The 115,343-nt window shown below is 51.6% G+C and carries 88 protein-coding genes and 1 pseudogene (2 of these 89 cut by a window edge); 56 read left to right on the top strand and 33 right to left on the bottom strand.

Annotated elements, in window-relative coordinates:
• From EBA_RS06170 to EBA_RS06125, 10 genes are all read left to right on the top strand, one after another.
• Window positions 1-109, top strand: the final stretch of a protein-coding gene (locus EBA_RS06170) for a DUF350 domain-containing protein (RefSeq protein WP_192373832.1). It extends 308 nt beyond the left edge of the window; only the last 109 of its 417 coding nucleotides appear in the window; the start codon falls outside the window, past its left edge; the stop codon is at window positions 107-109.
• A gap of 4 nt (window positions 110-113) precedes the next feature.
• Window positions 114-806, top strand: coding sequence for a two-component system response regulator CreB (gene creB / locus EBA_RS06165; protein WP_192373831.1), 693 nt, complete (start codon window positions 114-116; stop codon window positions 804-806).
• Window positions 803-2,233 (top strand): two-component system sensor histidine kinase CreC, encoded by a 1,431-nt coding sequence (gene creC / locus EBA_RS06160; RefSeq protein WP_192373830.1) that lies wholly within the window; start codon window positions 803-805, stop codon window positions 2,231-2,233. Before creB ends, creC begins: the two co-directional genes overlap by 4 nt.
• Window positions 2,234-2,350: 117 nt before the next feature.
• Window positions 2,351-4,267, top strand: coding sequence for a pentapeptide repeat-containing protein (locus EBA_RS06155; protein WP_192373829.1), 1,917 nt, complete (start codon window positions 2,351-2,353; stop codon window positions 4,265-4,267).
• Between the two features lie 243 nt (window positions 4,268-4,510).
• The gene (locus tag EBA_RS24855) at window positions 4,511-4,714 is read left to right on the top strand and encodes a flagellar brake protein (RefSeq protein ID WP_192373828.1); all 204 of its coding nucleotides are present in this window, start codon (window positions 4,511-4,513) and stop codon (window positions 4,712-4,714) included.
• A gap of 179 nt (window positions 4,715-4,893) precedes the next feature.
• Entirely contained in the window at window positions 4,894-5,457 is a 564-nt protein-coding gene (locus tag EBA_RS06145; protein WP_192373827.1) for a protoglobin domain-containing protein, read from the top strand.
• A 10-nt stretch (window positions 5,458-5,467) separates the two neighbouring features.
• Complete coding sequence (locus tag EBA_RS06140) at window positions 5,468-5,830, top strand: roadblock/LC7 domain-containing protein (protein ID WP_192373826.1); 363 nt, start codon at window positions 5,468-5,470, stop codon at window positions 5,828-5,830.
• A 199-nt stretch (window positions 5,831-6,029) separates the two neighbouring features.
• Window positions 6,030-6,779, top strand: coding sequence for a flagellar brake protein (locus EBA_RS06135; protein WP_192373825.1), 750 nt, complete (start codon window positions 6,030-6,032; stop codon window positions 6,777-6,779).
• Between the two features lie 170 nt (window positions 6,780-6,949).
• Window positions 6,950-7,582 (top strand): LuxR C-terminal-related transcriptional regulator, encoded by a 633-nt coding sequence (locus EBA_RS24710; protein ID WP_192373824.1) that lies wholly within the window; start codon window positions 6,950-6,952, stop codon window positions 7,580-7,582.
• A gap of 44 nt (window positions 7,583-7,626) precedes the next feature.
• Window positions 7,627-8,151 carry a PepSY domain-containing protein gene (locus tag EBA_RS06125; RefSeq protein ID WP_192373823.1) on the top strand — a complete coding sequence of 175 codons (525 nt, stop codon included), beginning with the start codon at window positions 7,627-7,629 and terminating at the stop codon, window positions 8,149-8,151.
• Between the two features lie 149 nt (window positions 8,152-8,300).
• Here the strand turns inward: EBA_RS06125 and EBA_RS06120 are convergent, their stop codons facing one another.
• The 8 genes from EBA_RS06120 to EBA_RS06085 all read right to left on the bottom strand — a co-directional run bounded on the left by EBA_RS06120 (window position 8,301) and on the right by EBA_RS06085 (window position 19,654).
• The gene (locus EBA_RS06120; RefSeq protein ID WP_192373822.1) at window positions 8,301-10,688 is read right to left on the bottom strand and encodes a hypothetical protein; all 2,388 of its coding nucleotides are present in this window, start codon (window positions 10,686-10,688) and stop codon (window positions 8,301-8,303) included.
• A 59-nt stretch (window positions 10,689-10,747) separates the two neighbouring features.
• The gene (locus EBA_RS06115; protein ID WP_192373821.1) at window positions 10,748-11,611 is read right to left on the bottom strand and encodes an esterase/lipase family protein; all 864 of its coding nucleotides are present in this window, start codon (window positions 11,609-11,611) and stop codon (window positions 10,748-10,750) included.
• Between the two features lie 22 nt (window positions 11,612-11,633).
• Entirely contained in the window at window positions 11,634-12,692 is a 1,059-nt protein-coding gene (locus EBA_RS06110) for a DUF6765 family protein (RefSeq protein ID WP_192373820.1), read from the bottom strand.
• 17 nt (window positions 12,693-12,709) lie between these two features.
• Window positions 12,710-13,606, bottom strand: coding sequence for a glycyl-radical enzyme activating protein (locus EBA_RS06105; protein ID WP_192373819.1), 897 nt, complete (start codon window positions 13,604-13,606; stop codon window positions 12,710-12,712).
• A 15-nt stretch (window positions 13,607-13,621) separates the two neighbouring features.
• Window positions 13,622-14,275, bottom strand: a complete 654-nt coding sequence (locus EBA_RS06100; protein WP_192373818.1) for a hypothetical protein — start codon at window positions 14,273-14,275, stop codon at window positions 13,622-13,624.
• Between the two features lie 13 nt (window positions 14,276-14,288).
• Entirely contained in the window at window positions 14,289-17,261 is a 2,973-nt protein-coding gene (locus tag EBA_RS06095; protein ID WP_192373817.1) for a pyruvate formate lyase family protein, read from the bottom strand.
• Between the two features lie 406 nt (window positions 17,262-17,667).
• Window positions 17,668-18,336, bottom strand: coding sequence for an HD-GYP domain-containing protein (locus tag EBA_RS06090; protein ID WP_192373816.1), 669 nt, complete (start codon window positions 18,334-18,336; stop codon window positions 17,668-17,670).
• A 790-nt stretch (window positions 18,337-19,126) separates the two neighbouring features.
• The gene (locus EBA_RS06085; RefSeq protein ID WP_192373815.1) at window positions 19,127-19,654 is read right to left on the bottom strand and encodes a hypothetical protein; all 528 of its coding nucleotides are present in this window, start codon (window positions 19,652-19,654) and stop codon (window positions 19,127-19,129) included.
• A 715-nt stretch (window positions 19,655-20,369) separates the two neighbouring features.
• Between EBA_RS06085 and EBA_RS06080 the strand changes: the two genes are divergently transcribed.
• Entirely contained in the window at window positions 20,370-20,765 is a 396-nt protein-coding gene (locus EBA_RS06080; RefSeq protein ID WP_192373814.1) for a hypothetical protein, read from the top strand.
• A 131-nt stretch (window positions 20,766-20,896) separates the two neighbouring features.
• Entirely contained in the window at window positions 20,897-22,405 is a 1,509-nt protein-coding gene (locus EBA_RS06075; protein ID WP_192373813.1) for a patatin-like phospholipase family protein, read from the top strand.
• Window positions 22,406-22,949: 544 nt separating this feature from the next.
• On the opposite strand, the gene EBA_RS06070 is transcribed toward EBA_RS06075, so the two are convergent.
• Complete coding sequence (locus tag EBA_RS06070; protein ID WP_192373812.1) at window positions 22,950-25,343, bottom strand: EAL domain-containing protein; 2,394 nt, start codon at window positions 25,341-25,343, stop codon at window positions 22,950-22,952.
• A gap of 485 nt (window positions 25,344-25,828) precedes the next feature.
• Window positions 25,829-26,308: a tautomerase family protein gene (locus EBA_RS06065; protein ID WP_192373811.1), complete on the bottom strand. Its 480-nt coding sequence runs from the start codon at window positions 26,306-26,308 to the stop codon at window positions 25,829-25,831.
• A gap of 430 nt (window positions 26,309-26,738) precedes the next feature.
• Here EBA_RS06065 and EBA_RS06060 point away from each other — a divergent pair, with 430 nt between their 5' ends.
• On the top strand, window positions 26,739-27,659 hold the full coding sequence (locus EBA_RS06060; protein ID WP_192373810.1) for a LysR family transcriptional regulator: 921 nt from the start codon (window positions 26,739-26,741) through the stop codon (window positions 27,657-27,659).
• Here the strand turns inward: EBA_RS06060 and EBA_RS06055 are convergent.
• Window positions 27,656-28,381 (bottom strand): glutathione S-transferase family protein, encoded by a 726-nt coding sequence (locus EBA_RS06055; RefSeq protein ID WP_192373809.1) that lies wholly within the window; start codon window positions 28,379-28,381, stop codon window positions 27,656-27,658. The genes EBA_RS06060 and EBA_RS06055 overlap by 4 nt on opposite strands.
• A gap of 440 nt (window positions 28,382-28,821) precedes the next feature.
• On the opposite strand from EBA_RS06055, the gene EBA_RS06050 reads away from it, so the two are divergent.
• Window positions 28,822-29,352, top strand: a complete 531-nt coding sequence (locus EBA_RS06050) for an REP-associated tyrosine transposase (protein ID WP_192373808.1) — start codon at window positions 28,822-28,824, stop codon at window positions 29,350-29,352.
• A 329-nt stretch (window positions 29,353-29,681) separates the two neighbouring features.
• Window positions 29,682-30,746 carry an SH3 domain-containing protein gene (locus EBA_RS06045; protein ID WP_192373807.1) on the top strand — a complete coding sequence of 355 codons (1,065 nt, stop codon included), beginning with the start codon at window positions 29,682-29,684 and terminating at the stop codon, window positions 30,744-30,746.
• A gap of 446 nt (window positions 30,747-31,192) precedes the next feature.
• Here EBA_RS06045 and EBA_RS06040 read toward each other — a convergent pair whose 3' ends face one another.
• The 7 genes from EBA_RS06040 to EBA_RS06010 form a co-directional block, all read right to left on the bottom strand.
• Window positions 31,193-31,813: a hypothetical protein gene (locus tag EBA_RS06040; protein WP_192373803.1), complete on the bottom strand. Its 621-nt coding sequence runs from the start codon at window positions 31,811-31,813 to the stop codon at window positions 31,193-31,195.
• Window positions 31,814-32,489: 676 nt separating this feature from the next.
• The gene (locus tag EBA_RS06035) at window positions 32,490-32,768 is read right to left on the bottom strand and encodes a hypothetical protein (RefSeq protein ID WP_225615971.1); all 279 of its coding nucleotides are present in this window, start codon (window positions 32,766-32,768) and stop codon (window positions 32,490-32,492) included.
• Window positions 32,769-32,788: 20 nt separating this feature from the next.
• Complete coding sequence (locus EBA_RS06030; protein WP_192373806.1) at window positions 32,789-33,133, bottom strand: transposase; 345 nt, start codon at window positions 33,131-33,133, stop codon at window positions 32,789-32,791.
• Window positions 33,134-33,244: 111 nt separating this feature from the next.
• The gene (locus tag EBA_RS06025; protein ID WP_192373805.1) at window positions 33,245-35,614 is read right to left on the bottom strand and encodes a serine protease; all 2,370 of its coding nucleotides are present in this window, start codon (window positions 35,612-35,614) and stop codon (window positions 33,245-33,247) included.
• Window positions 35,611-37,422: a serine protease gene (locus EBA_RS06020; RefSeq protein WP_192373804.1), complete on the bottom strand. Its 1,812-nt coding sequence runs from the start codon at window positions 37,420-37,422 to the stop codon at window positions 35,611-35,613. The genes EBA_RS06025 and EBA_RS06020 overlap by 4 nt, the downstream gene beginning before the upstream one ends.
• Before the next feature lie 495 nt (window positions 37,423-37,917).
• Window positions 37,918-38,538, bottom strand: coding sequence for a hypothetical protein (locus tag EBA_RS06015; protein WP_192373803.1), 621 nt, complete (start codon window positions 38,536-38,538; stop codon window positions 37,918-37,920).
• Between the two features lie 676 nt (window positions 38,539-39,214).
• Window positions 39,215-40,720, bottom strand: a complete 1,506-nt coding sequence (locus EBA_RS06010) for a phenylacetate--CoA ligase family protein (RefSeq protein ID WP_192373802.1) — start codon at window positions 40,718-40,720, stop codon at window positions 39,215-39,217.
• 104 nt (window positions 40,721-40,824) lie between these two features.
• On the opposite strand from EBA_RS06010, the gene EBA_RS06005 reads away from it, so the two are divergent.
• The 3 genes from EBA_RS06005 (at window position 40,825) to EBA_RS05995 (ending at window position 43,815) form a co-directional block, all read left to right on the top strand.
• A complete protein-coding gene (locus EBA_RS06005; protein ID WP_192373801.1) occupies window positions 40,825-41,802 on the top strand; it encodes an MDR/zinc-dependent alcohol dehydrogenase-like family protein in 978 nt (325 codons plus the stop codon).
• A 537-nt stretch (window positions 41,803-42,339) separates the two neighbouring features.
• Entirely contained in the window at window positions 42,340-42,843 is a 504-nt protein-coding gene (locus EBA_RS06000; RefSeq protein WP_192373800.1) for a sigma-70 family RNA polymerase sigma factor, read from the top strand.
• Between the two features lie 6 nt (window positions 42,844-42,849).
• Complete coding sequence (locus tag EBA_RS05995) at window positions 42,850-43,815, top strand: FecR domain-containing protein (RefSeq protein ID WP_192373799.1); 966 nt, start codon at window positions 42,850-42,852, stop codon at window positions 43,813-43,815.
• Window positions 43,816-43,842: 27 nt separating this feature from the next.
• On the opposite strand, the gene vapC is transcribed toward EBA_RS05995, so the two are convergent.
• Both vapC and EBA_RS05985 read right to left on the bottom strand, forming a co-directional pair.
• A complete protein-coding gene (gene vapC / locus EBA_RS05990; protein ID WP_192373798.1) occupies window positions 43,843-44,232 on the bottom strand; it encodes a type II toxin-antitoxin system VapC family toxin in 390 nt (129 codons plus the stop codon).
• Window positions 44,229-44,423: a type II toxin-antitoxin system VapB family antitoxin gene (locus tag EBA_RS05985; RefSeq protein ID WP_033156185.1), complete on the bottom strand. Its 195-nt coding sequence runs from the start codon at window positions 44,421-44,423 to the stop codon at window positions 44,229-44,231. Before EBA_RS05985 ends, vapC begins: the two co-directional genes overlap by 4 nt.
• Before the next feature lie 255 nt (window positions 44,424-44,678).
• Here EBA_RS05985 and EBA_RS05980 point away from each other — a divergent pair, with 255 nt between their 5' ends.
• Window positions 44,679-47,144, top strand: coding sequence for a TonB-dependent siderophore receptor (locus tag EBA_RS05980; protein ID WP_225615967.1), 2,466 nt, complete (start codon window positions 44,679-44,681; stop codon window positions 47,142-47,144).
• 20 nt (window positions 47,145-47,164) lie between these two features.
• Here the strand turns inward: EBA_RS05980 and EBA_RS05975 are convergent, their stop codons facing one another.
• Window positions 47,165-47,365 carry a hypothetical protein gene (locus EBA_RS05975; RefSeq protein ID WP_192373797.1) on the bottom strand — a complete coding sequence of 67 codons (201 nt, stop codon included), beginning with the start codon at window positions 47,363-47,365 and terminating at the stop codon, window positions 47,165-47,167.
• 88 nt (window positions 47,366-47,453) lie between these two features.
• Window positions 47,454-48,010, bottom strand: a pseudogene (locus tag EBA_RS05970) (REP-associated tyrosine transposase).
• A 277-nt stretch (window positions 48,011-48,287) separates the two neighbouring features.
• On the opposite strand from EBA_RS05970, the gene EBA_RS05965 reads away from it, so the two are divergent.
• Entirely contained in the window at window positions 48,288-48,797 is a 510-nt protein-coding gene (locus EBA_RS05965) for an RNA polymerase sigma factor (RefSeq protein ID WP_192373796.1), read from the top strand.
• A gap of 147 nt (window positions 48,798-48,944) precedes the next feature.
• Here EBA_RS05965 and EBA_RS05960 read toward each other — a convergent pair whose 3' ends face one another.
• Window positions 48,945-49,436, bottom strand: a complete 492-nt coding sequence (locus EBA_RS05960) for a YgjV family protein (RefSeq protein ID WP_225615964.1) — start codon at window positions 49,434-49,436, stop codon at window positions 48,945-48,947.
• Window positions 49,437-49,507: 71 nt separating this feature from the next.
• A complete protein-coding gene (locus EBA_RS05955; RefSeq protein ID WP_192373794.1) occupies window positions 49,508-51,244 on the bottom strand; it encodes an NAD-dependent malic enzyme in 1,737 nt (578 codons plus the stop codon).
• Between the two features lie 267 nt (window positions 51,245-51,511).
• Between EBA_RS05955 and EBA_RS05950 the strand changes: the two genes are divergently transcribed.
• The gene (locus EBA_RS05950) at window positions 51,512-52,852 is read left to right on the top strand and encodes a peptide MFS transporter (protein WP_223146650.1); all 1,341 of its coding nucleotides are present in this window, start codon (window positions 51,512-51,514) and stop codon (window positions 52,850-52,852) included.
• A 40-nt stretch (window positions 52,853-52,892) separates the two neighbouring features.
• Window positions 52,893-54,200 carry a C4-dicarboxylate transporter DctA gene (gene dctA, locus EBA_RS05945; protein WP_192373793.1) on the top strand — a complete coding sequence of 436 codons (1,308 nt, stop codon included), beginning with the start codon at window positions 52,893-52,895 and terminating at the stop codon, window positions 54,198-54,200.
• On the opposite strand, the gene EBA_RS05940 is transcribed toward dctA, so the two are convergent.
• Window positions 54,183-55,541 (bottom strand): type VI secretion system contractile sheath domain-containing protein, encoded by a 1,359-nt coding sequence (locus EBA_RS05940; RefSeq protein WP_192373792.1) that lies wholly within the window; start codon window positions 55,539-55,541, stop codon window positions 54,183-54,185. The two genes, dctA and EBA_RS05940, sit on opposite strands and share 18 nt — an antisense overlap.
• A 125-nt stretch (window positions 55,542-55,666) precedes the next feature.
• On the opposite strand from EBA_RS05940, the gene putA reads away from it, so the two are divergent.
• From putA to EBA_RS05885, 11 genes are all read left to right on the top strand, one after another.
• Complete coding sequence (gene putA, locus EBA_RS05935; protein ID WP_192373791.1) at window positions 55,667-58,747, top strand: bifunctional proline dehydrogenase/L-glutamate gamma-semialdehyde dehydrogenase PutA; 3,081 nt, start codon at window positions 55,667-55,669, stop codon at window positions 58,745-58,747.
• Between the two features lie 184 nt (window positions 58,748-58,931).
• Window positions 58,932-62,012: a hypothetical protein gene (locus tag EBA_RS05930; RefSeq protein WP_192373790.1), complete on the top strand. Its 3,081-nt coding sequence runs from the start codon at window positions 58,932-58,934 to the stop codon at window positions 62,010-62,012.
• Window positions 62,013-62,179: 167 nt separating this feature from the next.
• On the top strand, window positions 62,180-62,974 hold the full coding sequence (locus EBA_RS05925) for a ParB/RepB/Spo0J family partition protein (protein ID WP_192373789.1): 795 nt from the start codon (window positions 62,180-62,182) through the stop codon (window positions 62,972-62,974).
• 203 nt (window positions 62,975-63,177) lie between these two features.
• Window positions 63,178-64,170, top strand: a complete 993-nt coding sequence (locus tag EBA_RS05920) for an alpha/beta hydrolase (protein ID WP_192377186.1) — start codon at window positions 63,178-63,180, stop codon at window positions 64,168-64,170.
• A gap of 303 nt (window positions 64,171-64,473) precedes the next feature.
• Window positions 64,474-66,114, top strand: a complete 1,641-nt coding sequence (locus EBA_RS05915) for an acetolactate synthase large subunit (RefSeq protein WP_192373788.1) — start codon at window positions 64,474-64,476, stop codon at window positions 66,112-66,114.
• A 33-nt stretch (window positions 66,115-66,147) separates the two neighbouring features.
• Window positions 66,148-67,581 carry an aldehyde dehydrogenase family protein gene (locus EBA_RS05910; protein ID WP_192373787.1) on the top strand — a complete coding sequence of 478 codons (1,434 nt, stop codon included), beginning with the start codon at window positions 66,148-66,150 and terminating at the stop codon, window positions 67,579-67,581.
• A 24-nt stretch (window positions 67,582-67,605) separates the two neighbouring features.
• Entirely contained in the window at window positions 67,606-68,382 is a 777-nt protein-coding gene (locus EBA_RS05905) for an exodeoxyribonuclease III (protein WP_192373786.1), read from the top strand.
• Between the two features lie 575 nt (window positions 68,383-68,957).
• Entirely contained in the window at window positions 68,958-70,013 is a 1,056-nt protein-coding gene (glnL, locus tag EBA_RS05900; protein WP_192373785.1) for a nitrogen regulation protein NR(II), read from the top strand.
• On the top strand, window positions 70,000-71,421 hold the full coding sequence (gene ntrC / locus EBA_RS05895) for a nitrogen regulation protein NR(I) (RefSeq protein WP_192373784.1): 1,422 nt from the start codon (window positions 70,000-70,002) through the stop codon (window positions 71,419-71,421). The genes glnL and ntrC overlap by 14 nt, the downstream gene beginning before the upstream one ends.
• Before the next feature lie 180 nt (window positions 71,422-71,601).
• Window positions 71,602-72,972 (top strand): P-loop NTPase family protein, encoded by a 1,371-nt coding sequence (locus tag EBA_RS05890; RefSeq protein WP_192373783.1) that lies wholly within the window; start codon window positions 71,602-71,604, stop codon window positions 72,970-72,972.
• Window positions 72,973-73,122: 150 nt separating this feature from the next.
• Window positions 73,123-73,491, top strand: coding sequence for a hypothetical protein (locus EBA_RS05885; protein WP_225615959.1), 369 nt, complete (start codon window positions 73,123-73,125; stop codon window positions 73,489-73,491).
• Here the strand turns inward: EBA_RS05885 and EBA_RS05880 are convergent.
• Window positions 73,477-74,292: a DUF2066 domain-containing protein gene (locus EBA_RS05880; protein ID WP_225615956.1), complete on the bottom strand. Its 816-nt coding sequence runs from the start codon at window positions 74,290-74,292 to the stop codon at window positions 73,477-73,479. The genes EBA_RS05885 and EBA_RS05880 overlap by 15 nt on opposite strands.
• Window positions 74,293-74,388: 96 nt before the next feature.
• Here EBA_RS05880 and purM point away from each other — a divergent pair, with 96 nt between their 5' ends.
• The 4 genes from purM to EBA_RS24705 all read left to right on the top strand — a co-directional run bounded on the left by purM (window position 74,389) and on the right by EBA_RS24705 (window position 79,774).
• Window positions 74,389-75,432 (top strand): phosphoribosylformylglycinamidine cyclo-ligase, encoded by a 1,044-nt coding sequence (gene purM / locus EBA_RS05875; RefSeq protein WP_192373780.1) that lies wholly within the window; start codon window positions 74,389-74,391, stop codon window positions 75,430-75,432.
• A 194-nt stretch (window positions 75,433-75,626) separates the two neighbouring features.
• The gene (locus tag EBA_RS05870; RefSeq protein WP_192373779.1) at window positions 75,627-75,968 is read left to right on the top strand and encodes a zinc ribbon domain-containing protein YjdM; all 342 of its coding nucleotides are present in this window, start codon (window positions 75,627-75,629) and stop codon (window positions 75,966-75,968) included.
• Between the two features lie 867 nt (window positions 75,969-76,835).
• A complete protein-coding gene (locus EBA_RS05865; RefSeq protein ID WP_192373778.1) occupies window positions 76,836-78,125 on the top strand; it encodes an HD-GYP domain-containing protein in 1,290 nt (429 codons plus the stop codon).
• Complete coding sequence (locus EBA_RS24705; RefSeq protein ID WP_192373777.1) at window positions 78,122-79,774, top strand: ATP-binding protein; 1,653 nt, start codon at window positions 78,122-78,124, stop codon at window positions 79,772-79,774. The genes EBA_RS05865 and EBA_RS24705 overlap by 4 nt, the downstream gene beginning before the upstream one ends.
• Window positions 79,775-79,974: 200 nt before the next feature.
• Here the strand turns inward: EBA_RS24705 and EBA_RS05845 are convergent, their stop codons facing one another.
• Window positions 79,975-81,852: a proton-conducting transporter transmembrane domain-containing protein gene (locus EBA_RS05845; RefSeq protein ID WP_192373776.1), complete on the bottom strand. Its 1,878-nt coding sequence runs from the start codon at window positions 81,850-81,852 to the stop codon at window positions 79,975-79,977.
• The gene (locus EBA_RS05840) at window positions 81,849-84,425 is read right to left on the bottom strand and encodes a YbcC family protein (RefSeq protein ID WP_192373775.1); all 2,577 of its coding nucleotides are present in this window, start codon (window positions 84,423-84,425) and stop codon (window positions 81,849-81,851) included. The genes EBA_RS05845 and EBA_RS05840 overlap by 4 nt, the downstream gene beginning before the upstream one ends.
• Window positions 84,426-84,751: 326 nt before the next feature.
• Here EBA_RS05840 and EBA_RS05835 point away from each other — a divergent pair, with 326 nt between their 5' ends.
• The 18 genes from EBA_RS05835 (at window position 84,752) to EBA_RS05750 (ending at window position 109,680) form a co-directional block, all read left to right on the top strand.
• Window positions 84,752-86,398, top strand: coding sequence for a SulP family inorganic anion transporter (locus tag EBA_RS05835; protein WP_192373774.1), 1,647 nt, complete (start codon window positions 84,752-84,754; stop codon window positions 86,396-86,398).
• Window positions 86,399-86,566: 168 nt separating this feature from the next.
• Window positions 86,567-87,286, top strand: coding sequence for a DUF2490 domain-containing protein (locus tag EBA_RS05830; protein WP_192373773.1), 720 nt, complete (start codon window positions 86,567-86,569; stop codon window positions 87,284-87,286).
• A gap of 130 nt (window positions 87,287-87,416) precedes the next feature.
• On the top strand, window positions 87,417-87,980 hold the full coding sequence (locus tag EBA_RS05825) for a hypothetical protein (protein WP_192373772.1): 564 nt from the start codon (window positions 87,417-87,419) through the stop codon (window positions 87,978-87,980).
• A gap of 44 nt (window positions 87,981-88,024) precedes the next feature.
• A complete protein-coding gene (locus EBA_RS05820; RefSeq protein ID WP_192373771.1) occupies window positions 88,025-88,828 on the top strand; it encodes a carbonic anhydrase in 804 nt (267 codons plus the stop codon).
• 125 nt (window positions 88,829-88,953) lie between these two features.
• Window positions 88,954-91,488 (top strand): magnesium-translocating P-type ATPase, encoded by a 2,535-nt coding sequence (gene mgtA, locus EBA_RS05815; RefSeq protein ID WP_192373770.1) that lies wholly within the window; start codon window positions 88,954-88,956, stop codon window positions 91,486-91,488.
• Between the two features lie 26 nt (window positions 91,489-91,514).
• Entirely contained in the window at window positions 91,515-91,820 is a 306-nt protein-coding gene (locus tag EBA_RS05810; RefSeq protein ID WP_225615954.1) for a hypothetical protein, read from the top strand.
• Between the two features lie 138 nt (window positions 91,821-91,958).
• Window positions 91,959-92,660 carry a hypothetical protein gene (locus EBA_RS05805; RefSeq protein ID WP_225615952.1) on the top strand — a complete coding sequence of 234 codons (702 nt, stop codon included), beginning with the start codon at window positions 91,959-91,961 and terminating at the stop codon, window positions 92,658-92,660.
• 555 nt (window positions 92,661-93,215) lie between these two features.
• Complete coding sequence (locus EBA_RS05800) at window positions 93,216-94,556, top strand: TolC family protein (protein WP_192373769.1); 1,341 nt, start codon at window positions 93,216-93,218, stop codon at window positions 94,554-94,556.
• A 22-nt stretch (window positions 94,557-94,578) separates the two neighbouring features.
• On the top strand, window positions 94,579-95,745 hold the full coding sequence (locus EBA_RS05795; RefSeq protein ID WP_192373768.1) for an efflux RND transporter periplasmic adaptor subunit: 1,167 nt from the start codon (window positions 94,579-94,581) through the stop codon (window positions 95,743-95,745).
• A gap of 21 nt (window positions 95,746-95,766) precedes the next feature.
• The gene (locus EBA_RS05790; protein WP_192373767.1) at window positions 95,767-98,835 is read left to right on the top strand and encodes an efflux RND transporter permease subunit; all 3,069 of its coding nucleotides are present in this window, start codon (window positions 95,767-95,769) and stop codon (window positions 98,833-98,835) included.
• A gap of 9 nt (window positions 98,836-98,844) precedes the next feature.
• Window positions 98,845-99,171: a P-II family nitrogen regulator gene (locus EBA_RS05785; protein WP_192373766.1), complete on the top strand. Its 327-nt coding sequence runs from the start codon at window positions 98,845-98,847 to the stop codon at window positions 99,169-99,171.
• Window positions 99,172-99,176: 5 nt separating this feature from the next.
• Window positions 99,177-100,640: a carbohydrate porin gene (locus EBA_RS05780; protein WP_225615950.1), complete on the top strand. Its 1,464-nt coding sequence runs from the start codon at window positions 99,177-99,179 to the stop codon at window positions 100,638-100,640.
• 134 nt (window positions 100,641-100,774) lie between these two features.
• Window positions 100,775-101,575 carry an alpha/beta fold hydrolase gene (locus EBA_RS05775; RefSeq protein WP_225615948.1) on the top strand — a complete coding sequence of 267 codons (801 nt, stop codon included), beginning with the start codon at window positions 100,775-100,777 and terminating at the stop codon, window positions 101,573-101,575.
• Window positions 101,576-101,611: 36 nt separating this feature from the next.
• The gene (locus EBA_RS05770) at window positions 101,612-102,964 is read left to right on the top strand and encodes a virulence factor family protein (protein ID WP_192373764.1); all 1,353 of its coding nucleotides are present in this window, start codon (window positions 101,612-101,614) and stop codon (window positions 102,962-102,964) included.
• Between the two features lie 24 nt (window positions 102,965-102,988).
• Window positions 102,989-105,571: a bifunctional lysylphosphatidylglycerol flippase/synthetase MprF gene (mprF, locus tag EBA_RS05765; protein WP_192373763.1), complete on the top strand. Its 2,583-nt coding sequence runs from the start codon at window positions 102,989-102,991 to the stop codon at window positions 105,569-105,571.
• A gap of 109 nt (window positions 105,572-105,680) precedes the next feature.
• Window positions 105,681-106,709: a PIG-L deacetylase family protein gene (locus EBA_RS05760; protein ID WP_192373762.1), complete on the top strand. Its 1,029-nt coding sequence runs from the start codon at window positions 105,681-105,683 to the stop codon at window positions 106,707-106,709.
• Between the two features lie 66 nt (window positions 106,710-106,775).
• Complete coding sequence (locus tag EBA_RS05755; protein WP_192373761.1) at window positions 106,776-108,209, top strand: sensor histidine kinase; 1,434 nt, start codon at window positions 106,776-106,778, stop codon at window positions 108,207-108,209.
• 79 nt (window positions 108,210-108,288) lie between these two features.
• Window positions 108,289-109,680: a sigma-54-dependent transcriptional regulator gene (locus tag EBA_RS05750; RefSeq protein ID WP_192377182.1), complete on the top strand. Its 1,392-nt coding sequence runs from the start codon at window positions 108,289-108,291 to the stop codon at window positions 109,678-109,680.
• Here EBA_RS05750 and EBA_RS05745 read toward each other — a convergent pair.
• Window positions 109,677-110,027 (bottom strand): hypothetical protein, encoded by a 351-nt coding sequence (locus EBA_RS05745; RefSeq protein ID WP_192373760.1) that lies wholly within the window; start codon window positions 110,025-110,027, stop codon window positions 109,677-109,679. The two genes, EBA_RS05750 and EBA_RS05745, sit on opposite strands and share 4 nt — an antisense overlap.
• A gap of 614 nt (window positions 110,028-110,641) precedes the next feature.
• Between EBA_RS05745 and EBA_RS05740 the strand changes: the two genes are divergently transcribed.
• Window positions 110,642-110,905, top strand: a complete 264-nt coding sequence (locus EBA_RS05740; RefSeq protein WP_192373759.1) for a hypothetical protein — start codon at window positions 110,642-110,644, stop codon at window positions 110,903-110,905.
• Window positions 110,906-111,518: 613 nt separating this feature from the next.
• Here the strand turns inward: EBA_RS05740 and EBA_RS05735 are convergent.
• The 4 genes in view from EBA_RS05735 to EBA_RS05720 are tightly spaced (at most 55 nt apart) and all read right to left on the bottom strand, a layout consistent with a single transcriptional unit that may run on beyond the window.
• Window positions 111,519-112,277, bottom strand: a complete 759-nt coding sequence (locus EBA_RS05735) for a hypothetical protein (RefSeq protein WP_192373758.1) — start codon at window positions 112,275-112,277, stop codon at window positions 111,519-111,521.
• A 55-nt stretch (window positions 112,278-112,332) separates the two neighbouring features.
• The gene (locus EBA_RS05730; RefSeq protein ID WP_192373757.1) at window positions 112,333-114,114 is read right to left on the bottom strand and encodes an ABC transporter ATP-binding protein; all 1,782 of its coding nucleotides are present in this window, start codon (window positions 114,112-114,114) and stop codon (window positions 112,333-112,335) included.
• Window positions 114,111-115,292: an ABC transporter permease gene (locus EBA_RS05725; protein WP_192373756.1), complete on the bottom strand. Its 1,182-nt coding sequence runs from the start codon at window positions 115,290-115,292 to the stop codon at window positions 114,111-114,113. Before EBA_RS05725 ends, EBA_RS05730 begins: the two co-directional genes overlap by 4 nt.
• Window positions 115,285-115,343: the end of an ABC transporter permease gene (locus tag EBA_RS05720; RefSeq protein ID WP_192373755.1), read on the bottom strand. It continues 1,018 nt past the right edge of the window; the window shows 59 of its 1,077 coding nt (coding positions 1,019-1,077); its start codon lies off the right edge, out of view; it ends in the stop codon at window positions 115,285-115,287. Before EBA_RS05720 ends, EBA_RS05725 begins: the two co-directional genes overlap by 8 nt.

Below are 115,343 nucleotides of genomic sequence, written 5' to 3'. Positions count from 1 at the left end.
TGCCGATCTGTGCAAACGCATCGCCGACGACGAACTGGGGCCAGCCATCATGCTGGCCGGCTTTGCGCTGGCGGCGGGCTTATTAAGCGCGGCCTGCATGACTTATTAAGGCCGTGACTGCCGCCAAACGTATCTTAATCGTAGAGGACGAACCGGCGATTGCCGACACTTTGATTTACGTGCTGAACAGCAGCGGTTATCAAACCGAACATGTCGGCTTACTGCAAACCGCCTTGACCAGATTGCAATCCGCAACGTTCTCCCTGGCGATTCTCGATGTCGGCCTGCCGGACGGCAACGGTTTTGATTTATGCCGGCAGCTGCGTCGATTCTCGGACATCCCGGTGATTTTTCTAACCGCGCACAGCGACGAAATCGACCGCATCGTCGGCTTGGAAATAGGCGCCGACGATTACGTTACCAAGCCGTTCAGCCCGCGTGAAGTGGCGGCCAGGGTCGGAGTGATTCTGCGCCGGCTGGCCGCCGCCGAGATTAACCAGCAAACACCGGCAGCGAACACGCCGTTTGACCTGGATAGCCAAGCCGGCCGCATCCGCTATTACGGACACTTGCTGGATTTGACCCGTTACGAATTTTTGTTGCTGAAACTATTGATCGAGCACCCGGAGCGGATTTTCTCCCGCGAACAACTGCTGGAACGAATCTGGCAAGACCCCGGCGACGTGTTCGACCGCACCGTCGATACCCATATCAAAACCCTGCGCGCCAAACTGCGCTTGGCCGCCGCCGATCAAGATCCGATACGCACCCATCGCGGCCTGGGTTATAGCTTGCAAAGCCGATGAAGTTATCGGTACGTTTATTTCTGGGCTACTTCCTGCTGGTGGCCGTGACCGGGCAGCTGGTGTTGTTGCTGGTGGTAAAACAAATCGGCCCCGGCGTGCGTACCGCGCTGGAAGCCAGCTTGGTCGATACCGCCAACCTGCTGGCCGAACTGGCCGCGCCGGATTTGCGGCAAGGCAGCATCGCCGACGGCCATTTCGCTCAAGCGGTCAAGCGCTACAGCAAGCGGCCGGTATCGGCGAGCATCTTCGGTTTTCCGAAACAAAGCCTGGATTACCGGGTTTACGTTACCGACGCGGCCGGCATTGTCCGTTTCGACTCGGCGGGAACGGCAATCGGCGAAAACTACTCGCGCTGGAACGATGTTTATCTAACCCTGCAAGGCCAATACGGCGCGCGCTCCTCGCAGGCCAATCCCGGCGACAAGACCAGCTCGACCATGCATGTCGCGGCGCCGGTGCGCGACGGCGATAAATTGATCGGCGTGGTCACCGTCGCCTACCCCACCGCCCTGCTGCAACCCATTGTCGACGCCAGCAAGCATGCCATACAACGCGGGGCCTTCTGGTTGTTCGGCGGCGCTTTACTATTCGGTGCGGTATTCAATTGGCGCTTGACCCGCGCTGTAGAATTGTTGGTCACGTATGCCCGTACCGTTACCTCTGGCGGCAAAGCCAGCCCGCCCAAATTACGCAGCGTCGAGCTGTCCACACTGGCACACGCCCTGGAAAGCATGCGCCAGGAATTGGAAGGCAAACAATACGTCGAGCGTTATGTACAAACCCTAACCCATGAAATGAAAAGCCCGCTGGCGGCGATTCGCGGCGCGGCGGAATTACTGGAAGAACCGCTGCCGGATACCGACCGCCGCCGCTTCGCCGGCAACGCCCGCGAACAAGCCGAGCGCCTGGACCAGTTAATTGAACGGCTATTGGGACTGGCGGAGTTAGAGCAGCGCCAGCAATTATCCGATCCACAGCTATTGGATTTAGGCGAATTGCTGAACAGCATCCTAGCCGAAAAAGCCCCGCAACTGCTGCAACTCAATTTGCACACCGCCGTGTCGGTAGACAAACCGCTACCCGTGCTGGCGGAAGAGTTTTTATTGCGGCAGGCCATCTCTAATTTACTGGATAACGCATTGGCCTTCGCGCCCGCCGCTTCGACGATCGAAATCAACGGCAGCCGCGACGGCACGCAAATCTTTTTACGCATCCGCGACCACGGCCCAGGTATCCCTGAATATGCGCTGGAACGTGTGTTCGAACGCTTCTACTCCCTGCCGCGCCCCAACAATGGCCGCAAGAGTACCGGCTTGGGTTTGGCCTTTGTTCGGGAAGTGGCTATGTTGCATAGCGGGGAGATCAAGGTTGGCAATGCCGAGGGCGGTGGGGCGATGGCGGTGTTGAATTTGCCGGAAAGTGATTGAGAAACAGCGTAATCGACGACCAATTTACCTTTGTCTGATCATCATTCCAAACTCCTGAATTCTGACTAACCAAAGGAAGAAAAATGAAAACATCGATAATTGCAGTCGTCAATTTCAATGTTCGTATTCTCAAAACCAGCCAAGCGTGGCAAGCTGGCAAATATGATCTTTAAGGTCATAGTTTTCTGCTTGGCTGTATTACCAATACAGGTATTTGCTTGCAGTTGTTGGGATCCAGAGCCAGAAGAGTATCTTCAAGCCAGCACATTGATTTTCAAAGGTATTGTTGAATCGGTTGAAAAAATTGTGCCGACATCCGTAGCGGACAAATATAGCATTACCACAATATCCGATGAACTCGCATCAAGCCGCGCTAAATTTAAGCTGACAACCCTCTATAAAGGACCGGAATCCAAAGAGATCGATATCGAATTTCATAAGAATGGCGCGAGTTGCGGATGGGATTTTTCGGTTGGCAAGAAGGTAACCGTTTTTGCTGACGGCAATGCTCGGAGTGGTTTCAAAACTAGCATGTGCATGATGTTCCCTTATGCATATTCTATTGAGCACGGCGATAATCGATATCAAAAAGCCATTGATGCTTACCGAAAAAAACGGAATTCCTTATTCTCCCTTTCACGAAATACACGTAAAAACCAAGTGTTATTACGAGAACAAGCCACCTTTTTCGTTCGAAATCAGGACTATGCTGCGGCAGAACTGGCGTTTAACCAAATACTTAAACTACGACCCAAAGACCTATCAGCCTTGGTAGGCCGGGCTGACGCCCGATACAAACAAGGCGCCTATGAACTTGCTTTGGCAGACTATCAGGCTATCCAAAAACTGGATATACAGAATAGTGCTGCTAGACATGGAAAAACTTTTGCTTTGTTCAAACTTGGCAGAATTCAAGAGCTTGGGGACGACAGAGACTTTAGCGGTTACGAAAATGATTTGGATCATTCGTCTTTCGCCGGCCTGAATTTGGCTGGTACCAATTTCCGGGGCGCCAAACTTAGCAATACGGATTTATCCGGAGCCGATTTGAGTAATGCCGATTTCTCTGAATCCGATATACATAGCTCTAATTTCAAGGGAGCGAAACTCAATCATGCGAAATTTCGTAATCTAAAAAGCGCATCCGAAACACAATTCAATCACGCTGATCTTCGACACGCCGACTTTGATGACACCGTTTTGTTTGCCACAAACTTCGACGACGCGATACTCGATGATGCCGATTTTTCTAAAGCCGACATGAGGCTCGCTTCCTTTGAGGGAGCTTCGATCAACAACACAAAATTGCACGGCAAACGTATGGTTTCAGCCAATCTACGCGGTTTGAAATTCGTTGATCAGGATTTATCTGGCGCGGACTTTCGAGGTGCCGAGTTACGTGGCACGATCTTTCAATCCACGAATCTTAAGGGAGCTATTTTTGGCGTAGCAGAAGGGAAAATGACTAATCTACAAGACTCTGACTTGTCCAAGGCCAATCTCACCGATGTTGATTGGGGGCCCGTTATTGTCGACTGCCATATTAAGTTGCCCTATAACTTGGATATAGCAAAATTACTGGTCTTTCCTATATGGACTGGTTGCAAGGGAAATCCCCCGCGAACTGCTCCACCAACTACGTATCGCTTTCCGTGGGGAATAGTACTCCAAGGTATAGATGCTTCGAATTCTTACTATGTTGACGGAGACTTATCGAGATTTAGATTTCAGCACTCCAATTTCGACAACAGCGATTTTTCGCGTGCCACGCTTATCGGTTTGGATATTCAAGGCGGAAGCTATCAAAAAGCTAACTTCGAGTACGCCAATCTCACCAATGCTCATTTTACGGCAGTGAGCTTTAGCGAAGCTTCATTTGCACATGCCGATTTATCGAACGCCAAGCTGAGAGAGGTGGATTTTTCCTCGGCGAATCTGGAAGAAGCGAAGCTTACCGGCCTGTGTTTCGATACTAAGAGCAAATGGCCAGAAGGATTCGATCCGCTTGCCGTTGGCGCTAAGTTGTGCGAATAAGCTGCCGTGACCTACAACTGAGCAAAAGCCATACAGTTAACGCACAAGGAATCCAATTCATCAAACAAACGCACGATGCCGGCTTAGATCCTCTCACAGCCCTTTAGGTCAGAGTGCGCGAGTGTCCCTTAACAATAATTTAGCTTCGATTTGTCGCGCAACCGCTATTGCGACAACCAGTCCTAAACATCACTTGTTTCCAGCCAGCAACAATCCGGTCTTTAACCTATATTTTCCGCATATTTGCAAAACCGACGATCACTATCGATAGAAGACAATTACGCAATTTCCAACCCAAAACAAATTGTCAATTACCTAACGCAAATCCAGAGGCGTCATTGCATTTTGTCCGCTCGCTATGCCGTTAATGATCAATCGGGTTTAACCGCAATGGTACAAATTGACCTTATGCACAATGCCTTGGCGATAGACGCTCGAAAATATTAATAACCCTCTGGTTTGCGAGCTAATTCTCATAAGTCGCAAATAAGCAGCGCAGAAAAATACCTAACAAAAAACCTAGTATATGCTTACCGCGCTGAGTCTAACTAGCAAGACCATGCGGCCGCAATATCCCCCCTATAAAGTCGGCTGTATTTTTTTCAAGTTCACGAGGAGCGTTTTTAATGTCATTGGATTTCGAAAAGCTGACCGTATACAGCAAATCGTTTAGCGGGTTTACCCCCGATAAGGAAGCTTTGTTGCTAGAGGTCGGATCGCAAATTAAGCCACATCTGGCGGCGGTAACCGACGAATTTTATCAACAGTTGGCCACCATACCGGAAACCGCTGCGTTTCTGGAAGGCCGAGTCGAGGGTTTGAAAAAAACCCACCGCCTATGGATGGAAGGACTATTCACAGGCCCCTATGATAAAGACTTTACCGCACAGATGTTCAAGGTCGGTGATGTGCATGTCAAGGTTAAATTGCCTGTCGAATTCATGGCCGGAGCGATGACTTTGATCAATAACCGTCTTTTCACGCTGATAATTGAAACCTTCGGTGACGATAAGCAACATTGCGCTCGGACGATTGCCGCGGTTAACTCGGTAACCGGCTTTTCATTGCTGGTGATGCAGCAATCCTATCAAGCGTCGAGCTTGGCGGAAGAACTGGAAAAGTTTTTGAAAATTTCCGGCATGAGCCGCACGTTATTCACCAATCTAGCCTTGGCCTACAGAGACAAATAAGGAGATCACCATGCGTTCGGATTTATTAATATCTGTCTTGACGGAATTGAATGGCTCATCGGCTGATATCGAAGCCAGTGGCGTGATATCGACCGATGGTTTAATGATGGCATCGGTATTACCGGCCTCCATGGACGAAGACAGGGTAGGCGCGATGAGTGCCGCGATGCTGTCATTGGGTGATCGTACAGCGCAAGAACTGGCGAGAGGCGAGTTGGAGCAAGTGCTGATCAAAGGTAAGGCTGGCTATGTGTTAATGACCTATGCCGGTTCCGAAGGTGTTCTCACCGTTTTGACCAAGTCTTCGGCCAAATTGGGCTTGATATTTCTTGATGTTAAGAGAGCGGCGGTTCAAATCGCGGAGATGCTGTAAAGATTGAATTGGAGTGACGGGATTACGCCCGTCACCTCGACCTTACCACCAGACATACTGTTTTCCGCATCCGGCGTCGCAGCAACTAGATCTAAACTTCCCCGCACTAAAAAGCTTAACCCCGTCCTTATTCCCGCCAGCAACAATCCGGTTTTTAACCTATATTTTCCGAATATTTACAAACCGATGACAATGATCGATGGAAGACGATTTCGCGATTTTTAATCAAAAACAGATTGTTAATTACCTAACGGAAATTCAGCAACGCAATTGCATTTTGTCCGCTCGCTACGGCGTTAACAATCAATCGTTTTTAACCGCGATTGTGCAAATCGACCTTAAGCATAATGTATTGGCGATAGACGTTGCGCCCACCCAGGAATTGACGGATCGCTTGTTATTGACCAAGCGCGTGCATTTCCTCACTCAGGTCGACGGGATTGAAGCAGCTTTTCAAGGCGTAAACATCAAACTGGTGCGGAATGAGCAAGGAGCAGTGTTGATGATGCCTCTGCCGGATAGACTGTATTGGCGGCAGCGGCGCAATTATTATCGGGTAAAAGTGCCGCAATCGCACGTCGGCACTTATTGTCAATTTGGCTTTAGCCTAACCGACGCAAATGGCCTACCAACATCTATCGTAAAAGACTTCAAATTGATGGATATTAGCTTGTGCGGACTGGCCTTATTGAATCCCGACCATGAGTTACAGCCGGATTTAGTCTCTATCGAGCCCGGCAATTGCACTTTATTTCTGCACGACCACGAACATCATCATGCCGATATCGGGCTACGAGCCAAATACAGTATCGATGTCAAAACCAGCACTATAACGACCGCCCACCGGATAGGTTTTCAATTTACCGCCATTTCGCCGGCTTTTGAAAGCAGCGTGCAGATCTACATGCAGTCCATCGAACGAATGCTGAAAAACATCGATAGTCGTTAGATCGGCGTTAAAACGCCCTGTTTCTGTTAAGCTCCAACGACGGCTAGGCCCAAACCCCCAATCAAAAGGCGAGTGCATCGGTAGCCATTGACGCCAGAGAGAACAATGCCTTCTGCACCACAATGGCTTGGATTTGCAATTACACCCATTTAGACAATAGGCAAGATATCGTGTCAGTCATCAGACTATTGCTACCCGCACCAGGGTTTGCAGAAATTAGCCTTAATCCGGAAGAACTGGAGAAACAAGGTATTGTCGTCATGACAACGGAGCCAAATACTGCGGAACCGGTGAATTTCGCGGCTTTAGACCTAGCCATGATCGATGGAGAGGCGGCCTTGCAGGACAATCTGAACCTGATCGATCAAATAAAAGCCATTGCACCCTCCAGTAAATTTGTGGTCTTGCTTCGCCATTCCAGCGCCCATGCCGTAAGTTATATGCAGGCCGGTGTGACAGGTTTGTTGGCAGCGCTTCCCGACGCGGTGAAGTTGGCCGAGATCATCCGCAAGCTTGTGCAAGGTGACTATTACCTGGATCAAGACATCGCGCAGCTATTGGCCATGCGACAAATCAAAAAACAACTTGATCCGTTTATTTCGCTAAGTTCCCGCGAGTTTGATGTGTTTTGTCTGTTAGCTGAAGGCTGTTCATTGCAAACCATAGCGCTGCAACTGGGCATCAGCAGTAAAACCGTCTCCAATTGCCAAACCCAAATCAGGCTGAAACTGGCAATTGACAGTCGGGAAAAGCTGACAAAATTTGCCAATGCCCATGGATTGATTATCCATAAAGGCGTATGATTCCTGATATTCGGGAATTTTTCCTTTTTTTTGCGAGGTAACTTATGAAAAAGTCATTATTAACATTATCTATATTGGCCAGTTTTGGGGCTTTGTCCGGGCTTGCCGTCGCGGCAGATCAAGGGCTGGAAAATTGCATTCAGGCGGCTAAAAAAGACAAGGCCGGAGAGCTAATCAAGTTGGAAAAACTAACTGTCTCCGGCAAAGGCGCTTATGAATTGGAACTGCGCGACAACAACCGCCAGGAATGGGAGTTCATGTGCGATGCCGACAGCGGCAAGCTGACTGAAAAAGAATCAGAGGTGTCCGACCCCAATAGCCAGGCCTTCAAAAAGAATGTCAAAGTCACCGAAGAAGATGCGGCTGCGATTGCGCTAAAAGCCAACCCCGGCAAGATTGAGGAAGTCGAATACGAAGTCGAGGAAAACGGCGGCTCGTCTTATGAATTCGACATCGTCAACGACAAAGGTTTAGAAACCAAAATCGAAGTCGACGCCGCCAGCGGCAAAATAATCGAAACCGCAATTGAGGAATGGGAAATTGGCGAAGAGAATGACGAAAAACGCTAATCGTCAAGGCCAGCCTGTCCAATAGACAGCCATCAAAGGGACTCTCCCAAAGAGAGCCCCCTAGGCTAGCCGACAGATCCGATCCGTCCACAGCTAAACACTTACCCCCCCCCGCTGATAAAACCAATAAGCCGAAATATACCGCACGCTTAAATGTTTACATCAAAGCCTATCGCCTGCCGATGTTGCTCCCAGGTGTTATCCAACAACAGAAAATAGCCGAATAATTGGTACTGATATTCCGCCGGATCGGTGGCCGAGTGAAACGGCACCAGCAAGTCTGTGGCATAAATCAGTTGTCCCAGGAACAAGCCTTCCGCGATTTCCACCAGTTCGTCCAGGCAGGTGCCGATAGGCGCCGGGCCACCAATCAGCGGATAGCGGTAATGAAACTGGAATACTTTCTTAGCGGCTTCCGGGCCGTTATTCATCGGCAAAATCGATTCCCTATCATCCACGCCCAAAAAGCTATAGCCCTGCCTGACGAACGGCGACGGTCCGGAATCGGCTAATTGCTGTATGGACGGCAACGGCGGGTGGTAATTCATATCCAATACCCGGAACAAGGCGTCGGTGACCAGAATGCGCGAATCCTGGATGTTATTGCCAAACACCCAATGTTCGGCGGCTTCCCGTTCCCAAAAGGCCTTGTCGGTTTTAGACATACCCTGGTCCCAACTACCGCTGCTTAGATGCTCGGCGTAAACGCCCGGCTCTGGCCAATAATGCTCGCGGTTTTTCTCGACCAAGGCGTAATGCGGAAAACTGGCCGGATGAGCTTTTAGCGCTGCGACCCGTTCGGGATAGCGCCGGGCTAAGTCGTCGCTCTCATCCAGCAGCATGCTCAACTTGCGACCGCTGATACGTTCGAACGATTTACCCGCCCACGGAAAAATAAATCGGCCGATATTGGCCCATACCGCGTTCAGCAAATTGGGCGCGCGCGGATCGTTTTGCAGCTTATCAGCCAGGGCGGCTGGAATCATGCCGTGTTCCTGCAAAGATCGGGCGATGTTGGCAATAAAACTATCGCCAAAGCCCCAATGCACATTCAACGTGGCGCCATGATAATAGTCGAAACCCTGGCACGGATCGCCACTTCCATACCAGTCACGCGCTTCGGGCGCATCGAAGCGAGTGTTATAGCCCCTACCCTGGCCTTGAAACACGCCATCGACAATGCGCGGCGCAACGCCGCAACGAAACAGCCGATTCAGCACTTCAAAATGCCGAAGATGATCGTCAAAACCACTGGCCGCAGAAATTTTGCCTTGCTGGCTTTGCAACATTTGCAAAATCGATTCGCCTGGCTGCAGCAATTCACGCACATCGCCATCATCACTTTTTGGCGACGCTTCCAGGCAAAATGTCGTGAATTTACGCTGCAACACCGGGTCGTCACGCCAACCACAGGCCCAATCCACGCTGTCCGGAACGGCACCCGCTTTGGCCGGCACGGGTTTGTCGTAACCCAATTCCTTCCAGCCGCGCTCACCGGGCCTAGGCCGCAGGTTAGGAAAGGCTGCGTCGGCGAATGCTTCCCTGGCGCGAGCGGTATCTATCATCAAAAAGAAGCCGTTATTTTGATAACCGTAATCTATCGAGTTATCACCCGTGTACGCTGCGCCCAACTCCCACTCCGGCGGATGATCGCCAAACAAAGGTATCTGCAAAGTACCCATACTGTAATGGTGAGTGGCCATCACCAACTGCCCCAAATAGATGCCGTCATCGATCTGCACCAACTCATCGATTAGCCGCGTCATCGGGAATGCCGGATGGAGGTCATGCCATCGATAATTAAGCTGATACACGGCTTTGCCGGCCATGTCGCCAACCACCGACTTGCCAGGCGAAGCCAGGAAAATCCCGCCGGTTTTCACATACGGAATGGCTTTTTCCTTGGCCAGATTTTCGGCCAGCAATTGGCTATCGAAGCCCTGAGCCTTGGTATCCAAAGGCCGGTCTTTTAAATTCCAGAACTGTGTCAGCACTGGCATACCCAAGCTTTGAATAAAATTGGGGTCGTCCGGGTCGCGGAAAAAATTCCGACCGATACGGGCCACGTCCGGATCGTAAGCAAAACTCGCCACCGGGTCGTGACCGCATTTGGCGGCGAATACCTCTTTAGTCACCGGCTCAAAGGTTTTGCCCATCCATAAACCGGTGCTGGCGTAAGTGACATTCCATAAGGTCGCCATCCATTCCAGATGCGCCAGCATAGAACGATTTTCGCCGTGTTTCTTGGCGGCTTCCTTGAAATAATCACTATCGCGAATCGACATCGACACACCGATCATCGGGCCGTCCAGTGGCGTGCTCGTGCCGCATTTAAATAAAGTCAGCAGCTTTTCGTGGATAGCCTCCCATTCCTCGCGGCGGAGATTGTCCCCCAAAATCTTCCGATAACTGCCGAGCATCGGTAACGCTCCGGCTTTGAAATCGTTGGTCAGAATGGCGTCGAGAGCGCTGCCCAACGCTTGCCTTTCATCCTCTGACGCACTTGGGAAATTGGCGACGTTTAGATAATTGTTCATGGTCCATCCCCTGTGATGGTTATATTGTTGGCTTAGGCTGGGACATAAAATCCCGCCGTTTAAAAGCCTTGTTGTTTTAAGTCTTTGACTATGTCGAGATACGCTGCCGGGACATCGAAATGCGTCAGCAGGAAGCCGCGATAGTCGACCAAGTCGCCATGCGACAAACCTTTGTCCGGATTGCTGGCGCCGATCAAACCGCGAAATCTGCCCCATTGGCAGGACTGGGTGGAGACCATGCCATCGTTTTCGCCTTCTATCTGCTTCAGCAAAACCTGCGTGGCGGCAAACATCGGATCGTCGATAGCCCGGCGCATCATGCTGCCGTAGCTTTGGTAGTAGACGCCGGGCGCATCCGTTACTTGTTGATTAAATTCCGCCAGATAAGCGCGTGTCAGCTGTCTGATGGCCAGGCCGGCTTGTGGGCTTTTGTCGCCGGTGATTCTGGCCAGAATGTCCATCGCGCCGAACCCCAATCGCTGCGCCAGACGTTTGAAGAAATTTACGCTCAGCACGTTTTGCGTATCGGGAATGTCGCCGGCCACCAAATCCGCCACGGCCGAACCATGATGCGGTGTGCAAATCGTCGTCAGACTGGCGACCTTATCGGCCATATCCAGCTTGGATATCAGGTAACGCGCTTCCAGGCCACCCTTGGAATGGGCGACGATATTGACCTTGGCTGCGCCGGTTTCGGTGAGTACCTGTTCAATATTGGGCTTCAGGGCAATCGCGCTGGTTTCATGGCTATTCCAGGCGTCCAGGCCGCCCTGAAAAATCTTTGCGCCGGCAGCTTCCAGTACTTTGGGAATCCGCCCCCAGGAATTTAACATCAGCATGTCGTCGCGGTAACCGACGCCGTGCAGCAACACGATGGGATACAGAGTCCGGCACGCTAGATCGGATTCGGGTTTGGCATTCATGTTTAATCTCCTGTTTATCGGCTCAGCCCGCACAAATACCGTATTTGGGCAAAATATCGTGCAGCACTGTCAAACGATGCAATTGCAGGGCGTCGTGAAACAACTTCCAGTTGCTGCCCAAAAATGCCGGCGTGTATTGGTGCACGCGCATATCCCAACTACTGCCCAAAGCTATTTCCTTCCAGGAATTGGCGCCTTCGGCGGCATAGCTGATCTCGGCCGTACCGAAGCTGAATTTTTCGCCATTGAAGCCTTTCTTGACGATCTCCAGCCATTTGGCATGGCGGGCTTTGTCTTCCTTAATCTTTAAATCAAGGAAGATTTTTTGCAGCAGGGTTTGGTCGGCAACCGGCAATCCACTCTGCGCTTTGCCCAGATATTGCTGCATGACTTTACACATCGCGTCCGCCGCCGTGCAGAAATCCGAGGCGTTATCCCGATCTATCCAGACACCGCGACCGTTCTTATATTGCCAATGTAAAAACGGCAGATCCGGAAAGTTCTTGGCACGGCCATGTCCCAGCGGTGGAATCACGTCATCCAGAATATCCTCAAGCACATGCTGCAGCTGTTGGCTATACATGCCAGAGCTCTTTAGTTCCCTGGCATGTTCGACGTTGTTGATTTCGTGAATTACCCCGGCGAAACCTTGGTGCGACCAAGTATCGGCATACACATGCAAGGCAATCCCCAGTCGATGCAAGCTGTAAGGTTTGCCTTTATCATTGACTGCCGCCTGCACCATCTCCTTGGCCGGCGGACTATCCGGCAGGCAGACGATTTTTTGGATAAACGTGCCTTCCGGATCTTCGCCCGGACCTTTGCCGCCGTTACCCGGCAGAAAATGGAACGGCAACCAGATCAAGTGGTTGTAATCATTGTTTAAATTACCGACATCGGTGCTTTTATGCGAGGAATGAATCCGCGCATAAAAGGCGTCGTTGTCGAAATGCACGACACCTTCGCTGACGGCGTCGTCCACATATTGCGCCGAATAAGCAATGATGTCGGCCTCCTGGTGAACGAATCCGGCGGTACGGGCGACGACATAGGTAACGGCGTGATGGAAATCGGTTTGCATGATGACTCTCCTTGAGTTCAAGCGTTTTGCATACTCTCGATGCAGTGCTTAATTTGGGCATCGCTCATAAAGGCGTCGTGCCGATACTCGGTATCGACGCCAAAACGCTGCAATTTATCGAGCCACAGAGGGTTATAAGGTAGGACGTTAACCTGCTTGATGCCTAGGTCGCGCAAAAAAACGGCTAGCCCTTGCAGATTGGCCTCGGTGGCGGTAATGCCGGGAATCAGCGGAATCCGCACTTCAACCGGGATTTTGGCAATCTCGGCCAGACGCCGCAGATTATCCAAAATCGGCCGATTGGAATGACCGGTGTGCAGAATGCTGGCGGCTTCGTCTATCAATTTTAGGTCGAAATAAATCAAATCCAGCCACGGTAACAACAAACGTGAGAACCGGCCAAAATTAAACATGCCGTTGGTTTCGATGGCGGTATGAATGCCGGTGGCTTTCAGTTTTTTGAAAAATTCGTGTAGGAAATTCATCTGCATAGTGCATTCACCGCCGGATGCAGTAACGCCACCGCCAGTAGCGTCGAAAAATGGCTTATCGATGGCCACTCGATAAAACAGCTCGTCCACACCCAGCCATAGACCAACCTGTTCCAGGGCATGCCGCGAGCACACCGTCGCACAGCGTCCGCATTGGTCGCAACGCTCCCTGTCAAACCGCAGTTGCCGGTCTTGCAGGGTTAAGGCCTTGGCTTTACAAGCTTTGATACAAGGCAGCTCACAGTCGTCCGGATGGCATAACTCGGCACGAAAAGATAAGGACGGCCCCGAAGCGATGCCTTCTGGGTTTTGACACCAACTGCAACGCAGCGGACAGCCTTTGAAAAACACCGTGGTACGGATGCCTGGCCCATCTTCGCTGGTGTTGCGTTTGATATCGAAGATGTAGGCTTTGCTGTCCATCTTCGCGCTCCATGTTCAGGCCGCGTCGGGAATATCCAAGGACAACTGGATATCCGTGGCGATTGCGCCCAATTTGAACAAATGACCGACATGGCCGGTCAGTTGCACCAGGTTCTCCAGCAGCAAGCCGACAATATCCACGCCCGGACGGCCCAGCAGACCGACGATGGATTGCACGTCCTTAAAGCGCACCACTAAATCCACTCGGCTGGGATCGCTCTCAATTTGGTCGGCCTGACTTTCGGTCAGCACTTGCGTATCGACTAGCGCCAGCGAATTTAGCGCCTGTCCGAATGGAGTCTTGATATACAGTGAATCGGGATTGGGACAAAACCTGAGCAGCACGTTCATATCGTCGCCGCGCCGGCTGGTGCGGATCAGAAATTTGCCTTGGTAATAACGACGGCCACCCGGTGCCAAGGGATCGACAATCACGAAGTTTTCCTCGAAAAAAGCATGGGCCTTGGCGGCTTGAGCGGCATCCAGATGACAATCGCGCAACAAATAGCCAAACCCGAGGCGCAAGGCTACCGCCATACCGCTGGCCAGCAGCCGGCCCTCGATTTTATCCAACACCGCCGGCAACTCGCCTGCATCAATGGCGGCATTACTGCCTAAGCGTAAGGTTTTTTGTAAATTCGGCATTAAACAGGGAAATCCGGCATGCATGACAGTTCTCCTATTAAAGTGCGCTAAGCGTATGTTGCTCGGCGCCGGTGTCCAAGCCAAAATTGGCTCGTTGTATAATTTCTTTGCGCATTTGCGGGCTGAGCGTGACGAAATACGCCGAGTAACCCGCTACCCGTATCATCAAGTCCTTGAAAGGCTCCAGAGCTTTATGTTCGGCATCGCCGGCGCCGGTCTGGCCGGCGGCCGTGGCTGCGCGGTCGGCGGCGACCAGATCGTTGATAGACGACACGCACATTTGTACCAGCACGCCGTTTTGGTCGGCAAAAGCTTTCATATAGCGCGAGAACAATTCGGTATCCGCTTCGAAATGGCCTCTATCGCGAGTAGTCAGGCTGAGGTTATAGGTGTAGCCGTTCTGCACGGTGTTGGCATTCACCGAAGTAACCGACAGCATATGATCCAGCAAATTGACCGGCTCGCCGTTGGCTTTCACCACGCCGGGGCAAGGCGTAATGCCACTGGCAAACGACTCGCCGCTACGCCGGCCATTGGGCGTGGCCTTGGTCAACATGCCGAAGCCGGCATGGTTGGTCATGCTCCAGTAACCGGGTAGATAACGTCCGCCGCGATGGGTGCGGTATTGGGCAAACACCTCCTGCAACATTTCGGTCAATAGATGCGTGTATTTCACCGCCGCGGCATTGTTATAAATGCCGCCGGGAGTTTGGTCGACGCCGGCACCGTATTTGGGGGCCAAGCGCACCATTTCCTTGATTTGTTTTAACCGATCTTGGCTTAGATTAGGCAAACTCAGCGGCGCATCCTCGGGATGTAACCAACTTTGCACTCGCTCCAGAAATGCCGCCCAGGGGCTTTTCGGCTGTAAACCGTTTTCATCGAAGTCGGCCTGCATCGCCGCCAACAATTCCCCCGCAGCAACTTTGCCACTAAACACCAAGCTATCCAGTACGCAAAATGAGTCGATCACATCGGCCAAACCGATGATTGCAATGCCCGCCGAATTGTATTTAGCACCGCCGGCGGATACGTCGCGAAAACTGGCGCCATTACTGTCCGGGGTATTGCTCGGCCCGGTAAATAAACCGGACAAAAACGGCGACTGCCGGGATTGCTCATAGAATCGGCCAAAGTAATTGTTGCATTGCACGACATGCCGGGCCATTTCGTTTAACTGAAACCTGAAGGCTTCGATAAAGGTTTGCATGCTAGCGACAGTGGTCAACGGCGGCGTCGTATAGCGCTCGTCGCCGTAAAACAGATTAGGCGATTTCGGCGCCACGCCGTCGCTGCGATGCTTGCCGCCGAACAAAGCCAACTCCAACACCGCCGGCAGCACCATCAAGGTCGAACCGGTGTTGCCGTAATGCTTGTGCGCGGCGTTTTCTTCGATGCAGCCAATCGAGGTGTAATCATAGGCATCCGCCAAGGCTTCTTCCGGGCTGATGCCGGTGTGCGCCGCATAATAACCGGCCATGGCCGGCACCACCGCTGCGTCACCATGCAGTGCCGGTGTGGCTCGGGTCAGGATGTTGACCTGGCAAATCCGTCTTAGGTAAGGATCCATCACCTCGGTTGGCAGGGGATTACCTTGCGCGTCGCGGTGATGCACGTCTCGGTGATAGCGGGCGTGCACGTTCGGATCGCGAATCGACAAAATTTCGGTGGCCTTGAGGATGATGTAGGTCATGTCGTTGACTGCATCGACGGCTTGGCCGTTTTCGTAGCGCGTACCGCCCACAGTCAGGGCCTGGTTGGAGCCACTGCCGGCAAATAGCGTTTCCGAACCGGACGTAGACAGCGGCACGTGGTCGGAGCAATGCAGAAAGAAATGACTGACCAACTCCACGGCACGGCGTGTGTAATTGTCCCGCTCCGCAGCGCTATCCAGCTTTTGCCAATCGGCCAGGTAGAACGGGTTGAGGATTTGGTCCAGGCGGCCGATGGAAAAGCCGAAATTGGTGTTTTCCTGTAGCAACAGGTGATAGCAAATCCAGACTACCGTCAGCGCTTCATGCAAAGTGTCTGCGGGCTGGGCCGGCACTTTCCGGCAGATGGCGGCCAGCGCCTGATTGCCAACGCGCTCGGCAGCCTCCGCTAAGTGTTCCGCATAAATTTTGGCACCTTCGTAAACTTCAATTACGCCTTCCAGAAACTCTACCTGCTGCGGCGTGGCCGCCGCGCCGTTGGCGATGTCTTGCCGGGCCCGCTCAATTAGGCCATCGAAACCATATTTCAAAACCCGTTCGAAATCGGGCACGGTATGCGAGACGCAGGTGGCTTTGTCGGACAGGAAGAACGCCACACGCTCCATCAATTCCTGGGCTTTTGGGGTTTGTCCGGCTTTTTTACGTAATGGCGGATCGATGGATGGCGGGTAACTGCCGGCTACTCTATCCCGATTTTCATAGTCGGCACTATCGTAATCGCTATAGCGGGCCAGCTCTTGGATTGGCTTCTGTTCCAACCAAAATGGAAATATCTCCCGATTCAGGCGGTCGGCCACTTCCGGGCGAATCTTGAACGGATTTTGCGCGCGGGTCGTGACGGTTTTCAGTTCCGGCCAGATGCAATAACCGATGGTATCGGCGTAGACCACCGGACCAACAAAGCTGGTGGTAGTTTGGCCGGGCAGCAGATCGTCGGCTTTAACGATCGCGGTTTTGTTGGCAAAAACATAACGCAACGCTTGGGCGCGCCGAGTGTAAGCCGGTAACGCCTGGCTCTCGGGCCGACGTAAAAACTCGGTCAGCAATCGCGGCAACTCGTCGCAAATTTCCGGCGTACCTTCCGGCGCGAACAGCTTATCGCGCCAAGCGCCCACTATCGGGAATTGTTCCAGGGTGATGTTACGTAACGCCAAATCCTTCAGGGTTTTGATTTTTTCGAAGTCTTGGTTGGCGATGGGAAATAAGTCGACTTTACCGGCGTCCAACACTGGCGTTGCGGAGCCCTTGCCGAGCTCCACCGAAATACCGCCGTCGGATGATGGATAGGGAACAGACATGTTCAATCTCCTTTACAACAAAACGATCCCTCGAAAGCGTATGCCGGCAGCCTGCGGGGTGACCGCCAACTCCCTGCCCCGGCTATTTTTTGTGATGCACATCTAAATTATAGTCCAATCCTTATGAAACGTAAGGAAATAAACCTGACCGGTTTCTTGTGTATCGGCGACTGAATAAAAGACTAACAGGCGTGAAATACTCGACAGTGCCAAACTGGCTGCACGCCCCATAGAATTTTAGTGGTAAGCATTGTTGCGCGATGCACCGTTCGGCGGCTAACCCTTTACCTGATTCGGTGGTAACAAGGTGATCGCTAGGGTTTTGGACTTTTTTGGGTAGATAGTGCATGCGCTTCTTAAGCCGAAGCGCATACTTTGCATGCTTATAAAAACTTTACCCTATCGTTCAGAAAGCACTTTTTGAGATTGACAGGAAGTCGCCCTGTATCGTTTGAAAGACGTCCACCAACTCCGGATCGAACTGAGTCGCTCTACTGTCTGCAATCAGAGCGGCCGCTTGTTCGTGAGTCCAGGCTTTTTTGTAGGGGCGCTCCATGGTTAGGGCGTCGTAAACATCGGCAATCGCCGTGATGCGGCCGTACAAGTGAATTTCGGTATTCTTTAAACCCAACGGGTAACCACCGCCATCCCAGCGTTCGTGATGGCTAAGCGCAATTATTTCAGCGGTTTTTAATAAGGAGTTGTTCGACCCCTTCAGCATGTTATAGCCATGGGTAGTATGCTGCTTCATCATTTCCCACTCGCTTTCATCAAGTTTGCCGGGCTTTAACAACACCTTGTCCGGAACACCAATTTTACCGACATCGTGCAAGGGTGCGGCAATCAACAACACTTCAACCATTTGACTGTCAAAGCCTATGGATTTGGCGAGATGAGCGGCATACTGCCCCACCCGCAGCATGTGCGCGCGGCTATCCAAATCCTTAAAATCCGCCGCAATACCTAAGCTTTCTAGAATGTCGTCTTGCGTTTTCAACAATTCATCGCTGCGATTAGGCAGCATCCTATCCTGATTATCGTTGAACAGCATGCTGTCTAAACGCGGTAAATACATATGCCGCCGGCCTTTGCCTTTAAGCCTATTTTTTGATACTTACCGCTATTTAAGTTCATAGCTATATCAACGCAATAAGGCGAATATTTTTCGGCATGTGTCAACCCACTCGGATTAAGAATCTAATTATCGTTACAAAGCAGGTGCTAGCCAGGAAAACAAACATCTTGCCCGTCCTTGATCAGCTAATCGCCGGTTCAAATTGACTAGTCCATCGAAATAGACCTCGACAAATCCAGACGACTTTAGCCGCATGCAAACCTTACGAAAACATTACATTATTAGTTGTACAGGAATAAAGTTGCAAGCTCGACTATTGATAAGCGGCGAAAAGGCTTGGGAAAGGTAGTGATTTATGGGGAATTGTTTGGCAGGAGTGGTGCGAAATTGCATGCTACTTACACACCAGAGATCATAGGAATTGCACACTAGCTGTTCTTCTTATTGCACACTGAAATCACTGCCTTGCACACTCATTGAATTGACAAAAGCAGGCGCAGACAATGAGTAAAATTATGGTTGGTTGACCGGCAAAAACCGACCCAAACCTGCCTATCGAGCTTCCTTAAACCTGCCATTCAGCTAAATGGCGGTTCAGCGAATTGCAGGACTACAAAGCAGGCGTTGGTGATCTCAACCGATCGGCCAATTGCTGGCTGTCGAGGTTGGTTGTTGAATGGCCGGTTTATATCAAAAATTGTATGTTTAATGATTAAATTCACCCGCTTGAGCAGCTTTTTGCACAGTTCGCCTCGAATGAAAGGTTAGCCCCCTTAGTCATGGCCGCGTTCTACGTGCCAAAGATGTACTTGTCACGGTTGGCAATTATGCTAGATGCCAGTTCATCTCCCGTCACCGATGACAGTTGCTCATCCAAGATCGTGAGGGACGCAGCGAAGGTGCGTGGAGCATTTCTTGTTGCGTTGGCTGTTTTATATCTATCCGTCCATCCCAGTATGGCGCTGAGAGTGCCAGCCATTGAAATGACGGTTTTCTGTTTTCTAAACTCGATGGAAATATCAATTGATCTAATGGGATAGCTCATTGATCCAACATCTGAGACTGGGTTACCGCGGACACTGTCTATTTGGCCAACATAACTGCCAGAAAGATGAAACTCCAAATTGGAGCGAGCGCCGTAAATTATGTTTCTTAGAGTTCCGCCATTAAGCAAAGGCACCTCAAGCTCAGCACCATAGGAGCTGTTTAAATCAGGGCGGGAGATAACTAAGGAGTTCCGTAAGAGTAGCGTTGGATTTTCGTACGACAGGCTGGGTGTGTCATGCACCTTCATCCATCCTTCCACTTGGTTGTGCATGGGATTCTGCATAATGAATAATTAGTTAGTTTCTGTGTAACTACCGGCGAATGATCTTGTAAATAATAATTTCTTGATCAGCATTTGATTTCCCTTTCTGTGTATCATCGGAGACGAGTGGATGTGACTGGTAACCATCAAATCGCAGTCATTGAATCACTTTGAGCAGAAGGCCGCAACGGGTCGATTGCGTCGGTTGGCATCTTCAGGTTCATCGCCCGAAAGCCGTCATTGAATTCGGATTCCCGATAGCTGCCGTTCGTCACAGTGTCAAACCGACCCATAAAAGACGATCAATTTTAATTTCTTGATGGCGGCAAATGAATGTAATGCTGCCATTCCATCTCAACTAATTAAAGTCACTACTGTTTTTATAATTCGACGACTTAGTACGTTTGTACTGGTACAAACGTAACGTTGATTAATGACATGATTTGTTACAAGATAAATTTAAAATTTATATTTAATTGAAATTGGTGCTATCGATTAATTTTCGAAATGGCAGCAATCTCATTAAGAATAGACGTTTAATAACCCTGAAAAATTTTCCTTTAATGATCCACTTGTTGAATTTGGCTGAATCTGGTTAGCATGTCCAAAATGCATGTTATCCCAATCAGAATTTCAACAGTTTCGGAATGAGATTGACGCAAACAGCGAACCGAGTGTAAAAGATATGCAGACCTATACAATCACTATATTTTAAAGGATAGGAATGGATGAACTGATTAATACCAGAGTCGTTGAATGCGGCAATATGGCAAATGATTATGATCGCTGGCTAAATGTTCTGCGCATTCCTAATTTTTTTCTTGTTGGGGGTGGTTCTCTTTTAGCATTCGTAGGTGGTACTGCAATTATCAGTAATCAATATGAAAATATTGCAGGTTATATGGCCTTGATTGGAGGCTCACTGACGGGGCTCCATGGTTGGATGGGTTGTGAAACACACCAGCAAAAGTGTCGTGCCATAGGCGCTCAATATGCATCTCTCAAATTAAAGTATCAGGCACTAACTTTGGAAAATGAAAACAAAGAAGAGAGGATGAAATCACTAGAGCAGCAGTACGCTGAGTTTATTTCAACTATCGACGCAAAACCTTGGTTTTAAGTCCACAATATAACAATTCAAAATCACTCTGCTGTGTTTCTTCTATAGCCAGTGATTTGCATCGTTAGCAAAAATGTATCTTGTTTTTTCACTTGGCCCAAACAGATTACACCTAAAAAGAGGAATGTATAATGAAAAAATCAATTGCTTTGTTGGTCTTCATATTTATTTCGCCAATTTGTACCGCCGATGAGATATCTGGCGATAATCTGCCAGGATTTTATTTAGTTAATACCCCTAATGCTAGGTTGAACAACCAACAAAAATATTTCTCTCATGAATACCAGAAAATAAATTTGAGAAAAAATGAAAACGATAGTGAAATTAGGCCTAAGCATTTAACTGGATTAGCACTATCTGGAGGTGGCATACGTTCTTCTGCATATCAATTAGGTATATTGTCTGGCCTGTATGAAAGTAAGAAAAATCTTTTAGATATTGATTATATCTCATCTGTTAGTGGCGGCAGTTGGGCAAACGGTGGGTATTGGGCATGGGCTTCTTCAGACGAGGAGTTTTTTAATTGCTTATTTACGGCTGCTATAAATCCTAAAGCAGATTGTGATGCGGCAGTAATGCTGAACTCGGAACAACCCTTCGCAATATTGCCAGCTGAAGGCGCAAAATTAAAAGCAAGAAAGCGGCAATGGAAGGAGTATATCGAGAGTGTATATCTACCCAATTGTAATGTTGACGCAGAAGATATTAAATCGACAGGAATCGATAGTGCATGTGCTCGGAACTACAGGACTAAACCGTATGTTATTATCAATGCAACACATTCTGTTCCTACAACAGAGCAAGGTGCAAGTGAAATGAATATGCCGTTTCAATTTACCCTTGATAATATAGGTACTATTTCTGATTGCCATCCAGATATGAAGTGTAAAAAAGGATTTTTCGTAAACAATATCTCCAAAGATTTTGCATGGGTTAACAACGCACTTTTTCGAAAAGATAAGCCGGAGAATAGTTTATCGGCTGCTATGGCAGCATCTTCTGGTGTAGTTGGAGCTCCTGTCCTGTTATCTTATGAATATGAGTTGTTCTATCAACCTAGAATTTCTTTGCTTGGTAATTGGCGCGGCAGTAACATAAAAGAAATACGAAAAGAGATTGTATTAAGTGACGGAGGAAAGTCTGACAATCTTGGCTTAGTTCCATTGATAGAGCGTGGCGTTGATCTAATTGTCATCTCGTATATGGGTAAAGACAACGATTTGAATAAAAATCCATGGGAAGATCTAGATATAGCTGTAAAACAAGTCAAAAACTTACTTGGCTGTGATGTTGAAAAACCTGGGCTCGACGTAGACCTTTCAAAAAATCTCATACACGAAAGTAAGTACACATGCAAAAATCACAACGGAAAAATATTGCATGTAAAAGCATCCTATGGGAACGCGAAACGCTTTGTTGAATATTTGAGCAGTATCGGTCAGAGCGACTTGGTGAATTACTTAACGGTTAAAGATGTCGAAAATAATAAAAATGAAAATGACAGATTTCCACAAACTGAAACAATGAAACAAAAGTATGATGATGAGCTAATAAGGTCATATTACTTAATGGGGCGCTGGGTTGCCAAGGAGTATCTAAGCGATATAATCAAAAAGACACAGGAAAATGGTACAAATTAAACAAGCATATTGCTAAACAGAGGGTCAGATAAGTAACCGAACTCGCTGGATTATCAAAGGTAACGTCTCAATCTGATCAAGCAGACACTTAGGTACTCCTTATCTGGCCCGTTAAAAGAGCAAGTTCTGGTATAAACCGGCCATTCAGAAATCAGCCTCGAAGGTCGGAAACTGGCCGGCTCGAGCCGAAGACGACTCAAGGTTGCTTGCCAAAAAGCCGCCATTCGTTGCCGATAGGGATCAAAAATTTCGCCGAAATCATCATCGGCCGGTTTTGGCCGATCCAAGGCATTCAAAATCTGGCAGGGTTTATATCGGAATACTCGTTTTCCTCCATATTGGCAGCTAGAGTGTGCAAGTGATGCGCATGTGTGTTCAGTTGTCATGCACTTAGGCGCGCAAGTGCATGCAATTAGGCAGAGTGGAAAGCGCGGCTTGATTCGCTTCACCCTTTCAAGATTATCACGCTATTAATATGGACCTTAAACGTCTACTGGTCGTGCGATCAAGGCGCTGCTTTACTCATCTGCGCCACTACCCGGCATTAAGAACGCATTTTTAGATAAGAGACTACCTGATCGGCCGCCAAAGGATGGGAAAACAGATAGCCTTGGCCTTCTTGACAGCCTTCTTGACGCAGAACGTCAAGCTGCCCCAGGGTTTCTACGCCCTCGGCGATAGTGTGCATATCAAAACCACGGGCAAGCTGGATAATCGAGCGAACGATGGCCAGATCATGACGATCGATTTCCAGATTTCGTATAAATGATTGATCGATTTTCAACTTATCGACGCGAAAGCGTTTTAGGTAGGCCAAGCTGGAATATCCGGTACCAAAATCGTCGATGGATAGCGTAAAACGTAGCGACTTGAATTTCTCCACAATATCCAATATGTATTCGATATCCTGCAACATGATGGTCTCGGTTAACTCCAGCTCGATATATTGCGGATCCAGATTGTGCTCGTCGGTTAGATCGGTAATCATCTTGATGATGTCGCCGCGTTTGAATTGCATCGAGGATAAATTCACTGCCACTCTCACGGGCTCGTATCCAAGCTCCTGCCAGGCTTTAGCTTGGCGACACGCTTCGCGAATCACCCATTCGCCCATGGGCACAATTTGCCCGGTTTCTTCGGCAATCGAGATAAATTTATGGGGCAGCATCAGCCCCGCTTCCGGATGATTCCAGCGAATCAAGGCCTCAAAGCCGATCAGCTCGGAGCTAATCAGATCGAATTGCGGCTGGTAATACAAAACAAACTCTTGATTGGTCAGCGCAGCCGCCAAACTGTTACGCATCCGCAAACGTTCCAGCGCATCGACATTCATTTTGTCGGTGTAGAACCGATAAGTATTACGCCCGCAATCCTTGGCGTGATACATCGCCGTATCGGCCAGCTTTAACAATGTCTCGAAGTCGTCACCGTCGTGCGGATAAAGTGCCACTCCAATACTGGCCGTGGAAGTGAGCCTTTGTTCGTCGATTTCAAACTCCTCACTCAGATGATCCAGAATCTTCTGCGCCACATGCGCTATGGCCGGCGTGTTAGGCATGTCGGTCAACACCACCACAAACTCGTCGCCGCCCAAACGGCTAACGGTATCGATCTCGCGCACATGCGCTTCCAGACGCTTTGCCACAGCGATCAGCACACGGTCGCCCACCTCATGCCCGAGACTATCGTTGATATTTTTGAACCGATCCAGATCCAAAAACAACAGCGCTACCGAGCCCGCTTCGTGCCGCGCGCTAAGCCCCACCGCTTGCATAAATCGATCTCGCAACAACAAGCGATTGGGCAGTTTGGTCAATGGATCGTGATAGGCCAGAAACAGCAGCAAGGCCTCGTCCGCCTTGCGCTTGGATATGTCGCTAAAAATAGCTACATAGTTACAAATACGGCCATCGCCGTCGTGTACGGTACTGATGTTCAACCACTTCGGATAAATATTGCCGTTCTTGCGCTTATCCCAAATCTCGCCATGCCAAGTCCCTTCCTTAAGCAGGTGCTCCCACATCTCGGCATAAAAGTCATGATCATGCCGATCCGAGGCCAAGATCCGCGGGTTTTGGCCCATAACCTCACCCAAGGTATAACCGGTTATCCGGGTAAATGCATCGTTAACATAGACAATATTGTTGTCCTGATCGCTGATTAACACCGCCTCGTCGCTATTGGAGAGCACTCGGCTCATCAAACGGCCTTGGCGTTCGCTTTCCAAACGATCACTAATCTCTTGCCCCAAAACAATCAAGGCTTTCCGGCTGCCGTTAGCCTCGAACAGCGGTGTTTTAACAATTTCGAACACGCGTTTTTGTTGATTATTTTCATCGTTAGAGACGATGGTACGAATCAACTCCAAGGACTGCCGTGCCTGCCAAGCCTGTTCGTCGGCTTCCGAGCAGGCATCAAAATAGCGTTGGTAACGCTCGTCGCACATTGCCGCCAGTTGGCTGCAGGTTTTGCCCTGCCAAGGTTTGCCGATTAAGCCGTACAGCTCCAGCGTGGCGTTATTGGCGATCTGCCATCTGCTTTGCTCATCCTTGACGATGATCAAATTGCGGGTCGCATTTATCAGTAAAAAGAAGTTCTCTTCATTGACGAATGTCGCGGGCTTGCCGATTTGACCAATGAAGCGATAACCCTGGCCGTATTCGGTTTTAATCAAGAACTCGATACCCGGACTTACCCGGCGCAGGGTCGACTTCAAAATCGACAGACAACGGGAAATACTTTCATCGGAGGTGGGGGCGTCATTCCAGACTCGACTGATCAAGTCTTCCTTGGATACCCGGTTGCCGGCCTGTTTGACCAGTTCGAGCAACATTTTGAATTCTTTGGGGTGCAAACTAACCGGCTTGCCGGCAAAGCTAAGCCCCTGCTCGTTATCGATGACAAAACCGTAAAAGTCAGCGTGAAAATGCTTTTCCATAGCTTATTGGCGCATTAAAGTTGTTTGAACGGCGGTATTGATTGCTCTGTCTCTTGTGTTGCCATCATCGATAAGCACCGATTTGCAGATGCTCGACATATAGTTGGCTCAACAAGATAACACTCGACAGCATTTAAATCCTTATGAAATTTTGCACCGGCTGCTTTCCAGAGCTATTTTGCTGACGACGGGCAATAGGCAAAAAACCCTAACGTACAACTACACCTGCCAATCCGCGCAACGGGTATATCGATGCTTCACCCCAAGTGCAAAATATTCCGGGTCCGCGAAAATATGCAGGCTAAGCGCCGATACTTGCCGTGCTACCGAGGTGTAACAGGCAGACTCAAATATGATCACTCAACAAATATTTATTTTTGCGCTCGGCAAGATTAACGGTAAAAAACCATATGGCTTTCGGTAAGTAAAATTGACGATTGTTAGAAAAAGTGACCGGCTCACAATGAGCCGGTCACTCGTAGGTATCAACCCGTTACGCCTGGAGTCAGTAAAAAGTGACCTGCGGGTAGCTTTTCTTGGTATGTGTAAGGACTAGCTTTGTTTTCCTCAACCCAACGTTTTTCAGCTATAGACTCAAAGGGCGGAGGCAATTCGCCCTGTAGCGACCAAAGATCGAATGGGGTTTCGTCTATCGAAATTTCCCAATCGAAACCGCGCTCTTTAACAAACGGTGCAATGACTTCGTCTAGCGTTCGCATCCACCATTCTCGTATGATTGGACCTGGTAATGTCCGGGCGATTTGGTCGACCTTGAAGCGAATAAACTTGTCATTACGCACGCCACCGACAAAACAATTACCTTTAGCCACTTCTTCGAAAATGACGACGGCGTAAAATTTTGGGATTGGTACAGCCGCATAGACGTTTACGATTTGTTCAGCCAGCTCTTGTTTGTCTTCCGCGCTGAAGGCTCCGCTGGGGTGATAGACTTTCCACAAAGGCATGATGATTCTCCTGTATTTGAAATTAAGTTTTGGTGATCCTACTAACCACCTTGTTTTTCTCAATTAGCGTTCCGCCAAAACCCGACGCTTATCGTCAACGTTTTGCGGGCGCCCTGTCTCCGACCATCTACTCAATATCGTGAGTGGCAAATGCGTTTGCCAAATACCACCTGGCAATAGCCGACGCTTAATGCACGATTGAGAGTGAGGCGACGCGCCGCCGCGTTTACTTGCAAGTTCCTTGGGGGGAAAATAATGCAGGTTCCTTAGGTAGCAGCTAAACGCCGGCGGCTGTGTCGGCGATAAATCTATGCCTGAGACGGCAAACGGTAAAATGCTTTGTATTCATGCGCCTATGAAAATAATTGATGCCAAACGCCCCAGGCATTTTCGGTAACATAGCCCGCGTTTAAATTCTGGAAACTCAGCCATGGCCGACCTAAGAACGTTTGATTTAAATCTATTGATCGCCTTCGATCTGCTGATGAAGGAACGGAATGTATCGCGGGCGGCGGAAAAAATGTTCATTAGCCAATCGGCAATGAGCCACGTGCTGCAACGCTTGCGGCAACAATTGGAAGACCCATTGCTGGTGAAAACCCCGGAGGGTATGACACCGACGCTACGCGCCCTGTCGCTGGTGGCACCCGTGGCCGCGGTGCTTAAGGATGTGGAAGGTTTGATTCGAGCGCCGGCGCCGTTCGATCCCGCCAGTTGCCGGCGCGCTTTTACCATCGCGGCGACGGATTACGTGGAAGCCCTACTCTTGCCGATACTGGCACCGCGTATCGCCCGGCAGGCGCCGGGCGTGGATATTCATTTCAAGCGTACCAGCAGCCGTTTTCCGCTTAATGCGCTGGAGCAAGGCGAGATAGACCTGATACTGGGTTTTGAAGTGATGTTGAATCCACCCAAACATTTACATTGCGAAAGCCTGTTCGACGATTACATGGTCTGCGTGGCGCGCATCGGTCACCCGCAAGTGAATGCGGCATTGACGCTGGAAGACTATATAGAACTGCCGCATATTCTGCTATCCAGAACCGGTGCCAGTACCGGACAGGTCGATAGCTGGTTGGCGGAACACGGTCGCGAGCGGCGAGTGGCGTTGACTGTGTCGCATTTTCTGTCCGCGTCGTTGATCGTGGCGCAAACGGATATGGTCATGGCTTTTCCTAAACGCACTGCCGAGCAATTCGCCCAGAACTTGCCATTGCAATTGGTGCGCTTGCCGCTGGATTTACCGCATTACGACACGGTCATGGTCTGGCATCCGCTGCAAGACCAGGATCTTGCCAACCGCTGGCTACGCGATGAAATTCGCGCCGCTTGCGCCACGCTGGACCATTAATCGCCAAACGTCGGTTCGCCCAGCTCGGGGAAATAACGCAGCTGCATGCGCCGACAGTAATCGACTAATGCGGCTTGCGATAAGGCATAGTCCTTGACCGGCGAGCTGATCGGACAAGCTATCAAATTGATCAATATGCCGTAGGCCGAAGCATCGACGCTGCTGGGCCGGTTTCCCAACAAAAAAGTCTTGCCGTGAAGCGCGGCGGAAAGAGCCGCCACATCGCGCAGGCCCAATTCGAAAATATCGGCGGCAGGTAGCCGGCCAATGCCGTGGCCGCGCAATTGCCCGCGAATCCGCAACCGATAGATAGCGGCAACTATGTCCATCATGGGTTGCGGTAGACCTTGGAAGATCGCCTGCTTATTAATTTGCCAATTCTCCGATCCGTATTGCCAACGGCTATACATGCACACCCAATACAAATGTTCTTCCAATAAGCGTTGCCAAGCCAGAGCTTGGGCTCTTTGCTCGGCCAACAGATGCTCATCCAGGCTATCGCCATAATATTGTTGCAGATAGCGGATAATCAGCCGGCTATCGGCAAGCTTTTGGCCGTTGTCTTCTATGAAAGGTAGCTTGCCTAAGGGCGCATAAAGGGGCAAAGTTTCGGCAACCCGATATTCGATGCCGGCCATGCGCAGATAGGTTTCCAGCTTTACGCAAAACTGGCTGGGGTTGGGAATATTCCAGGCCCTGGGAAATTGATACAACGTAATCATATAGACTGTTAATTGGCGCAGAATTTTTCAGAAATAGTCACTATGGAACATTTCGTAAATTTTTGAAACCAAATAACTCGCTTAAACAGCTGGTAAAAATTGGGCGTCCATTTTGAGCAAGAATTGGAAAAATTTCTACACCGATTAACATTAATAGGGTCGGAAGACCCGCCTGGGTCGGTTGGAAACTATGACGAACGACCGCTTTCAGGTGTCGGAATTCAATGACAGCTTTCCGACGATGAATCTGAAGAACGGACGACCGTCTGGCGACCCAGAAGAGCCATTCACTATGCGACGTTGTATGTCCGCTATTCGACAAATTTTCGACATTTAAAATTGCCGATAAATGCCGATTAATTTTGAAACTCGGGTAGGATGTGCCAACCACCGGGCGGCGCATCGTTTGAGATAATAATGACACCAACCATCGATTTAATATGACGGATTATCGTAGACTCTATATTCCCGGCGCATCATGGTTTTTTACCGTCAATTTGGCGCAACGAAAGGGAAACCGATTATTGATTGATAATATCGATTTATTGCGCAAGGCATTTGCCTATACCAAACGCCGACATCCTTTCAAAATAGACGCCGTGGTTGTTTTACCGGACCACATTCATTGTATTTGGACTTTACCTGAAGGGGATTCCGATTTCTCAACTCGCTGGAATGTTTTGAAAGGCGCCTTTTCCAAAAGCCGCGAAACAGGGGAGCGAGTTTCAGCCAGTCGAAAATCTCGAAGGGAACGTGGCATTTGGCAGCGGCGATTTTGGGAACATGGCTTGCGCGATCAAGAAGATTACAGCCGTCACATAGATTACATCCATTGGAATCCGGTAAAGCATCAATGGGTAAACTCGGTAAAGGACTGGCCTTATTCGAGTTTTCACCATTACGTCAAGCAAGGAATTTATCCCGAAAACTGGGGTAGCGTTATACCGTTGGATATTGAAGGAATTGAATAACTCGAAAGATGCGCCGCCCGTTGGTTGGCGCATCCTACGGGCTTTCCGACGATGAATCTGAAGAACGGACGGTCGCCTGGCGACCCAGAATAGCTATTCACTATGCGACGTTGTATGTCCGCTATTCGACAAATTTCCGACATTTAAAATTGCCGATAAATGCCGATTAATTTTGAAACTCCGGTAGGATGTGCCAACCAACGGGCGGCGCATCGTTCGAGATAATCATGGCACAAATCATCGATTTAATATGACGGATTATCGTAGACTCTACGGGCTAATGCATTACACCGGCACCTACACACAAGATAGCTTGCAGGAGCAGAATTTTGACTGAAAATATCAATCAAGTACAAAAGACATATAACATCAACAGCACTCTGGCCGATACGATCAGCCATATGAATAAGGCCTATGGAGGTAACAGTGCCCTGATGGATGCTTTCAGTCAAATACAAAAGACATACAACATCAACAGCACTCTGGTCGATACGATCAGCCGTATGCATAAGGCCTATGGCGGTAACAGCGCCATGACGAATGCCGTTAGTCAAATACAAAAGACATATAACATCAACAGCACTCTGGCCGATACGATCAGTCGTATGAATAAGGCCTATGGCGGTAACAGTGCCCTGATGGATGCCGTCAGTCAAATGCAAAAGACATACAACATCAACAGCTCTTTGATCGATACGATTAATCGTATGAATAAGGCCTATGGCGGTAACAGTGCCTTGATGGATGCCGTCAGTCAAATACAAAAGACATACAACATCAACAGCTCTCTGGTCGATACGATCAGCCGTATGCATAAGGCCTATGCTAGTAACAGTTCTCTGATCGATGCAATCTACCAGATGCAGGAAGCTATTAACGCTAGTAGTGAATTCAACGAGAGCAGTTTCGAAAATGATATTTACCAAACTCAATTTGACGCCACTCTTGCTTCCATCGCTGCTGAAGACAATGAATCAGCTGTTAGCCATTTCAAGCTACTCCCGAAATATATTCAAATTATATTATTAATATTTCTAATGCAGATTTTGCTCCCAGTTATTGTTAGTATTTCTGCAAATCTTTTAACGCCATATGTTGAAGAGATTATTAAGACAGAAAGGTCTGATAAGGAGAAATTGAGTCAACTAAAGAATATTGATGTCAGCAGTTTGACGTGGATGTCAGATGACTTGCGTTTTATATCTGCAGATAATGTCAAGCTAAGAAGCGCACCTAACATTAAATCAGAGATAGTTGAGTTACTAAGTCTCGGTCAAGTTGTTGTGTTTATAGAAAAACAAAGAAATTGGACATTCGTGGTTGTACATTTTGATAATGGCGAATCAGCAAGCGGTTGGATATTTACCAGATATGTCGCAAGGTTCAAAAATTAGCAAGCTCGGTAGGATGCGGTAAACAACGAGCACCGCATCGTTCGCGATTGGTGCTAATGAACCGACAAAGTCCAATGACCGGAAATGGCCGGATTCGTGAGGTCACCAACGGCAGCTTTGTGGAATTACAGCTCTCAGAATCTCGATTTAGTTGACTGGCCGCTTTGGGAAAGCGTGATTGGCAAAAATGGGTCGAAATCCATTACTGAAACACTCAAAATAGCTTATTCAGGGTGAAAAATATTTTGGGGTTTCGGTTTACAACCTTGATTGGTGCAACTGCCGGAGGGCGCTTTGCCGATCTGGCAGTCGTTTTAAGTGGGATGAGGCTATAAACGTTGATTACTGATCCATTAGCTTTTCGAATAACCTAAGTTGATGCCTAGATTGAACAACAGGCAAAAACGCCAGTATCTCTACCATGATGGCATCTGATCGATGCCGATTCAGGGTGTACAATTAACCACCAGTTCATCACTGAATTGTCCCACTTCATCATCGCCAAGCAAATGCACGGCGGTATAACGCCGCAGTTCCGGTTTGCCGGCAACCAACAATGGCCGTTTATCGGTAAAAGGTGAGACCAGAGTACGGGATAGCAGCGTCAATTCGGTCTCGCCCTCGCGCTGGCAATAAATGTTGATACCATCGCTTTTATATTTATTAAATTTCAATTGCACAATGCCACCGGTTTGGTCGGTTGCCGTTAAGATGGGTTTATAACTAGCGGGATCGATATGAGTAGCCGAGCCGATGATCCCCAGCAATACGCCCATCGACTCGACATAAGCCGGCTGAGCCTTAGCCCGGCGCGCATGAGCGCGAGTATTATTTTCAACTTCGCCGATAGTGCTGGATTTTGCTGCATTAGCACTATGAGCCGCCACAGCAGCCGCATTTGCAGCGCTTATCGTTTGATGCAATTGCTCGTTATCGGCATTGATGGCGGCAAGATCCGCATCTGAAAAGCCCAAACTGTCTTTTAGTGTGGCAATGGCGTTTTTAAAATGATCATGCCAGAGTAATAAATCACTGTCTGAATGCGGAATATAATCGGATTTAGGCATGGCTAATTCTCCTGGGGGTTGAGGAATATGAAGCAGAGCACGGACGGGCTGGTAAGTGGCAACACCTATATGACTAACAGGTAAACTAAGTTTATTGCGGTATTAGCTTTATGCAAGAAACTGCGAATAGGACTAAATGTCGCAGACCATTCGCTCGTCAGACTGGACGCGAAGGATTAATTATTGCGTCCCCAATGGCGACAGGGATGTTTCCAGCCTGAATAGAAAGGGCAACGAAGCGGTTGGGGAGACTATAAATCAGGCCAGGGAGGTTTTTTTTGCCGTTGGGGGCGATACAAAATCGTCTGGGGTCGCCCCCGGAAGCATCCGGGTCTCCCCCGGCGAGGTTGGGGGCGTTTTTTTTGCCGCTGGGGGCGACCCAAAATCGTTTGGGGTCGCCCCCGGAAGAATTTGGGTCTCCCCCGGCAGCGTTGGAGGCGCTTTTTTTGCCACTGGGGGAGTCTAAAATTGTGTCGGGGAGAGTCAGGGCCGTATTACTTTTGAAGTATTCCAACAGTGTGAGTTTGTCGGCCCAGGCCTTGTAAACGGTGCTGCCGCTGGCAACGCATTGCATGTTGACGGGCAGGCTATGCCCGGCATAGGCTGTCAATCCTGCCGATAATAATTGGCGTTAGCGCATTAGCCCAAATCGCTTGTGCCTCATGCCTTAAGTCTATTAACGCCTCGTATAGCGATGTTTCACCCCCGTCGGGAAATACTCCGGATCGGCGAAGGCGTGCAGCGTGACCGTGGGTAATTGTCGTTCAGCGGGTGTGTAATGGGCAAATTCGCTATTCAGACGCAGCAATTGGGTACGAATGGCAGCGGCTATCGTCGGCGCCATCTCTGGTTCCGGCACAATACCCGGCAATAATTCCACGGCAATATGCAGGCATTTATCGCCCTCCGCGTTCTCCTGGGTTTGCAACACGAATTTACCTGTCACCCAAGCCATGATCTTGTTGTTCCATGTTCTTAATGCTCACCGTACGTTTGTTCGGTTGCCGTGCCGCCGTAAAGATTGCCTCGGCACTTGTGCCCAGTGTGGGTATCGTTGAAATCGTTTTTGTTGCCTACCACAAAGGCCTTCACGTAACGGGCATTCAACAGTTCCACCTCATGACCCAGCTTTTGGAACGACCGTGCCCAATGGTGTGAACCGCTGCAGGCTTCCAGCACGATCAAGCTCGGCGGCAGTTGGGCAATGAATTCCAGCAACTCCGACCGCTTCAATTTTCGCTTGATCGCTTTGCCATCTGGCATCATGAACAGATGAAAAACTTGTTTTGCAATATCCAAACCCACTACGTTACGATTCATTTCGGACTCCTCTTTGTCCCGTTTAGATTTTCGGGTGCATTGTGGCACCGCTGGTGAGGAGGAGTTCATGTCATCATCCTACGGCCCCAGTCTATCCGGATCGATGCAGGTTTAATCAGGCAAGGCTTGCGCTCCAGTCAATCCTTGAGAAATGCCCACTGCCTTGACCGACTTGGCAATTTGAGGGCTTCTGGCTTGGATTTTTCGATAGTTAGTTAATGCCGCGTCATAGTTGTTGTCCATCAGATAAGCCAAGGTCACAATCGCCAAAGCTTGCGGCAGTTCGGGCTGAGCTTTCAACATCGCATTAGCGTGGGTTCTGGCTTTATCCGCTTGACGAGAACTCAGATAGGATTGCGCTAAAAACAGGCGGGCATCGAGCGCGGCCGGCGCCAGAGTAACGGCTTTTTCCAGGGATTGAATCGCTTTACCCAGGTTATTACTGCGCATTTGCGCCTCACCCAAATTGATCCAGGCGCTAGGGAACTGGGGATCCAGATTGGTTGCGGTTTCCAACGAGCTAATTGCTTCGGGCAGACGATTTAGCTTTAATAGTGCATAACCTTTGCTGCTCCAATGGGCCGCGACGGACGAATCGATTTTTATTGCGCGCTCAATGTAGTCCAAGGCTTTTTGCAGATCGCCATTTCGACCGTAATATCCGGTCAGTTTTTGGAGAACTTGCTGACTATTCGGATTTAATTTTTCGGATTTTTTCAACGCTTCGAGGGCTTCGCTTTTTTCACCCAATGCCTCCAATGCCTCGCCCAGCGTAGCCCAATCATCTGCGCCGACAATATTGGAAGCAACTACTTTCCTAAAAGCCTCCACAACCGCTCTATGATCGCGCGCTTCTACCTTTAAAATGCCGAGCGAACGATAGGCATTGGCATAAGTGGGATCTGTTCTGATAGCCGTCTCTATATCGGCTAGCGCTGCCCGTTTGTCGCCCAGTTTGCTTTTGACGTTACCGCGATTGGTCAATATCTCGGCGACGACTCCCCGATCATCCGGTTTTGAATCATAGGCTTTATCGTATGCCTGCTCGGCGTCTTTTAATCGATTGGTTTCGGTTAACACAACACCCAAGCCAACCCAGGCATTGCTGTTTCCGGGTGAAATTTCCAGCGCTTTTCTAAAGGCTTTTTCCGCATCACCATAGTGTTTGCGAGCCGATTCCGTGAATCCCATCGACAGCCAAGTTCCGGCGTTGGAAGGATTGCTGTCGCTATCCTTGCCAAGTATTAACCGCGCGGCATCGGCTTTACCGTTACGGGCCAGCACATTGGATAAAGCCTGTTTTGAGGCATCATCCATTGGATTCAATCTAAGCGCAGTTTGATAGGCTTTGGCTGATTCTTCGGCGCGGTCCAATCTATCGGCGATAACGCCTAACCAACGCCAATGCTCGACAACGCCCGGCTCCACGCGAATGGCATCCTGAACGGCGGCATAAGCCTCTTTTGGCTTATTGTCCGCGAGCAACCATTCCGCCTTGGTTGAATAAGCACTACCGTGATTGGGAGAAAGCTGTAGCGCTTTTTGCAAGATCTGTTTTGCCTCGTCGCGCTGGTCTAGCCGATACAATAATTTCGCCAGTACGAACCAAGCAAATTCGTTTCTGTCGTCCAATCGGACGGCATCCCTTAACGCCGCTTCCGCTTCCTTGGGATTTTTTCCACCCAACGCCACGCCCAAATAGGCAGCCGCTAGTGCGGAATTCGGTTGAGTTTCTCGCCATTTGCGAACGTGATTTTCGAATTCCAAAAGATTACCCGCATGCTGCAGCGCTATAGTTTCCTCCATCCAGCGTGGCTCCGGCCCTGGACTGACGGAAGGCGGCGGCGGCGCGGTACCACGCTTGCTCATTTCGGCGATCCAATCTGCCGGCAACACAATGTTCAGGTTTTGACCGGCAGTGAGTATTGCCGTCGTGATACCTAGTAACCGGCCTCGGCTATCAAATAGACCGCCGCCGCTGGAACCCGGCGACAGCGGAACGCTTGCCACAATCACCTGTTCATCGCGATAGGGACTGATACTCGAAACCAAACCGGAACTCACGGACAGACCAAAGCCCAAGGGATTGCCGACCGCGAAAACAGTTTCGCCGATCTTAACATTGCCCATTTTTCTGGTATCGATTGGCGGAGCCACTATGCCTTCCGCGCTGATCACGCAAATATCACGGCTGGGATCGGTCTGCGTCCAGGCTGCGGCATATACCTGGGAACCGGCTGCGACTTTCAGGCTATCGGCCTCCCGTATCACATGGCAGTTGGTGACAATTCGGTCTTTGTCGACCACCACGCCGCTACCCTGGCCTTGTTGTCGGCCTTTTTCATCGAAGGTTTGAATGGTGACGATGGAAGACGATACCTGTTTGAACAAGCCTTCGGCGTCGTATTCGGCGCGGGTTTCGCAGCCCAGCATGGTTAACAGACAAGATAAATACCAAGAAATTAATTTAACCCTATTCATGGATGAAACTCCTCGAAGGGCAAAATCGCCGATTGGTAAGCCTTCTCCGCCCATTCGCTATCGATTCCGCGTAGTTTTTCGTAAGCACTTTTAACATCCTTATCCCGGCCGGCTCGCCGGTAAGTCTCGATTAAGGCCACCCAGAGCTTGCCTTGCTTGGGCTCCAGTTCCAGGGATTTTTCCATCGATTTGATGCTTTCCTGATGACGGCCTAGAATCTCCTCGGTAAAACCTTTTTGTCGCCAAACAGACGGGTCGTTAGGAAGTTTTTTAAGTAATTGCGCATCGATTTCCAAGGCTTCTTGACCACGGAAACCGTCTTTTAACGATAAGGCCAGACCATATTGCCATTCGGGATTGTCGGGTTCCAGCCGAACCGCTTCCCGATAGGCCTGAATAGATTCCGGAAAACGCTGCAGCTGAAAATAACTGCTGCCCAAAGCCGCGTAAGCCCAAGCTTTGGTCGTAGGGTTGCCCTGCAAACTTTTTTCAAAGGCTTGAACTGCATCCAGCGGCCTGGCCAGAGCAATCAACGTCTGCCCTTCCCAAAAATCCGCATCGGCTCTGTGCGCATTCGGCACGGTAAGCCTTTCCAAGAGTGAATAGGCGCGGGCTGGTCGGCTTTCGCGGATATAGGCCTCGGCCAACTTAAATTGGATAGCCGGCAGGTCGGGATTAAGCGCCGACAGGCTTTGCCATAATTGGGTAACCATGCCCCGGTCGTTGCGCTGTTCGGCAATGCCGATCAAACCTTGGTAAGCGGCTAGCTGCCAAGGATTGAAAGACAATGCCTTGCGATAAGCTTCTTCGGCTTTGGCCGCAGTACCAGCCGTTTGTTCGGTTTGACCAACGATAGTCCAGATTTCGGCATCTTCCTGGCGTAACGACAGTAGTTCGTGCGCCAATTGCAGCGCCTCTGCACGTTGGTTACGCTTTAGTTTTACTCGGACCAATCCTGCGCCGGCTATTGACGACGCAGGTTCCAGTTCGTGAAGCTTGCGCCAGGCATTTTCTTCACTATCCAGATTGCTATTCTTTTCCGCTGCTATTGCGGCCCAACGCCAAGCGTCGACATCGTCCTGATGCCCAACTATCCATTGCTCAACATGTTCGGCCAGCTTTTGCCATTGTTCCCGGTTTTGTAATTGTTCCGCAGTTTCCCGAAATTGTTTGTAGGCAATATCGGACTTGTCGTGTTGCTCGATCTCGGCAAGCCATTTGGCGGGGATGGCAAAATTCACATTCTGGCCGTCGCGGTGTCTATAGGTAATGATGCCCAACAAGCGACCATCGGCATCGACCAAGGCCCCGCCGTCGGAGCCTGGCGAAACCGGCGCGGAAAACTGAATATAGTCCACGCCAAATTGTGGGCGAATACCCGAAACCACCCCTTCGGAAATACCAATACCCAACCCCAAGGCATTAGAGAGCGCGTAAACCCGCGCGCCGGATTGAATGCTTTGATTGGCATCGGCGCTTACAATTTTGGTTAATTCGCCACCAGGAACCGACAGCAAGCATAAATGCCGCTGACTATCTCTGGCCATGATTGTCGCCGGAAACGATTTGCTATTCGCGGTAAGCCGCAGTTGCCGCTTTCCGTTGAGATCATCACATATCGTAACAGCCCGGTCGCTCGCAACGGCAATCGCTGTTAGTGCTTGAAGGGGTTTATTCGCGTCGTCCAGTTCTTCAAAAACCGTGACGGAACGTTGTGCTTGCTCGTAAATCTCGACGGAATTAAGCGGTTGTGCCGCTGCTTCCGAGAGATAAGCAACTGCGCAAAACAGTAGGACTATCTTTTTCATTCGACCTCCAAGTTGTCAAAATTCGACGGGCAAAAGCAAGAATGCTTCAATACTGGACGCGATATTATAAGAAGCCTTAACCCAAAAGACTAGCGCGCAAACTAGGTTGTCTTGCATTGGATCATGACTGAACATTTTTTACCAAATTCCAGAAAATCGATTCATCTCTTTTTCAGTAGACTTGGACTGCTTTATGGCGGTGAGTTGTCATTTGGAATTACGGGGCGCATGCCAGCAACGGTCGAAACCTATCACTGAAATACTCAAAATAGCTTATTCAGGGTGAAAAATATTCTGGGGTTTCGGTTTACAAGCTTGATTGGTGCAACTGCCGGAGGGCGCTTTGCCGATCTGGCAGTCGTTTTAAGTGGGATGAGGCTATAAACGTTGATTACTGATCCATTAGCTTTTCGAATAACCTAAGTTGATGCCTAGATTGAACAACAGGCAAAAACGCCAGTATCTCTACCATGATGGCATCTGATCGATGCCGATTCAGGGTGTACAATTAACCACCAGTTCATCACTGAATTGTCCCACTTCATCATCGCCAAGCAAATGCACGGCGGTATAACGCCGCAGTTCCGGTTTGCCGGCAACCAACAATGGCCGTTTATCGGTAAAAGGTGAGACCAGAGTACGGGATAGCAGCGTCAATTCGGTCTCGCCCTCGCGCTGGCAATAAATGTTGATACCATCGCTTTTATATTTATTAAATTTCAATTGCACAATGCCACCGGTTTGGTCGGTTGCCGTTAAGATGGGTTTATAACTAGCGGGATCGATATGAGTAGCCGAGCCGATGATCCCCAGCAATACGCCCATCGACTCGACATAAGCCGGCTGAGCCTTAGCCCGGCGCGCATGAGCGCGAGTATTATTTTCAACTTCGCCGATAGTGCTGGATTTTGCTGCATTAGCACTATGAGCCGCCACAGCAGCCGCATTTGCAGCGCTTATCGTTTGATGCAATTGCTCGTTATCGGCATTGATGGCGGCAAGATCCGCATCTGAAAAGCCCAAACTGTCTTTTAGTGTGGCAATGGCGTTTTTAAAATGATCATGCCAGAGTAATAAATCACTGTCTGAATGCGGAATATAATCGGATTTAGGCATGGCTAATTCTCCTGGGGGTTGAGGAATATGAAGCAGAGCACGGACGGGCTGGTAAGTGGCAACACCTATATGACTAACAGGTAAACTAAGTTTATTGCGGTATTAGCTTTATGCAAGAAACTGCGAATAGGACTAAATGTCGCAGACCATTCGCTCGTCAGACTGGACGCGAAGGATTAATTATTGCGTCCCCAATGGCGACAGGGATGTTTCCAGCCTGAATAGAAAGGGCAACGAAGCGGTTGGGGAGACTATAAATCAGGCCAGGGAGGTTTTTTTTGCCGTTGGGGGCGATACAAAATCGTCTGGGGTCGCCCCCGGAAGCATCCGGGTCTCCCCCGGCGAGGTTGGGGGCGTTTTTTTTGCCGCTGGGGGCGACCCAAAATCGTTTGGGGTCGCCCCCGGAAGAATTTGGGTCTCCCCCGGCAGCGTTGGAGGCGCTTTTTTTGCCACTGGGGGAGTCTAAAATTGTGTCGGGGAGAGTCAGGGCCGTATTACTTTTGAAGTATTCCAACAGTGTGAGTTTGTCGGCCCAGGCCTTGTAAACGGTGCTGCCGCTGGCAACGCATTGCATGTTGACGGGCAGGCTATGCCCGGCATAGGCTGTCAATCCTGCCGATAATAATTGGCGTTAGCGCATTAGCCCAAATCGCTTGTGCCTCATGCCTTAAGTCTATTAACGCCTCGTATAGCGATGTTTCACCCCCGTCGGGAAATACTCCGGATCGGCGAAGGCGTGCAGCGTGACCATGGGTAATTGTCGTTCGACGGGTGTGTAATGGGCAAACTCACTGTTCAGGCGCAGCAATTGGGCGCGGATGGAGGCGGCTATCATTGGCGCCATCTCTGGTTCCGGCACAACACCCGGCAATAATTCCACGGCAATATGCAGATATTGATCGCCCTCCACGTTTTCCTGGGTTTGCAACACGAATTTACCTGTCACCCAAGCCATGATCTCCGGCTGTTCCAGCCCTACCGTGACATTTTCCGGATAGACATTGGCGCCGTAATACGAGACGGTAAAGTCGGCCCGGCCAAACACATACACAAACGGCAAGTCTCGGGCTTGAAACCCGCTATCCAAGCCTAAGTCCTCGACCGACCGCACGCCGTGCTGCCGCAGAAAATCCCAAATTTGCGCGTAGCTCAACACCCCGCCCTTATCGGCGATGTGATAGCGCAGCAAGGGTACGCTGTTCTCGCCGGAGACCACCAAAGTACCTTCGTGTACTTCAAAGAAACGGCTATGCGGATCGTATTGCACCAAGGTCGGTAACCGCGCTTCGCCGAATAAACGACGCGCAGCCTCCGGCCGTTGCGCCAGCCAGCGGCGAATGGCAATGCTCAAAGGCGTTTCGTTCCCCAACACGCCGCCATCGGCAGTGCCGTACAGCGATGCGGAATCGAAACCAACCGACTCCGAACCAATACGCTCGTACAGTAAGCTGCGCCATTCCTCGCTAAATACCTCGCCGGCAAACACCAGCTTGGGTTTGAATTTGGCCCAGTCTATGCCTTCGGCAGCACCGGCATCGATCACGTCTTTGACAAACGGCGGATAACCCAATAACACGGTCTGTTCGAAATGCGGCGCCAACTCGCGCACCACCCGAAATACTTCGGCTTTATTATTGCCGGGCGTCGCCACCAGCAAGGGATAACCCTTGCGCGCCAAATGCCAGCAACAGGACGTCGTAAACAATCCGCCCACCCAGTTGCCCAGCGCAAAACACACCACCGCCAAGGTACTGCGTTTATCGGCCTGAAAACTGTCTTTGAACACTTGCTCAAAGCGCACCGCCATATCCAGCTCATATTCCACCGAACGCGGCCAGAAAGTCGGCACCCCCGTAGATCCGGACGACACCGCCACCCGGTCTGCCCCACTCAGGCTGCCGCCGAAACACCGCGCCGGCAGCGGATAGGCTTGCATGTAGTTAGCTTTGTTGATTAACGGTAACTGTTGAAAATCCGCGTAACTGTTAATCTGCACCGCATCCATATGCTTGGCTTGCAAAAACTGCCGATATGCAGGAACCTCTGCGGCGCAGCGCTGGAATAATGCCAGCAACTTTTGCTCGGCACTAAGGGATTGAGATGGGGCCAGCAAACTATCCAATGGTGTGGTCAAAAAATACTGAAACGCAGCCGCCGTAGACGGCATAGGTAAAAGAGTCATGGCAAATCACCTGAAAAATCGCTAAATCCAGGGTAAAGATATACTCTTGGTTTGAAATTGTTGTAAACAACTAAAATTCCCGCCCACCCTTCCCGACTGGACACATGCAAGCCCTGACATTCGACACCTATTTAAGCTATCGCGACGACATTGCCATGCCGGCATTAGCCGCAGGCGATGCCCTGATTGAATTGCGCTTGGCAGGCATCTGTGCGACCGACCTGGAGTTAGTGAAAGGCTACGCCGGTTTTTCCGGTGTTCTGGGGCACGAGTTCGTCGGCACGGTGGTAGCGGTTGCAGACCACAAACACCACGCGTGGCTACACCGGCGCGTAGTCGGCGCCATCAACATCGGCTGTAATACCTGCGAGGTATGCCGCAAGTATGGGCCGGAACATTGCCTGAATCGCAAAGTGCTGGGCATTCGCGGCAAAGACGGCGTATTCGCTGATTATTTTAGTTTGCCGGTTGCCAACTTACACGCCGTTCCCGACCCAGTGCCGGACCAAGCCGCCGTGTTTACTGAACCTTTGGCCGCCGCATTACGTGTCGTCAAGCAATTAGCAGGACTAGCCATCACCGACATCGCGGTCGTGGGCCCTGGCCGTTTGGGTTTATTGATTGCCAAGGTGTTGAGTCTGGCCGGCTACCGGGTCACGGTATTGGGCCGGTCGGCGGCGTCATTGGCGTTACCGAAACAATGGGCGCTCACTAGCGGTTTGACTACCGAAATCGCGGACAACAGCTTTCACTGCGTCGTTGATGCCAGCGGTCACGCCAGCGGCTTCAGCCAAGCCTTGCGCATTGTCAAACCGCGCGGCACCTTGGTATTAAAAAGCACTTTTGCAGCCAACGCGGCGCTGGATTTAAGCAAGGTGGTGGTTTACGAAATCAACATCCTCGGCTCGCGCTGCGGTCCGTTTGCAGACGCTTTAGCATTGTTGACCGAGAACACACTACCGGTGGAAACCATGATAGACGGCCAATATCCACTGCAGGACGGGTTAGCGGCTTTCAAGCATGCGGGGCAAGCCGGGGTCAGAAAAATTTTGTTACAGCCTGCCGGGCTGCAGGGAACATAAACACCAAAGGGACTTGGGATTGGCTCAATACCGTTAAGTTAAGCCGTTCGCAGAACCGTTCGCTTAGCGGCCCCGCGCTGAGCGAAGCCGAAGTAGCCGAAGCGAACGACATACTGGGCATTGCCCTATCTCCCTACCCTGCTCAGACTGTACGGCTCAAAAAATCCGCAGACCGCTTAAAAAATTAAACTGCGTCATATGCCGCATTTAATTAGGCCAAATCCCTACATAAGCTCTCTGTTCTGCGCTCATTTTTCCGGATAAAACCCTGAACAACAGCCAACGCTCAGTTCATGCCCCAAAAAAGCACCCGGTAAGCCGTTGAAATAACTAAATAAGCCAGCAAAAGACACACAAGATCGGCCCAACAGTCTAATAGTCGGCCTCAATTTTGCCTGTTTTATAGGTTTTTTATAACAAATCGCGCGTCTGAATTAGCCCTTACACCGATAGCCCCCAAGAGCACACCACACAATGTCCGACCCTGTTTATTTTGGATTGCATTTACACTCATTTTGCGCGCTGAAGGACTAAATCATGACAGCCACGATAATGCCTGACGAAGCATTGACCAGACTCTACCAAGAGCATCATTCCTGGCTGCTCGGCTGGCTAAATCGCCGCGTTCAATGCCGGTTACAGGCCGAGGATCACGCGCACGACACCTTCATGCGCGTCCTCACCGCACAAGACATGCAAGCCATTCGCGAGCCGCGCGCCTATCTGACTACGATTGCCAAAGGCTTGTTGATCAATCAGTGGCGCCGGGCAGCTATCGAACAAGCCTACTGGGATTCTGTGGCGGCGTACCCGGAGCCATTGGCACCATCGCCGGAAGAGCATGCCATCATCCTCTCCACCCTGCAGGAAATCGATGCCTTGCTGGACGAACTACCCGCCAAAGTCCGTAGCGCATTTTTGCTGTCGCAACTGGATGGCTTAACTTATGTACAGATAGGTCAACGCTTGGGAGTTTCCGATAGAATGGTGAAAAAATACATGGTGCGGGCGATGTTGCATTGCCTCACCGCCACCCTATAAACAATCATGGCTAAACGCATTCATCAGGATATCCACCCCCGCATCCTGGCAGAGGCGGCGGAATGGTTTGCGGTATTGGGATCCGGCGCTACCAGTCAAACTGAGCAGCAACAATGGCAAGCCTGGCTGGCGTCGCATCCCGCGCATCGGGCGGCTTGGTCTCGGGTGGAGTTTTTTACCCATAAGTTCGATGGCCTGCCAACCCAAAGTGCAGCGGTAGCGTTAGGCTCACCGGATATGCAGCGCCGTCAGGCCCTTAAAACCTTGGCGGTTTTGGCTGCGATGGGTTTGTCGGGTTTTGAGTTGTGGCGGTCCGATTATCTCCGCGACTGGCGCGCCGATTACCAAACCGGCATAGGTGCCACACGCAGCCTTAGCTTGGCAGATGGCAGTCGCATCGAGATGGATGCGGCTAGCGCTATCGACGTAGACTTTTCGACTGACTTGCGCAAAATCCGCCTATTAAGCGGCGAAATTTATATTGAAACCGCGCCGGACAGCAACGGCCGGCATCGCCCGTTCGTCGTCGATAGTGCGGACGGCCGGGTTAGGGCTATTGGCACCCGCTTCAGCGTTCGTCAACAACATGAACAAAGCCAAACCAGTGTCTACGCTGGTGCCGTGGAAATCACCCCAACCGGCCCCGACGCCATTCGCCAGACTTTAAACGCCGGACAGCAAGCCCAGTTTAGCGCCCAAGCCATTGCCCCCATTCAAGCGACCGAACTCAATCAACCCGCCTGGACCCAAGGCTTTTTGCTGGCAGACAACCAGCCACTCGGCGAATTTGTGGTGCAACTCAACCGCTATCGCCATGGCTATATCACTTGTGCGCCGGACATCGCCGAACTGCGCATCGTCGGCTCCTACCCCATTCACGACACCGACCGGATTCTGGCTGAGCTGGAAAAAACCTTGCCGGTCAAAGTATCGCAAGTGTCGCCGTTGTGGGTGAGAATTGAGCGGCGTTGAGTTTTGCGCTGGCGGCCCATGGCCGGCTCAGATAACCTGCAAGCCCAAAAGCTGTTGGAATGGCAGAAAATCCTTATCCGAATGCAACAATGGCATCTGCTTTTCAATGCAGAAAGTCGCAATCAGGGTGTCGATGGTTTTGCGAATGCTGATACCTTGCTTGCGTAGAATTCTAAAGTTTTCCGCACTCTTTAAACTAAGCTCCCTTCCGAGCATGGTTTGCATGGGCAAAGCACATAACATCGCTTTTGCGGCTTGGTAATCGTGATCGTTGCGAAAACCCTGCAACACTTCCACCAAAATCAAATCACCCGTGCAGACAGGCTTTACACCGAGCAGCCCGTCCAGTTTTTGGGTAGCGATGGTTTCCGTGCCGTTGAAATAATCGATCCAAACGCTGGAATCGACCAAAATCACCGCTCAGCTCGCATTTGATCTAAATCGCCTTCCCACTTTAATTGACCTTTCATTTTTTTGATGGCTTCCTGCTGCTTTAGCATCAATAAAGTTTTTAAGCCCTGTTCGACTGCTTCGCGCTTGGTTTTAATGCCTGTCACGCTTAAAACATCGGCCATTAGCGCTTCATCAATCATGATATTGGTCCGCATCGGAATCTCCGTGTGTATAATTTTTGAAAATCATACATCACAACTAGCGATTTGTCTCCGCCCATAATATTTACCAGGCAAACCGCGCATATGAACAATCATGCACGGAGAAGCCTGTAAAAAGCATAAATTCGTAACCGTTTGATTATTAAAAACATAAAAAAGTAATCGAAAAAAACTCACTTTTGCAGTTCCCTTTTTCGCGTTTCGATTGGCAAGTGAATTGAAACCTAAACAAACCAAGGGAGTGACCCCATGTCCAAGCGAAAATCCAAGCACCCCATCGACAAAACCAGCAGCAGCGTGCAACAAGCCATGACCGGGTTGGTGCTGGCAACCTCGCTGGTGGCCATGCCGGCGCTTGCCGCCGAAACCACCGGTGCCGAGCGCAGCTATCACATCAGCGGCGGCACCTTGAGCCATGCCCTAAGCCAGTTTGCCGGCAACGCCGGCATCATGCTTTCGGCGGATGCCCGATTGACCGACGGCAAAACCAGCCAGGGTCTGGACGGCGAATTTACCGTAGAGCAAGGTTTACAGAAGTTGTTGGTGGGGACTGGTTTGAATTACACGGTTACAGCTGGTGATGCGGTGGCGATTAAAGTGGCGGAACCGGGAAGCGATGCGGCCTCGACATTGCCGGCGGTAAATGTAATCGGAAACGCAGCTTACGATGCGACTGATCCATATAACCCGGACTACAAACTTTCAAATGCTTTGACGGCAACCAAAACCGATACACCCATCATGGAAACGCCGTTTTCGGTGCAAGTAGTGTCGAAACAGGTATTACAGGATCGCCAAGCCGTCACAATAGATAAGGCTCTGGATTATGTCAGCGGCGTTGTGCAAGGCGGATTCAATCAACAAACCTCCGACGGCTTCATGATACGCGGTTTTCAGACCACCAATTACTACCGCGACGGCGTACTGATGCCGATCAGCTTTGCACTGGCCAACACCAAACGCGAAACCGCCAATCTGGAAAGCATCGAAGTCCTTAAAGGACCGGGTTCATTGCTCTATGGCCGGGCCGAACCAGGTGGGTTGGTGAACATTACAACTAAACAACCCTTATCAACGCCCTATTATTCCTTGCAACAGCAATTCGGATCTTACAATTTCTATCGAACTTCGATCGATGCTACCGGGCCTATCAGCAAAGACGAAACTCTGCTCTATCGAGCCAATCTGTCTTATGAAAATTCAGGTTCTCTCCGAGACTTCGTCAATGCGAACAAAGTCTTTTTTGCCCCGGTGGTCAAATGGAATATTAGCGCCAGAACCCAAGCCAGCTTCGAACTCGAATATCAGCATTTCAACACGGTTCAAGACATTGGCATACCTCCCATCGTTAATCGACCCGCATCCGTATCAAGAAACCTGAATTTAGTAAAGCCCTTCAACAATAATTGGAATGGTGACAGTGTATTGGGTAGTTTTGGTTGGTCACATGAATTTAACGACAATTGGAAAATCGTTAACAAATACATGACGCAACATATCGATATTGATAACGCTCATACCAGTTTCGTGACTTTTCAACCGGTTTTAGCGGATGGCTCCTTGAATATACGCACGGTCAGTTTTCCCAGACAAAGAAATGAAAATTACTTTAGTACTTTGAATTTAATCGGCAAGATAAAACACGCCAATATTACTCAGGACTTATTATTTGGTTTCGATTATTTTAATGTTCGCAATATGGCCGATATAAACAACCAGCCGGATGCCTTGTTGCATACCAATTTATTCAACCCTGTTTATCGAAACTCAACGCCGATTTATGACCCTGCCAACCAGTTTACCTTTTCACAAACGCAATCCTGGTATGGCTTATATTTTCAAGATCAAATCAGCTTACCTTATGGCGTCCATGTGATGGGTGGCTTACGCTACGATAATGCCAGTATGCGCGATAACGTTTCCGGTATGGATTCGCCTGGCGAAGACCGGATTAATCCCCGTGGCGGCATTTTATGGCAGCCCGTAAATTGGTTGTCGGTTTATGGTAGTTATACCGAAAACTTCGGCGTATCCAATGCCTCCTATAATGCAGACGGCCATAGTTTGCCGCCGCAAACCGCCCAGCAATGGGAAACCGGAATTAAAACCGAATTTCTGGACGGCAAACTTCGTTCAACCCTGGCCTATTTTGATTTAAAACAGCAGAACCTGCCGATGCCTGTCCCCGGCACATTTTATTACCGTGCTTTGGGTAGTGCGGAAACTCGCGGTATAGAATTTGATACAACCGGTGAAGTGTTACCCGGTTGGAATATCATTGCGGCCTATACCTATATGCCATATGCAAAAATCACAAAAGATTTGGGTTTGGAATACGACGACAATGGCAATCCTATCGGCACCAACACAGGCAATCAGGGCAATCGTCTATTTGCCGCGCCGAGCAATTTTGGCAGTTTGTGGAATACTTATGAAATACAATCCGCTGAGTTAAAAGGCCTTAAATTTGGCGCAGGCATCGTCGGTGTTGGTCAACGGCAAGGTAATCCCGAAAATACTTATCAAGTTCCTGGCTATGTCACGGTCAATCTAATGGCCAGTTATCAAACAAAAGTTGGCCGTTCAAAAGTGACCACACAACTCAATGCCGATAATATTCTGGATAAAACCTATTTTGTTGGCACTAACAGCGCCAATCAAATTCAATTTGGCGCACCATTGACGATTATGGGGTCTGTCAGGGTCGAATTTTAATTGTCCAGTTGCATTGAGCCTTACCAGGCATATTGAGGTGAGCCCCCAACATGACGAATCTCTCGATATTGATGTTTCGTTGCCGTTAGATCACGGATGGTTTTATGGCTGTCGTATTGAGCTTCGCTCCCTACGACGTACTGCAGCCTAGCCTGTACGTCGATATAGGGCCGTAGGTTGGGGTAAGGCACGAACTCCAACATGATGGCTAATCTCAACATTGATGGCCTAAAAATCATCAATCACTTTATTGTTGCGTTGCCTATGGTTTGCGGGTGGTTTTATGGTTGTCGTGTTGGGGTTCGTGCCTCACCCCAACCTACGCTCCCCAAACCGTTTGTCGTTTTCGGGGGAGGCGGCGCCCCAATCGGCGGGTAATATGCCGGCACGTATGTATTTACGGATGCTGGAATGCGGCCATTCGGCGGGACAGGTAACGTAACCGTGCTTGACGGGGTTGTTATGGATGTAATCGAGGTGGTGATGGAAATCGTCTTCGTCTTGCAACGTGTGCTCCCAAAATCGGCGCTGCCACTTGTGCCCTTTGGGTAAATGCCGCGCTCGCCTTTGCTGCGGCGGCTGGCGTTGATGCGTTCGGTTTTGGGGATTTGTCTGGAAAAACCGGCTTTGATCAACATCCAACGGGTCGGGTAATCGGCATCGCCGGGTGGCATCGTGAAGATGGCGTGTATATGGTCGGGCATGACCACCATGACGTCGATATGAAACGGATGGCGGCCACGCACCAGGCCAATGGCTACGCCAAGCGCATCAATGTGCTCCACCAATAAGCGCCGTTTTCGTTCTGCAAGGTTAACAGTAAAAAAATAACTGCCGCCTTCGATGAAATGCCGTCGGTATAGCATAGTAAACGCTGTGTTGAGGTTTAGGGCGTGTGGAAATATAGCATGGGCGTGATGATGAAAATCGCCCCGTTCCGGGTTTTGCTGCATGGCCTACATTGGGCTTGCGTAGGTTGGGGTGACGACAGGAACCCCAACATTTCTGCCGCTTCCACCTTACCGTATCGTTAGCTGTGATGTGGGCCAAGCTTTCGCTATCCCCCCCGTCAGCATACCAACCGGTTTTAACGTTGCGCGCTGCGTGTCTTTAAAACTAATCCATTAGAAAATAAATCGACCTATGCATACCAATTATCCCGCCTTGACCGCTGCATTTTTGCAGCATCAAAATGAATTGCGGCAGTTTTTGTTACGACGGGTCAATTGTCCCGAGACCGCCGACGATTTGCTTCAGGATACCTATTTGCACATCGTCCAGTATACGGCTCAGGCGCAAATCGCCAATCGGCGGGCTTTCTTGTATAGGGTAGCCGGCAATTTGGCACTGGACTACTGGCGGGGCCAAATGCGGGGCTCGGCTCGCGCTGGCGGCGCGCTGGAAGATGACTGGGAGTGTCCCCGTCCGCAGCCGGAACGCTGGCTTGAAGCTCGTCAACGCTGGCTGGCAGTAGAGGCGTGGCTGCGCGATTTGCCCCTACCCAATCGCCTGACCATACGTATGCAGCGCTTGGAGGGCAAAAGCCACCGGCAAATAGCCGCCGAATTGCAAGTTACACCACGCCATGTCGAACTCTTGTTGAGCCAGACAAGCAAAACCCTTGCGCTACGGTTCGCGGAAGCAAGCCCGTAAGCCCTTTGCACCTTATTAAGCCGGCCCGATTTTAGTGCTGATAGTTCAATTCGGATTGTGTTGATAAAGTGCTAGTGTGAGGGAGCTCGGCAGCTCACCCCGAACAGAGTACCCATAAATGGTAAATAGATGCGGTGTTCCACCAGCTTATCCCCGGTTGACAAACAGCTTGCGAATAGTCCGCAGATTGATGCCCATCGCCACGCTCTCGGCTAGCAAGGCCGGCCAAGCCTGCCAAATGTAATCGTTGCCTATCCAGGCCAGACTGGAAGCCAGCAGCGCGATGCGCATGCGCCGGTTATTCAGATAAAACAATGCCAGCGTGGTGTTGACCACTGCAAAAGCGGGCAACAATGAGACTTGGCCTTGCCAGGAAAACACCGTCAGTCCGGTAAACAGAGCCACAAAACCCGCTGCGGCCCAGTGCTTGTAAAAGCCCTTCTCCACACGGCCGGACAGCATTGTGCGCAACGCGGTACTAGCCATGGTCCAGCCGGCGGTCCAGGCATCCAGCAATAGATACTGAGCCGCCCAAAGCAAGGCGCCAGCCGCAGACCAGCGTCGAAATGCTAATCCGTCCGCCAGCCAGTAAGCCCGCCATTCCACCAGGATGCCGACTCCGCCAAACAGATATGCCAAGCTTGCGGAATCCAATGCCAGTTGCAAACGCTAAACCTTGTCAGCTTAGAGTATGTCGATCAACTACCGGCCTACGCAGACGTCCCGGCATATTTGTAAGGCGAATATTCCGCTTTCCAGAGATTGGCTTGGACATAGGCTTCCAGGTCGATGCCCACCAAATCCCGACGCGTCGCGGAGCCGTCTTCCAGCGCTTTTGCCAACACCCTGGTAGCGACCAGCAAACTGACTTGTTTCAGATCGCCTACCGGCGGGAAGATCAGGCCGGCCGCCATGCAATTTTCGGCAATATAGTCGGCCAAGGCATACGCGGATTCCAGGACCATCGCCTCGCTGATACGGCTGCACTCGCCCAATACCGCGGCAAAACCCAAGCCCGGAAATATGAAGGCATTATTGCCCTGCCCGATCGGATAATGCCGGCCCTGATATTCCACATCGGCGGATGGGCTACCGGTCGCGACCATCGCCGTGCCGTGCGTCCATTCGATGATGTCTTTCGGCGTGGCTTCACAATTGTCCGTGGGGTTGGATAAAGGAAATATGATTGGTTGCGGGTGATTCCGCGCCATGGTTTTTACCACCGCTTCGCTGAACAATCCGGGGACGCCGGTTAATCCCAGCAGTACGCCAGGCTTGGCATGGGTAACCACCTCCAGCAGATTGGGTACTCTCTCATCCGGAATATCCCAATCGTGGTAACTGGCTTGGGTGTGGGAGAGCGGCAATTTATAGGCTTCCGTGGTAGCTTCCTTTACCACCAGCCCGTGCGCATCGATCACGAAGATCCGCTGCAGTACCTGCTCATCGCTCAAACCCTCGCGCAGCATGCCTTCCTTAATTGCCGTAGCCACGCCAAAACCGCCGGCACCAGCACCCACCACTACTACGGTTTGTTCGGCGAGGGTTTCGCCTTTTTTCCGGCAGGCCGACAGTAAACCGGCCAATGCTACCGCGCCGGTGCCTTGAATATCGTCGTTAAAGCAGGACACCTGGTCTTTGTATTTTGCCAATAAATCGAAAGCGACGTTTTTGGCAAAGTCTTCCCATTGAATAATCGCTTTCGGCCAGACTTTCTGTACTGCGTTAACGAATTTATCGACCAATTCGAAATAAGGCTGGTCGTGCAAACGCTGGGTGTGCTCGCCCAAATAGAAAGGATCGTTCAGCAATTCGGCGCGATTGGTGCCCACATCCAGATTGATCGGTAAGGTTTGGAACGGACACATGCCGCCGCCGACGGTATACAGCCCCAGTTTGCCTATGCAAATCGCCAAGCCCCCCATGCCTTGATCGCCGATACCCAAAATGGACGAAGAATCGGTGACTACAATCATGCGGATATCATGCAAAGCATAGTTTTTCAAAATCGTTTCGGCGCGGTCGATATTGGCCACCGAAAAAGTCAATCCCCTGGTACTGGTAAAATTGGAGCTGAACTGCTGTACCGCCAAGCCTATGGTTGGGGTATAAACTATTGGCACCATTTCTTCGAGATGCCGTTCCAACAGCGCATAAAACAGCACCTCGGTGCGATCTTGAAGGGCTCTGAGAAATTGATACTTGGCAATATCGTTAGGCTGCTTTTGATAATTGGTATACACCCGCTCCAGCTGATGCTCCAGATCGGTCACTTGCGGCGGCAATAAGCCATCCAATCCCAGTTCGATACGTTCCTGCACGCTAAACGCGGTGCCTTTATTGGTTGCCGGTAGCCGGAGCAAGGTCACACCTCGCATCGAAACCTCTACATATTTATTACCGTCGGCATCTAGCCGGTAGTCGAAATAATCGCTTAGCGTTGTCATTAAGTTTCCTTGAATATAATTAATCGAACTTGTGGGGCTAACCAGCGAGTTCGAATAGCACAAACTATGGCGCATGTTCTCTTTATAACAGCCTAGCCGGCGATGCGGTAGCCGAAAGGCCCCTGAATCGGCACTTTTTTTGTTGCGCAGGTCTACCGTGTTTCAAGGCGGTGCGTTTACTTGGGGTTTACCGGCAAAATGCCCCAGATTGGCGCTTGTGAGATGATGCTTTACCCGCAATCCCAGAAACTTAATAACGCTTCCAACGTGAATCAAAAAAATCTGTTTGGTCATCCCATTGGCTTGTTCGTACTGTTTTTTACCGAAATGTGGGAGCGCTTTTCCTATTACGGCATGCGCGCCTTGCTAGTGTTGTATATGACCCAGCATTTGATTCAAGCCGCGCAAACCGATACCTTGGTGTTCGGCTTTGCGACACTACAAACGGGTTTGGAAAGCTTGTTCGGACCTTTGTCCACGCAAGCCCTGGCCTCGCAGATTTATGGCCTCTATACCGGCCTGGTGTACTTCACGCCCCTGTTCGGCGGTATTTTGGCCGACCGGGTTTTAGGGCCGCGCAAATCCGTGATACTGGGCAGTGTGTTAATGGCCATCGGTCATTTCCTCATGGCCGCCGAAGCGTTTTTCCTGTTGGCCTTGCTGTTTTTGATTCTGGGTAATGGCTGCTTCAAAGCCAATATCTCGACTCAGGTCGGTAGTTTATATCCGCCCGGCGACCCGCGCCGCGACAACGCATTTACTATTTTCTACATGGGTATCAACTTGGGTGCCTTTTTCTCGCCTTTGGTCTGCGGCACCTTGGGACAACGCTACGGCTGGCATTATGGCTTCGGCGCAGCCGGTATCGGCATGTTGCTGGGTGTGCTGGTTTATCTATTGGGGCAAAAGCATCTGGGTGCGGATCACGCGGTTAAATGCGTAGCCGACGTGATCAAGCCGGCACCTCTAAGCCTTAAAGAATGGCAGGCCATAGGCGGGCTGATCGCATTAGGCGTGCTGAACATTCTGTTCTGGGCAGTGTACGAGCAACAAGGCAACACCCTACAACTGTTTGCCGAGCACAATACCGATTGGCATATTCTGGGCTGGGAAATGCCCTCCACTTGGTTTCAGTCCTTGAATCCGGCCTTCATTTTCTTATTGGTGCCGCTGATCAACGCGGTATCGGCACGGCACAGCGGCAAGCAGAATTCCAGCATCGGCAAAATGGCCATCGGTTCCGCCTTGTTGGGTGCGTCCTTTTTGGTATTGATCTTCGCGGTCAACGGTGTAGCAGCCAGCGAAAAAATCAGTTTTCTGTGGTTGGCGCTATGTACCTTGATTTACACGCTGGGCGAGCTTTATCTATCGCCTGTCGGTTTGTCGCTGGTCAGCAAAGTCTCGCCGCCGCGCTTGGTGGGGATGTTGATGGGCATGTGGTTTCTATCGACCTTTTTCGGCAATTATTTGTCCGGCTATATCGGCAGTTTTTACGAGCAAATGCCGAAACAGGATTTCTTTCTGCTGTTGGCCGTGATGGCCGCCGGCACCGGTTTGGCGATATTTATGTTTAAACCGCTGTTGAAAAAGGCAGTCGGTGCGGATTAGCAGGATAATGCTCAGGAATAGCAAAGTATCAACTCAAACCATGAACCCGCAAAGCCAAAACACACCCTCAGCAAAAACAGCTAGCCCCTCCGCGCGACTCTACCTGTGGGTACTGCTGGCTATCGGTACCGGCGGCCTGTTCGGCTACCTGGACGCCGAACACGCAGTCTCGCTAAAACCCATAGGCGACGGCTTCATCAGCCTAATCAAGATGCTGATCGGCCCGGTAGTGTTTTGCACTATCGTGCTGGGCATCGCCGGTGCCGACGATATGAAAAAAGCCGGGCGGGTCGGGATCAAAGCCTTGCTGTATTTCGAAATTGTCTCGACCTTCGCGCTGGCGCTGGGCGTCCTCGTCGCCAACGTACTGAAGCCCGGCCAAGGCTTTAATGTCGATCCGGCCACGTTGGATGCGCAGGCGGTTTCCGGCTATGTGAAACAAGCCAGCCAGCAAAGCACCGCCGATTTTCTGCTGCACATCATCCCCAAAACCTTTACCGACGCCTTCACCGGCTCCGGCGATTTGCTGCAAGTGTTACTGGTGGCAGTGTTGTTTGGTTTTGCGCTGCAACAAATGGGTAGCGCCGGCAGATCGGTGTATGTGTTTATCGAAGAATGCTCGCATATCTTTTTCGCGATGATGAATGTCATCATGAAGCTGGCGCCGTTCGGTGCCGGCGCGGCGATGGCGTTTACCATCGGTAAATACGGCGTGGCCGCATTGAAACCGCTGGCCACGCTGATGGGTAGCTTTTATTTGACCTGCGGCTTGTTCATCGTCTTGATCCTGGGCAGTATAGCCGCGCTGACCGGCTTCAATATTTTTCGTCTGCTGCGCTATATCAAGGAAGAAATGTTGCTGGTGCTGGGTACCTCGTCGTCGGAAACGGCACTGGTACCGTTAATGAATAAGCTGGAAAAACTGGGCTGTTCCCGCTCGGTGGTGGGCTTGGTGATACCGTCCGGCTATTCGTTCAATCTGGACGGCACCAATATCTATCTGACCATGGCCGCGCTGTTTGTCGCCCAGGCCTTGAATGTTGATTTAAGCCTGACGCAGCAATTGACCTTGCTGTTGGTAGCGATGCTGACCAGCAAAGGCGCTTCCGGCGTCACCGGCGCCGGCTTTATCACGCTGGCGGCAACCTTGGCCGTGGTGCCGGCGGTACCGGTCGCGGCACTTTCGCTGATCCTAGGCATAGACCGCTTTATGTCCGAAGCCCGCGCCTTGACCAACATCGTCGGCAATGCGGTAGCGACTATAGTAGTGTCGCATTCCGAAGGCGAACTAGACCGCGAACAGATGCAGGCCCAATTGCGACCGGACCGCTCAACTCAGCGTGTCTAAACCCAACAAACGCAAACCTTGCCGCTGCCGATAGCCGATGACTGGCATGATGTTTTGCGCCAATAGATTATTCGCCTGCGCTTCGTTCAATACCACTTCCGTCGCCGGCTGCAATATCTGCTCGCCGTCCAGTTCGTAGCTAAACGCCGGTACATCGGCAAAAAAGAACTGCTCTGTGGTGGCGTCATCCTGAGCAGCTCTCAACAATACCCTGGCCGCTAAAAAGGCCGAATTCCCCCACAGCAACTCGTCGGTCTGCGGGATATTACTGCACTCTTCAAACGCCAAGCTCTCCAGCGGATCGCGTTTGCTGCCATAAGGCAAACGCATCAGCACGCGCGGATAGGTCAAGATCACGCTGTCGGCCTGGATCTGCTGGCGATATGCCAACCAATCAGGCGCATTCTGCAAAGCCTCGACCACCAATCCGTTCCCCGCGCCCGCCAGAAACCCCGCCCCGCATTGGTCAGCTAAATCCGCACAATACCCGAGTAAGGCCTTGTCGTCGGCATTATCGGCAAACAGATAATCGGCCACGAACAACACATCCTGCTCGCCATCACCGGTTTGAATATGCTGTTGCAAACGCTCGACCACGCTCTCGCCGCCTTTTTCCAACGCCGCCAGCAATTGCGCTTGGCTAATGTCCAGCAAATAGAGCTGTTGCGCGTCGGCGGCTTCTTCATGCGCCAAGCCAGCCGTCGCCCGCCACAAGGCTTCCAGCGCCTGAAAATCCTGCCTGTGCAACAAGGCTTTCACAAACTGCGCGGTCGCAGCGTCAATCAGATCGACTAAAACCCGGTATTGCGGATTGGCGTCCTTGGCGACATGCGGTTCCAAAATCTGTTTGAGCAAATTATCCAATGAATCGGAAGTCGCCACCGCGCCTTCCGGCTTTTTACCGAGTAGGCGTTCCAGCATATCGTCCTGGCTTTCCGTGGCCGGTGCAGGAACAGCCGCATCGCTCGACGCAAGCGCCGGGAAAAATCCCTGAATTTTCGCCGCGGCCTGCGCGGCGGTACTGGGATCGTCCAATTCGGCTTTCAAGGTCCGCAAGTCCGCCAATAATTTGATTTTTCCTAGCCAGGCATCCGGGTGAAACTCCTCCAGCGTGGCAAATTGCAGCGTGGTGCCGGGGTTGACTTCCAGGGTCGGCATGATTTGCGCCATCACTTGCTCAAAGTTATCGACGTCTATTTTGCGGATTTTGCTGTGCTCCCAGGGGGCGGCGGCACCGGAAAAATCTCCAAAAATATAAACCCGGTAAGTACTGTCGCCGCTGCGGGCTTTTGCCGCATTTCCGGCCTTAAAACCCATCGTAAAATCAATTCTGCCTGACATGCTCTGTCTCCTCACGCGTTAAACGCTTTACCATCAAAAGTAGCAGACCTAAGCCAGACCAACAAGCCAGCCACTTTTTCCGGATAGCGGTATGCTTATGGGTGTCTGCCCACCAGGTGATAGCCATGAGCAACGCAAACCGTTTACCCCAACTGCGCCAGCGCATCAATCAAACGTTTACCCAAACCGAGCCGGAAGCGGTCGCCGGCTTGATAGCCACCTTGGGCGATTATGCTAGCCAGACGATCGGCGCATTTTCACAGACATTGATCGACGCAGTGCGCGCCAAGCATAAACACCCCGACATATTCGAAGCGTTTTTGCATGAATACAGCCTGAACAGCGAGGAAGGCATCGTGTTGATGAGTATCGCCGAAGCCTTGTTGCGGATTCCGGACTGCGACACACAAAACCTGTTCTTGCGCGACAAATTGGCCGATGCCGACTGGTATAGCCATTGGTTGCACAGTGATTCCGTTGCGGTCAATCTGGCTAGCGGCGGCTTATGGGTCGGCGGCAAAATGGCAGGCCTGATTCGGCAGCGGGTTTTCGACGGATTATTAAGCCGGCTGGGCGAGCCGCTGATCCGCACCGCAATCAAGCAGGCCATGCAGCAAATGGCGGAACATTTCGTCATCGCCGAAGATATAACGGCGGCTGTCGAACAAGCCGGCCGAGCGCCGAACTACCGATATTCCTTCGATATGCTCGGCGAAGCGGCCTTGACCGAAGACGATGCGGAGCGCTATTTCGCGGCCTATCGGCATGCCATAGCAACGCTGGCAAAATTCGCTACGGCGGATTTATTTTCTAACCCCGGCATTTCTATCAAACTATCGGCGCTGTATCCGCGTTACGAGCCTTTGCAGAATCGCTATGCGGTGCCGGCAATCAGCAAACAGCTGCTAGCTTTGGTCAAGCAGGCCTGTACGGCAAATATTTCCGTGACTGTGGATGCGGAAGAAGCCGAACGGCTGGACATGTCTTTGGATATTTTCGCGGCGGTGTTTAACGACCCGGCGCTGGCCGGTTGGTCGGGTTTCGGTCTGGCGGTGCAGGCTTACCAAAAGCGCGCCGTAGCAGTCATCGAATGGCTGGCAACTTTAGCCGAAGTTCAGCAATCTATTATTCCCATCCGCTTGGTGAAAGGCGCCTACTGGGATAGCGAGATCAAGCGCGCCCAGGAAAACGGCTGGGACGACTACCCGGTGTTTACCCGTAAAGCCGCCACCGACTTGTCATATCTGACTTGCGCGAAGCTGATTCTGTCGCGCCAGCAGGCTTTTTATCCACAATTTGCCACGCATAACGCCCACAGCGTGGCGGCGATTTGCGAGTTTGGCAAAGACCATCCGGGTTTTGAATTCCAGCGCCTGCACGGGATGGGCACTGCGCTTTATGATGAGTTGCTGAGTCAACGGGCCATTAACTGCCGCGTATATGCGCCGGTGGGCAGTTACCGGGATTTGCTGCCGTATCTGGTCAGACGCTTATTGGAAAACGGCGCGAATACCTCGTTTATCAATCAAATCGAAAATCCGGCGATTAGCGCCGTTATGCTGTCCGGCGATCCGTTGACCCAGTTAAACCAAGTGGAATCTAAGCCGCTAGCTGTACCCGGCGACTTATTCGGCGCACAACGCCGGAATTCGGAGGGGCTGAATTTGAGCGATCCCGAGAAATTACAGCAGTTGCAACAGGAATTGGCTGCCATGACGGACCAGACTTGGCAAGCCGCACCATTGATTGCTGGTCAACAAATTCGTGGCGAACCGCATCCGGCTTATAGCCCGCACGACCGGCACAGTCTGGTTGGCGAGGTGGTGTTCAGTTCCGCAAATGATATAGACCAAGCCTTGCAACAAACCAACTGTGCGTTCAACGACTGGCGTTTATGCCCGGTCGCAACCCGTGCCGGGTACCTGCAAAAAACAGCAGATTTATTGGAACAGCAGCGCCTCGAATTGGTGGTGCTGTGCATTCGCGAGGGAGGCCGAACGGTGCGCGACGCGCTGGCGGAAGTCAGGGAAGCAGTCGATCTATGCCGTTACTACTCAGCCTGCGCGGTGGAACAATTTGCTCAGCCACTGCGCTTACCCGGCCCCACCGGCGAAGATAATCAGTTGTTTCAGCTTGGGCGCGGCGTGTTTGTCTGTATCAGTCCGTGGAATTTTCCGCTTGCGATTTTCATCGGCCAAATCGCCGCCGCTTTGGTAGCCGGCAATACCGTAATCGCCAAACCGGCCTTGCAGACTTCATTAACGGCGATGGCCTGTTTGCGCCTTTTGCATAAGGCCGGCGTCCCCGAACAGGTACTGCAGTTTTTACCCGGCGACGGCGTGGAAATTGGCCGACAATTATTAAGTGACGAGCGTGTCGCCGGCGTGGCGTTTACCGGTTCTTTCACCACCGCTCAGCTTATCAATCGGCAACTGGCTAATCGCCACGCCGCTATGGCTACGTTAATCGCGGAAACCGGCGGTCAAAACGTGATGATTGCCGACAGCTCCGCGCACCAGGAGCAATTGGTCACCGACGCCTTGTACTCGGCGTTTAACAGTGCCGGCCAACGCTGCTCGGCACTGCGGGTGTTGTTTCTACCAACAGAAACCGCGGACAGCGTGATTGCCCGTTTGATCGGCGCCATGCGCTTGCTGCGAATCGGCTCGCCTATGGACATTGACACCGACATTGGCCCTATCATCGACCGCCGCGCGTTAGCCACGCTGTATAACCATATCGAAAAACTCCAACGCGAAGCCAAGCTGTTATATCAATTGCCTGTGCCTGACGAGCTGGCAAACGGCTGCTTTTTTCCACCCACGTTGGCGGAAATACCGGCCCTATCCTTCCTTGACCACGAAGTGTTCGGCCCCATCCTGCATATTGTCCGTTACCAAGCCAACGAGCTGACAAAAGTGGTCGATGCAATTAACGCCAGCGGCTACGGCTTGACGCTGGGCATCCACAGCCGCATCAACGCCAATATGCGCTATATCCAGCAACACGCGCGCGTTGGCAATATCTACATCAACCGCAACATGATAGGCGCGGTGGTGGGCGTGCAGCCTTTCGGCGGTATGGGTTTGTCCGGCACCGGTCCGAAAGCCGGCGGCCCCCACTACTTGCAGCTCTTTGCCAACGAACAAACCGTCACCACCAATCTCACCGCCATCGGCGGTAATCCCTGGTTGTTGCGGAAATAAACTCTAGTTTCACCAATACATTCTGTGAAACTTGAATTCCGCTGAATACTCGTTAGTGAAATTTTACAAAAATAATTGTTGCTTAGTTGCTTTGAACCCAGAAACATGCGGTGTTAGTCTAGTAAGTAAATTGGGTCTTTTGAAACAACCTATATCCAAAAAGTAGCCATAAAAATTACCGTTTATGTCCAAAGAAAACAAATCCTCGCTGATTTCTCCAAACGTATTAAGTTTGCTCTTGATCATTCTGGGTGGCAGCCTGTTCGTCGGTCAAAGCCCCTTCAACGATTCCAGACCTAACAAAGCACCGATACCGCAGCAGCAAGCCGGGTTTAAATCGGACGTAGACGCGCGTTTGTGGCAAGACCCATTCGAAGCCATCGCCAACCAAAATTTAAACCGCGAGAATTATCAGCAATATAAAAACCCCGAAGAAGTGATAAAAACCGTTCAAAAGCAATTGGGTGAATTGCGCGACAAGCGGCAAATTGTGATAGCCACTCTGATGCCGAATGGCCACTATCAGGAAGACGTAGAAACCCGCCGGCGTATTCGCTATGCGGTGCTGTCCGGACTCACGGCCGACCAAAAAAATGAGTATGCGCCTAGTGACGCGGAGCATATTGGCTACGTCAACTACCGGCTTAACGATACCAGTACCTTAATCGCCTTCGAATCTCTGGTGTGGAAACCCAAACCAGTGTACTCACTTCAGGATGACGATAAACATCCGCCGATCTTAGTGTTATACCTGGACAACAAACTGTTCGGCTATCAGCCACTGCACGACTTGTTCGAGAATCTCCGCAAGATTTATCTGAAAAACAGTCAATTCAATCTGGAATTCAATGTGCTGGGACCGGCAACTTCTGATGAATTGCAGACCATGGCTCGGGCAGTCAAGCCGACCGCTAAATCCGATGGAAAGCCCTTATTTCGAATATATTCGCCTCGAGCCACAGTCGATGAAGGTAAATTACTGTTTGGCTCCAGTACTCCAGGTACTGATGAACGCAGCAATTTGACCAAGCATTTCGAAGCCGGCCTGCCTTTTATTCGTACAACCGCTACCGACAGCCAGTTAGCCACGGCCTTGAGTAAGGAATTGGAACTACGCGGGGTCCGAATCGGCAACCGCGGCAAGTTGGCTAACTCTACTAAGCACGTGGTATTGATTTCCGAAACCGAATCATTGTATGGCTACCTTATTGGCACCACATTTGCGGATGCCTTAGTCAAAACCGCTATGAACGGGGAAAATCCGGCTACGGATTGCGATGGACAATTAACTCCAAAATCAGACTGCTTGCACCAATACGTACACCAATACACTTATTTTCGCGGATTGGATGGCAAAACTCTGCGGGGCCAAAGCTCACCGAGTGCCGCTACTAAGTCCGGCGACAATGAATCCAGTAGTTCCTCCGAGGCATCGAAAGCCATGGAACATGCTGACGGCGATAGTCAATTCGACTACATGCGCCGGCTGACCAATCAGATCCAGGACATAGAAGAGAAGCTTGAAGACAGCAACCACAGCATTGGCGCCATCGGCGTCCTAGGTAGCGATGTCTACGACAAACTATTGGTACTGCAAGCACTACATGCGAAGTTTCCTGACATTTGGTATTTCACGAACGTCATGGATGCCCGGTTTTTACACCCGGATCAAAACGAGTGGGCGCGGAACCTGATTGTGGTATCCAGTTTCGGCTTACAACTGCCACGGGAATTGCAACACGGCATTCCGCCATTCCGCGACAGTTACCAAACCGCCTATTTTTTAGCCGCGCAAATGGCATTATGGGACTCCAATCCCGCCTCCTCTGAGCCGACTTCGGTAACGGAAATATGCAATACAATCGACAGTCAAATCCTATTAGACCAAACAGTGTTCAGCCACCCAGCGATACACGAAATCGGTCGTACCAAGGCGTTCCCGCTCAGCCATGCGAATTCCGAACCTCAAGCCAGCCGTAAGGATTGCAAGGTGCTTGGGCCTATGGCCAGATTTATCCAGGCAGCCGGGAATGCTAGAGATAAGACCCAAAGAATGAACATCGAGCAGCAACCATTATTAGCGGATCAACCCTTTTTAAAGTTTTTCCGCATCGCGCTAAAAACTCTGCTCTGTGCCTTGTTGCTTGGCTGCCTGTCGCTTTATTTTCATCGCAAAATAAAAATCGCGGATGCTGCCAAACTGCCGGTAGAAGTCAGCGTACTACGTTTGCAACGAACTTGGCTGCTGTTGTGTCTGTTAGTGGGCTGCGGATTCACGGCATTCGTGCTGAACACTGAACAGACCGAACCTATAGCGCTAATAGAGGGTGTCAGCATGTGGACAACTGAAGCGATCCGATTCGCAGCGCTGGTGACTACGGTGTTTTGGGCAATCGAAACCGTCAAGTTTCCGCAGTTATTTTGGGAACGGCTGAATTTCAGCGGTAAGTTTGGTGTGTCTCCTGATAATCGTTGCTATGCGCATGATCAATCATTACAAAGACGGCTTGAACGAAACTTGAGTGTGGGTAGAGTTGGCATCTTGACGCTGGCAGCTTGGCTACTTACCTTTGCCATAATTCTGTCACTGGGCGTACCGTTTACACCTTATCGTGGCGAGTTTATCCGTTGGCTCGACTTTTTATTATTAAAGTTTTTGTTGGTCCCTGCCTATTTATTTTTGCTGATTAGCGTCACCGGAGCGGCGCAAGCGATCATCCAGTTTATCCGTTCCATTCCAAGTACCTCGCCCTGGCCGGTATCGGTGACGGAAGAATATCGCGCCACACTAAATATCGATAACGCTTACCTTCAGGATTGGGTGACGATCCGTCTAGTGGGCGATATGACTCAACAAGCCAGCCGCCTGATCTCTTACCCGCTATTCGCTGCGGCCCTTATGGTGTTGGCACGAATGAGTTATTTTGATAACTGGCATACACCGCCCGGATTGTTGATCGTGATCGGCGTTTGTATCGCTTATTTGTTCTATTGTGATTTTCGCCTGAAAGCAGTGGCGGATAAAGCCGAACACGAATCTCTGAAAAATCTGCGCCGCCTGTCCATAGCCAATCAAGGTAACCCCGACAACCCTCCACTAGCCGGCAAACTGGCGAGCCTGTCTGACTTGGCTGAACGCTATGCGGAGGACACTTATAAGCCTTTTGTACAACGCCCCATTTTTCAGGGCGTGTTGTTAATCATTATGGCCGCCGCCATCGGTTACACCGACTACTTATCGATCGTGTTGAAGGTGTTTGGCTAACAGGGCAATTCCATTTTACGCCGTTGGCATTTCCGGCAAGAGGACCTACGCGATTGAATTTCGTATAAAAAAATGCGATGGTGGTAGCGTAAATCCTGCGTTAGTAAGATATTGGCTTAAGTTCGCTTAAGTCCTTTTATAGACACCTGACAACCCAGAGAACGCCTATGCTCGCTACCAAACGCTACGAATATTTACCCATCGATCAGATTGAATTTCATCACACGCTCACCAACCACAGAGAACTGGATCGGGCCAAGGTGGTGCATCTGGAAAAAGACATCGTGGTCAATGGCTTGTTCGAACCGTTAGTGGTTTGGGAACGCAACAACCGCGAATATTATCTGGTCGGCGGCTTTCATCGCATGGAGGCCATTCAAGGCATACGCCGCGCCAATCCCGGCTATTTCGACAGGGTGGATGTGCGCATCGTCACCGGCGATCCTGATGAAATCAAGGCCTTGAATCTGAAATTGAATTCAGACCGCGTCGATACCCGCATCACCGATTATTTCCAGACGGTGATTTATCTGAATAACGCCAACTGGTCCAGGGAGCGCATCGCCGAATTCTTCGACAAAAGCGTCAGCTGGATCGACGACATCATTCGCTACGCACCGCTGACCACGGAAGCGATGCGCGAAAAACTGGCCGGCGGCGAGCTATCTTGGGCCAGGGCGCGCGACATCCTGCGCAAAGCCTTGAACGCACCGCCCGGCAACGAAAATAAAATTATTGAGAGCGAACTGTCCCGACCTGCGCAGCCGGTAGCCAAACCCCTACCCTTCCATACGACGATCAAACGGCTATCCAGCTCAGTTAAAACCGATCCCAAGCGCACCTTTAAAGTCAGCACCCAGGATATTTATGCCTTGGTATTGACCTTGCGCGGCAAAAATGTCGATCAAGAAGCCATCGAGCGGGTGCGTAAAGCCTTCCCCATTTTATGGGACGAGGAATAGTTCGATAACAGGAAACTAGCCATTCCTGAATTGTCATAAAACCGTTAGCTAACGTCAGCTAAGATAAGTTTGACTGGAACAATCCCCCGCTTTGCGCATCCTATGCGGGGATATTTCGGAACATTCAATACTGAAATCATGTGTTAGCGATGAACAATCTTGTTTTGAACTTAGTGAACGCTCGCAGACCGTATCGGCAACGTATGCAGCACGCCAGGACCTTGGCCGGCGTGTTATTGCTGGTCTCGCTGAGCGGCTGTATGCCGATGAGCTATCCGCCCGGCGCCAAGATCAATAGCGCGCGGCTGGGCGATAATACTTTTCTAACCGAAGACGGCGCAAGTCTGCCGCTGCGGCGTTGGCTGCCCGAGGCCGAGCCCAATGCAGTGATCATCGCGCTGCACGGTTTTAACGATTACAGCCACTTTTTCGACTCGCCGGGCAATTATTTCAGCAAACTCGGCATCGCTTGTTTTGCTTACGACCAACGCGGTTTCGGCGCAGCGCCGCAGCGCGGTTTGTGGGCCGGCAGTGACGCTTACGCGCAGGATTTAAAGCAATTAACCCGACTGCTGAAACAGCGTTATCCGAACAAACCGCTTTACCTGCTGGGCGAAAGCATGGGCGGTGCGATCGTGATCACCGCTATGCAGCAGGAGAACATGCCGGATGTCGCCGGCATCATCCTCGCCGCACCGGCGCTATGGGCAAGATCGACCATGCCTTGGTATCAAACCAGTTTGTTATGGACTCTGGCGCACAGCATGCCCTGGTTGACCTTGACCGGCAGCGGGCTGGAGATCATGCCGTCGGATAATATCGACATGCTGCGGGCGATGGGCCTCGATCCGATGGTCATCAAAGCCACCCGTGTGGAAACGGTATACGGCTTAACCAACCTGATGGATGCGGCGTTCGATAGTGCAAACTCGCTAAGGGCTCATACCTTGATGCTGTACGGTGAGAAAGACGAAGTCATCCCCAAAGAACCGACCTACGCTTTCTTACAGCAAATGCTGACTACGGATACTGCGGAAAAAACCGTGGCCATTTACCAGAATGGTTACCACATGCTGCTCCGCGATCTGCAAGCCCCCACTGCCTGGCAAGACATCGTGGCCTGGATCAAATCCGGCCCGAACCAGCTGCCTTCCGGCGCGGACGCGCGAGCCCGGCAATTGTTAAGTAAGGGCTAAAAGCCTTTTTCCTAGCAGGCAACAAACCCGCCGCGACCAAACGCAGAACACCCTTGTCCTGCCTGCCTCCCCATCCTTAACAGACCGAATCGATTTCCAAAAGGTGACCTAGCTTGCGCGGAATTCCAGCCACAAGCCCGCAAGTGCGGTTGGGGCATAAGCGTTGGAGCTGTTAAACTGCTGAGCAAGTATATTGCTGGGTGCCGGTTATCGCTAACAAGCACTCCAACGCTGCGTAAGCAAGCATCCTCTATAAATGCCGGAGTATTTCGGCCCGCCTACAATCACTTAAAAGGTTCAACCATGAAAGCCAGTGATCTATTTGTTAAATGTCTTGAAAACGAAGGCGTGGAATACATCTTCGGCATTCCCGGCGAAGAAAACCTGGATTTGTTGGAATCGCTGCGCGACTCGTCGATCAAACTGGTCATCACTAGGCACGAGCAAGCCGCAGGCTTTATGGCCGCCACCGTGGGGCGCTTGACCGGCAAACCGGGCGTCTGCTTGTCTACGCTGGGCCCAGGCGCCACCAACTTCTTTACCTCCGCCGCATACGCACAGCTGGGGGCAATGCCGATGTGCATGATTACCGGACAAAAGCCTATTCATGCCAGCAAGCAAGGCCAATTTCAAATGATCGATACGGTCGACATGATGAAGCCCATTACTAAATTTACCCGGCAATTAGTACGCGGCAATCGCATCCCCTCATCGATACGCGAAGCGTTTAAAACCGCACAAGAAGAGCGGCCCGGAGCGGTGCATCTGGAACTGCCGGAAGACGTCGCGGCCGAAAAAACCAATGTGCCGCCGATTCCGCTACAAAAAGTCCGCCGCGCCGACGCCAATGTCAAAGCCGTGGACATCGCGATTAAGCGCATTGAAGCCGCCAAATCGCCTTTGTTATTGATAGGCGCGGGCGCTAACCGCAAACGCATTTCGAAAATGCTCATGGCATTTATTGAAAAAACCGGGATTCCATTTTTTAACACGCAAATGGGCAAAGGCGTGGTGGCGGAAGATCATCCATTATTTATCGGCACCGCCGCGCTGTCCGATCATGACTATTTGCATTGCGCAATCGAGCGTGCCGACCTGATTATCAACGTCGGCCATGATGTAATCGAAAAACCACCGTTTTTCATGAAAGCCGACGGCATCAGCGTGATCGACATCAACTTTGTCGCCTCCTCGGTAGACGAAATCTATTTCCCGCAACTGGACGTAGTCGGCGACATCGCTAATGCCCTCTGGCAAATGGCGGAACGCATCCAGGTTCCGGCGCATTGGGATTTTGCTTACTTTCTGAAAGTAAAACGCACTGTCGATACCAAAATCGCCGAGCGTGCCGATGCCGACGATTTTCCTATCATTCCGCAGCGACTGGTCGCCGAAGTGCGCAACGCACTGAATCAAAAAGACATTTTGGCGCTGGATAACGGTATGTACAAACTCTGGTTTGCGCGCAATTACCGAGCTCTGGCACCCAACAGCATTTTGCTGGACAACGCGCTGGCAACGATGGGTGCCGGCTTACCGTCGGCGATAGCGGCTAAATTGATTCATCCGGAGGTCAACGTAGTGGCGATCTGCGGCGATGGCGGCTTTATGATGAATAGTCAGGAATTGGAAACCGCAGTGCGTCTAAAGCTGCACATCACTGTAGTAGTGCTGAACGACAGCGGTTACGGCATGATCAAATGGAAACAACAAAGCTCGCACTTTAGCGATTTTGGCTTGGATTTCGGCAACCCGGACTTCGTGAAATACGCCGAGGCTTACGGCGCCAACGGCCACCGGGTTGAAGCAACCGAGCAACTGCAATCGATATTGACTCACTGCCTTAGCACGCCGGGCGTACATCTGGTCGATGTGCCTATCGATTATGCCGAAAACAGCCGGGTATTCACCCATGAGCTGAAAGCAAAATCCTGCATCATTTAGCCAGCCCGATTAGCCACTGCATAGGACATACCCATGACCGATTATCCGATTTATCTGGCCGGACGCTTTCAAACCACCGCCACGCCGCTGGCCGTAGTCAGCCCTTACTCCGGGCAAACTGTTTATCAAACCTACACGGCCGGAGAAGCGGAATTCGAAGCCGCAGTAGTCGCTGCCCAGGCCGCGCAAGCCACCATGCAGGCTCTGCCGGTTTACGAACGTTACAGCATCTTGCAGCAAGTATCGGCAGGCATTTTGGCGCATCGCGATGAATTTGCCACGATCATGGCGCAGGAAGCCGGCAAACCCTGGAAAACCGCGCAAATCGAAGTCGAACGTTCGGCGCAGACTTTTTTGGTCGCCGCCGAGGAAGCCAAACGCCTGCCCGGCGAAATACTCAGCCTAGCCTGGCATCCTGCCGCCGCGAACAAAGACGCCATCATTCAATACTTTCCGGTTGGTGTGGTGGCGGGAATCTCGCCGTTTAATTTCCCATTGAATCTAGTCGCGCACAAAGTCGCGCCGGCTATTGCCGCCGGCTGCCCGATGGTGTTAAAGCCGGCTTCGAAAACGCCGATCAGCGCGCTATTGCTGGCCAAAATCATCCATGAGGCCGGCTTGCCGGCTGGCGGTTTGTCGGTATTACCGATGGATCGTGTCACGGGTAACAAGCTGGTAACCGATCCGCGTTTTAATTTACTCAGCTTCACCGGTTCACCGGAGATAGGCTGGCAAATGAAGCGGGATGCCGGCAAAAAGAAAGTGGTACTGGAGTTGGGCGGTAACGCCGCCTTGATTGTGGATAAGGACGCCGATGTGACGCTGGCTGCCAACAAAGCCGTAGTCGGTGCATTTGCTTATGCCGGGCAATCTTGCATACACACGCAGCGGATTTATGTCGAAACCTCGTTATTCGATGCTTTTATCGCGCAGTTTTCTCGAAAATTAGCCGAGCTAAACATCGGCGATCCGCAAGCACCGAACACCGACTTTTCCAACATGATCGACGAAAACAACGCCAAGCGCATCGAAAGCTGGGTTAACGAAGCCATTGCCGACGGCGCCAAACTCCTTGCCGGCGGCAAACGCGACGGCACCCTGTATGCGCCGACCGTACTGACCAATACCCGCAACGCCATGAAAGTCTGCAATCTGGAAGCGTTCGCACCGATTGTGGTCATCGAAGCGTTTACCGATTTTAAACAGGCGGTGGCCACCATCAACGATTCCAGCTTTGGCTTGCAAGCCGGGTTATTTAGCTTCGATAGCCGCAAGATTCGCTACGCGTTCGAGCATCTGCATGTCGGCGGCTTGATAGTCAACGATGTACCGACTTTCCGTGCCGATCACATGCCCTACGGCGGGGTAAAGGATTCCGGCCTGGGTCGGGAAGGCCCGAAATACGCCATCTTCGATATGCTGGAACCCAAGTTATTGGTAACCGATCACAGCCAATCGCAATTTTAACCTCTAAATCGCAAACACTTATCCATGCTCCGCATTATCTCCGTCAATCTAAACGGCATTCGTTCGGCAAACAGAAAAGGCTTTTACGAATGGTTGGAAGCCCAAAATCCCGACTTCGTCTGTCTGCAGGAACTCAAGGCCCAGGCCGCTGATATGACAGACGGCATGCTGACGCCCAAAGGCCTGCACGGCTATTTTCATTATGCCGAAAAGAAGGGCTACAGCGGCGTCGGCGTCTACAGTAAACAGCCGGCCGATAAAGTGATCGAAGGTTTGGGCCATGCCGACATCGATAGTGAGGGCCGCTATCTGGAAGTGCAAGTTGGTAATCTGTCGGTGATTTCCTTGTATCTGCCGTCCGGCTCCAGCAGCGAGGAGCGACAAACCGTCAAATACAGTGTGATGGAACGCTTCTATCCGCATCTTGCCGAACTGAAAGCCAGCGGTCGTGACGTGGTGATTTGCGGCGACTGGAATATCGCTCACAAGGAAGCCGATTTGAAAAACTGGCGCGGCAACCAAAAAAACTCCGGTTTTTTACCTGCGGAGCGGGCCTGGATGACGCAGATATATGACGAGCTGAGCTGGGTGGATGTCTATCGGCGTTTGCATCCGGACAGCACTGACGCCTGCTACACCTGGTGGAGCAATCGCGGTCAGGCTTGGGCCAAGAATGTCGGTTGGCGCATCGATTATCAAGTCGCCACGCCGGGCATCGCCGACAGCGCGCGGGCAACCAGCGTTTTTAAAGAGCAACGCTTCAGCGATCATGCGCCGTTAATCGTCGATTACGAGTATTGATAGCTGTCATGCACCGAAATAGCGGCAGCTGCCGCTGAGCTGATGCACCAGCCTGGTTATCCCGGTAATCAATCGCACCAATTCAGATCAAGACCGGCCATCAATAGGTACATAACCGTTGAAATGCGCAGCTATCGAAGACCGCATATTTAACTTTTAGCCAACGCAGACCAAGCAGTCTCGTCAAAACTGCCAGCTGGCGCAAATAAAAGGGGATTCCCTGCCTCACTATCACGCCACCACCGACCTTGCTTCACAACCCCCTGCTCCGCACCAGTCTTGTGCATGTATTTAACGCGTAACCTTATATTTGAGATTAGCAGAGGGATTTGCAGACTCTTTGCCCAGCCTAACCGAGACTAAGCCAAACCGTGCGCATAAGGCTTCAAGCTAATATAAAGATAAAAACCAGCTTCACACCCATCTACGCACTAAAATGGAACGCAAATTCGGGCATCAGCACCATAGTTGCGCAATAGTTCAGCTTTTTGCCAGCCAACTTGACCCTTAGGGCGATTTTAAGCTTGGCGTGTAAATTGCTTATTCACTACAACACTCAAAACTTAAATTAAACAGTGCATAAAAAGATACTGGATCACTTAAACGAAGCAATCCTGCTGTTCGACAAGGACTTGCGTCTGACCTATATCAATCCCGCCGGCGAGATACTGCTTGCCGATAGCGCTAAGCATTTGCTCGGCCAGACGGCGCATAAGCTATTCAAAACTGCGCACAACACCCTGTTTAACGATTTATTACCGCGCTTGTATCTGCTGGAGCCTCTGGTCGATAGAGAATTAATTCTAGAGCGGCTAAGCCAATCCATTACAGTTAACCTCAGCGCCACACCCTTGCTGGAAGACGGGAAATTGAGCGAAATCCTGATCGAATTGCAGCAGGTGGATCGGCATTTGCGCATTACCAAGGAAGAACAATTACTAGCTCAACAAAATACCAGTCGCATGTTGGTGCGCGGCTTGGCGCATGAGATTAAAAATCCTTTGGGCGGCCTGCGCGGCGCGGCGCAACTGCTGGATCTGGAATTGCAGGATCCTGAATTGAAGGAATATACGCAAATCATTATTGCGGAATCAGACCGCTTGCAGGATCTGATGGACAAGATGCTCGGCCCGAACAAGCCGGCACACAAAAGTCAAATGAATATCCACGAAGCTCTGGAACGAGTCAGGCATCTGGTCACAGTAGAAGCCGCTCACGGCATTATGCTGCATACCAATTACGACCCGAGCATCCCGGAGATTTTCGCCGACAAAAACCAGCTGATCCAGGCCATTCTGAATATCGTCAGGAATGCTGTGCAAGCAGTACAAAACCACGGCGTAATTACCATCAAGACCCGGGTGCAACGGCATATGACCATAGGTCGCAAACGTTACAAACTGACCGTCAAAATCGACATTATCGATAACGGCCCGGGCATTAAGCCCGAGCTGATGGGACAGATTTTTTATCCGATGATCACCGGCCGCGCCGAGGGCACCGGACTTGGCCTGTCTATTGCTCAATCATTGATCAACCAACACAACGGCTTGATCGAATGCGAGAGCGAACCAGGCAACACCGTATTTTCCATCTACCTACCTTTGGAGAAGAATCATGCAAATACCTGACAAGGTCTGGATTGTCGATGATGACAAATCCATCCGCTGGGTACTTGAGAAAGCCTTGCAAAAAGCCGGCGTCCATACGCAAAGTTTTGCTAATGCCAACGAACTGCTTAAATCCCTGCCCGGCGGCTTGCCGCAAGTACTGATCACTGATATTCGTATGCCGGGCATGGATGGCTTCGAGCTACTGCGCAACATCCAAAACAGTTACCCTGATCTGCCGGTCATCGTAATGACGGCGCATTCGGACTTGGAAAGTGCGGTTTCGGCTTTTCATGGCGGGGCCTTCGAATACCTGCCCAAACCCTTCGACGTCACCGAAGTCGTCGAAACCGTGCAACGTGCCTGCGCGCACAGCAAACAACGGCAAAGCGACCTTGTGCAAGCGCCGCCCACCGTGGAGGAAACGCCGGAAATCATCGGCGAAGCACCGGCCATGCAAGAAGTGTTTCGGGCGATAGGCCGTCTGGCGCGCTCACACATCACCGTACTGATTAACGGCGAATCGGGCACCGGCAAGGAACTGGTCGCCAAGGCCCTGCATCGCCACAGTCCGCGCGCCGACCAGCCGTTCATTGCTTTGAATATGGCGGCTATCCCGAAAGACTTGATGGAATCGGAACTGTTCGGTCATGAGAAAGGCGCGTTTACCGGTGCCCAAGCCAGGAGGATCGGCCGTTTCGAACAGGCTAACAACGGCACGCTGTTTCTGGATGAAATCGGCGACATGCCCGCCGAATTGCAAACGCGCTTACTGCGGGTGCTGGCGGACAACGAGTTTTATCCGGTGGGCGCCCATACCTCGGTAAGAGTTAACGTCCGCATCATTGCAGCGACCCATCAGGACCTGGAAGCACTCGTGTCTCAGGGCCGATTTCGCGAAGACTTGTTTCACCGCCTGAACGTGATTCGAATTCACATTCCGCCCTTGCGCGAACGCCGCCAGGATATAGGTTTGTTGATGCGGCATTATCTGTATCAAAGCGCGAAGGAATTGAATACCGAGATCAAACTTTTAAAACCGGAAACCGAGGCGTTTTTGAGCAGCTTGAAGTGGCCGGGCAATGTGCGGCAACTGGAGAATATCTGCCGCTGGCTGACTGTAATGGCCTCCGGACGCGAAATTCATATGGAAGATTTACCGCCGGAATTGGCCCACAACACCGGCGATTCCGGATCGGGCGATAGCACCCCGGGCGACTGGGAAAGCCAGTTCAAAAACTGGGTCAAGCTACAACTATCGACCGGCAAAGTGGACATCGCCAAGCAGGCCATCCCGACCTTGGAAACCCTGTTAATCGAGGCCGCGTTGAATCACACCCATGGCAGGAAACACGAAGCAGCGCTGTTGCTAGGCTATGGCCGCAACACCTTGACACGTAAAATCAAGGAGCTCGACATTAAGGAATAAGCGCCGCCTTCGCTGCCGGAAACCCCTAATTTCCCGCCGGGCGGAGCGTCCGCAATCGCCTATTAATAGGGCCTCTTCGACTTGAAAAACCGGCAGGTTTTTTTATCGGTTTAAATGCCATCGGTGTATACTCCCGCCGTCTGATTAACCTCAATAACAAGCAGAGAAGGTTTACATCTAATGGCGGATAAAACGGTAAGTAAACACCTGACCAATCTTGAAAGACAGTTCGCAGCGACCGATCCGGTTTTGCAAAAAACCGCCAAGATATTTCAGGAATTGGATGAAATCGAATTCGAACTGGGTTTGATCGATAATGACGAAACCACCGCGCGTAAAACCAGTTGGTGGCCTATAGTCAGCACCCTGGGCGGTTACTCGCCCGCTAAATCAGACTTTGTTAATCGTTATCTCGGCGTACAGCTACACACCGCTCGCCACAAATTCACCGTTCTGCAATATACGCCACAAGCCAATACCGCGACGCTGCCCGGCACCGCACTGGACGCCGACCACCGTTTGCCTTTTTATCAAATCAGCCGTGAGATTGATTTGGTCGCCAGCGGCGAAGGCAGCAAACTGAACAGTTATCTGGAGCTGGTCACTGTCAATAGCGGCAAATTGAAAAACAAGTTGTTGATCGACACCCCGGTATTGAACCCGGCTGCGGAAACCCCGGTTTCCGGCCTATTGCGAAAATACGTTATAGGCATCTCAGACCTGGTACTGGTGTTTAACGACTTATTCGAGGCTGATGCCGATTTGATCAAGGACACCCTGGCACAGATCGTTGCCCACCAGGATGCCAATAAATTTATCTTCGTGATCGATCATTCCGAAATAACCATCGATGCGCTGAAAAGACAGGAAATCGCCGCATCCTGGCAACGGCGTCTGGCCGAACTGGGCATTCACACCGGCCAATTCATCGTCTTGTCGCAATCCGGCGACACCTCGATATTCGACCAACGTTTCAACAACATTAATAATGATCGTTCCTACCGAATCCTCGGCACCCTGGAACAAAGCATCCGCGCCATTGACGACACTATCTTCCCGGAAGTGGAAGACGCTTTAACAACCTGGAAAGATAGATCCAACGCCTCCACCTTAATCGTGCTGGGCTTTGTGGTGATGTTGATGTTGTTTGCCGAGATCGCGGTAGGCATACTTGAGTTGCTACTGGATCCGCTGATAGGCGGCGCCATCGTCGCGGTATTAATTGGTGTCTTGACACCGCTGCATGTAGTCGTCAGCCGCGTGCATGCAAAATTCCTGATCAAGCAATTGCACAAGCGGCAGAAACAGTTAAATCTTAGCGAAGACTTGGCAGGCCTATTTGAAAAAAGCCTGAGCTTCTGGCGGATTTTAATGCCTATCACCGACCCGGTCGGTAAAACCAAGAAAAACCGCAAAAAACTCAATGGTCTTATCGAGCAAAGCAAAGACTTGGTGCAAGCTTTAAACGATCAGTTTAGCCATGGACAGCAGCCGGAATACCGCAACCAATATGATGCGTATGCTTATGCCGACCAAGAGGAATCTAACTAATTACTAGAGTGCCTGGCAATGGACACCATTAGACGTTACTTCCCGCTATGCTGGCTTAATGTCTCGGTCTTGGACTTGCCCAGATCGAGGCGCTTTTTTAAATACAATGCGATTTTTTATTTTATCGCAGTGTTTTTTATTCAGTTCAACATGTCTGACGACATTGACTCGATCTTCGAGGTGGTGCTGGAGACGGCGTTAACCCTGGGCTTTATAGCGCTGGTATTACTGCTGAATCGAACCTTTAATACCTTCATGCAAGTCGCGTCGGCCATTTTGTTTTGCGAAAATGTCGTCGCGATCTTTCTGATTCCTATAGTGTTTTGGGTGACAGTGGCAGAAGATACGCCTAGCTACGCAACATTGGCTTTGTTTTTTATGTGGGACACGGCAATCGTCGCGAGGATCTTTAAGGATGTATTGCAAGTCAATACACCCGCAAGCCTGGTGGTGTCTTTGTTTTATTTTTTTACCACTTACGGCGGCGCTTACGGTATATACAGCCTAGTGGGCGGCTGATGGCTCCGGTTTAACGCCGTAATAATTAGATAACACATCGTAGGCACCTTGCACGCCGGCAACGGCTGTGGCTTTCAAAGGCAAACAAGCGCCGCTCCATTGCTTGATTTTGCCATCAAAATAAAACGCCCATTCGCCCTGCCAGCAATTGCCTTTTTTGGCAATGCGGCCGGCCATCACCGATGTCACTTCATAGCGAGCAGACACCGCCAACAAGTTGCGGGAATCGGCACTCAACACTTCGCTCAACGAGATTTTTTGCTGTTCTTCCAGATCCAGCATCGGATAAATCATTGGCACGCCTTTAATTTTAGAAGCAAAAGCCAAAGCGCTTTCCAGTTCCGGCATGCTATCGGCGTTGTAAAACCGCCGACCTTCTTCGTCATCAACGACCAACCACACCAAGGTTTCCGGTCTGATCTCGCTCCAAATACCCACCTGACTTTTACGCATCACTTCCATCAACTGGTCTTCGTCGAACTGCACCCGCAGCAAACGCGCCTCGGTGTCGGGTAACTCGTCGGCGGAAATCAAGGAAAATTGCGATTGTTTAACGTAGCTCTGCGCACTATTCAATGCCTGCTGCACTACCGGAATTTTGGAAATATCCTCGGACACCAACACCCGGCTCAATACCGCATACATCGCTTGCTTGATCGCGACGGTTCTATCTTCAGCGGATTGGCTATTGGCTATCAGCTCTATCTCATACAAGCCTTTTACTTCGACAGCCGCCGTCAGCTGAGAATAACAAAGTAATCCCAACAAACACAGCCTTAAAAACCCGGACTTACCTTTCATAAAAACATTGACCACAAGCCTACCCTGACAGTGCATTAATGGGAACTATAGTACAATATCGGTCGTTTCAACCTTAACTTTAACGAGAGACTGACATTGAGCGAACAACAACAAGACCGCCTGAATTATAAGAGCGCGGGCGTCGATATTGAAGCCGGCAACGCTTTGGTCGAACGCATCAAACCCATCGCGGCCAAAACCCGTAATGCGGGCGTCATGGCCGGTTTAGGCGGTTTCGGGTCGCTGTTCGAACTACCGCTGGATCGTTACAAACAGCCGGTATTGGTCTCCGGCACCGACGGCGTTGGCACCAAATTAAAACTGGCGTTGGATTTAAACATCCACAATAGCGTCGGTATCGACCTGGTAGCCATGTGCGTGAACGACATTATCGTCCAAGGCGCGGAACCACTGTTTTTCCTGGATTATTTTGCCACCGGCAAACTGGAAGTGGATACCGCCGCCAGCGTCATCGAAGGCATAGGCAAAGGCTGCGAACAATCCGGTGCCGCACTGGTTGGCGGTGAAACCGCGGAAATGCCCGGCATGTACGCTGATGGCGATTACGACCTAGCCGGCTTTTGCGTCGGTATCGTCGAAAAAGACCGCATTATCGATGGCAGCCAGGTCAAAGCCGGCGACAAATTGATTGCCCTCGCCTCTTCCGGCCCGCATTCCAACGGCTACTCCTTGATTCGCAAAATCGTCGCCCGCAGCGGTCTGGCCTGGACCGACAGCGTCAACGGCAAACCGCTCGGTGAAACGCTGCTGACCCCGACCCGCATCTACGTCAAACCCTTGCTGGAACTACTTAAAAGCGTGCCGGTGCATGCGATGGCCCATATCACCGGCGGCGGCATTACCGAAAACCTGCCGCGCGTCTTGCCCAACGGCCTAAACGCCAGTGTCCAGCTATCCACCTGGCAATTGCCGGATATTTTCGTGTGGCTGCAACAGCAAGGCAATGTCGAATTAGCCGACATGTTGGTCACATTCAACTGCGGAATCGGCATGATCCTCTGCGTCGCAGCTGAAGACGAAGCATCGACGCTGGCGAGTTTGAAACAACAAGGCGAAACCGTGTTCAGCATCGGCGAAATCGTCGCCGGCGACGGCAAACCTCAGGTCGTCTACTCCTGAGTCTCTAATATCACCGCCATGCCGGTTTTTCAGGCATGGCCTTACCTGTAAAAAAACTAGCAAACGCGAAAACAGGAATACTCAATAGAGCCTCTGGCCCCGTCTTTGGTCGATTCAACGACAGTGCTGCTATTTGTTAATTTTTTTATCTCAACCAAGCTGTCTCGCAGCTTATCAATTAATTGGATACCACAATGAGCGATTTACCCAACTGTCCGAAATGCGGCTCGGAATACACCTATAACGACGGCAATATGAATATTTGCCCGGATTGCGCCCACGAATGGTCGGCCGACGGTGCCGCCGAAAGCGGCGACGACAATAAAGTCATCAAAGATGCCAACGGCAACGTATTGCAAGACGGCGATACCGTCACCGTCATTAAAGACCTGAAAGTGAAAGGCTCCTCACTGGTTGTCAAAGTCGGCACCCGAGTTAAAAACATCCGCTTGGTCGACGGCGACCACGATATCGACTGCAAAATCGACGGCATAGGCGCGATGAAGCTAAAATCGGAATTTGTGAAAAAAGCCTAATTGCCAAGCCGACGCTAACCGAAAGTAGCGTTACCTAGCGTCATCTGCTCATCATCGACGGGATACTTCGGAAGGTCCAAGGGGTACCTCCGAAGTACCCCGTCGATCTTCGAAACTACCCTGTCGAGCGTCTGAAGCACCCCGCCAATCTTGCACGCTATCTCGGCTAGCCCCAAAACTACCTGACCGATCTTCAGCGCAAGCGCGCCGACCATTTTTAGCCCCAAGGCGAGCTTATTTAGTATCAAACCAAGCTCACCGCCATCCCACGGATAGATTGACTACCCAACCTCAATCAAAATTGGAAATGGTCTATCATTTATCTGCCCGTTCGTTGATGATGATTTTCGCCCCCCTTGCTACCTTCAGCAAAACACTTCATCACCTGCCTGCTGTTTGCCATTAAGCTAATGGTGATTTTTGAAAAAGTTTATAACCATTGGCAATGCCAAATATGTCGTTCGCTCAGCGGACTTGTGCTGAGCAAAGCCGAAGAAGCCGAAGCGAACGGTTGACTTCGGCTCCGCTCAGTCAACGGAAAATTGCTTGGTTTCGGTACATTGAAGGCCATAAATCGCCTAACGTCCATATCACCTGGCTTCAACTCTCAAAAGGTGCGCCGGCAGACATGCTTACGAACGGGTTGAATGCCTAAATGCAACGAACCTCAAGCGCTTGTGCTTGCTATACTCTCTATGCGACGAAACCAATGATCATGAGCACATCAATGCGGAGAGTAACCCAACATGGCACAACTACATCGGTTTAAAGATGATCGCAAAGCCTAGATTGGCCGGGGGCGGAGTATTGGTCAAGACGGTATGAATTGCGTATTTTTCCATTTGACAAAAACAGATCGGACTGCCGATGTCGACGCAAGATAACTTCAACATCACCCTGGATCAGCTTCGGATCGGTTTGTATATACATCTTGATCTCAAGTGGTTTGATCATCCTTTCTCGTTCAGCCATTTCAAGATAAAGAACGAGGCGCAGATCAAGACCATCCGGAGTCTCGGACTCAAGTCGATTCGTTACGACCCAGCCCTCAGCGATTTCAATCCGCTGCCGCAAAAGATACAGCAGACAGAACTGACAGAGCCGACACCGGTTACAGCCACGCCGGATATTGTGCCGGTGTTGTCGGCCAAGCTCGCGCTGGTCGAGCGAATTCAACTGCAGCGGCAGGCAGCGGCACGGATTGAAAATGCCTTTGTCAATACCGCTAAAACCATTCACGGCATCGAGAAAGACCTGTTTACCAAACCGGCAGAAACCGTGCGAATAGCGACACAATTGGTAGACCAAATTATCGACTCAATTCTTCCCGCCCCGGAACTCGCCATTCACGTCATGGTAGGCAAGGCCGGTGCCGAGGAATTGTATTTCCACGCCTTGAATGTCACCATGCTTTCCCTGATGATGGCTCGCGACATCAAGTTGCCCCAAGAGGTGGTCAGCACCTTGGGAATGGGTGCACTTTTCCACGACATCGGCCATAAGGAGATTCCAGCAAAGATTCTCATGAAAAAGGAACCGCTCAATCAGGCTGAACGCCATTTATTCGAAATGCATTGCCAGTACGGCGTGGGCAACGGTCAGAGGCTGAAGCTTGCGCCAGCCGTCCTGGCCATCATCCATGAACATCACGAATTGTTCGATGGGACGGGCTACCCGAATAAACTTAAGGGCGAGTCTATCGGCTTGCTCTCCCGCATTGTCGTCATTGCCAACCATTACGACGAACTGTGCAACCCGGTGAATATTAACGACGCACTGACGCCCCACGAGGCGCTGTCGACGATGTTTGCCAAGTTGCGCAACAAATTCGATCAGAAACTGCTCCAGGTCTTCATCCGTTGTCTCGGGGTTTATCCGCCGGGCACCATCGTACAGTTTTCCAATGGCGTGATCGGCATGGTCGTCACCGTCAATACCGCGAAGCCGATGAAACCGCTGGTGCTGATTTACGACGCGGATATTCCCAGGGATGAGGCAATCCTGGTAGACATGGAGTCCGAAGCAGATGCGAATATTGCAAAGGCGATCAGACCGGCGCAGGTTCCGCGCGAAATTTATAACTATCTCAGCCCACGCAAACAGGTCAGCTATTATTTCGATCCGAGCAAACCCGGGCAGGAGCAAACCGCCAAATGAGCAGCCTCGAACATCTGATGCTTGATCACAGCCAGAATATGATGCTGCTGGTTGAACCCAGTCAGTTGCGAATCATCATTGCCAACAGAGTTGCAGGCCAAATACTGGGATATTCGGAAGAGGAATTGCTTGCCATGGCTATCACGGATATCGAAAGCTCATTGCAAGACGTCTTTTATTGGGAAGATGTCCGTAACGGTCAATATCTCGATATCGAAACCCAGGATGGCCTTTATCAATGCGCCGGCGGTTCAATGCTGATGGTGACGAAATCCGTCAAGATCATTGAGCATGAAGGGAGCCCTCTGCTTCTGGTTCAGGCCAGGGACGTGCAGAACGAGCACAAGGCCGAGGATGCTCTGGCCCAGATATTGTCGCAACTGAGGGCAACCCTGGAATCGACAGGCAATGGCATTCTGGTCATCGATTGGCATGGCAAAATCGCCAACATGAACCGCTTGTTCAGCAGCATGTGGGGCATTTCGGAGGACTTGCTACTGGAGAGGGAGGACGCGGATATTCTAGAGTTCATTGCCGGACTGGTCGTCGAGCCGGAAGCATTTCGTATTCGCCTGCAGGAGATCGTCGGCAACGGGGAAACCGAAGATATCCTGAGCCTCAAGGATGGCCGGATTTTCGAATGCAGATCGCGGCCGCAATATCTTGGTGAGCACATTATCGGCCGGGTCTTCGGCTTCAACGATATTACCGAGCACAAACGGGCTGAGGAAGCCTTGCGCGATTCCCGCGACTTCCTCGAAGAGCAGGTGCAAAAGCGCACTGCCTCCCTGCAAACGGCGAATACGCAATTGCTAGACGAGAAGGCGCGTCAAGAGGATCTCATCAGGCAACTTGAAGAAACCCAGGTGCAACTGCTGCAATCCGAAAAAATGGCTTCAATTGGCCAGCTTGCTGCCGGCGTAGCGCATGAGATCAACAATCCCATTGGCTTCGTCAACTCCAACTTGAGTACCTTACAGGAGTATGTCGATGGAATGCTCAGACTACTGGCGGCTTACGAACGGGTCGAAGGGTCCTTGGTAGAAGAGGCCTTGCAAGATATTACTCAGCTGAAGCAGGAAGTCGAGATCGGCTATCTGCGTAGCGATATCGGCAATCTTCTGACAGAATCCCTCGACGGTTTGCAACGCGTGCGGCGCATCGTTCAGGATCTGAAGGATTTCTCTCGCGTCGGCGAATTGGAAAAGCAATTGGCGAATCTTGAGTCGGGCCTCGACAGTACGCTCAACGTGGTGTGGAACGAAATCAAATACAAAGCCGAGGTCGTTAAGGAATACGGCGGAATCCCGGAGATAAACTGCATCGCCTCCCAGCTCAACCAGGTGTTCATGAACCTGCTGATCAATGCCGTGCAAGCAATCGAGAGTCATGGCCGAATTACGATTCGCACCGGCCATGACAAGAACAGCGTCTGGGTGGAAGTAGAGGATACCGGCAAGGGTATCAAACCCGAACAGCTCGGAAAAATCTTCGATCCATTCTTTACCACCAAGTCGGTCGGCATGGGCACAGGCCTGGGACTATCGTTATCCTATGGAATTGTTAAAAAGCACAACGGTTGCATAGAAGTAAAGAGCGAGCTCGGTAAGGGTACTATCTTTCGTGTGCTTTTGCCGCGGACTAGCTGATAGGCTTTTTACGTACCCAAACCAAGCAATTTTCCGTTGACTGAGCGAACCTGTGCTGAGCGAAGCCGAAGTCAACCGTTCGCTTCGGCTCCGCTCAGCGAACGACCTATTTGGCATTGCCAATGGGTATAAACTTTCTCAAAAATCACCTTATTGGCTATCAATAGACCTTACGCAATTGGTAGCACCCGTCAATAACATCAAACTGCCCCCCGCAGCTCTACCGGCCGCCCCATACACAGTCGCAAGTAAACCCTGGCTATGGCAATACCGTTAATCACAAACGATATGGTAATCGGTGCGGCAAACCAGGGATGTTGGCTGCTAGCGTGTGACAACAATAAATCCTCACCCAGAAATGCCGGGGTAATCGGAAAGCCCACCAAGCCCAAAAAGCTCAAGAACAAGGCTAAAGACCAACCGGGGCGGGTTTCGGCAAAGGCGCGAAACACGAAAGGCTCATCGGCAAAATTGTAATCTCTCAACAAAACGCTCAGCGCCCAAATGCCCAAGGCCCAGGATGGAATGATGCCGCTAAAGAACAAGGCGACATCGGGCCAAGCGGAAGGCACCATCAACCACACCGCAACGCCGGCTAAAATACTGCTCAAAGCCACACTATGCCAAACCTGAAACGGGCTGTGCTTGTTGCTGAATGCGCTGAGCGAGACCACCGCCATTGCCAGGGAGATGGGCATGGATAGATAGATTCTGGCCACACTACTGACGCCGGACGCGCCAATGGCAATGATCGCCAACAAGGCCAATGCCGCCAGCAGCTTTACCCACAAAGCCAAGCCATTTAATTGCCGACCGATGTTTTTCAGCGGCTCCCACAAAATCTTCCGCACCAACAACTCCAGCTGCCCTTCCTGCAAGGCAAACACATACAAGGTGTTTTGCAGTACCTCCGGCAACGAGTCGCGTATCGAAACCGGCAGAAAGCTCAGCTTGTCGTTGTTATTGATGTAAAACTGGCTATCCACATTACCTTCCACCCGCAGTAAATGCGCGACGATGGACGGCGACACCAACAATTGATAGCAGCGTAAAAACGCGTTGCCCATGAAGTGCAGCAACACCAGGCCTTCCAGGCCTAATGCCAACTCGACAAACATAATCCCCACCTGCGCGATGGAGGCATAAGCCACCTGCCCTTTGATATTGGATTGGGTTTTCTCCGCCAGCGTGGCGATAAATACCGTCAACACACCGATGCTCAGAACAATCAAACGCGGCAAATAGTGATAACTCCAGATCGGCATGGTCCGCAATAACAGAAACACCCCCAGATGTATCGATAAGGCCCCGTAGAAAATTGCACTGGAAGGCGTCGGCCCTTCCATGGCCCTCGGCAACCAAAAACTGAACGGAAACTGCGCCGACTTGCCGGAGGCGGCCAAAATAATCAGCCAGGATAAAATCGACAAGGACGCATACCCGGCTGGCGGAATATTGTTGGGATCGAACATGGTCAACAACTGGCTAAAGTGCTGACTTTCGTGAAACAACAAATGGCTCATCCAGGTACCGACCAGCAAACCCACATCACAAAAGCGATAAATGGTGTAAGCGCGTAAGGCATTGCGCACCGGCTGCGGCCGATGTCGGTAAAAAGCGATCAGCAAAAACGAGGAGATCCCGACGATTTCCCAACCGGCAAACAGCATATCGATACTGCCGGACAGCACGATCAGATTCAAACCAAAGGCAAACCCGAAAATAGCCTGAAAGAAGCGTTTGTAGCCGGCTTCGCGGTGCAAATAGACCCGGCAGTATTTGACAATGGCCGAGAACACCGCCCACACCACGAATAAATAGGCCGCTCCGACCCTATCCAGAAAAAACAACAAGGGAAACTGGTAATCGTCGTGTTGATATACCACCAGCCATTGGTATTCGAAGTTGGCAAAACCGTGCGCCGCCCATGCCGCCAGCAGGCCCAACACTGCCACACCCTTGAGCCGGGTCATCCACAAACTGATCGCGGCGATCCGGTGCTCATCGTCCGGGCTGAAAAAAATCAGCAAAAAGCCGATTAAAGGCAATAACACGCACGCCAATAATAAAGCACTCATCCCTGTCTCCTTTCCAATTGGTGGACCGGAATGGTCCGGGTTTGTCCGACAATGATTTTTTCCGAGCGGCTACCGACAGGCAAAGACTTATCACTCGCCGGTTCGGCGACTTTCCAACCCGTACTGCTATACATAGACAACTCACGAGTCAATGGATCGCACGCTACCAGCCGTATCCACTCGTTATCCAGCCATTCCCGCCAGTCGCCCAACATCGCAATGGCCTGATCGGCAATCGCGGTGGTTTGTTCCACCACCATTAGTAAGCGCGCCGGCTCGTGAACTTCGATCATTTGCGAGGGCAAGCCGGTACGCAAATCGCCCTCCACGCCGTTGGCCACGCCCAACAAGCCGATCACGTTATGTGGCAATTTGGTACCCGCGCCGTAGACCGAATTGTCGATGCGCGAAAACAGATATTCCAGATTGATACCGCCGCAAACCGGAATCACCGCCGACAATACTTTCACCAATATCGAGCCATCGCTATCGCTGTTGGGATCGTAGGATTGCAAAAACGCCCGTCTATCCATGAATAAATGCCGGGTCAAATTGCGCCGCCCCACCACGCAATACAAATTATTGGAATGATTCAACTCCGGGCGTGGCTCGAAAATCGACGAAGCCCGCGCCACGACATGGCGATGCGCATTTTCGTTGCTATGCGATTTTGGCCCCAACTCAAACCAGCGGCAGCGCTCGCGTGCATTGCGCTGCAACGCGTGTTGCATACTGTGTTGAAAACTGTGCAGCGCATGGCGCGTGTCTTTATCCAATTCCTGCTGATCGAAATAACTGATTTCATCACGGCTGGTATTGTGCAAGGCTGGCACAAAATGGGTGCTGTCTGGGATGACTACGCCGCGTTCGCGCAGAATTTCCCGCACCTGCGGATGGTTGGCCATCCAGGCAAAGGCGCGCGCATTGGGCGCTCCGGGTTTGCCGGAACAAGCACCGCAATCGTAAGCGGCAAAATGCGGATTGTTAACACTGCTGGAGCCATGCGCAACCACCACGACTAAGGGCGCAAAGTGTTGCGTCAAGCCGATATTGCGCAGCAAGCCCCCTACCCGATCAGCCATTTCCGCCAAGGAAAATCCCAACAAATAGCCATCTTCATTGAGTTCCTCGCTCTCGCGCAGCAAATGCAAATGACCGTGAGCATCGACTTCGCTCAAACTTTGGATGCCCGGTAACTGCCCGCCGGGACGCAACACGCTCCATCCCAGCCTTAGGGCATAAGCCAAACCCAGCGTTTGCGTATACAGCCAACCGCGAACCATAGAATGCGCGCCAAAATGCATATTCGCCAACGACTCGCCCTTCTCTGCCTTGTCGGGCTGCGGCTTATCGGTCGATTCCAAAATCAGATGTTTGGGTTTAATTACCACCGGACATTGCGCCACCGGATAGACATCATCCAAACCTTGATAGAGAAAATCGATACCAAAAAATCCCGGCGCACCAAAAGTTTCGATACCGGCGTCCGCATCTTCCAGATAGCGGCGTATCGAACATTCTCTATCGTCGATGCAAAACAGTGCTTGCACCTTGGGCGCATGCTCGGCGGCCTGATCAACGGCGGCTTGCGAGCGCAAGGCCAGTAACAACTCGGAATGCAACGACCATTCCATCGCCTCGTGCCACACCCGCATTTTCAGCGGTACCTGCGGTTTGGTCGCATCCCTCTCCAATAAAGGGATGGCGTGTAAATTCGGTAGCTTTGCGATCTGGAAAAAACTGTGACCGTACTTTTTATCGACAAACGCCAGCTCGCACGCCAGTTCCACCGCCAACAATTCCTTTAAAGAAATAGCCCGTGGCGCCAACAGCACATTGGGCTGGGTCTCGATGATCCGCACCATGCCAGACCAACCGGGATGGGCCAGCAGCACTTCCAATAGATATTGCCCGTACAAACTTTCGTCGCCGACAATTTTGGCCAGGCAATTCATAATCATCTTATCCGGACCGGCATCCAACATCTGCCTCACTACCGGCTGATGAAACGGATAAAGCGGTAACAGGCTGTTTTGCACCAGTCGCAACACGCAGTCCCAAAAACGCTCGTCGGGTTTGGGCATGGCCCAGCGGCTAATGCCTTGATCGAGAAAATTACTCAGCAAGCGGAACATTACCGGGTGTACCAGACCGTTCAAGTCGATTTCCAGGTGATTCAACCAGGCGCTGCGGATACCATGATTAGCCAATGACTGCGGCGGATAGTGACTGTGATCGTCGGGCTCAAACAGCGATGCCCGCAATGACTCCTCTTGATATACGCTACAAGCAGCTTGAGCGATCGCCCAATCCAGCGCCTTTTGGTTAATCCGTCCTTCGGCAAACCGCTGCTGGTAATCCTTCAAAGGCAAATAGCTTTTGGCCCCGTAAACCTGAGCCGCCACCGCCACCCCTTCGTGAAACGGATAGTCCTGCACGGCATGCAAGGTATTGTGATGAATAAAATCCTTGATCGGTCCCTGGCTGGGCAGCCAGTGGGCGATGTGGCCGATAGCCACATCCAGATCGAAAGCATCATTATTGTGAACATTGTGATGAGCAGAAGCAGACATCTGTAACTTAAACCTCGCTAGACAAACAGAAGCTGAGGCAAACAGCCTCTTATGCTTCATGTTGCATAGCGCGTGCCAAATCCATAAAAGCCGCCAAATCCGGGTTTCCAGCTGATTGCGCTCAGCCTAAGCCAAGCGATCCCGGTGCAAATAAACCACTGAACTGGTTGAATCTGACGAATCAACCAACTCACCAAACCAAATTCACCGCAATTTTACGACTAACCACTTGCCACAAGCCTTGATATGCCGGCACTGACGCGATTCTTGCAAAATTGGCATGCTTCTCGCTGGACATTGATTTTCCTTGGCTTCTGAGAAAAACCATGACCACATCACCTTCGGCCACCTTGCCCAAGACCGGGCTACCCGGTTTAATTGAAAACTGGCGTAGCGACCTGCTATCCGGTTTTTTAGTGTTCTTGATTGCCTTGCCGCTGTGTCTCGGCATCGCCATGGCATCGGGCTTCCCGCCCATGTCCGGCATCATCTCCGCCATTATCGGCGGCGTGGTGGTTTCCAGAATCAGTGGTTCATTTGTCACGATCAATGGCCCAGCGGCCGGCTTGATCGTGGTGATCGTCGATGCGGTGCAAGCGCTCGGCGAAGGTGATGCGATGGCCGGTTATCGATACACACTAGCAGCCATTGTGATTGCCAGCGTCTTGCAAGTGCTGCTGGGCGTTTTCAAGGCCGGCAAACTCAGCGCATTCTTCCCGTCATCAGTCGTACATGGCATGCTGGCAGCCATCGGTATTATCATCATGGCCAAGCAAATTCATACCCTGCTTGGCGTGAAACCGGCTGCCAAATCGCTGCTAGGCACTATCGCCGAGATTCCGCACTCCATCATGGAGTTCAATCCGGAAGTGACCCTGATCGGCATACTGGGCTTGGCATTGTTGATTATCTGGACAATGATCAAAAACCCCACCTTAAAAATGATCCCAGCTCCCTTATTGGTGGTATTGATAGGCCTGGGTCTGGGTCAGTATTTCGACCTGGATCATATTCATGAATACATGTTCTTGCAGGATGAACCGATATTAGCCCATCACGTATTTACGGTGGGGCCGGCCTTTTTGGTGGCCGTCCCGGAAAACTTTCTCTCCGGCTTTTATTTTCCAGACTTTTCCAAAATTGCCACTGTGGAGTTCTGGACTTCGGTCATTACGATATGGCTGGTAGGCAGCCTGGAAAGTTTGTTGAGCGCATCGGCGGTCGATAAGCTTGACCCGTACAAACGCAACTCCAACCTCAACCGCGACTTGACTGCGGTTGGGATCGGCAATTTGGTCTCCGGCATGATAGGCGGCTTACCGATGATCGCCGAGATCGTCCGTAGCTCCGCTAACGTCAATAACGGCGCGAAAACCGGCTGGTCCAACTTCTTTCACGGCGTATTTTTACTTATCTTCGTCGCGCTGTTTCCCAAGCTGATCCATGAAATTCCGTTGGCGGCTTTGGCGGCATTATTGGTCTTTACCGGCTTCCGACTGGCCTCGCCTAAAGAGTTTGCGAAAACCTTGGCGGTAGGCGTCGACAATTTCGCGGTGTTCGTGATCACCATCCTCGGTGTATTGGCGACTGACCTATTGATAGGCGTGGCAATCGGCATCGTGGCCGAACTGGCGATTCATGTCAGCCGCGGCCTGAAGCTGCGTAACGCTTTTTCGATGGCTTTTCATGTACACAAAACCAATGCCGACACCTACCACATCGCGGTATCCGGCGCGGCGGTATTTTCCAACTTCATCACACTGAAAAGCTTGCTGGCCGATTTTCCTGAACGCAAAACCGTGTTTTTCGACCTTACCGAAGCTGAGTTGATCGACCATACGGTGATGGAATTCATTCATCATTTTACCGATGAATATAACCATGCCGGCGGCCGTTGCGAGATTGTCGGCTTGGACGATCACGAAAGTTATTCGGACCACCATCTCGCGGCAAGACGCAAAATCGTTCTTTAAGTTAAACGCAATTCCCGCCGTCGAGGGTTATTGACGGCGGCGAATCTGCCAGCCTGTCGCAACTTGTTTTAATTCGTTGCACTAAAAAACATACAACCAAAGCAGATCATCGCCCTACCAAAATGGCGATGGTTCTATAGCCGCATAGTTTTTATCCGGAGGAACTTTATGTACCCGCTAACTCAAAAACTCTCTTTTCTGCAGTTGCTTACCTTGGTATCGCTGACAGCCATTTCATGCGCCGCATCGGCCGACGATCTGACAGAAGACTCCGGGGCCTGGCTGCAAGCCGTTGCCGAAGGCAGCATGAGCGTCATCGATCCAAGCTTGAAAAATGGCCGCATCTGGGTGGAAGGCCAGTCGCGTTTTGATCGTGACTGGAGCCACTGGTATCAAGGCATGGTCCGCACCGCCGTGGGCTATTCCTTGAGCGACCGCGCCACAATCTGGGCCGGTTACACCTGGTTGCCTACCCAAAACATCGGCAAATCTTATGTCTCCCAACAAGACATTTGGCCGGCGTTTCGCTACGTGTTGCCCACGGAGATAGGCACTTTTACATTCCGCACCATGTGGGAAACCAACTTTCTGAACGGCGACCAGTTGCGTGAACGCCCTCGCCAAATGATCAAATTCATGCATCCTTTGGAGTTCGAACCACGCTTGAGCCTAATCGCCTGGGACGAAGCTTTTTACCGGGTCAATTCCACCACCTTTGGCGGCAAGTCAGGTTTTGACCAAAACCGGGCGTTTGCCGGCTTTGGCTGGAGCTTCAACAAAAATGTTAGAACCGAACTGGGTTATATGAACCAATATGTCGAAAACGCCAATCACAGCGCGGCTACCATGCGGCATTTGGGCATGGCATCGGTGTTTGTCAATTTCTAATTCGACAATTATCAAGCGTATATAATAATCCCAGTTATCTCCGCCACAACTAGACTGGTTTGTGCCATCACAAAATGCCGAAGCTTCAATTGAATCGGCAGAATCAAATATTTCTGAGCAGGCAACTGACATGAGCCGCATCATCATTTTTTTTATGATCATTTTCAATCTCATGGCTTGCTCCACGGAATCAAGGCTGGAGCCGGAGGTCGCGCAGCAACCGTCCGGCACCCGCCCGGTCTTGACGAAAAGCGCCAAAATCCCCGAGCCGCCGGAAACCGGCGAACCGGCCATGCATGCGATTCAAAACAATCACCTGCAGCAAGTGATGCAGCAAATCAACGAACTGGTTTACGCCCAACTAAGCAGCGAAATTAATTTGGGAGAGCAACGCGAGTTAAAATCAGCGGAAATCGCCAGGATTGCCCAGGAGTTGGCGGCTAGCGAGAAATCAATTGTGCAAACCCTGCCCACTCTCAATCTGAAACAGGACGAGCAAACCACCTTTCTCGCATTGGCGGACAAACTGCGCGTCAGTGCGGTACAAATGCAAGATTTGGCTGACCAAAACCAATTACGGGCGATTCCAGCGACATTAGACACTATCACCAATACCTGTATCTCTTGCCATGTGTTATTTAGAAAGAGCCGTAGCTTGTTAGAAAAATGTAAAGATCCCAGATACACTTGCTAAGCATCTTTCGACGCTGGACCGGCCTTTAATTTACTTAACAATCGATGGCTTCTAATCGCGATATGAACCACAACTTTACGCTGATCGTTTGTTTGACCGTTTTCAGTCAGGTATTACATCCTACCGAGACATTCGCAGCCGACGGCCATGCCGATCCGCACTGGACTTACGAGGAACAAGAAAGCTGGGGCGAATTAAAAGACCAACTCTACAGACCACCTTTTCCTTACGCGGAATGCGGCATCGGCCAAAAGCAATCGCCGGTGAACATCGAAACGGCTAGCGCCGTTAAAGCTGAAAAGATAGATGAACTGCAACCCAACTATCTGGAAATACCGCTGAGTCTAACCAACAACGGCCATACCATCAGAGCCAACACCACAAAAGGCACCTTGAACTTTGGCAATAACGAATACGATTTGGTGCAATTTCATTTTCACGCGCCCAGCGAGCATTTACTGAACGGCGTGGCCTATCCGCTGGAGATTCATTTTGTCAACGGTACGGCCGATGGTCGGATGGCGGTGCTGGGTGTATTGGTCAAAGCCGGCGGCCATAACCCGGCGTTCCAGGCAATCCTTGAACAATCGCCCAACCACATCGGAGACACCGTCAATCCACCCGCGATGATCCTCCCCGCGCGCTTACTGCCGGAAAATACTCAACATTTCTACACCTATGCCGGCTCATTAACCACCCCGCCCTGCAGCGAAGGTGTGCAGTGGTTCATCCTGCAAGACACCCTGGAAGTATCGGAACAGCAAATAAGAGATTTCAACGCCAAGTTCTACCATGACAATGCCCGTGTCGAACAAAAACTAAATGGCCGAGTATTGGACGCGCATTGATCTTATAGCGACCAAAATCAAGGCTACCGGCAACATAGCCCTGAAAACTCGCCAATCCGGCAAATTCCCCGAGACATCCAAGACGCCTAGTCCGCCGAACACTCAAAAATAACCGAGGTCCAAGCATGCCAATCAATCTCGCTCCCAAACAGTCAAAACCCTTTTGGCATGACTCTGTCCAAGAGCTATTCCAGCAGTTGCAAGCTAATGAACAGGGTCTGTCCCGGCAAGAAGCGGCATCGCGCCTAAAACGCTATGGCGATAACCGCGCGCAAAATCACAAACCACCCGGCGCCGTAAGCTTATTTTTTGGGCAATTCAAAAGTTCTATCATTCTGATCCTGCTATTTGCCACCGGCCTGTCGTTTTACCTGCACGACAAACTGGATGCGATCATCATCCTGTGCATCATTCTGATGAGCGCGCTATTGGGCTTTTGGCAGGAGAAAGGCGCCGCCGACGCGGTGCACAAGTTGCTGGCGATGGTGCAAATCAGGGTCGAGGTGTTACGCGACGGGGCCTTGCAAGAATTGCCCGCCGAACAAATCGTCCCCGGCGACATCGTGCAGTTGCGGGCCGGTGACGTAATTCCAGCCGACTGCCGGCTGCTAAGTTCCGACAATCTGTTCGTCGACGAAGCCATACTTACCGGCGAAAGTTACCCTGCGGAAAAATATGTCACCGAATTACCGATCAACACCGGCCTCAGCCAGCGCCAAAACTGTCTGTGGATGGGCTCGCATGTGCAAAGCGGCAGCGCCACGGCCTTGGCGGTGGCGACCGGACCGGACAGCGAATTCGGCAAACTCTCCGAACGCATCAAACTAAAACCACCCGAAACCGAATTCGAACACGGCGTGCGCCGTTTCGGTTATCTACTGATGGAAGTCACGTTGATTCTGGTCATCATGATCTTTGCGGTCAACGTCTATCTGGACAAACCGATCATGGACTCGTTTCTGTTCGCGCTGGCACTGGCGGTTGGATTGACCCCGCAACTGTTACCGGCGGTGATCAGCATCAATCTCGCACACGGCGCCAAACGCATGGCCGAACAAAAAGTCATTGTCAAACAACTGGCCGCTATCGAAAACTTCGGCAGCATGAACGTATTGTGTTCCGACAAGACCGGCACGTTGACCGAAGGCACGGTGCAGCTGAAAGACACGTTGGATATTAGCGGCCAGACCAGCGACAAGGTAGCGCGTTACGCTTACCTTAATTCCGTATTCGAAACCGGCTTTAACAACCCCATCGACCAGGCCATCCGCCAATTCAAAACCTTTGCTGTCGCCGACGACGGCAAACTCGACGAAATCCCGTACGACTTCCATCGCAAGCGACTCAGCATGCTGGTGCAAGATCAAGGCGAAACCTTGATGATCTGCAAAGGCGCGTTAAACAATATCCTAGAAATTTGCGACACGGCGGAAAATGCCGCTGGCGAGCTGCAACCCATCGCGACCGCTGCAGACGCCATTCAGCAACGCTACCGGGACTATAGCCACCAGGGCTTTAGAACCCTGGGCGTCGCTTACAAACCCATGCCCGGTAAGACCAAGTTTGCCAAGGACGACGAAACCGGCTTGCGTTTCCTGGGTTTTTTGACCTTATTCGACCCGCCAAAAGCCGATTGCGCGGCAACCATCAGCCTGCTGCGCGAGCAAGGCGTGACGCTAAAAATTATTACCGGCGACAACCGCTTGGTAGCGGAAACGGTGGCGGGCCAATTGGGCCTGGCAACATCGGCCATCCTGACCGGTACCGATCTGGCCGGCATGAGCGAAAGAGCTTTGATTCATCGGGTCGCCCAGGTCAATCTGTTCGCCGAAATCGAACCCAATCAGAAGGAGCGCATCATCATCGCGCTGAAGAAAGCGGGCTTTGTTGTCGGCTACATGGGCGACGGTATCAACGACGTCTCGGCGCTACATGCTGCGGATGTGGGCATTTCGGTGGACAGCGCCGCCGACGTCGCTAAGCAAACCGCACAAATCGTGTTGCTGGAAAAAGATCTGCGCGTATTGCTGGGTGGTATTCGCGAAGGCCGCATCACCTTCGCCAATACCCTTAAGTACGTGTTCATGGCCACCAGCGCCAACTTTGGCAATATGTTCAGCATGGCCGGCGCGTCGCTGTTTTTGCCCTTCCTGCCGCTATTACCCAAGCAAATTTTGCTGACCAATCTACTGACCGACTTTCCGGAAATGACCATTGCCTCGGACAATGTCGACCCGGAAATGCTCAGCAAGCCGCACCGCTGGAATATCGGCTTTATTCGCAAATTCATGCTGACTTTCGGCATCATCAGCTCCGTGTTCGACTATCTAACCTTCGGCCTGCTCTTATGGTTGCAGGTGCCGGTAGAGCAATTCCGCACCGGCTGGTTTAGCGAATCGGTGATTTCCGCCGCGCTGATCGTATTTGTGGTGCGCAGCCAAAACCAATTGTTCAGCAATCGTCCGGGCAATCCATTGATGCTCACCACCGCCAGCATCGTAGGGCTCACACTCGCGCTACCTTACACACCCGTGGCACCGTTGATCGGCTTCCAACCCCTATCGTTAGCCATTTCCGGCTGGCTAGGTTTAATCGTGCTGCTTTACATTCTTACCGCAGAGCTGGCCAAACGGGTTTTCTATCGCCATGTAAAGCTATAATCCCATTATTTTTTAATCAACACCCGATGAAACAAAACGCCAACAACGACCTTTCCCATCACATTCTGCCAAATTCGGCAACAATGGTAGGTGTCTGCATTATGGTCATCAGCATCGTCAAAAGTCAGCCTGCCGATATGGTTAGTTACTTTATCGATAAGGCGCTGGCGGTAGACAGTTTGTTATTCACCATCAGTGCACTGCTATCGTTTTTATCGATTCGCCTGGAGCGATCAACAGTCGGTTTGGAACGCTGGGCGGAAGTGCTTTTTATCGTCGGATTAGTGTCGATGACAGTCATTGCTGTCATTTTTTCCTTCGAAATTGTGTGATTGATTTTAGCTACTCCCTCGAATGCGGCAGACTCGCTTGGAAGCGCTATTTAACTTAACCTTAATGTGGAATTAACATTCAATTCATCGCCGAATAGTAAATTAGGCCGCTCTAATTAATCTAAAGGCATTTGGAATATGAAAACCATAAAAAGGCTGTCAATCAATCTATTGGCAATTCTCTCCGTCTTATCTTCAATACCTAGGGTTGAGGCTGCAACGACCATTCAAATCGGTTCAAGCGGAAAAACCTTTGCCTCCTCTATGGTGCAGTGCGCCGTAAATCCAGCCACCGGCTTGCAAGCTGCAACCGTTCAAACCGGCCTATTCAACCCAAGGTCAAAAGATAAGGCAACGATTACTCTCAATGGCGGAACTGTGGCCAAAGTTACCGCGTCGCAACCCGATGTCGCTGTCTGGCTTTATGATGGCAATAACTCTCTCGTGGCCGCCCTGTCCGGTAGAACAGCTGATACCTATGCCTTCACCGTACAACCTGGCTTCTGCGATCTACCCAATACTTCAGGCAACACCTTCAGCGCTGACGGCGTCCTCGAATACGCTGCTAGTGGAAAATCCTATACCACCATCACTCCAGGCTGCGCCTTAAACCCGGCTAGCGGTAACACTCAGCATTTCGTCAACCTGTTCGATAATGGCAGCTACCTACTGAATGTATCAATCAACGGCACGCCGCTAACCCAATTGAACGGAACCACCCGAAAATCAGTGCCTGTGTTTCTGGGTGCGGGATTGAACGTAATCTCGGCAGCCAATGGCACGCTTTCCACCGACTATTACGTTAGAGATGGCGGCAACGGCACTTGCACCTTGCCGTAATATCTCTTTGTCTTCGCTGCCAAGGATTGGCGGCATTTTTTAATGCGCTTAATACCGCTTTGCCTACACTAGGGTGCTCCTAGCGGATAAGGCGGATCACTCCCGCGGTGCCACCGCAAAATGAAAGGCAAATTTTGCCCAACCAAACGTCGAAGCGACGCGCTTCCGCAACGCTCAAGCACATAGCAACTGTCATTCGTTCAAAATACTTGAATATCGCCGCAGAGTCGCGAGCAAACCATCGAACCTGAAATCGCAAGACTCATATAACCTTTATCACGCGAATCTTCCGCAATTATCCATTTTCTCCCGAAACCTTATGGCCACCCTAAATGCCTTCTGAGCAGCTGGGCTTTTTCGGCCATTCACTGAAATTTATTGGTTTATATAAACCACTCCTACTCAATATAACCATTATGCCAAGCATTCCTACCTGGCAATAAGGTTGAAATAAGCCGAATATACTGGGTTTGGCAATCGCCCAGGCAACTTGGCAGACTAATTGCTGATAGACCTTACCAAGCAGGTTCAATGGTTCGACTACGGTGACTAAGCATGAAATACCAAGGTTTCATCTATAAGGCGGCGACTGGCTTGCTCGGTTGTTTGCTGGCTATACAGAGTCACGCCCAGAGCGTACCCTTATCGATAGATGAGGCATTGGCTGTGTTTTACCAGCGCAATCTCGATCTGATAGCCGCGCAATACAATATCGACCAGTCCCGCGCCGACGCCATCATCGCTGCAGCCATTCCCAACCCCACCTTGGGCGTACAAATCTCCGAACTAAGCAACCGGCCCAATATGGGCTCCAACGCCAGCGGGTGCAATCACGATGCCAGTGTGTCTTGCGGCCCCGCCGAATATTTTTCCTTCAGTCAGTTAATCGAAGTCGCCGGCAAACGCGGCCTGCGCATGCAAAGCAGCGGCTTTGCCACCCAGGCTGCGGAAAGCGATTTCCGCGATGCGGTGCGTATCTTTTCCAACATGGTCAGAGATGCTTACTACGACCTGCTGCTGGCGCAGAAGAACCGCTGGCTGGCTCAAGAAATTGTCGATCACTATCAGACCATATCCAAAGCCAACCAGCTAAGGATGAACAGCGGCGACATCGCCGAGTCCGATTTCTTGCGGGTAAAAATGGAAGCCATGCGTGCCCAATCCGATCTGGATAGCGCGCAAACCGCCGTGGAACAGGCCCAAGCCGGTTTGGCAGTCATCTTGCGCTGGCCGGATAACGGTTTGCATTTCGAAGCCAGAGAACAATGGCCTGGCATCAAAGACATCGGCCAAAACCAGACCAAGGACGAGCTGATGAACAAAGCCTTGCAGCAACGCCCGGATTTACTGGCCGACAAACAACGAGCCGCGCAGGCCGAGAAAGAACTGGAGTTGGCCAGACGCCTGAAATACCCGGATGTGACCGTCAATGCCGGCTATGCGCGCGACCCAAGCAACAACGCATTGAATTCGTTTTTTGTCGGCGTCAGTGTGCCGGTGCCCTTGTTTTATCAATACCAAGGCGAATCGGACAAGGCGGCGGTTGCCTTAAACCGGAACCAACTGGCGGTGGAACAAACCGAGCTTGGCATTCGCAACGATGTCGCCAATGCCTTAGCGATCTGGAATAGCTCGGATAAAATCGTGCAGCGGTTTCAAGCCGGCTTGCTGGACGATGCACTGTCGGTGCGCAACAGCGCCGAACTGGCATATAGCAAGGGCGCCACCGGGGTACTGGACTTTATCGAAGCCCAACGCAGCTACAAAAATGTGATGCGCGATTACAGTCAGGCCATGATCAACCGCGCCAATGCTTATTACGATTTGGCCAAAGCCCTGGGCGAGGAAGTCGGCAACGACAACGACAATGCCCAGGCACACACTCAATTGCAATAACAGGCTTAAACGAATACTCGACATGAATAAATCTAGGCAATCTCTCACCAAAATACCGTTGCTCTGTTGCTTGCTGGTTACCGGCATGTTGTCGGCCTGTTCCGACTCGGCCGACAAGACGCCGCCGGCCGCCAAACCGCCCACCCCCGCCGGTGAAGTCATCCTGGCGCCCGACTCGCCGAAAAAAACCTATGTCAAAACCGCTAAGCTCAGCTTGGCCCAGCATCCTTTGTTGGAACCGTTGGCCGGCAAAATAGTTTATGACGAAAGCTTGACCTCACGTATCAGCTCACCGGTGGCCGGCCGGGTCGTGGCGACTCCCATCGCACTGGGCACAGCGGTTCAGGCGGGTTCGACCTTATTGGAACTGGACAGCCCGGATATCGCCGATGCCGAAGCCGATTTCGCCAAGGCCCAAGCCACCGCCACGCTGGCCGGCCACGCCTTCAGCCGCCAACAGGATCTATACGCCGGCAAAGCTATTTCTCGCAAAGAACTGGAACAAGCGCAAAGCGACTTGAGCAGCGCGCGCAGTGATCTGCAACGCGCGGAAGACAAACTAAAAAACCTGCATTTATCCGCTCGGCAAACCGATGGCCGCTTCGCACTGCGGGCAGCGGTTGCTGGCATAGTCGTGGAACGCACGGTTAATCCGGGCATGGAAGTGCGGCCGGACCGCGATGCGCCCTTGTTTGTCGTATCCGACCTGAAACACTTGACGGTCTTACTGGAGGTATTCGAAGTCAATATCGGCAAAATCAAAACGGGTCAACAACTGTCAATCTCGGTGCCCGCCTACCCCGGCGAATCATTTCCGGCGACAGTACAATACATCGGCCAAGTGCTCGACGAAACCACGCGTTCCGTGCAAGTCAGGTGCAAACTGGATAATCCGGATGGCCGCCTGCTGCCCGGCATGTACGCCACCATCACGGTGGAAAGCGCAGCGGACGACAAGGCCTTCGTAATTCCGCTAACGGCGGTGTTTACCGAAGGCGATGCAGATTACGTCTTCGTCGCCCTGGACGAAAACCGCTATCGGCAACGCCGGGTCGAAATAGGCCTACGCTTGCAAAATAAGGCCGTGATCAGGCAAGGACTACAAGCCGACGAGCTGTTGGTGACCGAAGGGGCGTTAATGCTGCGCGCCGAAGAAGAAGTCGAAATTGAAAGCACCCATCAGCCCTAGAGACATACCCAGGACACTGACATGATCGAGCGTCTTATCGCGTTTTGTTTACAGCAACGGCTGATGGTCATCGGCGCCACTTTGGCGATTGCCGTCTCCGGCATCATCGCCTTTGAGAATCTGCCGGTACAAGCCTTTCCGGATGTACAAAACGTCTTTGTGCAGGTGGTCACCCAATTTCCCGGCCAGGCTCCGGAAGAAGTGGAAAAGCAGATTTCGCTACCCATCGAACGGGAAATGAACGGCTTGCCGCATTTGCTGAACATGCGTTCGGTATCCATTTTCGGCTTGTCGGTGGTGACGCTGACTTTCGACGATAAAGCCGAGGACTATTTCTCGCGCCAGCAAGTCCTGGAACGGCTGCAATACGCCGACATTCCCGGCGAAACCAAGCCGCAACTAGGGCCCTTGTCAACCGGTGTCGGCGAAATTTTGCGCTACGTGATCGATGCTAAAAACTTACCCCTAGTGGAACAACGCGCCTTGCAGGATTGGATCATCGAGCCGCGATTGCGCTCGGTACAAGGCGTCGCCGATGTGGTCGGCTTCGGCGGCGGCGTAAAGGAATATAAAGTCGCGGCCAAACCCGAGCAATTAAAAAACTATCGCATAGACCTCAACCAAGTGTTCGCAGCGATTGCTGCCAACAATACCAATACCGGCGGCGGCTATATCGAGCACGGCGACGAAGCCTTGGTGGTGCGCGGCACGGGTTTACTGAAATCCGCGGAGGAAATCGGCGAAATCGTCGTCACCACCAACGATGGTGTGCCGGTGCGCATCAAGGATGTCGCGGACATCAGCGTGGGGCCGCAACCGCGCAACGGCATGGTGGGTATGAATCAGCGTGACGATGTCGTTGAAGGCATCGTGTTGTTGATCAAAGGCCGCGACGCGGTCAATGTGCTGGACGGCGTGAAACAGAAAATCAAGGAACTCAACGACTTCGGCCTGCCGCCCGGCGTGAAAATCACGCCATTCTACGATCGCACCGAGCTGGTAGGCCACACCATCCATACCGTCGAACACAATATGATCGAAGGCGCGGTGTTGATACTGATTATCCTGCTGGTATTTTTACGACGCTTTGTCGCGGCGCTACTGGTGACGCTGATTATCCCGCTCTCCTTGCTGTTCGCATTCATTTTGGTGGATCTCGGCGGTATCTCTGCCAATCTAATTTCCCTGGGCGCTATCGACTTCGGCATCATTGTCGACGGTGCGGTGGTATTGGTCGAAGCTGTGATGGTGCAAGTGACGCTGGATTTACAGCGCAACGCCGATATGCGGCACCTGCGGCAATCGCTACTGGCCACCGCCACCGAAATGGGCCGACCCATCCTGTTTTCCAAAGCCATCATCATCATCGCCTTTTTGCCGATTTTTACCTTCCAGCGCGTGGAAGCCAAGATATTTTCACCCATGGCCTTCACCTTGAGTTTTGCCTTGGTGGCTTCCATGCTGTTTAGTCTGACCTTTGTGCCGGCCATGCTGACCTATCTGTTGGGACCGAAACTCGCCGAACAACACAACCCCATCGTACAAGCGATGGAACAGCGTTACCGCCAAGTGCTGGAATGGGTGTTACGGCATGCACGGGCAGTATTCATCGCCGCCATTACCGCGCTGGTGCTGAGCTTTATGTCAGTCAGACTAATCGGCACCGAGTTTATGCCCAAACTCGACGAAGGCAATATCTGGCTGACCATCACCCTGCCGACACCGGTATCGCTAAGCACGGCCAAACAACTGGAGCGGCAAGTCCGCGATACGCTGGAAACTTTTTCGGAAGCCAAAACCATCATCACTCAATTGGGCCGCCCGGAAGACGGCACCGACCCCAAAGGTTTTAATAACCTGGAAGTGCTGATCGACTTAAAACCCAAGGATACTTGGCGTTATCAGCGCAAAGACGATTTGGTGCAGGCCATGGACAAGGCGCTGGCCATTTTTCCAGGCATACTCACCAACTTTTCCCAGGTGATTCAGGATAACGTCGAAGAGGCTATTTCCGGGGTGAAAGGCGAAATCGCCATCAAAATATTCGGCAGCGATTTGCAGACCTTACAGGATAGGGCCGATCAAGTCACCCATATCCTGGCCGGCATTCAAGGCGCTACCGATGCCGCCGCCGAGCAACAAGCCGGACTGGCGCAAGTGATCGTAGACATTGACCGGGCCAAGGTATCGCGCTATGGCATCAATGTCGCCGATGTGGAGCGGGTGATGGAAATCGGCATGGGCGGCAAGGCGGCTTCACAGTTTCTGGAAGGCGAACGCCGTTTCGACATCACCTTGCGTTATCAGGATAGCGCCCGCAATTCGGTCGCCGATCTGGAAAATCTGACGGTGCAAACCCCCTCCGGCCAACGCATTCCGCTCTCCGAGCTGACCACCATCAAAATCAATCAGGGCGCGTCTCGCATCAGCCGTGAAGACAATATGCGCCGAATAGCCATTAAATGTAATCTGATCGACCGCGACCAGGGCAGTTTCGTCGCCGAGGCCCAGCAGAAAGTCGCCGAGCAAGTCTCTTTACCGCCCGGCTACCACATCGTCTGGAGCGGCCAGTTCGAAAATCAACAGCGGGCGATGAAGCGTCTGGCCGTCATCGTCCCGATCAGCTTAGGTCTTATTTTTGTGCTGTTATTTTGGGCTTTCATGTCGATTAAAAATGCCTTGTTGATCGTGATGAACGTGCCGTTTGCAATGATAGGCGGCTTGCTGATTTTATTGGTGACCGGCATTAACCTCAGTGTGTCCGCCGCAGTCGGTTTCATTGCCCTGTTTGGGATTGCCGTGCAAAATGGCGTGATTCTAGTTTCGCAATTGAACAAGCTGCGTCGGGACGGTCAAAAATTGCACGACGCTATCGTCAACGGCTCCGTCAGCCGCTTGCGGCCGGTGGTGATGACAGCCTTGATGGCGATGCTGGGCTTATTTCCGGCAGCACTGTCCACCAGCGTCGGTTCGGAAACCGCCAAACCGTTTGCCATTGTCATTATCGGCGGCTTGATCACCGCCACCATTTTGACCTTAACCTTGCTACCCGCGCTATACCGCTATTTTGCCGAGCCTGACGAGCTTTAGGGGACTACTATGAAAGAAATTCGCGCCTACGTGCAGCCGCACAAGCTCAGCCAGATTACGATGGCCTTGATGGAGATACCGGGCTTTCCGGGGATGTCGATCATGGACTGCGAAGGCTTCGGTCGCGAGCGGACCGAGCACAGCCAAGATTACAAACCGTTTCTGGTTAAAAAACGCCTGGAAATTTTCGCGCCAGATGACTTGGTGGAGATTATTTTCGAAACCATCATGCGCACGGCCCACAGCGGCCATCATGGCGACGGCAAGGTGTATATTCTGGATGCGCAGGAAGGCGGCCGCATCAGCAGCGGCGAGCGGCATAAGGATTTGAGCTAAGCGCCATGGGCAAGTTACCCATCAAGGCAAATGCCTACGCTGCTGGGCTGGCGTTGATGCTCTGTACTGCCAACGTCAAAGCCGAGCAACCATTAGCTGACGATGAAGACGGTAACTTTTCCTTCATGCAGTTGCTGGCCGATCAAGACTGGCACGATATGAAAGACGAACGCTGGAATGCCTACGGCCAAGCCACCTATATTTCCAGCTGGAAACCGGCCTTCCCGGCTCAATACACCAACCTCAACGGCACCCCGCATTCGCTGCTGCCCAATGCCGAGCGCAGTTTCACCGGCACGGTCACGGCCTATTTTGGCTTGAAAGCCTGGCAAGGCAGCGAAATTTATCTGGCACCGGAAATGATTTCCGAACTGCCGCTGTCGGACCTAAAGGGTTTGGGCGGCAGTATCCAAAACTTTGAACTGCAAAAATCCGGCTCGGTTAGCGCGACTTGGTATAAGTCGCGTTTCTACTTAAAACAGACTATCAGTATGGGTGGCGACAGCCATCATGTGGTTTCCGGTCCGCTGCAACTCGCCGGAAACGCCGATAGCCGGCGTCTGGTTATCACCGGGGGTAACCTCAGTATCCTGGATATTTTCGATAAGAACAGCTATGCCGCCGATTTGCGTCAACAGTTTCTGAACATGGCATTTCTAACCAACGCCGCTTACGATTTTGCCGCCGATGCCCGCGGCTACAGCGTCGGCCTAGCAGCCGAATATTATTTCGACGATTGGACCTTCCGGCTGGGCCGTTTCGCCACGCCGCAAAACCCCAATGACTTGCCGCTGGACTTCAGAATCTTCAAATATTACGGCGATCAAGTAGAGATTGAACACCGCCACAGACTATTCACACAACCGGGCGCCGTCAGGCTGCTCGCATACCGTAATCATGAACGGATGGGACGCTGGGACGACGCCATCGCCGCCTACCAAGCCAATCCGGCCCAAAACGCGGCTAATTGCACAAGCTTTAATTATGACTCGGCGAATAGCAGTGCTCCCGATCTATGCTGGGTACGCAAAGCCAATGTCAAAATGGGTATAGGCATTAATTTGGAACAGCAGCTATTCGACGACGTTGGGGTGTTTTTACGCGGCATGGTTAGCGACGGCAAGACTGAAGTGTATTCCTACACCTCGGCGGATCGCTCGCTATCGTTTGGCAGCTTAATCGGCGGCGATCGTTGGGGCCGGCATTACGATGCGCTGGGTATCGCCTACGCCAGTAGCTGGATTTCCGCCGGACATGCCGAGTATTTGCGCCTGGGCGGGGTGGACGGTTTTATCGGCGACGGTAATCTGCGTTACCGGCCCGAACAAGTGGTGGATATTTATTACAAGCTGCGCTTGCTGCCGTCAGCTTGGATGACCCTGGATTATCAGCACATCGCTAATCCCGCTTATAACGCGGATCGGGGACCGGTGGATGTGTATGGCGTCCGAGCGCATTTTGAGTTTTAGGCAGCCATTTACATTTCGTAATGACAACGGGCGCTGACATGTTTAACCAGGCACTTTGGAAAAAGCGAATAGTTCCTATGAGCGGTTTGATTTTGCTGCTAGTAATCCTAGCCCTATTTTTCGGTTTACGGCCGATGTCGACCAACATGCTCCGCTATTGGCTGTGGAAGTCGTCGACCTCGGTTCCCACTTTGAGCGGCGACATTATGAACAAGGGCGCGCATATTCGTTATGTCGCTTATGGATCGGGGGAGCCGGTCTTGTTGCTGCATGGCGGCTTGAGTAACAAACTTAGTTGGTTTTCGCAGATACCCTGGTTGGTTAAGGCAGGCAGAAAAGTGGTGCTGATTGATACCCGTGGTCACGGCGAATCTACAGCGGGGCATACCGCTCTAAGCTATCAAATTTTTGCGGAAGACACCTTGTTGGTTTTGGACCGGCTGGGCATTCCACGCACCGATATTGTTGGCTGGAGTGACGGCGGCATTATTGCCTTGTTATTGGGCTTGGAGTCTCCGCAACGCGTGGGGAAAATCGTCGCCATTAGCGCCAATTTTCATCCTTCTGGCGTGACTCAGGCGGCTGATGGCACCCCGAGCAATCCGCTCCGGCAGCAAATGCAGCAAATCGGCGATTGGCTGCGAAGCTGGTGGTCTGGCGCGGGCGCAAACCACCCGGCACTGGCTGCGGAAATCCAGGCCCTGTGGCAGGTAGCGCCACAACTCAAGCATGCGGATTTGCAGGCAATTACCGCACCGACCTTAGTCATTGCCGGCGAAAACGACATCATCGACCTGCCCCACTCAGGCGAATTGGCGCAAATGTTGGCTCATGCAAAAATAGAAATTGTCCTGGGTGCCGGTCACGCGGCACCGGTTACCCACGCAAGCGAAATCAATCACTTGATCGCAGCGTTTTTGGGCATCAACCCATGACGCACCATTCATCAATCCATGGCAACGGCGCAAACCATGAGCATTAAAAAAGCATTGTTGGTGTTAGCGGTATTGGCTGCAATAAGCACAGGCACTCTTCTGTTGCCGCACCTAACGCCGCCCGCAGCCGACAGCCAGCAGCATTCGCTAATTTTCGGTGACATTACTGTCGCCAGGCCGCTCTGGGGTTCGCAAGGCCTGGTACTGGCATTTGTCGATACCCAAAAGTTTCCGCCCCAGGCTTTGGCGCAGCGCATGGCAGCAACAGCGCTGACCGCAGCTATTATCGATACCGGCCAAGTTTTTAAGGGCATTAGCGCAGGCGGCAAAGCCTGCCTGGATGGCAGTGTTATCGCCACGGCTTTCGACGCGCTACGCACAGAGTTACCCGACCCGGCCGGCGACAAACTAATTGTGACCGGCATAGGCAGCGGCGCGTTGGTACCGTTTCTCAATGCACTGTCCCCACCCGGCAACGCCGCCAGCAATATTTCTATCGATTTTTCTGTGAATATCCCGGCTGATTGGGTGTTGTGTCCGCCCTTAAGCACCTTACGGGATGATCAGCAACAGCGCCTAACCGCCGCGCCGGCAGCCAAAGGCCATTGGCGCTCGGTATGGACCGATCAACCGACAGACAACACCGCTGTGTTTATCCGCAGCTTAGGCGATGTCGATACCCGCATTGCCCCCTACGACACCCCGCTGGACAAGCTGTTGATCGAGGAAGTTGAATCAGCGATTGGTCAAAGCAATCAGGCTGCCCCGCCAATGCCGGTGGTGGAAGTGCCCAGCACGAAACCCAGTGACACGGTGACGTTGTTCTATTCGGGCGACGGCGGCTGGCGCGACCTGGATAGAAGCGTGGCCGACGAAATGGCAGCGCAAAATTACCCGGTAGTGGGCGTCGATGTCTTACGCTATTTCTGGGAACACAAAACACCGGAACAAGCTGCCGCCGATCTGGCCGCCACCATGGCTTACTATCGAAAACACTGGGGCGTAAAGTCCTTTGTGCTGGCGGGTTATTCGTTTGGCGCGGACATTTTGCCGCCGATATACAACCGTCTATCAACGCAGGATCAAAACAGTGTAGCGCTGCTGGTGTTGTTGGCGCTGGCCGATCGCGCCGATTTTGAAATCCACGTGTCCGGCTGGCTTGGGCAAAGCGACGGCGAACACGCCTTGGCTCCGGAACTGATAAAGCTGCCCAAACAGAAGATTCTGTGTGTCTACGGCAAAGACGAGAAGGCCGAAACCGCCTGTACCGCACTGGCTAATAGCGAGGCCGATATTCTGGAATTGCCCGGCGGCCATCATTTCGATCAGGACTATCCCAAACTGACCCGGCGAATTCTGGATGTTTACCGGCAGCATGGCATTCAATAATTTCATAACGGCATTCAGCAAACCATGACTCGCGAAACCCTAAGTCGTTACGCTCAACAGCTCAGCCACTGGTTGCCCTTGGCGCTATTCGTCTGCGCGCTGTACATCGTGCAGAGTCAATTGCAAACCCATGATTTAAGCGACATCCTGGATACTTTAAAAACCACGCCGCTACCTATCATTTACGCGGCTTTGCTACTCACGATAATCAACTATCTGGTGTTAGCCGCTTATGATTGGCTGGCATTACGCTTCACCGGCCATAGCCAAATTCCGCTACGAAAAATGATCGCAGCGGCCTTACTAAGTTACGCCATCAGCAACAACACCGGCCATGCCTGGGCGGCTGGCGGCTCGATCCGCTATCGGTTTTATGCCAGATGGGGCGTGCCTGGCTGGGATATTTTAAAAATTTCCTTGTTTCAGACCGTCACCTATCTGTTAGGTGCGCTGACTTTAGGCCTAATTGGTAGCCTGGTGTTGCCGCACTATTTATCCGGCACCCTGCAAGAACCGCCCGCTATTCATTGGGTCAGCCTGGTTTGCGCGGCCAGTTTGCTGACCTATTGGCTAGGTGTTTTACTGTGGCGTAAACCTTTATTGATTAAAGGCTTCGAGCTCCATCTCCCTTCGGTATCGATGGCTATTTGGCAAACCCTGGTCGCCAGCATCGACGTGGTGTTATCGTCTTTAGTCTTGTGGATGCTGTTGCTGAATCAGGTCGACATCGATTTCGGCGCCTTCCTGGTGGTGTTCGTGGTAGCTCAGGTGATGGGTGTGATTAGCCAAGTGCCCGGTGGAATTGGCGTGTTTGAAAGTGCATTTCTTTGGTTAATGTCAGGCATTGAAGCTGCGGACCAGCACCTGATTCTGATCAGCTCCTTGTTGTTGTATCGAGTTATTTACTACTTTGTGCCCCTACTGTGTGCCGGTGTCGGTTTATTGGGTTACGAAATCCACGGCCGACGCGCCCTGCTGGCCGAAAGGAGCCAACTTATCGGCAAAATTCTGACAGCGATCGTACCGCAACTTTACTCACTTTTGCTGCTGATTGCCGGCGGCGTACTAATCGTTTCCGGCTCCATTCCTGCAAATTTGGAAGCCATGGATTGGTTACGCAATGCGATTCCCTTGCCTGTTGTCGAGTTTTCGCATCTGGCCGGCAGTTTGATCGGCTTGCTGCTATTGTTTTTGGCGCGGGGCATTTGGCTGAGGATCGATGCCGCGTGGTTCGGTAGCCTGCTAATGTTGGGACTTGGGATTGTCGCGTCCTTGCTTAAGGGCTTCGATTGGCGGGAAGCATTGGTATTGTCAATGATCTTGCTGTTGCTATTACCGACGCGTAGCCACTTCCAACGCAGCTCTTCGCTGCTGCGTATGTCCTTCTCCGTGTCCTGGATAGCGACGGTGGTCATGGTACTGGCAGGCTCAACCTGGCTAGGATTTTTCGCCAACCGCGATGTCGAATACGCCCATGCCTTATGGTGGCAGTTTTCCTATGAAGATGATGCGCCCCGCTTCTTAAGAGCCCTGTTGATGATGACCGTGGTAAGTGTGTCTTACGGTCTGTCACGCTTATTCGGTATTGCGCCGCCAGAAGATTTGCAAAGACCATCGGCCGCGGAAATCGGCGAAGTCAGAACGTTACTGACTCACTGCGAAGATACCCACGGCTTTCTGGCTTTATTGGCCGACAAATATTTGCTGTGGAACCCGCAGCGTAGCGCATTCATCATGTACGCGACCACCGACCGATTCTGGGTGGCGATGGGTGACCCCATCGGCGAACTCTCCGGCATAGAAGACTTGCTCTGGGAATTCCACGAACAAGCCAATCTGCATGGCGCCAAAGCGGTGTTCTATCAAGTGGGTCCCAGCTTATTGCCTAACTACTTGGATTTGGGCATGTCCTTGTTCAAGCTCGGCGAGGACGCACGAGTTGATTTAACAACGTTCAGTTTGCAAGGCAAACAACGCGACTCCCAGCGCAGCGCCCGCAATAAATTCGGCAAAATGGAGTATTGCTTTGAAATTCTGAGCGGCTCCGAGCGCGAATCGGCATTACCGATCTTACGGCAAATATCCGATGCCTGGCTAGCGCACAAAAACACCCGCGAAAAAGGCTTTTCACTGGGCTTCTTCGCTGACGAGTACTTGCGCCGTACCGATGTTGCGGTCATCAAAGATCCCTCGGGACAGATCAAAGCCTTTGCCAATCTCTGGCAAACCGACAATCGACAGGAGCTATCCATAGACCTGATGCGCTACGACCCCGACAGCCCGAAAGGCATTATGGACTTCCTGTTTGCCGAACTGATGTTGTGGGGCAAAGCGGAAAATTACCAATGGTTTTCGCTGGGCATGGCGCCGCTGGCCGGCCTGGAACGCCGACCTTTGGCACCGCTGTGGCATAAAATCGGCACCACTATTTTCGATTTGGGGGATCACTTTTACAATTTTGAAGGGCTTTACGAATACAAAGCTAAATTTGCGCCCACCTGGCAACCCCGCTACTTGGCGGCGCCGGCGGGTATCTCGCTACCGTTTATTTTAATGGTCATCACCCGGCTGATTTCCGGCGGTTGGCAAGGTATTTTTAGCAAGTAACGGTTTAACTTAATGTATGCGCTTGTTGGAGGCTATGTGTTTGCCATACATAGTCACAATAGGCCTGATACCCCGTAATTATTAATTGTCGAAAACTCACGGAGTTTGAATGCCACTATCCCCTTACAAACGCTGCTTCTGTATTTGCCTGCTCTTGCTGGCAACGCCCCTGTTTGCGGTTGCGGAACCCACTTTAGAAATTGGTAAAGGCGAACGCCTGCTGGTGTTGGCGCCACACCCCGACGACGAAAGCTTGAGTGCGGCCGGCCTGATTCAGCAAGTCCTGCAAAACGGCGGCACGGTGCGCTCGACGGTTGTCACCTCCGGCGATGCTTACGTCGGCGCGGTGATGCAGGATAGCGGCAAACGCAACCCGTCGGCAGCGGATTATCTAAATTTTGGCGAGAAACGTCTGGAAGAGTCGCGCCGCGCCGCCGAGGTTTTGGGCCATGGCTTTGTACATCTGGATTTATTGGGATTCTCCGACGGCAGCATTTATTCGGCACTGGTATCGCACTGGCGGCGCAATAATCCGATGCGCTCGGAATTCACCGGCTTTGATCACGTCCCCTATGGGCAAGCGGAAGACCGCGGCTTTGCCCAGGACGGCCAGGATCTGCTTAATGAACTGATCGCGATTCTGCGCGATACCAAACCGACGATAATCGCCTTCCCGGATGTGATGGAAAACGACTCCGACCATGCCGGTCTGGGTATGTTCACGCTGCTGGCCGTACATCACTGGCTGCAGCAATACCCAACGCCGCACCCGCAACCGAAATTACTGGCCTATCTGATTCATTGGCAACACGGCTGGCCAACCGGTTCCAACTGGGGCATTCCGCAGGACTGGAGCGATCAACCGCTGTCATTGCCCAGCGACCTGCCGTTACGCGGTCATACCCGCGCCTGCGTCGCGCTCTCGCCCGCGCAAGTCGGTTTAAAACGCACGGCTTTGGCCGAGTACAAAACCCAGCAACGCATCATGGGCGATTTTTTATCGGCGTTCGTGCGCAGCAGCGAGTGCTTTACGCTACTCAAGCCCAACGACGGCAACCGTATCGAACAGGTGCTGGCAAATTGGCGACATGTGCGCAAGGCCTTTGATAACCACCCTTTGAGCCGGCGTAAACTTTGAACGGGCCGGGCACAAGCAGCAAAATGCTATGCTTCGCCTAGCAGCAACCACCATGAGAACTAGCGCATGTTGAAACTTCTGTTACGTCCGGTTATTTTCGTCACCATAGTGATGAGTATTCTAGTGATTGGCGAGCTGCTGGCCATCGGCCGCTTGACCTGGCGCAATCATCAACGCATCCAGACCATAGAAACCGACATCGGCAAAGGCCATCACCTGGAAGAAACCATTTTCGAATTACTGGAGCTGCAATCGCAATTGGCATTACACCGCAGCAACCCCAGCGTCGCCGCCGAGCAAATCAACGATATTCAAGATCGCTTGCTGGACTTACTTCAAACACACAATAAAAGCTCCGAATTCGTGGTCGCGGTCGATTTGAACACCTTGCAAACCAAATTCGCCGCCGCCAGCAACGGCGACGCGCAAGCACTGATCGATTCGGTGAATATGATCCGCCAGGTGTTGGATAGACAGACCAACGAAGAAGAAAAAATGTTGATCAATGTCGAAGACGATAGCCGTCTGGAGCTGCAACTGGCGGTGGTTCTACCCTTAATGCTGTTCTGGATAGGCCATTACTTCTTTCGTAATAATGTGTTGGAGCCCTTGGATGCCTTGCGGGATTTGCTGTCCGGTCTGGCGGAAGGTGTCAAGCAACCCATCAGACGCGAAACCGCCGATCCGATATTACGCGATCTATTCGATCGTTATAACCACTTGGTCGATCATTTAATCGAACTGGAACAGGAACATTTGCATTACACCAATCACCTGGAGCAACAGGTGCGGCAAACCAGCCACGCCCTGTTGGAACAAAGCCAACGCCTGGCCAAAGCCGAGCGGATGGCGGCCTTGACCGAGATGGCGGCCAGCACCGCGCACGAATTGCGCAATCCGCTGGCGATTATCCAAGTCGCCTTGGAAAACTTGTTGTCGGAATCCAGCGACCCGGACCTGCGCCAACGCATAGGCCTGCTGCACAGCGAAGTACAAAGGCTCACCAACCATCTCAACGACCTGCTCAGTTCCGCGCGCCACAGCAGCAAAATTGCCCAGCCGACCGATGTCAACGCCGTGGTGAAAGACTTGATCACCCTGTTCAAATATCAAGCGACCGATAACATTCGCTTCTCGGTGCGTGGACAGGCGGAAACCCCGGTCATGTTGCCGGAGATCGAATTCCGGCAAGCCTTATTGAATCTGTTGCAAAACGCAGTGCAAGCCATCGGCACCCGCAAGGGAAGCGTGGAAGTCGATATTACCCAAAACGATCAGCAGCTAACGGTCAGTGTCATCGACAGCGGCGACGGCTTCAGTGAAGCCTTATTACGGCAAGGCATCCGCCCCTTCGTCAGCCTGAAGGAAAAAGGCAGCGGCCTGGGTCTGGTGATGGTGCAACGTTTTGCCAAGGATCTTAGCGGCCAACTCAAGCTGGACAACAACGCCGCCGGCCACGGCCGAGTGACCCTGACTTTACCGCTGACAGCGCCCTACTAACTAGCGACTACCCGGCTAAGCCAGTCTAAGCCGGCGAGTCCCATACCATGCCGTAACCCGACAAGAAGCCCATACCATGATGCCCAACACCCTGTTAATTATTGAAGACGAAACCCTGCTGGCCTCGGAATTAGCCCGCTATTTCGGCAAATGCGGCTGGGAAGTCAGCATCGCCCATTCCTTGCAACAAGCCGAACAATATCTGTGCGGACAAACCCTGGACCCCTTGGTGGTGTTATCCGACATGAATTTGCCGGATGGCAACGCCCTGGATTTGCTGGAAAAACTCAAACCGGAGATAGGTAGTAGCGAATGGGTGTTTCTGACCGGCTACGGCAGCGTCGCCGATTCGGTGCGGGCCGTGCGCCTGGGCGCTTATGACTTTATCGAAAAGCCCTGCTCGCTGGACCGTTTGAACCTGTTAGTGGAAGGCGCCGCGCGTAGCGCCCGCGCCCAACGCCGCCTGGAACAGCAAACAGCCTCGCAAAACCATCAATACAGCATCGACAGTTTGATCGGCTCCAGCCCGGCCATGAACCAGCTGCGGGCCATGTTGAAACAAATCGCCAACGTGCCCTTCTCCAGCCTGATCGTCAGCGGCGAAACCGGCACCGGCAAAGGCATGATCGCCCGTATTCTGCACTATTCCGGCAGCCGCGCCGCCGCGCCGCTGGTGGAAATCAACTGCGCCGCCCTGCCGCGTGAACTGCTGGAAGCCGAATTATTCGGTTACGAAGCCGGCGCCTTTACCGGCGCGAAAAAACGCCATCGCGGCCTGTTCGAACAAGCGCACACCGGCACGCTATTTCTGGATGAAATCGGCGAAATGGATCTGGATTTGCAAAGCAAATTGCTGAAAGCCGTGGAAGACTTACGCATCCGCCGCGTCGGTGGCGAAGCCGAGATCAGCATTGACGTGCAAATCATCGCCGCCACTAATCTGGATTTGGTGGAAAAAGTCGCCGAAGGCGCGTTCCGCCGCGATCTCTATCATCGTTTGAACGTGATCAACATCCGCATGCCGGCCTTGCGCGAACACAAACAGGACCTGGAACAACTGGTACCGCAATTCGTCGCCGAATGCAACCGCAAATCCGCCAAGACCGTCAATCACATTCCGGAACAAGCCTGGCAGGCGCTGAAAAACTACGATTGGCCCGGCAACATCCGCGAATTGCACAATGTGTTGGAGCGTTGCGTGTTGCTGTCCAACGATCATAATTTACCGGTGGAATGGCTGCAGTTACAAGCGCCACAAGCCCCCGCCACCCACAACGCCAAGGTCAATCAGGAAGGCGTATTCATTCCCTTGGATGGCAGCATCAGCCTGCACGAAATGGAGAAATTCATTATCCAGGAAGCCCTGAACCGTAATGACGCCAACGTCACCGGCGCGGCACGCATGCTGGGCACCACCCGCGAAACCTTACGCTATCGGGTGCAGAAGTATCATTTGAAATGTAAGTTTTAAGCGGGAAGGACGGACAGGGATTGATTTATCGCAGACAAAAAAATGCGCCCTGACCACCCGAACAACGTCGACCAACCAGAGCGCCACGTCCACACATGAGAACAGATAGGAGTAACAACACAACTTAAATAAAGCAAAGTTGATGCCAAATAGCCGATGCCTTGATTTTTCTGGATTTGTAGTGTTCGCGCATGCGGTGAGACCGGAAAATTTGCACCAGAGGCAACCAAAATACGGCTGAATTGCACCAGGATGGCTCGGATAAGGAGCGCATTTGAACAGCCGTCATGAAAACCGCGGATGGCTACGCCAGCAAACCGCAGCGTTCTACTAAATTTCTCGGCCATCCTCGTTCATAACTCGGCAATTGGACAAAATAACTCCAACGTCCGAGCTCGCCACGAGAATCCCCGAGTTATTTTGCAGAATGGTCGAGAAAAAAGCTCGGCGGATTTACCAACGAACTGCATCGTTCGACAAAATTTGTCGGCCGTTCTCGCTCAGAGCTCGACCATTGCACAAAATAACTCCAACGTCCGAGCTCGCTGTGAGAATGCCCGAGTTATTTTGGAGAACCGTCGAGAAAAAAGCTCGACGCATTTAGAAGAAATGCCACGATAACCACGCATGGATACGCACGGAACGAATTCGAACGACCAAACAACCAATGCCGGACATCTAGCGCTCGGACATTCAATCCATGTGAGCATAAAAACCTTGCCCACCCCGCCCGGCTTTATTCAGCACATCCTAGGTACCTGGGCTATTTACTGAGTTTTGTAGAGCGCATTAGCGATAGCGTAATGCGCCGAATGATTTAAGGCCGATATGCGGCGCAATACGGCTACGCCTATTGCCGTCCTAGCCGGCTTGATTTGCATGAGTAGAGTACCAAAGGGTAAGGTGCATGACTGAATACAAAATTCGACGCAGTTCTTAACCATATCCGGGAGTTCCGCCCATGCGAAAATTGATTTTCGGTACATTACTGGCCGCCATCACCCCGCTTAGCCACGCCACGCCCCCCGAAGCCCGCTCCCTGTTGCTGGAGCAGATCAGTATCGAACACATCGATCTTCAAGGCCAGCTTCGGACCTGGAAACTCAACAAGGTGTGCATCGACCAGCAAGCTTACCTGCTGCTGATGAAAGGCTTGACCGAACCGGTCAGCATCTCGCCGTCCTTCAAAGACGGTAAACCAGAGCAATGCCGGGTAGCAGACTAAAGCCGGAAACGCTTACGCTTATTCCAGCCTATGGTTTGATCGGGATGGTTTTCCTCCCCGTATGCCGCGCCGAGCGCCGGCGCTTTTGAACGGACAAATCGGCAGGATAGCCGACTTTGCATGCGTAGTACCCGAAGTGTTGTAGGGCGCATTAGCGATAGCGTAATGCGCCGAATGATTTAAAGCCAACATACGGCGCAATAAGGCTTACGCCTATTGACGCCCTACGAATTGCGCCTTATGGCCTTACGGTGAAGCCGGGATGGTTTTCTTCCCGTATGCCGCGCCGAGCACCGGAGCTTTTGAACGGATTAGCCCGTTAGGGGTGCCGCAGGGATGCGGCGCGTTGCCGAAGGGGCAGGAAGCCCCTTTCGGCAACCCCGTTCAAAAGCGAGGAGCACAGGGAACAAGCGGCATCCGGGTGGCCTTTTCTTTGGATACTTTCTTTTGGCCAAACAAAAGAAAGTATCTCGGCTGTCGGGCCGAGACCCGACATTAAAACAAGTCGTCGCAACTTCGACATCATACGCATGGCTACCCGACCGATGCACTTCACTTCGTTTAGCACATCCTACGGCCCTACGAATTGCGCCTTACGGCCTTACCCAGCTTGTTAGCATCTCAACCGCTCTTTGCATACTGCCACAAACTCTTGATGCTGACAGTAGCATTCCGTTGCCTTTTTGTTGAGTTCATTTACTCTCTGAGTAACAAAATCCGGCATATCACGTTCACCGAGATACATATCTGGTATAGCTGAAAAACTAAAGCCCTTTCCGACTGGGCCTGTAGCCACTGCTAACTTGTAAAGAAAAGAATGACAGGACTCCCATAGTTCAATTCTTTTACTTTCAATTACAGGATCCAAAAACACATGTTCGGCATCGTTCCACCTATGTACAAACTTTTCCAAGTTACTCGTGGCTTCACCATCGTATAAGTTTGAAAAATCGTGTTCTTTTAGTAATCGCGCTGATGCACAGTTAGACGGAAATTCGATTTTGAAATTTTCAAACAGAGCTGTATCTGCTTTTATTCGTTTTTCAAGATTATCTTTTCCTTCGCAAGATGCTAAGAAATTGACATACCGATAAGCAATGTTATGAATTAATGCTAAAGCTACTAGAACCACTCCCCAAATATAATCGGCCGAGTCATTTGTTAATTCTGCAATCGTAAAATCGGTTCCAGAATTCAGATTTATTGTGTCGACCAACCAATTATAAAAAATCAATTTAAGCGGTGTCGATGTAAGCAGGATTCCACAGCCTACCGTAACAACAAGCCAAGTAAGTTTGTTCGTAAAATCTGGGAACAGCCACTTCCTCCCTAGACCAATTGCTAATTCTTTAAACTCTTTTTGTGATACCAAAATTGATTCCTTTGATCATGCTAACAAGTAAATAAAAAGCTTCTATATATCATGCTCACACCACCAACCTCGGCACCGCCGACAACAACCTCTGCGTATAAACATCCTGCGGCGAACCACAAACTAAAGAAGTAACCCCCTGCTCCACAATCTTCCCCTTATACATCACCACCGTCCGATCACTCAGATACTCCACCACCCCAATATTGTGCGTGATAAACAACAAGGTCAGATTGCGCCGGCGGCGGATGTCCAGCAGTAATTGCAGAATTTCCGCCTGTACCGACACGTCCAGCGCGCTAGTAATTTCATCGCACACCACAAACTCCGGATTCAAGGCCAAAGCCCGCGCCAAGCCAATACGTTGGCGCTGGCCGCCGGAAAATTCGTGCGGATAACGCCACAAGGATTCGCGGCTGAGTTGCATGTCTTCTAGCAGTTGCCCGGCCAGTTCGATACGCTGTTCGTGATTGGCGCCGATGCCATGCACCTTCATCGGTTCGGTCAGCGTGGTTTCCACCAGCAAACGCGGATTAAGCGAGGATTGCGGGTCCTGAAAGGCAATCTGCATCTTGCGGCGTAATGGCCGTAGCTCGCGCGCGGACAGGCCAGTGAGTTCCTGCCCGTCGATACGGATACTGCCGGCCGTCGGCAATTCCAGTTGCAACACTGCCCGGCCCAAGGTGGTTTTGCCGCAGCCGGACTCGCCGACCAAAGCAACGATTTCACCGCGCGGAATATCCAGCGATACTTCGTCTACCGCCTTGACGTAATCGACGGTTTGCCGGAACACCCCTTTCTTGATGGGGAACCAGACTTTCAAATCGCGGATTTGGATTAAGTTATCGACTTCCGCCTCACCCTGCGCGGCGTTTTGGCTGGCCTGACGCCTTAAGCCGACGCGATCCAGAACCGACAATAATTTTTTATCACTGTCGCTCAGATGCTCGTCATCCGCCAACGCGGGGCTTGCCAAGTCAGCTAACTCGGTGGTGCCTGCAACGGCCGGATTTACAGCGAATGCCGCCCTGCCTGGCTTGGCCAGATTCTCCGGCACGGCGGCCAGCAATTGTTGAGTATAGGGATGCTGCGGCGTACGCAGTACGGTTTGGCAAGCGCCGACTTCCACCAGTTTGCCTTGCTGCATCACTCCCACCCAATCCGCCATCTGCGCAACCACACAAAAATCGTGGGTGATGAACAGCATGCTCATGGCGGTATCGTCCTGGAGTTTGCGCATCAAGCGCAGAATCTCGGCTTGCACCGTGACATCCAAGGCCGTGGTCGGTTCGTCGGCGATCAGCAATTGCGGCTCGCAGGCCAAGGCCATCGCGATCATCACCCGTTGCCGTTGGCCGCCGGAGAGTTGATGCGGATAGTCACGAAAGCGGCTGGCGGCGTTGGGAATTTGCACTTGCTCCAAGGCCTTGATAGTCCGCTCGCTGGCTTCCGCGTCATCCATATCCGGATGATGCAGTTGCAGTGCTTCGCTGATTTGTTCGCCTATGCTCATCACCGGATTGAGAGAGGTCATGGGCTCCTGGAAAATCATCGCGATTTTTAAGCCGCGCACCGCGCGTATGCCCGGATCATCCAGGGTTAACAAATCCTGCCCGTTCAGCAAAATCTCGCCGCTAGGGTGCGAAGCTACGCCGTCCGGCAACAGGCGGATCACCGACAAAGCGCTGACCGACTTGCCGCTGCCGGATTCGCCAACCAGGCAAAAGGTTTGGCCTTTGGGAATGCTAAAACTGATGTCGTCGACCGCTTGGACTTCGCCGCCCCCGGACCTTAGATAAGTGCGCAGGTTGCGGACTTCCAACAAGGCTGAGCTCATGCTTTACCCCCGGCCTTGTCGGATAAGCGCGGGTCAATGGCATCCCGAAACGCTTCGCCGATCAGGTTGTAGGCGAACACCGTCATGAAGATCGAGCCGCCGGGAAACACCGCCATCCACCAGTTAAAAGTCGAGGATTTAACGGCCTGATCCAGCATCGCGCCCCAGGACGGCGCATCGACCACACCCAAACCCAAAAAGCTGAGCGTCGCTTCAGATAGAATCGCCCCAGCCACGCCAAAACTGACCGCGACCAATAAAGGCGCGACTCCGTTGGGTAGCATATGCCGAAACAAAATCGAGCTTAAGGGCAAACCGCTGGCCACCGCCGCTTGCACGTAATCTTGTTTGCGCAGCTTCAAAAACTCCTGGCGCACATAACGCGCGTAGCCGGACCAACCGGTGACGCCAATAATCACCATCATCATGTACAAGCTGCGGCCGAAGAAGGCGACGAACGTCAGCAGTAAAAACAGCGTCGGAATGTCTTCGAAGATTTCCACCAGGCGCATGCCCAACATATCAACCACGCCGGAGAAATAACCCATCAGACCACCGATGACGATACCAATAGCCAAGGCAATGCCGGAGGCGATCAGACCGATGCTCAAGGAAATCCGGCAGGCATGGATCATCCGGCTTAATACGTCGGCACCGTTTTCCTCGGTGCCCATTAAATGCGTGTGGCCTTCGGTGGCGAACGGCGCTTCCAGGCCCTTGCTGCCCAAGTCGCGTAAATAATCGACAGGCGCATACGGTATCGGCGGCATGAGCTTCCAATCCACTTGCGTGTAAGCGGCGCTGCGGAAATCGTCGTAGATGACCAGCACCGGCGGTTTGACGAAGCTGTTGACCAGCAGTGCCGCTAACGCACTACCCAGCAAAAACAACAAAATCTGTTTACCTCCGTCGATGTTTAGCCGGTAAACCGCCAGGGCAATTAAAAAGCTGGCCAAGATCCAGGTGTCTTCGACGCTGAGGTATTCGAGCACCGGCGCAGAAATCACGCCATTCTTGCTCATCAATAAAGGCATGGAGTTGGCGAGAAACGGCGCAAACACCGCGCAAAACACTAACAGCGCCACCCAGCCCAAGCCGAATTTGACGCCGACGCCAGCCAGGGTTTTACGCCAGATCCGTGCAGAAAACGATTCGCGGCTGATCACGGGCTTAGTCATAACTCACCCGCGGATCGGCCAGGGTGTAACAGAAATCGGCAATCAGATAGC

Origin of the sequence: Methylomonas albis, from assembly GCF_014850955.1 — a bacterium.
Taxonomy (GTDB): domain Bacteria; phylum Pseudomonadota; class Gammaproteobacteria; order Methylococcales; family Methylomonadaceae; genus Methylomonas; species Methylomonas albis.
Note: the sequence above shows the minus strand (reverse complement) of the source record. Positions and strands in the feature narration are given on the sequence as shown.

Excerpts from the sequence above, each read along its gene's own strand:
- creC (WP_192373830.1), top strand. The coding sequence starts at position 803 with ATGAAGTTATCGGTACGTTTATTTCTGGGCTACTTCCTGCTGGTGGCC.
- EBA_RS06155 (WP_192373829.1), top strand. The coding sequence starts at position 2,351 with ATGTTCGTATTCTCAAAACCAGCCAAGCGTGGCAAGCTGGCAAATATG.
- EBA_RS06145 (WP_192373827.1), top strand. The coding sequence starts at position 4,894 with ATGTCATTGGATTTCGAAAAGCTGACCGTATACAGCAAATCGTTTAGC.
- EBA_RS06140 (WP_192373826.1), top strand. The coding sequence starts at position 5,468 with ATGCGTTCGGATTTATTAATATCTGTCTTGACGGAATTGAATGGCTCA.
- EBA_RS06135 (WP_192373825.1), top strand. The coding sequence starts at position 6,030 with ATGGAAGACGATTTCGCGATTTTTAATCAAAAACAGATTGTTAATTAC.
- EBA_RS06125 (WP_192373823.1), top strand. The coding sequence starts at position 7,627 with ATGAAAAAGTCATTATTAACATTATCTATATTGGCCAGTTTTGGGGCT.
- EBA_RS06120 (WP_192373822.1), bottom strand. The coding sequence starts at position 10,688 with ATGAACAATTATCTAAACGTCGCCAATTTCCCAAGTGCGTCAGAGGAT.
- EBA_RS06115 (WP_192373821.1), bottom strand. The coding sequence starts at position 11,611 with ATGAATGCCAAACCCGAATCCGATCTAGCGTGCCGGACTCTGTATCCC.
- EBA_RS06110 (WP_192373820.1), bottom strand. The coding sequence starts at position 12,692 with ATGCAAACCGATTTCCATCACGCCGTTACCTATGTCGTCGCCCGTACC.
- EBA_RS06105 (WP_192373819.1), bottom strand. The coding sequence starts at position 13,606 with ATGGACAGCAAAGCCTACATCTTCGATATCAAACGCAACACCAGCGAA.
- EBA_RS06100 (WP_192373818.1), bottom strand. The coding sequence starts at position 14,275 with ATGCATGCCGGATTTCCCTGTTTAATGCCGAATTTACAAAAAACCTTA.
- EBA_RS06095 (WP_192373817.1), bottom strand. The coding sequence starts at position 17,261 with ATGTCTGTTCCCTATCCATCATCCGACGGCGGTATTTCGGTGGAGCTC.
- EBA_RS06090 (WP_192373816.1), bottom strand. The coding sequence starts at position 18,336 with ATGTATTTACCGCGTTTAGACAGCATGCTGTTCAACGATAATCAGGAT.
- EBA_RS06085 (WP_192373815.1), bottom strand. The coding sequence starts at position 19,654 with ATGCACAACCAAGTGGAAGGATGGATGAAGGTGCATGACACACCCAGC.
- EBA_RS06080 (WP_192373814.1), top strand. The coding sequence starts at position 20,370 with ATGGATGAACTGATTAATACCAGAGTCGTTGAATGCGGCAATATGGCA.
- EBA_RS06075 (WP_192373813.1), top strand. The coding sequence starts at position 20,897 with ATGAAAAAATCAATTGCTTTGTTGGTCTTCATATTTATTTCGCCAATT.
- EBA_RS06070 (WP_192373812.1), bottom strand. The coding sequence starts at position 25,343 with ATGGAAAAGCATTTTCACGCTGACTTTTACGGTTTTGTCATCGATAAC.
- EBA_RS06065 (WP_192373811.1), bottom strand. The coding sequence starts at position 26,308 with ATGCCTTTGTGGAAAGTCTATCACCCCAGCGGAGCCTTCAGCGCGGAA.
- EBA_RS06060 (WP_192373810.1), top strand. The coding sequence starts at position 26,739 with ATGGCCGACCTAAGAACGTTTGATTTAAATCTATTGATCGCCTTCGAT.
- EBA_RS06055 (WP_192373809.1), bottom strand. The coding sequence starts at position 28,381 with ATGATTACGTTGTATCAATTTCCCAGGGCCTGGAATATTCCCAACCCC.
- EBA_RS06050 (WP_192373808.1), top strand. The coding sequence starts at position 28,822 with ATGACGGATTATCGTAGACTCTATATTCCCGGCGCATCATGGTTTTTT.
- EBA_RS06040 (WP_192373803.1), bottom strand. The coding sequence starts at position 31,813 with ATGCCTAAATCCGATTATATTCCGCATTCAGACAGTGATTTATTACTC.
- EBA_RS06035 (WP_225615971.1), bottom strand. The coding sequence starts at position 32,768 with ATGGCTTGGGTGACAGGTAAATTCGTGTTGCAAACCCAGGAGAACGCG.
- EBA_RS06030 (WP_192373806.1), bottom strand. The coding sequence starts at position 33,133 with ATGAATCGTAACGTAGTGGGTTTGGATATTGCAAAACAAGTTTTTCAT.
- EBA_RS06025 (WP_192373805.1), bottom strand. The coding sequence starts at position 35,614 with ATGAATAGGGTTAAATTAATTTCTTGGTATTTATCTTGTCTGTTAACC.
- EBA_RS06020 (WP_192373804.1), bottom strand. The coding sequence starts at position 37,422 with ATGAAAAAGATAGTCCTACTGTTTTGCGCAGTTGCTTATCTCTCGGAA.
- EBA_RS06015 (WP_192373803.1), bottom strand. The coding sequence starts at position 38,538 with ATGCCTAAATCCGATTATATTCCGCATTCAGACAGTGATTTATTACTC.
- EBA_RS06010 (WP_192373802.1), bottom strand. The coding sequence starts at position 40,720 with ATGACTCTTTTACCTATGCCGTCTACGGCGGCTGCGTTTCAGTATTTT.
- EBA_RS06005 (WP_192373801.1), top strand. The coding sequence starts at position 40,825 with ATGCAAGCCCTGACATTCGACACCTATTTAAGCTATCGCGACGACATT.
- EBA_RS06000 (WP_192373800.1), top strand. The coding sequence starts at position 42,340 with ATGACAGCCACGATAATGCCTGACGAAGCATTGACCAGACTCTACCAA.
- EBA_RS05995 (WP_192373799.1), top strand. The coding sequence starts at position 42,850 with ATGGCTAAACGCATTCATCAGGATATCCACCCCCGCATCCTGGCAGAG.
- EBA_RS05985 (WP_033156185.1), bottom strand. The coding sequence starts at position 44,423 with ATGCGGACCAATATCATGATTGATGAAGCGCTAATGGCCGATGTTTTA.
- EBA_RS05980 (WP_225615967.1), top strand. The coding sequence starts at position 44,679 with ATGTCCAAGCGAAAATCCAAGCACCCCATCGACAAAACCAGCAGCAGC.
- EBA_RS05975 (WP_192373797.1), bottom strand. The coding sequence starts at position 47,365 with ATGTTGAGATTAGCCATCATGTTGGAGTTCGTGCCTTACCCCAACCTA.
- EBA_RS05965 (WP_192373796.1), top strand. The coding sequence starts at position 48,288 with ATGCATACCAATTATCCCGCCTTGACCGCTGCATTTTTGCAGCATCAA.
- EBA_RS05955 (WP_192373794.1), bottom strand. The coding sequence starts at position 51,244 with ATGACAACGCTAAGCGATTATTTCGACTACCGGCTAGATGCCGACGGT.
- dctA (WP_192373793.1), top strand. The coding sequence starts at position 52,893 with ATGAACCCGCAAAGCCAAAACACACCCTCAGCAAAAACAGCTAGCCCC.
- EBA_RS05940 (WP_192373792.1), bottom strand. The coding sequence starts at position 55,541 with ATGTCAGGCAGAATTGATTTTACGATGGGTTTTAAGGCCGGAAATGCG.
- putA (WP_192373791.1), top strand. The coding sequence starts at position 55,667 with ATGAGCAACGCAAACCGTTTACCCCAACTGCGCCAGCGCATCAATCAA.
- EBA_RS05930 (WP_192373790.1), top strand. The coding sequence starts at position 58,932 with ATGTCCAAAGAAAACAAATCCTCGCTGATTTCTCCAAACGTATTAAGT.
- EBA_RS05925 (WP_192373789.1), top strand. The coding sequence starts at position 62,180 with ATGCTCGCTACCAAACGCTACGAATATTTACCCATCGATCAGATTGAA.
- EBA_RS05920 (WP_192377186.1), top strand. The coding sequence starts at position 63,178 with ATGCAGCACGCCAGGACCTTGGCCGGCGTGTTATTGCTGGTCTCGCTG.
- EBA_RS05915 (WP_192373788.1), top strand. The coding sequence starts at position 64,474 with ATGAAAGCCAGTGATCTATTTGTTAAATGTCTTGAAAACGAAGGCGTG.
- EBA_RS05910 (WP_192373787.1), top strand. The coding sequence starts at position 66,148 with ATGACCGATTATCCGATTTATCTGGCCGGACGCTTTCAAACCACCGCC.
- EBA_RS05905 (WP_192373786.1), top strand. The coding sequence starts at position 67,606 with ATGCTCCGCATTATCTCCGTCAATCTAAACGGCATTCGTTCGGCAAAC.
- ntrC (WP_192373784.1), top strand. The coding sequence starts at position 70,000 with ATGCAAATACCTGACAAGGTCTGGATTGTCGATGATGACAAATCCATC.
- EBA_RS05890 (WP_192373783.1), top strand. The coding sequence starts at position 71,602 with ATGGCGGATAAAACGGTAAGTAAACACCTGACCAATCTTGAAAGACAG.
- EBA_RS05885 (WP_225615959.1), top strand. The coding sequence starts at position 73,123 with ATGTCTGACGACATTGACTCGATCTTCGAGGTGGTGCTGGAGACGGCG.
- EBA_RS05880 (WP_225615956.1), bottom strand. The coding sequence starts at position 74,292 with ATGAAAGGTAAGTCCGGGTTTTTAAGGCTGTGTTTGTTGGGATTACTT.
- EBA_RS05870 (WP_192373779.1), top strand. The coding sequence starts at position 75,627 with ATGAGCGATTTACCCAACTGTCCGAAATGCGGCTCGGAATACACCTAT.
- EBA_RS05865 (WP_192373778.1), top strand. The coding sequence starts at position 76,836 with ATGTCGACGCAAGATAACTTCAACATCACCCTGGATCAGCTTCGGATC.
- EBA_RS24705 (WP_192373777.1), top strand. The coding sequence starts at position 78,122 with ATGAGCAGCCTCGAACATCTGATGCTTGATCACAGCCAGAATATGATG.
- EBA_RS05845 (WP_192373776.1), bottom strand. The coding sequence starts at position 81,852 with ATGAGTGCTTTATTATTGGCGTGCGTGTTATTGCCTTTAATCGGCTTT.
- EBA_RS05840 (WP_192373775.1), bottom strand. The coding sequence starts at position 84,425 with ATGTCTGCTTCTGCTCATCACAATGTTCACAATAATGATGCTTTCGAT.
- EBA_RS05835 (WP_192373774.1), top strand. The coding sequence starts at position 84,752 with ATGACCACATCACCTTCGGCCACCTTGCCCAAGACCGGGCTACCCGGT.
- EBA_RS05830 (WP_192373773.1), top strand. The coding sequence starts at position 86,567 with ATGTACCCGCTAACTCAAAAACTCTCTTTTCTGCAGTTGCTTACCTTG.
- EBA_RS05825 (WP_192373772.1), top strand. The coding sequence starts at position 87,417 with ATGAGCCGCATCATCATTTTTTTTATGATCATTTTCAATCTCATGGCT.
- EBA_RS05820 (WP_192373771.1), top strand. The coding sequence starts at position 88,025 with ATGGCTTCTAATCGCGATATGAACCACAACTTTACGCTGATCGTTTGT.
- mgtA (WP_192373770.1), top strand. The coding sequence starts at position 88,954 with ATGCCAATCAATCTCGCTCCCAAACAGTCAAAACCCTTTTGGCATGAC.
- EBA_RS05810 (WP_225615954.1), top strand. The coding sequence starts at position 91,515 with ATGAAACAAAACGCCAACAACGACCTTTCCCATCACATTCTGCCAAAT.
- EBA_RS05805 (WP_225615952.1), top strand. The coding sequence starts at position 91,959 with ATGAAAACCATAAAAAGGCTGTCAATCAATCTATTGGCAATTCTCTCC.
- EBA_RS05800 (WP_192373769.1), top strand. The coding sequence starts at position 93,216 with ATGAAATACCAAGGTTTCATCTATAAGGCGGCGACTGGCTTGCTCGGT.
- EBA_RS05795 (WP_192373768.1), top strand. The coding sequence starts at position 94,579 with ATGAATAAATCTAGGCAATCTCTCACCAAAATACCGTTGCTCTGTTGC.
- EBA_RS05790 (WP_192373767.1), top strand. The coding sequence starts at position 95,767 with ATGATCGAGCGTCTTATCGCGTTTTGTTTACAGCAACGGCTGATGGTC.
- EBA_RS05785 (WP_192373766.1), top strand. The coding sequence starts at position 98,845 with ATGAAAGAAATTCGCGCCTACGTGCAGCCGCACAAGCTCAGCCAGATT.
- EBA_RS05780 (WP_225615950.1), top strand. The coding sequence starts at position 99,177 with ATGGGCAAGTTACCCATCAAGGCAAATGCCTACGCTGCTGGGCTGGCG.
- EBA_RS05775 (WP_225615948.1), top strand. The coding sequence starts at position 100,775 with ATGTCGACCAACATGCTCCGCTATTGGCTGTGGAAGTCGTCGACCTCG.
- EBA_RS05770 (WP_192373764.1), top strand. The coding sequence starts at position 101,612 with ATGAGCATTAAAAAAGCATTGTTGGTGTTAGCGGTATTGGCTGCAATA.
- mprF (WP_192373763.1), top strand. The coding sequence starts at position 102,989 with ATGACTCGCGAAACCCTAAGTCGTTACGCTCAACAGCTCAGCCACTGG.
- EBA_RS05760 (WP_192373762.1), top strand. The coding sequence starts at position 105,681 with ATGCCACTATCCCCTTACAAACGCTGCTTCTGTATTTGCCTGCTCTTG.
- EBA_RS05755 (WP_192373761.1), top strand. The coding sequence starts at position 106,776 with ATGTTGAAACTTCTGTTACGTCCGGTTATTTTCGTCACCATAGTGATG.
- EBA_RS05750 (WP_192377182.1), top strand. The coding sequence starts at position 108,289 with ATGCCCAACACCCTGTTAATTATTGAAGACGAAACCCTGCTGGCCTCG.
- EBA_RS05745 (WP_192373760.1), bottom strand. The coding sequence starts at position 110,027 with ATGGCCGAGAAATTTAGTAGAACGCTGCGGTTTGCTGGCGTAGCCATC.
- EBA_RS05740 (WP_192373759.1), top strand. The coding sequence starts at position 110,642 with ATGCGAAAATTGATTTTCGGTACATTACTGGCCGCCATCACCCCGCTT.
- EBA_RS05730 (WP_192373757.1), bottom strand. The coding sequence starts at position 114,114 with ATGAGCTCAGCCTTGTTGGAAGTCCGCAACCTGCGCACTTATCTAAGG.
- EBA_RS05725 (WP_192373756.1), bottom strand. The coding sequence starts at position 115,292 with ATGACTAAGCCCGTGATCAGCCGCGAATCGTTTTCTGCACGGATCTGG.